The following is an 86,160-nucleotide window of genomic DNA, read 5'->3' as shown; positions in this document are numbered from 1 at the left end:
CACTCATCCAACGCCGCCCGAAACACCGGCTCCACCCCATACAACCCACGCCCCATACACACATACTGCGACCCCTGCCCCGTAAACATGAAGGCCGTGGGTAGGGCCTTGCCGCCCTTCCGGGGCAAGGAGCCACTGCTCGTCACCGCGTCCTTGAGCCCGGCGGCCAGTTCACGAGCATCGGCGCCCTGCACCGCGACGCCGTAACGGTGCCCGGCGCGACCGGTGTTGGCAGTGAACGTGAAGTCACCGAGCTCTTCGTCCGACGTGTCGATCAGAGCTTCGGAATACGCGTCGGCAAGGGCCCGCAACGCCGTCTCGTCCGCCGCGCTCACCCGTATGACGTGCGAGTCCTGGGCCGGCGTCTCTCGTTCGGGCAAGACGGGTGGTTCTTCGACGATGACGTGGGCGTTGACACCGCCCATCCCGAACGCACTCACCGCCGCACGACGAGGCTCCCCGTTCCTGGGCCACACCACCGCACGATCAGCCAGATAAAAGGGCGTCTCCTCGAAACGGATGTGATCATTCGGCCGCACCACATGCAACGACGGCGGAACAACACCCCGCTCCATCGCCAACAACACCTTCACCACACCAGCCAACCCCGCCGCCGGCTCCAGATGACCCACATTCCCCTTCAACGAACCAATCGCACAGAACTGCGACCTGTCCGTCACCCCACGCCACGCACGCGTCAGACCCTCCACCTCGATGGGGTCACCGAGACTCGTCCCCGTTCCGTGAGCCTCCACCAACCCGATCGACTCGACCGAGACTCCCGCGTCACGCAACGCCGCGGACACCACCTCCTGCTGCGCCGCACTGCTCGGCACCGTCAACCCACTCGTACGACCACCGTGATTGACCGCACTGCCCCGAATCACACCCCGCACCCGATCACCGTCACGCAACGCCGCACCCAACGGCTTCACCACCACCGTCACCACCCCCTCCCCCGGCACAAACCCATCCGCACCCGCATCGAACGGCCGCAGGGCGTTGGAGGGGGAGAACGACCGTAGTCGTGCGCCCAGTTGGAAGTACTGCGGTGACATCGCCAGGTGCACCCCGGCGACGATGGCCTGCTCGCACTCGCCGTCACGGATGCTCCGCACGGCCGTGTGCAGCGCGACCAACGACGACGAGCACAACGTGTCGATCGTCATGCTCGGCCCGTGAAGATCCAGGAAGTAACTCACCCGGTTGGCGAGGATCGCGTTGTGGTTGCCCAGGCCCGCCGCCGTCTGTACGACGTCCCCGACGACCATGTCGCGGTAGTGCTGGTAGCTGGCGCCCACGAACACGCCCGTGGACCTCTGGGTTCCGCCGGCCAGACCGGCGTCCTCCAAGGCCCGCCACGCGGACTGGACGAGATGGCGCTGCTGCGGGTCGATCCACTCCGCCTCGGCGGGTGACAGCCGGAAGAATCCGGCGTCGAAGTCGGTCAGCCCTTCGATGAAGCCGGCGCGTCTGAGGTAGACGGTGCCGGGCTTGCCCTCGGTGCCGTAGTACGAATCGATGTCCCAGCGCGACGCGGGCACCTCGCTCAGACAGTCGACGCCCTCCAGCAGCACCCGCCACAGTTCGTCGGTGTTCGCGGCGTTCGGAAAGACCCCGTCGAAGCCGATGATGGCGATGTCGTGCGGCTCCGCGTCCCCTCCGCCGGTGGCGTGAGGCGGCTCGACCGACCGCACCTGGGCCGGCACCCGGGTCTCGTCCAGCGCCCGTGCCGGATCCGGATCCGGCACGGGCTCGCGCTGCGGGGCCGGGGCCGAGGCCGGGGCGGGCTCAGGGTGCTCCTCCTGTACGACGGCGGGCGCCGCGGTCGCCCCGTACTCGTCCCTCAGCTCGGCGGCCAGGCGGTCGACCGTGCCGACCTCCAGGACCAGCGTCACGGGAATGTCCACGCCCAGCTTGGCGCGGATGTCCTGTGCCAGCGAGACCGCGAGCATCGAATCGAGCCCCTGCTCCTGCAACGGCCGGTCCGTCTCCAGTTCGTCGACGTCCAACTCCAGTGCGGCTGCGACCCATTGGGCCACGGCGGCGTCGAGACCGCCCGCCGCCGTGCGACCGGAGGCCGGCACGGAACGGTGCCCGTTGGACGCGGGTGCCGGAGCCCGCGCCGGCGTCGGCGCAGGTGCCGGTGTCGGCGACGAGGTCGGCTCGCCACGGTGCCCACTACGCGCGTCGCGTCCCGAGGGGTCCGACGACGGCGCCTGCGAGAGCCGCTTCCAGGTAACCCCGCGCGCTTCGAGTACAGGTTCGTCGCCGTCGAGCACCACCAGGCTCGCGGTCAGCAGACCGGAGTCCGGCCCGATGTCCCGGTCCCGCCGGGCGTAGACCCGGGCCGTGTCGGGAATCCGGCCGAGGACGGTCAACCGCTCGATGGTGAAGGGGACATACAGTCCCCGCGCACCGCACGCGGCGAGCGCGATCTGGAAGGCGCCGTCGAGGAGCCGGGCGTCCACAGCCCCGGCGCTACGCGCGTCACCACACAGCAGACCCCTGGCCTGGCCCGGCGCAACGGACAGTTCCGACACCGTCCGGAAGCCGGCGCCGTAGGTGAGTCCGGCGCGTTCGAACGCCTCGTACATCGCGTCCAGCGAGACGGCGGTGAGGCCGTCGGTCGTCGCCGGAGGGACCAGCGTCGTCTGCTCAGGACCGGTCACCTCGGCAGTGCAGACGAGGGCGCCGGAGCCGTCGCGGAAGGCGACCGTGGCGTTGTCGCGTTCGGCCGTGAGGGTGGTGGGGGCTTCGACGGCGGCCCGGAAGGTGAGGTCCCGCAGGCCGAACCGGTCCCGGCCGATGAGTTCGGCCACCTTGCCGGGGTAGCCGGCGCCGGGCAGTGTCGGCCTGCCGAGCACCAAGTGCTCGGCGGCTTCCGGGTGTTCGGTCCAGGTGTTCTTCGTACGGTGGGACGCGCCCTCGCGTACGGGGGTGTCCGTCTGCTCCGCGGGTTCCAGCCAGAGGTACTTCTCCGCGTGCGGCGCGGTCGGGAACCGTACGCCCGCGCGGCGCCTCCGCCCGGCGGGCAGGGCCGCCCCGGCGACGAACGCGCGCGCGGCCTCGGCGAGGGTCTCCCGGCTCGCCCCGGCGTCGACCGGGTCCGTGACCTCGGTCGCAGATGTCGCCTGCGGCTGGGCCACGCCCACATGGAGGGAGCGAATGTCGGCGACCCCGGCGAGGAACAGCCGCAGCTTGTCCTCCAGTTGCTCGACGCTGCCGGCCACGCAGGCGAGCCGGTGCGGGGCGGCGGGGCGCCGTCGGCTCGCCTCGCTCAGCTCGTCCAGGGACGGGCAGTAGGCGGAGCGCAGCATCAGTACGAGCCGGTGGGCCAGGGTCCGCAGTGCCTCGTCCGATCCGGCGGCGAGGGTCAGCAGCCGTGGGCCGGTCTCCGTACCGTCCGGTGCGGCGGCTGGTACCGCCTCGATCACCGCGTGGGCGTTCGCGCCACCGAAACCGAAGCTGCTGATTCCCGCGACGCGTGGGCCGCTGCCCCACGGAAGCAGCCGGTCGGCGACGAACAGGGGCGAGGCGTCGAAGTCGAAGGACTTGTTGGGGGTGCTGAAGTTCAACGACGGCGGGATGTGGCCCGCTTGGAGTGCCAGGATCGTCTTGATCAGCCCGGCGATGCCGGCGGCGGGCTCCAGATGACCGATGTTGGTCTTCACCGAGCCCACCGCGACGGGCCGCCGGCCGGCGGGTGCGCCCAGGACCGCGTGCAGGGCTTCGAGTTCGACGAGGTCGCCCAGTTGGGTGCCGGTGCCGTGCGCCTCGATGTAGCCGATGTCGGCCGCCGTACGTCCGGAGCCGGCCAGCGCCTTGCGCAGCACCGCTTCCTGGGCGGGCCTGCTGGGTGCCGTGAGGAAGCCGGCGCTGCCACCGGTGTGGTTGACGGCGGTGGATCGGATCACGGCGAGGACGGGGTCGCCGTCGCGTTCGGCGTCGGCGAGCCGCTTGAGGACGACGGCGCCGGTGCCCTCACCCCGTACGTAGCCGTCGGCGTTGTCGTCGAAGGTGCGGCACATGCCCTGCGGGGACAGCATCCCGTTGCGGGCGAAGGAGTGCGTCTTGGTCGGGGTGAGGACCAGGTTCGCGGCCCCGACCACGGCGGCGTCCACGTCGCCCGCCCGCAGATGCATGGCCGCCTGGTGCAGGGCGACGAGCGAGGACGAGCAGGCGGTGTCGACGGTGAGGCTCGGTCCCGACCAGTCGAAGACGTGCGACAGCCGGTTGGCCACCATGGAGGCGGCCGTGCCGGTGGCGACGTGCGGGTCGTGGTGGCCGACGCTCCGCGCCACGATCTCCGGGAAGTCGCTGGCGATGGCGCCGATGAAGACACCGGTTGCGGCGCCGAGGGAGGTGTGGTCGTGGCCGCAGCTCTCCAGTGCCTCGGCCGTCACGCTGAGCATGGTCCGCTGCAACGGGTCCATGCGGCGGGCCTCGCGGTCGGTCAGCCCGAAACGGCCGGCGTCGAAGTACTCGACACCGTCGACCCAGGCCATGGGCACCGAGTCGGCCGCGGCGTCGGACCACAGGTGGGCCCAGCCGCGTCTCCCGTCCGGGGCGGGGCCGACGCTGGACACCCCGCAGACGAGGTTCTGCCAGAACTCGTCGGGTGTCGCGGCCCCGGGGAACCGGCACGCCATGCCGATGACGGCCAGGGCGCCGTCGTCGGCGGGTCGGGCGGGCTCGGCGGCCACGGCCTCCCCGGGCAAGGGCTCCCCTGGCACGGGCTCCGCAACAGCGGTGGTGACGGGGGGCGTTGCCGCCGGGGTCGTTACGGCGGGGGCGATCGCCACGGGCTCGGGTTCGGCCGCCCGCTCGCGTACGGTGCCGGTGTCCTGCGGCTCCGGTTCGACCAGCCGCACCACGCCGTCCGCGCCCAGCAGCCGGGCGAGCTTCACCGGCGTACCGGAGGCGAAGATCGACGGCGGGGTGACCGTCACACCCAGCTCACGGCCGAGTTGTACGGCGGCGAAGGTGACGTTCGCCGAATCGCCGCCCAGGTCGAAGAAGTTGGCGTGCACGTCGAAGCCGGGGTGGTCCAGCGTGGCAGCGAACACCGCCGCGATCGACTCCGCCAGCGCCTCCACCGTGACAGCGGTCGCCGCCGACTCGGCGGACTCCGGGAGCTCGGCTGCCCGCGTCGCCGTCACCGCCACCGTCTCCGTCGACGTCGTCACGGGACCGGGGGCCGAGCGGAGGATGGTGTCCCGGGTCGGCACGGGCAGTTTGCCGCGCGCCACCTTGCCGTTGTCGGTCAGCGGCAGGGCGTCCACGGCGACGTAGGCGTCGGGCACCATGTACGCGGGCAGGGAGCCGCCGACGAAGGCGTCGAGCCCGGACTTCGTGGGTGTGCCGTCGCTCACCAGGTAGGCGGTCAGCCTCGGTTCGCCACGTCCCTCGAACCGCGCCGCGACGACCACGGCCGCGGTGATGCCGTCGAACCGCTCCAGCGCCCGCTCGATCTCCGCGGGCTCGATGCGGTTGCCGCGCACCTTCACCTGCGCGTCGCCGCGCCCGAGCCACTCGATCGCGCCGTCCGTGTGGAGGCGTACCTCGTCACCGGTCCGGTAGAGCCGTACACCGGTCACGGGGTGAACGACGAAGACGTCCTTCGTCAGATCGGGCCGGCCGGCGTAACCCCGGGCGAGTCCGGTGCCGGAGAGATACAGCTCGCCGGTCGTTCCTGCCGCACACCGCTCCAACTCCGCGTCCAGGACGTGGAGTTCCATGTTCGGCAGGGGTTCGCCCAGCGGCAGGAAGGTGCCCACCGTGGTGACCTCGTGGCACGACGCCCAGATCGTCGCCTCCGTGGGGCCGTACAGGTTCCACAGGGCGCGGGCGGTCCCGTGCAGACGCCCGGCGGTGGACGGCGGCAGCGCCTCGCCGCCGGAGAGGACGGTGAGTTCCGTGTGCGGAGTCCAGCCGGTGCCGAGCAGCAGGCGCCAGAGAGTCGGCGTTGCCTGAGCCACCGTCACATCGGCTGTGAGTTCGGCCAGTCGGGCCGGATCGCCCGCGGTCTCCCGGGAGCAGAGGACCACCGTCGCGCCGACCGTCAGCCCGAGGAACAGCTCCAGCAGGGAGATGTCGAAGGCCACGGTGGTGTGTGCGAGCAGGGTGTCGTCGGAGGAGACGCCGAGGCGGGCGCCGATCCCCGTGAGGAAGTTGGCGAGCGCGCCGTGCTCGACCTCCACGCCCTTCGGGTTGCCGGTGGATCCGCTGGTGAAGAGGAGGTAGGCCAGGTCGGAGGAGGTGACCCGGGGCGGGAGGGCCTGCGCCGCGCCGTTCGGTACGGGCACGCCCCACGCGTGTCCCAGCGATGCGCCGAGGGCATCGGTACGGGTGTCGGTGACGATCAGGTCGCAGGCGGAGACCTCCACGTACCGCTGGAGCCGCTCCACGGGATATCCCGGGTCCAGGGGCAGGAAGGCCGCCCCGGCGCGCAGGATTCCGAGCATGGCCGGGAGCAGCGGGAGGTCCCGCTCCATCAGTACGCCGACCACGGAACCGGACTCGATGCCCTGGTCGTGCAGGCCGGCGGCGATGGCGTCCGCCCAGGCGTCGAGGCCCGCGTAGTCCAGCGTGCGGGCGCCGCTGCGGACGGCGATGGCCGCGGGCCGCTCGGCCACCGTGGCGGCGAACAGGTCGAGTACCGTCCCGGCGGCCGACGCGGTGGCGGAGTCGTCCGTCCCCGGGGAGTCGTCCAACCCCTCGGCGTCGTCCAACTCCGCAGCCGTAGCCGCCGGTTGGGGCTCGGGCGGCGTCGCGGACCGGGGCTCCGGCCGCGGCTCGGGCTCCTCGCCGTGGAGCAGGGACGTCAGCACCAGGTCCTCGACCTGCTCGGTGAATGCCAGCGCCTCGTCCTCGCCCATCGCGGTCTCGCGTACGAAGACGGTGGGCGGGCCGTCCTGCAGGCACAGCAGCGCGATCTCGGTGTGCGGCTCGGCGGACGCCTCTTCGCCCGCGTCGCGGTCCAGCACCATGACGCGGGTGAAGCTCGGCTCGTCGGAGCCGAGCGGGCGGCCGGCCAGGCCGAGCCGGAGTTCGAGGTCGCCGGCGTAACCCCGGCGGGCGGTCGCCTCGTCCAGCTTGTGCCGGAGCGAGAGGGAGGTGTCGCCGTCGAACCGTACGGGGAATCGCGCGGCGGCGATGCCATGGGTCTGCTCCGCGAGGACCCGCGCTGCCTGGGGCGACCAGGCGAAGTCGAAGGTGCGCTCGCCGGTGCGCTCGGCCACGACGGTGAGGAACGCGCGGACGACCGCGACGGCCTCCTCCCGCGAGCCGGGGGTGAGGGCCAGTTCGTAGCGGCCGTAGTGGGCGCCGGCGGCGGAGAAGTCGTCGGCGGCCAGCGGGGCGGGGCGCAGCCTCTCCAACCGGGCGCGCCACCACGGTTCATGGACCCGTAGAGTCTTCTGGGCGGCGGCGATGTCCGCCAGGCGCTCCGCCGATACGGCGGGCAGGGGTGAGCCGGGGGTGATGCCGAGCCGCTGTGCGGCGGCCTGGCCGCTCAGGGCGCTCCCGTCGACGGCGGTGCAGTCGCTCAGTACGAGATCGGCGTCCGGGGCGGCCAGGGTGATGGCCGAGGTGGTCACCGACAGGACGGTGGTCTCGGTACGGGGGTCCTCGCGCGGGATCAGCCTGACCTGACGGGTGAAGACGGCGCCCTGCTCGGTGACGAGGGTCGGCACCCCGAGCGGGTTCGGGAAGGAGCCGTAGTCCAGGGCCTTGGAGAGCCGGACGGCCTCGACGGCCGACGTGCCGGCGTGGATGAGGCCGCCGGACGCCATCCGGGCGGACCGTCGGTAGAAGCGCCGCTCGCGGTCGCTCGTGTCGACGGGCTCCGGGAGGGTTCGCGCGACCACGTGCGGGATGAGCTCGGCGAAGAGCTCTATGCCGACCTCGGCCGTCTCGTACGTTAGCGAGAGGGCGGTGGAGTGGTCGCGTACCGGGAACCAGCGCTCCAGCAGCACTCCGCCGGCGTCCACGGTCTCCGTCATGCGGTGCCAGGTCGCCGCGTGCCGGGGCGCGCCCTCGTACAGTGCCCAGGCGGGTACGTGGCTGCCGGAGTAGCGGGGCAGCGGCCCGTCGTGGAAGTTGACGGCGGCCGTTGTCGGAAGGTCGAGGATCTCGGCGGGCAGGATCCTGAAGTTGACCATGCTGAACAGGTAGTCGAAGGGGCGCGCCGAGAGGGTCGCCGACAGGTCGCCATGCGGGTCGAGCAACGGGATCTCGTATCCGTCCGCCCAGGCGGCCACGGCGGGGTCGTCGCTGAAGACGCCTTCGATCCGCACGCCGGCGTCGAGGAGTCGCGCGGCGCACTGGGTGAGGACTCTGGTGCCGCCGATGATGAAGCAGTTGGTTGGCATGCTCACCTCGTGGCCTTCCCGGTCTCGGAGGTGTGAGCGCCGTTCGGTCCGCTCTCGAACTCCTCGGTGCCGTTCGCGGCGGGCCCCTGGCCCTCCGCCGTCTCGGCGGCGACCCAGGCGTCGATCTGGGAGACGACCTCCTCGTCGAGCGAGAGCTGCCCGGGCGTCCAGAGCGGGTTGGACAGACCGCGGTGCGTCCGCTCGCACATCTCCCAGTCCTCGTAGTTCGCCTTGTCCCACAGCGCGAACACGGCCTCGTGGGAGAAGTCGCTCTTCGCGGTCTCCGAGGGGTGGAAGAGCCAGAAGTGCCGGACGAAGCAGGTGCCGGGGCTCTCGGGCCAGACCCACTGCATCATCACGTAGTCGGCCGTGAAGCCGAAGAGGAGGTTGGGCAGGATCGTGATCCAGTTGATCTTCTGCCGGTCGGCCTCGGGGACCAGCTCCATCGGTGTCCGGCCGCTGCGTCCCGTCATGGAGACGGAGTTGTAGGCCTTGCGTATCCCCTGCCAGGCGCCGACGATGTCGCCCTTGAGGTCGTAGGTGCCCGCGTCGTCGAAGTCGGTGATGCGGTGCAGGTCCTTGTGGGCGGTGGGGAAGTGCAGGCTCTCGTTGACGTTGTGCGCGACGAGCTTCCAGTTCGAGGCGACGGGGTAGTCCTTCGCCTCCACGCACTCCAGGTCGGCGAGCTCGTAGACGCGGGCGAACTCGCCGAACTCTCCCAGTGAGGCGTCGAGATCAGGTGCGTCGTCGGACAGGGCGATGAAGACGACCCCGAAGCGGACCTCGGTCCTGACGGGCAGCAGACCGTTCTCCTTCTTCTCGAAGAAGTGGTCGAAGTAGGTGCCGTTGAGGCTCTTGAGCTTTCCGTTCCGGTCGTACACCCAGCAGTGGTAGAGGCAGACCAGGCTCTGCCGCTTGCCGACGGCCTCCTCCACGAGCTTGTAGCCGCGGTGCCGGCAGTAGTTGTGGTACGCCTGGATCCCGTCATCACCGTGGATGATCAGAACGGATCCGGTGCCGATGTTCAGGGTGGTGTAGGCGCCCTTGTCCTTCAGCCGGGACACATGGTCCACCGGGAGCCAGCGCCGCCCGTAGATCCGGGCCATCTCTCGGCGGTACTGCTCCTCGCCGGTGTAGAAGCCGTGCGACCTGCCGATGCCGCCCGTCTCGAAGTATGGCCTTTCCTCGCCCTGGTCACTGATGAGATCGAACATGCTGGACGCACGCGTCATCTGCTGGTCTCCCTCAGGGGGTCAAGCGCACGGAGTGCGGTGCGGGAATACCGGTGGGGCCGGGGCCCGCGGGAAGGCCGCACCGAACACCGGGGATGGTGGGGCCGCATGATGAGTGAGGGCGAGCCGATCGCCTTCGGGGGGAACGCGGAGAGGACTCACCGGAGCGCGTACGGGCTCCGCGAGGGGGACGGTGCTCGCGGCACCACATGAGGTGTTGGGGTGTGCGGCACCGGGTGAGGTGTTGGTCGCGCGGCACCGGTGAGGGTGCGGGCCGGGGACGGCACGCGCGACTCGGGGCGCCCGTTCCGGTGTGTGCGCCCGGCAGGGGCGGGTGCGTCGGACCGCCCGGCGTCATCCGGCCGGGTCGTAGATCCGCTTCTCCTCCGGCACGCCGGCGGAGTCGTAGAGGCGCTCAAGGGCGTCCGGCGCGTAGACCTCGTAGTCCGGTACGACTCCGCCGATCAGGCCGAGCATCCTGTCGGTCCACTCCTGGGTCGCGCTCATCGCGGACATCGTCGCCTCGAAGAACGGGGGGAGTTCGGTGAGTTCGCCGAGCGTCGTCGTGAAGTCGTAGACGCCCGCGCTCTCCTCGTCGCGCACCGTGTTGTACTCCGCCAGCGCCTCTTCCATCGGCCGCTCGCCGGACAAGCCCTGGTGGATCCGCTCGGCGAGGAGTTCACCGTGGGTGAAGGCGTCGGTGATGCCCCAGCCGGTGTAGGGGTCCTTGTGGTAGCCGGCGTCGCCGACCAGTGCCCAACCGGGGCCGTGGGCGCGGCGGTAGTAGTTGTCGGGGTAGCGCATGGGCTTGAACGCCTCTTCGCGCGTGCCCTGGTCGCGCAGCTGCTGCCCCATCTCCGGCGAGACGTCGTCGAACGCCGCCTGGAAGCCGGCCTCGACGTCCTGGCGGAACTCCTTGAGGTGGCGCCTGGTGCAGATGACGGCGAGCATGCTCACGTCGTCGTTCGTCGGCCAGGTGCCGAACCACTTCTCGTTGAAGCCGGTCTTGTGGTGCAGGCCCCAGTCGAGGCCGGAGTAGTACGAGTAGTAGATGAAGCCGGCGGCGGGGCGCACGTTGTACAGCTCCGCGCCGACCTTCTTGGCGACCGTGGAGTGGAAGCCGTCGGCGCCGATGACGACGGTGGCGCGGAACTCCCGCTCGGGGCCGTCCCCTTCGCGCCCCCGGATGCCCGTCACCCGGCCGTCGGTGAAGACCAGGTCGGAGACGGTGAACCCTTCGATCACCTCGGCGCCGGCGCGGCGGGAGGCGTTGACGAGGATCTCGTCCAGCACGGTGCGGCGCGGGCAGTAGACGGCGTCGACGCCGTCCACCGGGTCGGCGAATCCGTTGAGCTCGATGCCCCGGTAGGAGTAGTTCATCTTCCGCAGGGCCGGGGTCTTGGCGCCGATGATCTCGTCGAGCAGCCCCCAGGCCTGGAGCCTGAGCAGCCCCGCCTGATGGATGTAGTGGGTCGACACCGTGTCACTGGGGAACGAGGAGCGATCCACCACGAGGACACGGTGCCCCTGTCTCGCGAGCAGCATCGCAACCGGTGATCCGGCGCAGCGTCCACCCACAACGATGACGTCGTACATACGATCCCCCGCCAATTCGGATTGAGTTACCGACGCGCCGCTCTCAGCGGCAGGAGCACGATGCGGAGGCTATGAAAATGGACAGATGCAGGTCAAGCATCGGTAATAGCAGAGCAATGCACATGCGTCGGGATCTCGCCACTCGAATGATCCATTCCGCCATGGGAACGATTCATTTCTCGCAACTTCTTGGCAGAATGAACCGTTTTGCTCAGATTTCAGCAGGTCAATAGTGTGCCGTGCGTCACAGTTCAGTAGGGGTCTGGATCCAGCCAATCAGGGTGCGGGATTCAGCCCTTCCGGCAAAGCGAAGTAATTTCGTTCTGAACTAAATAGAAGCCGGCAACGTCTTGGACAATTCACCGTTCCGTACGTTTCATGAGCCTTCCCGCGCCAACGTCATTGCCACAGAAACCACTGACTTCACACCCGCCACACCACCCCCACGACAACGGGGCAGACGGGCCGTCAGAACACCGCCGCGCCGAGAGAGGCGAAAGGGACGATCCCGTCGCCGCGTGGCGGCTCGCCCGGTGGACCGAGCCCGCCAAGAACTGCCCGCAGGACTCCTCCGGTGCGACCGGCGACATCGCGGAGCCTTCTGGAAGGTTCGCGGCAGACCCCCGAGGCACACGCCGAGGGCGCTCCGCAAGAGCGCGCCTCCGGACGTATTCGAGGCTCAGTGCGACACACTCCGGGAGGCGGACTCAAAGATTCGGCCATCTCGAACGCTCGCGTAACTCATTCGAAAATCCCTCAAGTACCCCAGCCCCGACATCCGTCCCACCCGGCACACAAGCCCCACAGTGCTCAGTACTCAACTGCTTTACCGGGCCGGTGACCGCGCGACGAACCGCGTGTGTTCGCGAGGTGACCCGTCGCAACCGCATGCAAAGAGAATGCAAACAGGCTCGAACCCGCTGATCGCCACGGGAGTTCCCGTCCCGGATCGGACACGTCAGGGAGCGCGCACACGTTTTGCAGCAAAGCCGAAGCACCGGCGACGCGCGCCGATCCGGGGCCGCGAGCGGATCCGCCCGGGCCCGGAGTGATTCTCCCCGCGTGGACCGGAAGTCGACCTTGCATCCGGAGCCGTAGCCGTCAACGATTCGACCCGCGCAGCTTGACAGGTTCACGCCCGGCGATCACTGGTCGGGAACCTGGACACACGGACCGCCCGCCCACCCGGCGGGCCGTTCATCCCCCATACACCCGGAGGATCTCGTGATCTTCAAGCGCTTCTCGCCCCTCAACGGCACGTCGAGACGGGCACGGCTCCTCGCCGTGACGTCCGGTCTGGTGACCGCCGTCGCGCTCGCGGCCCCCTCGGCCGTCGCCGCTCCCTCCCCCGAGGTCAAGGCGACCGCCTCGCAGCTCGCCGCCGCCGACTCGGCCGTGCTCGAAGCGGACGTGGCCGGCACCGCCTGGTACACGGACGCGAGCACCGGCAAGATCGTCGTGACCATCGACAGCACCGTGTCGGAGGCCGAACTGGCCAAGGTCAAGGACGCGCTGTCGGGCTCCAAGGCCGACCTGACGGTCAAGCGCACCAACGGCACGTTCAGCCCGCTCATCGCCGGCGGCGAGGCCATCACCACCGGCGGCAGCCGCTGCTCCCTCGGCTTCAACGTGTCGGTCGGCGGCGTGGCCCACGCGCTGACCGCCGGTCACTGCACCAACATCAGCAGCAGCTGGTCCATCGGTACGCGCACCGGTACCAGCTTCCCGACCAACGACTACGGCATCATCCGCCACTCCAACTCGGGTGCGGCCGACGGTCGTGTCTACCTGTACAACGGCTCGTACCGGGACATCACGTCCGCGGGCAACGCGTTCGTCGGCCAGTCCGTGCAGCGCAGCGGCAGCACCACCGGTCTGCGCAGCGGCTCGGTCACCGGCCTCAACGCCACGGTCAACTACGGTTCCAGCGGCATCGTGTACGGCATGATCCAGACCAACGTCTGCGCCGAGCCGGGCGACAGCGGCGGCTCGCTCTTCTCGGGCAGCACCGCGCTGGGCCTGACCTCCGGCGGCAGCGGCAACTGCCGCACGGGTGGCACCACGTTCTACCAGCCCGTCACGGAGGCCCTGAGCGTCTACGGCGCCTCGATCCTCTAGCAGCAGCCTCGGCGGTGCTCCGGGGGTGACGGTCGGCCGAGCCCCCGGGGACCCGTGGAGTGACGAACCACCGGCGGGCCGCGCATCGCGCGCGGCCCGCCGCCCTCGTACTGATCGAGGTCCCCCGGTTCGGCGCCGCCGCGCGTCGGCCGTGGGGCTGGTCCCCATTTTCCTTCTCTCAGGCGTAGAACTCCTCCATGCGGGAGGCGACGCCGTTCTTCGCGCACTCGTCGAGGTAGGTCTCGCGGACCAGGGGGCTCTCGTCCCGGTAGTCGATCTGGTCGCCGCCCAGCCGGGTGCTGATCGAGGACATCGGCAGGCCGGTGGCCGGGTCCCTGCGTGCGTTGAGATGGCGCAGGGCGAGATAACGGGCGGGTGTGGCACCGGTGTTGAAGTGCTGATGGAATGTCTCGCCCGGCGGGATGATCAGGGAGCCCTCCGACCAGTCGAAGCGCTCGACGGGCTCACCCTCTCTCCACATCAGGCTGTATCCGGTCCCGCCGAGAATCACCACATGGGCACCGGGCGCGTGCCGGTGCGCCTTCTTGTAGGTGCCGACCGGGAACTGCGACACATGCGCCATCATCGTGTTGCGGGCCAGCTTGAACTGGACGTTCGTACCGCCCGCGCCGCGTTCCCGGTAGTCCACCAGCTCGAACTCGCGCACGTCCGGGACGAAGTTGGTCTCCCAGAGCCGGCCGGTCAGTCTTCCCTCACCACTGAAGTAGCCGGTGGCTCCGGAGAAGCGCGCGGAGAAGTCGTAGGGGCAGTCGAAGATGAACTCGTGCTCGTCGAACAGGTTGATCACCACGGGGGCGTTGGTGACCGCGAGCAGGGTCGCCGGCTCCTCACCACTGCCGTTGAAGTGCTGGTAACGGAGGTTCAGCGGGATCGCGAAGAGGGAGCCCCGCTGCCACTCGAAGCTCTGCGGCCGTGCGTCCGGCCCCCAGACGGTCGTACTCCCCCGGCCGGCGAGCACATAGATCATCACCTCGTGCAGATGCCGTACGGGACGCAGGCTCTCGCCCGCCGGAATCCGGCTCACGTAGCAGTCGTTGCTGCGGTCGCTGTCGTCGTGGTTGATGAAGCAGCCGTAACCGCCCACGCGCGCCCAGGGTTTGAGCGGAAGCCGGCGCAGGTCGGGGATGTGGAAGCCGGGGACGATGTCGATTCCCTGGCCCCGCGACCACCGGGCGTACGCGGTGGGTGGCCGCGGGGACCGTTGCGCTGTCATGAATACCTCCGGGAGGGGCCGGCTGGCGCCGTGTCGGACACGTGTGCCGCCACGGCGCGCCGCGTTCTGAGGGCTACTGCGGGCCGAGGAGGTCGAGGAGGATCGTCTGGAGACGCTTCACGTCCTTGGTCAGCACGTCCCAGCCGTAGCTGTCGTAGTACTCGCCGCCCTCCTCGGGCACGCTCGCGTCCAGATCGGCCGGCACGGGCACGTCGGCGCGGTTGCTGGGCACCTGGAGGGCCTTCGTCCACACGGCGTTGCCGTCCTTGCAGACCAGCCAGTTGACCAGCAGTTCGGCCGCCTTGGGATGGGGGGCCTTGTTGTCGATCGCCAGCAGGCTGGAGCCACCTGTCGACACGGGCGGGGCGCCGGTCAGCTTGATCTGCTTCAGCGGCAGCCCTTCCGCGAGGGCCGCGGCCGTCTCGGCGGTGTGGAGGGACAGGCCGAAGGCGTACTTGCCGCGGGCTATGTCGTCCAGTTCCTGCCGCTGGTCGGTCAGGAGGGACGGTTCCTGGTCCACGTAGAGGGACTTGATGAAGTCGTCGCCGTACGCCTGGGCGAAGGAGCCCACGTCGTAGATGGCTCCGCCGTTGGAGCGCGGGTCGTCGACGACGATCCTGCCCTTCCACTTGGGGTCGAGCATGTCCTCGAAGGAGGTGAGGTCGCCGTCCTTCACCAGGTCGGTGTTGATGACGACGCCGGAGTCGACGTAGGTGGACAGCTGGAGGATCTTCTCCTTCTCGGGGTCGACCCACTTGGGCGCCCCGTCGCGCCAGTTCTCACCGGTCAGCAGCGCCGGGTCGAGCGCGTCCTTGAGGGAACCGATCCATCCCTCGCCGTAGTAGGTGGCGGACATCGTGTTCCCGCCGCCGCCGAAGACGTCGTGGGTGTAGACGCCGGCCTTGCGCTCGGCCTGGAGCTTGGCCGCGAGGTCACTGTTGCGTCCGCCGACGTAGTTGACCTTGACGCCGTACGTCTTCTCGAACTCCCGGGGGACGTCGGTCCGTACGCTGCCGTCCGGCGTGCCGGTCATGACGACCTCCCCCTCCTTCGCGGCGCTTCGGGCGAGGGCGCCCTCGGGGTCGGGGCACCCCGCGGAGACCTTCCCGCCGTCGGGTCTCCGGTCGACGTCGTCGTCCGCGGAGTCGTCGGAGCCTCCGCCGCAGGCTCCGACGAGCAGTATCGCGACGGCGGGAAGAATGAGTCTGGCCTTTGTCGTCATCGGGGTCTCCCTTACCTGTTCTCGGTCGGCACGGGCGATCGGCCGGCGCCGTCGGTGCTTCCTCGCGGTGCCGCGGCGCTCTCCGCCCGGACCGGGATCGTCATGGCGCCGAGCCCGCTGATGGACGTGTGCAGCACGTCGCCCGGCTCGATGGGCCCGACACCGGGAGGTGCGCCCGTGAAGATCACGTCTCCGGGGTTCAGCGTCATCATGCGCGACGCGTAGGCGACGATCTCGGGCACCGGGGTGATGAGCGCGGAGGTGTTGACCGTCTGCCGCGGCTCACCGTTGCAGGTCAGCCGGATGTCGAAGTCGGCCGGGTCCCCGGCCTCGTCGGCGGTGGTGAGCCAGGGCCCCAGCGGGCTGAAGGTGTCGTAGCTCTTACGGCGCGAGCGGTCGGCCGCGCTGCGTACGGTGATGTCCAGACCGATCGTGTAGCCGAGCACATGGCTCAGCGCGTCCTCGGCCTCGATGTCCTTGCCGCCGGTGCCGATCACGACGACCAGCTCGGACTCGTGATGGATCTCGCTGCCCTCGGCGAGCACGTCGCGCGGCAGTACGATGCCGGCCCGGGGCCCGACGATCGAGGAGGGCGCCTTGAGGAAGACGTCGAAGTCCATCATCCACGACTCGACGTGGCCGAGGGTCCGCTCCTGGACGGTGTGCATCTCCTCGACGTGTTCCCGGTAGTTGGACGCGGCGGCGATGATCTTCGTCGGTCCCAGCACGGGCGCGGCCAGGCGCACCGAGTCCAGGGGCCGGGCGGGGCCGGCCTGGGCCGCCGCCCGCAGCGCGGGGGCGAGCCGTGCGAAGTCCCGGCACAGCGCGCGCCACCAGCCCGCGAGGAGCGGGTCGGGCTCGTGGGGCCAGGGCAGTGCGTCGGTGACGTCGACCACCCGGTCGTCGATGACGGCCCCGAGACGGTTGTCGTCGAAGATCGCGAGTCTCATGTGTTCACCGTGTCTCGGTTCGCTGGAGCTGGGCGGGGACGAAGACGCCGGTGACCTGCTGGGCGGTGTCCAGGGGCAGTTCGCGGTAGATCCCCAGCGCCCGCAGGACGGGGCTGTCCCCGATGCTGAACAGGTCGGCGCCCTCGCCGCTGGCGTGCTCGGCCGCGGCCCAGGACGGGACGACGAACATGTCACCGGCCGACCAGTCGAAGCGCCGGCCGTCGATGACCGAGGTGCCGGAGCCCTGGTAGACGACGAAGACGCTGTTGCCGGTGCGGCGTACGGGCAGGGTGCGCCCGCCTGGTGTCAGCCGGTGCATGCCGCAGCTCAGGGTCGGCAGCACACTGGCGCCCGTGTCGGGGTTGACGTACTCCAGGCTCACCATCGCCTCGCCGCTCTCGGCGGCCAGCCGGGAGAGTTCCTTGTCGGTGTCCGGCCACCGGTAGACCAGGAGGGGCGAGTGGGCGTCGGTCAGGACGTCGCGCACCGACCCGGGGACGTAGCGCGGCCCGGGGCCGGCCGTCGCCTCCGACCGGTTGTGCGGCTCCGTGTCCGGCTGCCGGAAGTCGGGGTAGGGCTCGAAGAACACCGCGTCCAGCGCCTCGATCATGGGCAGGTCCAGCCCGTCGAACCAGAGCATCGGGCCGTCGCTCGCGCTGCTGTGGTCGTGCCAGTTCCACGACGGGGTGAGGATCAGATCGCCGGGGTGCATGTCACACACATCGCCGTCGACCGTGGTGGCCACGCCGTCGCCGGACAGGATGAAGCGGATGGCGCCCGGACTGTGGCGGTGGGCCGGTGCCGTCTCGCCGGGGCCGAGGCACTGGATGGCACCCCACAGGGTCCCGGCCGCGTACGGCAGACCGCCCAGTCCGGGATTGCCGAGGCTGAGGACCCGTCTCTCGCCGCCACGCTCGACGGGGATCAACCGCAGTGCGCGCTCCGCCAGTTCGGCCAGGACCTGCGCGCTCCACAGCCAGGGGACCGAGCGGGGGCGGGGCGAGGGGGTGAGCAGATCACGGGTGATCGTCCACAGGGGGTAGAGATCGACGTCGAGCAGATCCTCGTACAGGGAGACCAGTTCCGGGTCTTCCCCGGTGGGCGCCGATGGGGTGTTGTCGAGTGTCATGGGTCCTCTTTCGCCTGCGCCGTACCCGGTCGGGCCGGCGGCAACGGTCTGCTCAGGTGGTGGACTTCGCCTCCGCCTCCCGTCGGTGGCGGATGTCCTGGGGTGGCAGGCCGATGCCGAAGCGGGCCACCGATTCGAGGAGCGAGGCGCGTCGGCACCAGGCCCGCGCGCGGTCGGGGTCGCCCGCGATGGCGCGCAGTTCGTCGTGGTTGGCCTGCCGTCTGGTCTCGTCGCGCTCACTGATCCGCTCGGTGTTGCGCTTGGTGTCGGCCTGTACGTACTCGACGGCCACCTGTCTGCGTATCTCGGCGAAGGCGGCCAGTTCGGGTCCCTCGTCGGCGCCGTCGAGCAGGACGCGGGCGAGGCGGCGGGAGAGGTCGACCGCGTCGTGGATACCGCTGTTGAGTCCCACCCCGCCCAGCGGGCTGTTGATGTGCGCGGCGTCCCCGACGAGTGCGCAGGGACCGGCGACGAAGGAGTCCGCGACGCGCTGGTGCACGTTGTAGATCTGGCGGTCGCCGATCTCGTAACCACCGGGCAGTGGCGCGATCCCCTGGAGCCGGGCCTGCATCTCCTCGGGGTCGGTGGCCTGCTCGTACGTCTGGTCCGTCGGTACGGGATACACCGCGCGCCAGGACTCCACCGTGCGCAGCAGGAAGAGCCATTCGTCCGGGTCCGCGACATAGTTGACGTCGGCTATGTCGGGGAGGAGTGCGCGGAAGTCGGCCGAGGTGCTGGCGATCAGGAACCGCTCGGGGTAGGTGAAGCCGGTGAAGGCGACGCCCAGCAGCCTCCGGGCGGTGCTGCTGGCGCCGTCGGCGGCGATCAGAAAACTGCCGCGCAGGCTCACGGGGCCGGAGGGTCCCCGGCCTTCGACGAGCACACCGTCGTCGCCCGTGCTGATGTCCGTGGCCTCGATCCCGTACCGCAGGGTGGCGTTCGGCTCGTCCGCAAGCCGCTCCACCAGCATCCGCACCAGATGCTGCTGGTTCAGCTGGAGCCGGTGCGGGTACTTCGTCTCCTCCTTGAGCACGGTGAAGTCGAACTCGGCGACCAGACCCGCGCGTCGGTCGCGGTACTGGTACCGCGGCACGGTCAGGCCCTCGGCGTGCATCTGCGCCGCCAGGCCGAGTTCGTCGAGGAGTTCGAGCGTCGGTGGGTGGAACGTCGACGCGCGCCAGTCGGTACGCGGCTCCGGTTCGCGCTCGATGAGTTGCACCCGTACTCCCGCCCGGGCGAGCGCCCAGGCCGCGGTGACGCCGACGGGGCCGCCGCCCAGGATGAGCACGGGCAGCTCACGATGATTCGACACGAATGTCATAGCCCAAACCTTAGTTATTATTCCGCGCCGCGAAAGACATGGCGCTACTATTCCGATATGACGAATCCAGTTCGCGATGAACCCCACCACCCCGTCCCGCACTCGGCGCAGACGGGGCTGTCATCGGTCGACAACGCCTTGCAGTTGCTGCGCCTGATAGGCGAGCGCCGCGCGCTGCGTGTCGCCGACGCCGCCGACGAGTTGGACGTCGCCCGGTCCACCGCGCACCGGCTGCTGACGACCCTGCGCCGTCATGGCTTCGTGACGCAGGACAAGCCGAACGGCGTCTACCGCCCCGGCCGCGCCCTGTTGGAGATCGGGCTCACGGCCATAGGCCGCGTCGACATCCGGCACGCCGCCAGGCCCGTACTCGAACAGCTCAGTGAGGACACTCAGGAGACGGCCAGTCTTCTTCTGCTGGAAGGGGACTGCGTCCGGTTCATCGACTGTGTCGAGGGCTCGCGTTCGGTGCGGGTCGCGACCCGTACCGGAATCGTTCTGCCCGCGCACTGCACGGCCGGTGGCAAGGCGATCCTGGCGGCACTGCCGGCCAGTGATCTGGGCCGGCGCTACCCCAACAGGCAGTTGGACACCCGTACACCGAACTCCATCGCCACCTGGGGTCAGTTGACGTCCGAACTGAACACGATCCGTGACAACGGCTTCGCGGTGAACTTCGGCGAGGGGGAGAGCAGCATCTGCGCCGTGGGGATGGCGATCTACGATCTGATCGGCTATCCGCTGGCGGCGATCGCCGTGGCCGTACCCAGCTCCCGTCTGGAGACGGTCGAGCAGGCGGAGGAGATCGCGCCCATGCTGATCAGGGCCCAGGCGTCGGTGCGCGACGCGCTCAACGAGGCGATCTGAGCGGGGCGTCCCCGGGGGCGGCGGGCGGGCCCGAGCCGCTGTGCCGGTCACAGCGAGAACACCATGGATTTGAGGGAGACCGGTACGGTCCCGGACTTGGGCAGCACCGCGCCGATGTCGACGTAGTCGAGTTCGGCGACGGTGATGCCGTCGACGGAGACCACCGGTGCCGTGACGCCCTGGTCGAGAAGGATGCCGCCGACGGACTTGGCGATGTCGCCCTCGAAGAGCAGACACAGGGGCAGACCGGCCGCGATCCGGTCGCCCAGACCGAGCCGTACACCCTCGACGAAGGCGTCCAGCCGGGGGAAGCTCGGCAGCCCGCCCCACCGGAATCCGAAGACCAGGGAGTCGGCGGGACGCACGTCGCCGCGCGCCAGTTGGGCGCCGATCGCCGCCGCGATCCGCTCGGGATCGATCCTCCCGGTCAGATCCACATCGGGGCGCACGACCCGCAGATTGTGCAGCGGAAGCAGACCGGGATCGCTGATGTGGATCGTGTTGCCGCTGACCTGCACGGTGTACTGGGACGCCCCCAGTACGGTCGCCCTGATGGCGCGGCCACCGTCCTCCAGCGGACCGGGCAGCCGGTCCGCGCGCTCGGCCAGCGCACGGCCGAAGAGCGCCCCCGCGTCGCCGAACTCCCGTGGCTCACGGCCGTACACGTACTCGGCGACTCCCCCGGAGAAGAGCACGGCGTCGTACGGCCCCCACTCGGTCAGGGGTTCGGTGAGCCGGAGCCAGTCGAGCTCCCCGAGTGCCACCGGACCGCTGCCGACCGCCGCGACCACCGTGTCGGCCATCAGCGCCGCCAGTCGGGCCAGTTCGGCCGGCCCGGCCCGGTCACCCAGCGACCAGTCGAGGCCGAGGGACGCCGCGAGGCGCCTGCCCGCGGGTTCCAGCCGGACGATCCGTCCGGACCCGTCCACCACGATCAGCCGTGCGCCCAGATGCAGCGCGGCGGTCGCCCGTACGGTCCCGGACTCGGCCACCGACAGTTTGGTGGTGCCGCCGCCGATGTCGATGTTGAGCACCCGGGCGTGGTCGCGCTCGCTCCTGGCCACCGCGCCCGATCCGTGCGCGGCGAGTGTCGCCTCCATTCCGTGTCCGGCCGTGGCGCAGATGAAGCGCCCTGTGCGGGAGGCGAACAGGTCGGCGATGGCGCGCGCGTTGCGGCGGCGGGTGGCCTCACCGGTGAGGATGACCGCGCCGGTGTCGACCTCGTCGGCCGAGATACCGGCTTCCCGGTACGCCCGGTCCACGATGTCCCGCAACCGCCCGTCGTCGATGCGCAGCCCCTGGGCGTACGGGGTGAGGGCGACGGCCGACTCATGGATGACCCGCTTGTCCACGACGGCGAAGGCGCTGGACAGTTCGCGTCCCTGCCGGCGCAGGGTCAGCCGGGAGAAGAGCAGTTGGGTGGTGGCCGAACCGATGTCGACGCCGACGCTGGTCAGGGTGATCTGATCACGTTCCCACAGGGGATGGTCCGGATCGTCGGGCCGGACACTCTCGCCGTGGTCATGGTCGTGGTCGTGGTCACCGCTGTCGCCGTGGTCGTGGTCGTGGGAGTGCTCATGGCGTCGTTCGTGCTGTCCCGTCAGGGCGCCGTCCGTCATACCCCCCTCACTCCCCGGCGTTCTCCGCCCTTCTCGACGGCCAGCCTGCGATAGAAGCGCCAAGTGGATTCGATGAGTTCCGGCCGGGTCCGGCCGGAGCCGACGATCGCCTCGTAGTCGGCCGTGTCGATCGGCCGGGGCTCCCCCAACTGCCGTGCCAGGAAGTTGACCTCGGCGAGCTCGGTGAGCTTGATGACGTTCAGCGCCGCCTCCTCGGGGCTCTCCCCCACGGCCGTGACACCGTGGCCGCGCATCAGACAGACGGCGCTCGACCCGAGGGCTGCGGCGAGTTCGTCGCCCAGTTCCGGGGTGTTCACGAGCACTCCACGCCCGTAGGCCGGGACGCCCCGGTGCAACAGCCGCAGGGCGTACGGGTCGTACGCGCCGATCACCGGCAGCAGCGGGGTGTCGCAGATCCCGAAGACCACCGGGAGCAGCGGGTGGACGTGTGCCACGCTGGTGACATCGGGGCGCGCCCGGTACACCGCGAGGTGGATGGCGACCTCCTGGGGCGCCGTCAGCCCCGGCCCGCCGGAGAGCGGTGTGCCCTCCCGGTCGACGACCACGATGTCGTCGGCGACGGCGAACCGCAGTCCCGACTCCGCGGGCCCCCGGGCCTTCACCGCGACCGTCCCGTCGTCGAGCAGCATGCTGATGTGTCCCGCCGGTTCACGGGTGAGTCCCAGCCGGCCGAGGACACGGCAGGCCGCCGCGATGCGCTCGGCCTCGGGCGTCATCCCGCCCGGCCTTCGGTCACGGCGACCCGCGCCTGTCCCTGCGAGACGTCGAAGACGACGACGGACTTCGCCGGGTCCCGGATGAGTGCCATCGGGTCCTCACCCGCCTGGACACGTTCGATCTGCTGTCGCAGGAGCCGCCGGTACATGGCGATGCCCTTGTCCTCCGCCCCGAGCGTCTCCTTGGTGCGGTCGTAGACCGCGCCCTGGGTCTCCCAGGCCATCCGGTCCTGGCTGGTGAAGGTGGTCATCGCGTGATCGCCGTCGGCGGTCATCTCCGGGGGGACCCGTACGACGCTGGGCTCCTCGTCGTGCACCCGCTCCTCGCCCGGCCTGTCCGGCAGCAGACCCGCCCGGATGAGCATGGTGTGCTCGTCGTCCACGGGCACCCGCCAGTGCATCGCCTGGAGCGGCCCCTCGGGCAGCCGGAGGATGTTGGGGAACACCAGCGGGTGCCCGGTCTCCTCTTCCAGCTCACCGGCCTTGTCGCGGTAGACGCGGCGTTTGATGATTCCCCACTCGAAGTGCTCGAAGGAGTACTTCTCGATGGGGCGGTAGTAGTAGCTGCCCCGGTCGATGCCCTTCAGATGCATCGTGTGGCCGTGCAGCCAGTAGGTGTGCACGGTGTCGACGGCGTTCTCCATCGGCTGGAGCCAGTTGCACCGGAGGTCCTCCTCGACGAACAGGGTGAGGTGTCCGTCGCGCCGGTCGAGCACGTCCCATCGGGGCAGGACGGGCGGCTCGCCGGGCCCCATGTAGGTGAAGAGGATGCCCCGGTAGGCCTGTACCGGATAGGCGGCGATCCGGGCGCGTTCGCGGGCCCGCCGGTTCTCCTGCTCGAAGGGCTGCTCAAGGCACTGGCCCGTGCTGTCGTACTTCCAGCCGTGGTAGGGACAGCGGATCTCGCAGCCCTCCACGAAGCCGTAGTACAGCGACACCCTGCGGTGCGCGCACGACTCCGCCACCAGGGCGTAGGTGTTGTCGTCGGTCAGATAGAGCACCAGATCCTCGCCCATGACCCGAACGCGCTTGGTGCGCTTGTCCGGTGAGAGATCGGCGGTGAGGGCGACGGGCTGCCAGTACCGGCGCAGCAGGTCGCCGGCCGGGGTGCCCGGGCCGACACGAGTGAGGAACTCGTTCTCGGCTTCACTGATCATGATCATGCTCCTCTTGATTCCGCAGGGCCTGCCGCAGCATCGCGGCGACGCGTTGCCTGAGGTCGTCGCGCTCGCCGGCGCCGCCCGCCGCCCAGGTGTCGATGAGCCGGCGGAGGTACGGCGCCGCGTCCGCGTCCGGGAGGGTCTCGATGAGCGGCTCGATGTCGCGTTCGAGTTCTTCCAGGTAGTCCCAGGTCCGGTCGTCGGCCGGGGTCCAGCCGAGCCGGGCCTGGAGGGCGTTCAGATAGCTCCAGAAGTCGATCGCCAGCGTCGGTCCGTCGGAGGCGACGCGGAAGTCCTCGTCGAAGCGGCGTTCCAGGGTGATCATGGTCAGCCGGTCCGCAGGCCGGCCCGGGCGTAGACCGGCTCCATCCGGCTCTCGGCCCCGTTCCTGGCCAGGTCGGCCTCGAACGTCTCGCGCACCGACGGGTCCTCGTCCTGGTACTCGATCTGGTCGCCACCCTCGGTGGTCGGGCGGTCGATGAGGAACTGCTTGAACAGCGGGTACTTCTTGCTGCCCCAGCGAAGCGCGAGATAACGGGCGGGCGTGGTGCCGGTGTTGAAGTGCTGGTGGAACCAGCGGTCCGGCGGCACCACGATCGAGCCCTGCCGCCAGTCGACCCGGCGGACCGGCTCGCCCTCACGCCAGAGCAGGGAGAAGCCGGTGCCGCCGAGGATGATCACATGGGCGCCGGCATTGTGCCGGTGCGCCTTCTTGTACGTGCCCACGGGGAACTCCGACACATGGCCGCAGAGGCTGTTGTCGGCGATCTCCAGCATGACGTTGCTGCCGCCCGCGCCCCGCGCGGCCCATGACTTCAGCTCGATGCCCGCCGCGTCGGGGATGAACCTGCTCTCCCAGACACGGGACTGATAGGCGGTCCCGGCGCCGCTGAAGTCGTCCTTCTCGGTGCCGAAGCGGTCGGTGAAGTCGAAATCGCAGTCGTAGACGAACGAGCGGTTGTGGAACATCCGCATCACCAGCGGGGCACTGGTGACGGTGTAGAACCGGGCCGGCTCCGACCCGCTGCCGTTGAAGTGCTGCGCGTGGGCGTTGAGGGGTACGGAGAACACGCTGCCCGCGTTCCACTCGAACGTCGCCTCCGCACCGGCGGAGTTCCACACCTTGGTCGAGCCACGTCCGGCGACCACGTAGGTGATCTCCTCGTAGAGATGGCGCTCGGGCGCCATCTGTCCGCCGGGGGCGATCTCGATGATGTGGGCGTCGTTGACGTCCTCGGTGCCCTCCAGCCTGGCGACCGCCGCCCGGCAGCCCCGGCGCGCCCAGTCGCCCAGCTCGACGGTGCGCAGGTCTTCGATGAACAGCCCTTCCACGACCCGCAGTCCCTCGTCCCTCAGCCACTGTTCATAGGCCGTCGGGCGCTGGATCGTGGGCAGATCGGCTTCGGCCGGCGTCATGCGCGTATCTCCCTGTGCACTAGTTGGTGCCGATGAGGCTGTTGATCAGATCCGTCGCGTCCTTGACGCCCTTGGTCAGGAACTCCCAGGAGTTGGCGTCGAAGTACTCCACGCCGTCCTTGGGGACCTGCCACTCGGGGAGGTTCTCCGGCGGCTCGACATCGGTGCGCGTGCTGATGCTCCCGTAGGCGTCGTTCCACGCCTTGTTGCCGTCGGGGCAGGCCAGCCACTGGGCGAGGACCTTGGACGCCTCGGGGTGCGGAGGCTTGTCGGAGACGGCGAGGAAGCCGAAACCGCTGGTGGTCTGGAGCAGATCGGGCATGACCACCTCGACGGGCAGCCCGTCGTCGGCCGCCGTGTCGACGTCCAGCTGGCCCAGGCCCAGGGCGATCGGGTACTTGCCCCTGGCCAGGTCGTCGGTGCCCTGGCGGGAGTCGGTGATCAGGATCGGCTTCTGGTCCTTGTAGAGCTGCTTGACGAAGGCGTCGCCGTACTCCGGACTGGCCTGGAACATACCGACGTTGTAGATGGCGCCGCCCGGACTCCGCGGATCGATCGTGGCGATCTTGCCCTTCCACTTCGGGTCGAGCAGGTCCTTCCACGTGGTGATCTCGTCCGGGTCGACCTTGTCGGTGTTGATGACGATCGGCACGCTGATGTAGCGGCTGATGCTGAGGATCTTCTTGTCCTGGTCCACGAAGGGCACGGTTCCACCGCGCCAGGGCTCCGTGGCCAGCTCCTCGGGGGTGAGCACACCGGTGAGCGGGGCGATCCAGTTCTGCGCGTGGTAGGTGTTCGCCATCGTGTCGGCGCCGCCCACGAACACGTCCTGCGAGTAGAGCCCGGCCTTGCGTTCGGCGTCGAGCCGGGCCGCGTTGTCCTTCCCGCTGGTGCCGATGTAGTCGAGGCTGATCCCGTACGCCTTCTGGAAGGCCTCGGGGAGCTGCCGGCGTACGGTGTCGGTGGGCGGGCCCGACATGACGACCTTGCCCTCCTTCTTCGCCTGGGCGACCAACTCCCCCGAGGGGTCGGGGCATTGGCTGCTGGCTTCGGCGGGGGCCTTCGCGGCATCGGTGGCGACCGAACCGTCGCCGCCGCACGCTGTCGCGGAGAGCGCCACTGCGGCGCCCGCGGCGATCAGCTTCCAGTTGTGGTGAGCGATGAATCTTTTGATGACGCACCTGCTTTCACTACGGAGGGAGATGGCTGCTCGGCATCGCCGGTCGGGCGGCGGCGGCGCGGTCGCAGACGCGAGCGCGATCCGCGCAGCCGGCCTCGGCTGAGCGCCCTGGACAGCAGCGCCACCCCGACGGTGAGCATGCTGATGATGACGCCCAGCACGGATGCTTGTTCGAGCACGCCACTGGTGCTGTATTCGAGGAGCAGGATCGACAGCGGCCGGGAGTCGTTGCTGCTGAGCAGGACGACCGTGCTGACGTCACTGACGGCGGAGTGGAAGGTGAGGACGCCCGCCGCGGCCACGGAAGGGCCGAGGAGCGGGAAGAGGATGTGCGCGTAGGAGCGCACGGGACTGGCCCCGCAGATCCGTGCCGCCCGGTCCAGGTCAGGACTCACCTGGAGGATGGCGGCCTTCAACTGCTGGGTGCCGGTGGCCATATGACTGATGACCAGGGCGATGATCAGGCCGAAGAGATTGCCGTAGAGCACCGTGCGCAGCGGGGTGCCGAGATAGACCCACAGCAGCCCGAGGCCCAGCAGCATGCCCGGTACGGCGGCCGGCAGCCAGGCCATCACATCGACGCCGCCGCGCGTCGGCAGCTCGCTGCGGACGACGACGAAGGCGATGCAGAAGTAGACGAGGACGCCGACCACGGTGGCGATGAGGCCGATGATCAGGGTGTTGCTCACGGACGAGGCGAAGAGGTTGTCCTCGAACAGTGCCGACCAGTGCGCGGTGGTGAAGGGGTTGGTGAGCTGGAAGAAGCCGAACCGTCGCATGAAGGAGCCGAGGACGATCGCGCCCATGGGCAGGACGACGGTGACGACCGCGTAGAGCGAGAGCACTCCGGCGACGACCCAGCGGCGCACCGGACCGAGCCTGATGGGTTCGTCGTTGTACGTGTGCGCGCCGACGGTGACGTAGCTGCGGCTGCGGACGGCGAACCGCTGCACGATCGCGAGCATGACCAGGATCGGGATGAACACCGAGCCGAGCGCGGTCGCGGTGCCGAACTGCGGCGGGGACGACTGGAGCCAGTTGTAGATCTGGGTGGAGTAGACGTTCAGACCGATCGGTGTGCCCAGGAGCAGTTCGATCTCGAAGGTCTTCAGTGAGTAGACGAAGCTGAGCAGGGTGGCGGCGACGATGGCCGGGCGCATCATCGGCACGGTGATCCGTACGAGGGTCTGGATGCGGCTCGCGCCGCAGATCTGCGCCGCCTCCTCCATGGACCGGCTCATCCTGCGGAAGGCCGGCACCAGCAGGATCACCATGATCGGGACCGTGGTGGCGGTCAGATGGGTCCAGATGATGCCCCAGTAGCTGTAGATGTCCAGCGGACCGTCGCTGATGTCGCCGAATCCCGGCAGCCATCGGATCGCCTGGTTGAGCACACCGTTGGCCGGGTCGAGCAGCAGGATCCAGCCGAGGGTGATCGACAGCGAGGGGATGAAGAAGGAGAACCAGAGGAAGACCTCGATGATCTTCCCGCCCGGCATGTCGGTACGTGCGATCAGCCAGGAGATGACCGTGGCGATCACCATGCCGATCAGTACCCTCGGCACCCCCAGGCGCAGGGTGTTCCAGGCCGATTCCCACATGGCGCCGTTGGCGAAGGCGTGCCGCCAGTTGTCGAGTCCGTAGCTCGCCGGGTCGCCGGGCGCACCGACATTGAGGCTGTTCAGCAGGAGCAGCGTGACGGGGACGACGGTGACGGCGCCCACCAGCAGCAGAACCACTGTCCCGGTCAGCCGGGAGCCGCTGGAGCGGCGTGCGCCGACGAGTCTCTTCACCGGTCCCGGCAGCGGCTCGACGTCGTCCGGGCCGACCGGTGGCAGAACGGCGGTCACAGCGGCCACACCATGGCGCGCCGGGGGTCGACCTGGACGTAGACCGTGTCACCGGGCTGGTGGACCACCCGGCGCGGGGCGCTGAGAAGGACGTTGGACCCGGCGATGTCGAGCACGTACTCGAAACTGTCGCCGAGGTAGGCCGAGGACAGCACCTGCGCGGCCACCTGGTTCGGGGCCGGACCGTCGGTGGAGCCCGCCTTGAGGTCGACGTCCTCGGGGCGCAGATACACGCCCACCCGGTCGCCTTCGCTCAGATCGGCCGGTATGTCGGTGCCGACGATCTCACCGACCCGCCGGGTGGCGGTGTCGAGTTGGACCCGGCGCCGCTCGCCGTCCCCGGTGAGCACGCCCTCGACCACGATGAGTCGGCCGAGGAAGTCGCGTACGAACGGGGTCCTGGGGTTCTCGTACAGCTCCATCGGCCGGCCCACCTGCTCGACCTTGCCGTTGTTCATCACCGCGAGACGGTCGGCCAGGGACAGCGCCTCGTCCTGGTCGTGGGTGACGAAGAGCATGGTGATGCCCAGTTCCTGGTTCAGCCTGCGTATCTCACGGCGCATCTGGATACGGAGCTTGGCGTCCAGGTTGGACAACGGCTCGTCCAGCAGCAGCAGATCGGGCGTGTAGACGAGTGCCCTCGCGAGGGCGACCCGCTGTTGCTGGCCTCCCGAGAGCAGTGTGGCGGGCCGGTCGGCCACGGCCTCAAGACCGGTGACGGCGAGAATCTCCTCGACCCTTCGACGCCTCTCCGCACGCTTCACCCGGCGCATGCGCAGCGGGAATCCGACGTTCTGGGCGACAGTCATATGGGGCCAGACCGCATAGGACTGAAAGACCATCGCGATATTGCGCTTCTCCGAGGGCAGGAACGTGCCCCGCTCCGCGTCGGCGAGCGCCCTGCCGCGCATCGAGATCGAACCCTGGTCGATCTTCTCCAGGCCGGCGATCATGCGCAGTGAGGTGCTCTTTCCGCAGCCACTGGGGCCGAGGAGGGCGAATATCTCGCCCGCCCGTACGTCGAGGTCGATCCCGTCGACGGCGACGACCTCGTTGAACTTCCTTGTCACGCCGGACAGCTGGAGCTGAACGGCGGGCTCACCGGAAACCTCGTCCACGGAACCCGGGATGCGTCCCCTGAGGCGGTCTGTCGTGCTCGCCCTCATAGACATCTGTACTCCTCGGAACTGTCCTGGTTCACACGACCTTAACCAGGAATACCTTATAGAGAAATAGTCGTTCTCTAAGTTCTTTGATATGGAATTCGAAGCTCAGAGGTCCAGGGTGAGCAGTTCCGAGGCCGACCGCCCGACGCAGATCATCATCGTGTCGCCGCGCTCCCGCTCCTCGTCCGAGAGAACGGTGTCGTGATGCTCCGGCTCACCGGCGAGGACCCTGGTCTCGCACGAACCGCAGTAGCCCTCCTCGCAGGAGAACCCCACTTCCGGAACGGCCTCGCGGACCACATCGAGCAGCGTCCGGTCCGGCGGGACCTCCACGGTCACTCCGGAGCGCCGCAGTTCCACCGTGAAGCGCGCGGCGCCGGGCGGAGCGGCCCGCTCCTCGGCCGGCCGGCCGGCCGCCGGCGCGCCGAAGCGTTCGATGTGCAGGGCGTCGTCCCGCATGGTCGCCGCGCAAACCTCGGTGACGGCCCGGACCATGCCTTCCGGGCCGCAGCAGTACACCGCGGCGCCCGGGGGCGCGGCGCCGACGAGGCCCGCGACGGGCAGCAGCCCCGACTCGTCCTGCGGTACGACGTGGACGCGTCCGGCACCGATGGCCGACAGCACGTCGGTGAACGCCATGGTGTCGCGCGTACGTCCGCCGTAGTACAGCTCCCAGGAGGCGCCGACCGCCGCCGCCCGCCGGACCATCGCCAGGATCGGGGTGACGCCGATACCGCCGGCGAGGAAGAGATAGTGCTCCGCCTCGACCAGCGCGAAGTGGTTGCGGGGTCCCCGGGCTCGTAGCGTCCGGCCGACCAGCGCGGTGTCGTGCACCTCCACCGAGCCGCCCCGGCCGTGTTCCTCACGCAGCACCGCGACGGTGTAGGAGCGGGGATCGCCCGGCGGACCGCAGAGCGAGTACTGGCGGACGGCGCCGCTGGGCAGCCGCAGATCGATGTGCGCGCCCGGTTCCCACGGCGGCAGTTCACCGCCGCCGGGATCGACCAGGGTCAGCGAGACCACACCGGTGGCCTCCAGGCGGACCTGTTCGACCAGCAACGGCCGGTCGGCGAGGGGGTCGAGAGAGACGGGATCGGTCATGGCGGCTCAGTCCGTGCCGGCCGGTCTGAAACCGTAGATGTCGAGGGTGAGTTCGCCCTTGTCGATCCGGCTCAGATAGCCCGTCTCCGCGGCCTCGCGCGCCAGCCCGCCCGCCCGTACGGTCTCGACCGCCGCACTCGGAATCACCACGACACCGTCGCTGTCGGCCACGACGAGGTCGCCGCGGCCGACGGTGACGCCGCCCAGGACGATGGGGGTACCGACGGTGCCCACGTCGTCCTTCACGGTGGTGCGCACCGCGATCGCGGAGCTGAAGACGGGAAAGCCACGCGCGCGCAGTTGGTCGACATCGCGTACACCGCCGTCGATAACCAGTCCCAGCACCCCCCGGGCCCGTGCGGCGGCCGTCAGCACCTCGCCCCAGTAGCCGCAGCTCTCCCGGCGGCCGTCGACCACCAACACGTCGCCCGGTTCGGCCTGTTCGAGTGCGAGGTGCAGCGGCAGGTTGTCGGCCGGCGCGGTGGACACGGGCAGGGCCCGGCCGACGACGGCGGCGCCCGGCCAGACCGGGCGGATCCGGGGCGGCAGGAAACAGTCCAGCTTCGACGCCTCGTAGAGGGTCGCGGTCCCGAGCCGCAGGAACACGGCGTCGTCGGTGTTGTGGGTGCTGTGAGCGCTGTGGGTGCTGTGGGTGTCGTGGGCGTTCCGGGAGTTCCCGGCGCTCGGTGTGGTCCCGTGGGCGGCCGTCGTCATGCCTGGTTCCTTTGCAGGAGGTGGTAGCCGTGGGCGGCCCGGGACTCGGCCAGGGAGCGGCCGGCGAGTACGTCCTCGACGATGCGTGACTCTCGTTCATGGATGGAGTGGCAGATCTCGGCAAGGTCCTCCTCGACGTCGGGCGGTACGGTGACCGCGCCGTCCCCGTCGGCGATGATCAACTGGCCGGGCCGTACCTGGACACCGGCGACGCCCACCGGGCACTGGACGTCGCGGACCTCGACCCGGTCCTTGCCGGTGCGCATGTAACGGCCGCGTGTGAACAGCGGATAGCCCACGTCGAGCGCGCGCCGCACATCACGGCAGACGCCGTCGATCACCGTGCCCGCGATACCGCGGTCGTCCGCCATCGCGGTGAGGATGTCGCCCCACACCGTGCAGTCGGTACGGCCGCCGTTGTCGAGCACCGCGACATCGCCGGGCTCCATCTCGTCCAGGTAGTCGCCGACCGTGCCGGCGGGGCGTCCGGCCGCGACGTAACTGACGGTGTACGCGCGGCCGAAGATCTTCGCGCCGTCGAAAAGCGGGGCGATACCGGGCAGACACCCGTCCCTGCCGAGCCGGTCGAGCGCGTCGGAGACGGTGGCGGTCGAGTAGCCCCGCAGCGGATGGGGCCGGACGCCGGCCGGGGCCGGGTCGCCGGAGACGTCCGGAGGGGCGAGTTCGTCGGTCACGGGGTGGACTCCTCGACGGCGGGGAACTGGTTGTCGTGCATGACGTCGGAGACCGGCCGTCCCTGGGCGACGGCGTCGGCCATGGCCCTCTCGCGAGCGACGATCCGCTCGGCGAAGGCGATGACCCGCTCGGCGTCGGCGCCGGGCACGAACGCGACACCGTTGCCGTCGGCGACGACGTAGTCGCCGGGCCGCACGGTGATCTCACCGAAGCGGATCGGCTCGTCCATGGCGTGCTGGACGATCCGCCCCCGCGCGCTGACGGGTACCACCGCCCGGGCGAAGACGGGCAGGCCGAGCTCCTCGCTCTCGCTCGCGTCCCGGCAGGCGCCGTCCACCACGACACCGGCGATACCGCGCGCCGTCGCGGCGCGGCTGAGTATCCCGCCCCAACAGGACACGTCCAGACGCCCTTCGTTGGCGATGACCAGTACGTCCCGCGGCCCGGAGACGTCCACGGCCTCGGCCGCGACATGGCCCGCCGGCCGGTCGGAGTCGCGTGGTCCCACCGTGACGGTGCGGACGCGACCGGCGACGACGTGCCGTACCGGCCAGACCGGTGAGGGGCCGAGCGCCACCCCGGAGATCAGGTGGGCGTCCAGGGCGTCCGAGACGGCGCACGAGTCCAGGGCGCGCAGGCGGTCGACGAGCGTGGCGGTCGTCGCGGCGACGGGTTTCCGCTCCGTCCGCGTCATGACGCGTCCCGCGAACGGCCGAGTTGCCAGGTCATGAAGGCCATGGCGCAGCCGGTGCCCGCCTCCGAGCGGTAGCACGGCTCGTAGCCGACGAGTTCGGCCCTGAGCGGGGAGGAGTGGAGCGCGCCCGCCACGACGATCCAGTTGCGCATCTCCGACGTCCCCGACCGCAGTACCGCGTCGGGCAGGGAGCGCAGGTGGTCGGTGTCGCGGCTGATCAGCGCCTCGATGAAGGCACGGTCGAGTTCCTCGTCGATGACGAAGTGGCTCAGCCCTCCGGAGGCGACGATCCCCACGCGCAGGGAGCCGGGGTAGCTGCCGATCGCCTCGCCGAGCGCGACACCGAAGTCGTAACAGCGGCGGGCCGAGGGCGGGTTGGGCTCCCAGAAGGTGTTCACGAACACCGGGACCGTCGGGGGCGCCTCGCCGCCGCCGAGCACCTGCTCGAAGACGAAGCCCCAGCCGTGCGGGATGCCTGAGTTGCCCCACTCCCCCGGCGGCAGTTCCTTGGACGCGGCCGGGTCGAACCCGGCGTCCGAGGTCCGCTCGATCAGATGCCGGGCGAGCGAGGAGTCGCCCGCCCTGACGGTGCTGCTGACGGGCACATTGGCGACCTCGGCCACCGCCAGGCCCGGCTTCATACGGTCGAGCTGCTCCTGGGTGAAGGGCTCGTGGCGCATGGTGTCGCCCCAGTAGAAGGCGAACTGCGGCAGCAGTTCGTCGCCGAACACCTCCTTGTGGTCACTGCTCACGACCACCAGGACATCCAGCTCGGCGGCCTTGATCCGCCGGCCCAGCTCCTCGATGTCTGCGCGGCAGGCCGCGTACCGGCGACGGCGCGTGTCCAGGTCGCATTCGGCGGCGAAGCCCGGTGCGCGCAGGGCGAGCAATTCGTCGTACGGATAGTCCCGACCCCGGTAGACGAGGGCCTTGTTGGCGCGGTCGGCGGCGGCCCGCTGTCCCCAGTCCTCCGGCGGTGTGTTCAGCAGGGGGCCGTGGGACGTACCCACTCCCAGGACGAGTTCGGCCATGCCGCCTCACACCTCCAGGCGGAACAGGTCGACGGCGTTCGTCTCGAACAGCGCCTTCCTGTCGTCGTCGGTCAGCCAGTCGATGTCCTCGATGAGCAGATGGATGTCGTCTATCCAGCGGCCCGTCCCGGGGTCACGGACCGAGCCGGTGCCCGGCTTCTCCGTACCGAACAGACAGCGGTCCACGCCGACGGTGCGCAGCAGGAACTCGATGGAGTCGCGCGTGTAGAGACAGGTGTCGTAGTGGAGGCGGCGCAGCCGCTCCTCGAAGGTCGTGCCCGCCCGCAGGGCCGCGGGATAGAAGCGGCCCTTCTGGTACGGAACGGCCCCGCCACCGTGCGACACGACGATCTTCAGCTCGGGGAAGTCGTCCAGGACGGTCGACTGGAGCAGCCCGGCCACGGCCAGGGTCTCCTCCTGGACGAAGTGCAGCGAGTAGCTCTCCCGGGCCGGGGGCCGGCAGGCCGCGGAGTGGATGATCGCCGGTACGTCCAGTTCGCACAGCGCCTCCCACACCGGGTACCAGAAGCGGTCGCCGATGGCCGGGGGCTGGCGCAGTCCCTCGTACGGGTCGGTGTTCAGGGTCGCGCCGACGAAGCCGAGTTCCTCGACACAGCGGCGCAGCTCCCGGGTCCACGCGGACGGTTCGAGTTCCATCGACTGCGGCATGCCGGCGACACCACGGAAACGGCTGTCGACCTCGCACGCCATGGCGATGACGTCGTTGGTCTCCTCGGTGAACCACTCGACCAGCTTGGGCGGGCTCTCGCTGTGCATCATCTGGAACGGTCTCGGCGAGATGAACTGGATGTCGACCCCGGCCTCGTCGAGATGCCGAAGATGCGAGATGTTGCCGAAGCTCGGATGGGGGGCGTTGAGCGCCTCGGTGACGTGTTCCTTGGTCACCCCCGTACGGCCGCGCCCGTGGGCGCCGCGATGGGACAACAGCCCGGCCTTGTACGCGTAGAGCTTGTCGGGAGCTGTGACATGTCCGTGGACGTCGATATAGATGGCGCTGCCCTCCTCGTGACCGGAACGGGCTGTGCCCGCCGTGGCCGGGAGATCCGTCTGGGGCTCGTTCCCGGGTGTCCAGAACCATAGGGTCGGTGCGCTCTATACGGAATAGATAGGTCAGAGATTCCTCATAGAGGTATGCGCGCCTCTTGGGGGCGGCCCCGACACGCGGTCAGGGCGCGCGGGATGGGCTCATCACCGCGGAGGGAGACGCTCCGGCGTGCGGCCATCGTCCGACAGAGCGCCACAATAAGTGAAATATCTGCCGCCGAACCCGTCGCGGAGGTATTTCGCCACCACACCGATACCTGGACGTCGGGCCGGTCCGTTCACGGTCCGGGACCTACCGGGCGGTGGAGCGACGGCCCACCGAGCCGCCGCCCTTCGGTCCGTTCGCTCGGGCGGTCCCGAGTCGCGCCGCCGCGTCGTTCAGCAGGGTGTCCAGGACGACCGGGTAGACGCTGTGTGTCATACAGCCGGCCAGCAGTCGTGCGGTGGCGGCGATGTGGGGGTGGGTCGCGGCGGGAAGCCGGGCGTACGTGGAGTTCCACATCTCCTCGTCCGTCTCACGGGCCGCGTCGGTGAGGGCCAGCGATCCCGCGTCCAGGGCGGCGAAGGCCAGACTTGTGTCGATGAAGGCGTGGTAGAGGCGGACCGCCGTCGCGTCGGGGAAGCCCGCGCCGCGCAGGACACCGAGAATCGCCTCGTCCACCGCGATCTCCCGGGGCCGGCCGGTGACCCGGCTGGCGGTCAGTACGGCGGCCTGCGGATGCGCGAGGTACGAGGAGTGGATGGCGAGCCCGAGGGCGCGCAGGTCGGCCTGCCAGCGCCCCGTGGCCGTCCAGTTGTCCAGCGCCCGTCCCATGAGTTCCTCGCCGATGGCCCGGGTGAGATCGTCCATCCCGGCGAAGTACCGGTAGAGGGTGCTCGGGTCGGCGCCGAGGGCGGCGCCCAGCCGGCGGGCGGTCAGCCCGGTGCTGCCGTGCTCTGCCAGCACGCGCAGCGCGGTGTGCACGATCAGCGTCTCGGACAGGACGGAGCCCTGCCGTGTCGGGCGGCGTCTGCGTCGCGCCTGCTCCGGCACCACCTGTTTCGGCATCGGCTTCCTCCTCCGTTCCTGGCGGGCCACCCCACCGGACGGTCTTATGCCAACACAGTTGACCCTAACCGCCGCCATCCCGTTGCATCGGGGCACCCGGCAGGCGCCCGTCTGCGGGGACGAAAGGTGTGCGACATGCGTGTACTGCTCGTGGGCGCGGGCGGCGTCGGAACCGCCGTCACCCGGATCGCGGCCCGCCGCGACTTCCTGACCCACATGACCGTGGCCGACTACGACCTCTCCCGGGCCGAGTCGGCCGTCGCCGCGCTGGGCGACCAAGGGGACCGCTTCAGCGCGCGGCGACTGGACGCCTCCGACGAGGAGGCGGTGCGCCGGGTGCTCACCGAGGAGAGGTGCGATGTGCTGCTCAACGCCACCGATCCGCGATTCGTCATGCCGCTCTTCCGGGCCGCTCTCGCGGCGGACACGCACTATCTGGACATGGCGATGTCCCTGTCCTCGCCGCACACCACCCACCCGTACGAGCACTGCGGTGTGAAGCTCGGCGACGAGCAGTTCGAGCTGGCCGGCCGGTGGGAAGGGTCGGGCCGCCTGGCTCTGGTCGGCATGGGTGTGGAGCCGGGGCTGTCCGATGTCTTCGCACGGTACGCGGCCGACGAACTCTTCGACGAGATCGAGGAGATCGGCGTCCGGGACGGCGCCAATCTGACCGTGGAGGGCTACGACTTCGCCCCCTCCTTCAGCATCTGGACCACCATCGAGGAATGCCTCAACCCGCCGGTGGTCTACGAGAAGGACTGCGGCTGGTTCACCACCGCGCCGTTCAGCGAGCCGGAGGTCTTCGACTTTCCCGAGGGGATCGGCCCGGTGGAGTGCGTCAACGTGGAGCACGAGGAGGTGCTGCTCATCCCCCGCTGGGTCGACGCACGGCGGGTGACGTTCAAGTACGGCCTCGGCGACGACTTCATCGCCAAGCTCAAGGTCCTCCACGAGCTGGGGCTGGACTCCACCACCGAGGTCACGGTCCCCGGGCAGAGCGGGCCGGTCCAGGTCTCGCCCCGTGATGTGGTCGCCGCCTGTCTCCCCGACCCGGCCGCGCTCGGCGACCGCATGTCCGGCAAGACCTGCGCGGGCACCTGGGTCAGGGGCGTCAAGGACGGAGCCCCGCGTGAGGTGTACCTCTACCACGTGGTCGACAACGAGTGGTCGATGAGCGAGTACGGCTCCCAGGCCGTGGTCTGGCAGACCGCCATCAATCCGGTCGTCGCACTCGAACTGATCGCCGGCGGCGAGTGGAACGGCAGTGGGGTCCTCGGCCCCGAGGCCCTGCCGCCCCGCCCGTTCCTCGACCTCCTCACCGCGTACGGCGCCCCCTGGGGTCTGCGCGAGGAGAACTGACGGCGCTCCCGCACCGACGCGTCGTTCAGGGGGACGCCGGCACCTTCAGGATGTGCTGTCCGCCGGCGAGGTGGGCGATGCCCGTACCACCGAGGCGGCGGCCGGACGATCGTTGCCGCGTACTACGTCGAGGTACTCCGCCACGGCGTCCCTGTTGCGGGTCAGGCATCGGATGCGTTCGGTCATGCGGTCACGTTCGAGTTCGAGCGTGGCGAGCATCTCCGGGGTCGCGTCGGGGAAGTGGATGGTCCGGGGTTTGTCGAGGCACGGGAGGATCTGCTTGATGATCCGGGTCGGCAGTCCCGCGTCGAGCAGTCCTCTGATCTGCAGGACGCGGTCCACGTTGTACTCGTCGTACTCGCGGTAGCCGTTCGGGAGACGACCGGCGACGATCAGTCCCTGCTCCTCGTAGTAGCGCAGCAGCCGACGGGGCGTGGCTGTGCGCTCCGACAGCTCTCCGATGCGCATGTGCTCCACCTCACTCCTGGTCGCGTTGACCCTCACACCAATGTGATGGTCTGAACATATGCGCCATGAGAAACCGCGCGACACAACTGGCCGATTCCCAGGCCGGAACCGGAGATCAGAAGCTCCCGCTGCCCGCGCTGCTGGCGCTGGCCACGGCCGTCTTCATCACGAGCCTGACCGAGACGCTGCCCGCGGGCCTGCTGCCCGCGATGAGCGCAGACCTCAAGGTCTCCGAGTCCGCCACGGGGCAGACGGTGACGGTCTACGCGATCGGAACCGCGCTCACCGCCATCCCGCTGGTCGCGGCCACCGCGGGGTGGCGGCGCAAGCGGCTGTTGCTGACGGCGATGGCGGGGTTCGCCGTCGCCAACACGGTGACCGCTGTCTCGGCGAACTTTCCTCTGACCATGGCGGCCCGGTTCACCGCCGGGGTGGCCGCCGGCCTGGCCTGGGCGCTGCTGGCGGGATACGCCCGCCGGATGGCACCGGTCCATCTGCGGGGCAGAGCGATCGCCATCGCGATGGCCGGCATTCCGGTCGCTCTCTCACTGGGAGTGCCGGCGGGGACGTTCCTCGGCCAGGCCCTGGACTGGCGGGTGGCGTTCCTGATCATGACCGGGCTCACCATCGTCCTGCTCGGCTGGATCACCGCGACGGTCCCGGACCACCCCGGGCAGCGGACGGACGGCCGGACACCGGTGCTGCTTACCCTCACCGTTCCCGGCGTGGCACCGGTCCTGTTCGTCACCCTGGTCTTCGTGCTGGCCCACACCATCCTCTACACCTACATCGCCACGTTCCTCGCCCGGCTCGGCATGGGCGGCTCCACCGACCTCGTGCTGCTGCTCTTCGGCGGGGCCTCGCTGGTGAGCATCTGGATCGTCGGCGCGCACATCAACCGCCGGCTGCGAGCCCTCACCATCGCCGGCACTCTTCTGGTCGCCGTGGGAGCCGCCGTCCTGGCGGCGCTCGCCGACAGCCACGCTCTGGTCTATCCCGCGGTGATGTTGTGGGGACTCGGGTGGGGAGGTGTCCCCACCCTCCTCCAGACCGCCGTGGGCGACGCGGGGGGCGAGTCGGCGGACGCCGCGCAAGCCATGCTCGTCACCTTGTGGAACGTGGCCATGGCCGGGGGCGGAGTCGCCGGCGGCATCCTTCTCGACAGGTTCGGCTCCCCCTCTCTTCCCTGGAGCGTCCTCGCCCTCCTGGTGCCGGTGCTGGTCGTCGCGGTCGCCGCCCGCGCGCACGGCTTCCCCGCCAGGCGCGCTAACGCGCTCCGATGACCGCCTGTCATAAGTCGGCGTCCGACTTGCCGGAAGCGGCAGCGGACTCAGGGGGAGACCATGACGACATATTCGGTATCGGTCAGACTGCGGCGTACCACTGTCGAGGAGCGGTACGTCTCCGTCCCGATCAGCGAATCGGTGATGCGCACGGAACGGGACGAGGACGGTGCCCGGGGTCTTGACGCGGAGAAGATCTTCGCTGCCGCGATCGAGCTCGGCCGGGACGACGACGGCTGGGCGGCGGAGGAGCGAGAGGTGACGGTCCATCCGATCCAGAAGGCCCCCGACGAGGTGCGACCCCCGCTCGACGGGGCGTCGGATACGCCGTAGCTCCTGACGGAGAAGCCCGCTCCCGGCTGGTTCACGGTCCTGCCCGGCGAGGGACCTGGACCGCGGCCGAAGGCGGCCGTTGGCAGGGCCGGCGCAAGAGACAGCACGCGGTGGCGTGGTCGCGGCCGGTCGTCTCCGCCGCGGTGGTCATGGGCAGGCCGGCCCGTTGGTGGAGAACGGTGAGCTGGTAGTGAAGGGGGGATACGGCGCTCAGGGGCAGCGGCGCTGTGCGGCGGGCGATGTGGGCGGCGACGCGGTCCCAGGCCGCGGCGGTGGGGTTGGGACTGGACAGGAGCGTGGCCCAGTTGACGGCGAGCGTCCCGAACGCGCCCCGGACGAGGTCGCTGGCGCCGGCGGGGGTGTGCGCCGTCGCGTAGGCGAGGTACGCGCGGTGGTGCAGGGCGTGGAAGGCGCGGAACTCCAGGGGGAGCGCGATGTCCATGCCCTGAACGGGGGCAGCGGCCGGTGCGGGGAAGCGGGCCCCCGGTCGAGTGATGGTGGTCATCCGAACGCTCCGGTGTGGATGGTGCGGGTCGTCGGTGGAGCCGGGCCGGATCACCGGCGGAAGGACCGCGCCCCCATGCTTGCGGGGTACGGCCGCACATGGCGGCCGTACCCCGCGGTACTACGTGCCGGCCCTCACCGGGTCAGCAGTCGAGGTAGGCGTCGTGGATCCAGACGCCGGTGCGCCCGCCCACGATGTCGCCCATGATCCAACGTCCGTCGTAGTTGCGGGCCGCGAACTGCTGCCCCCTGTTCACCTGGCCGAGGACCGGGTGGTGCGTGCCCGGGCCACCGCGGAAGTTGACCCCGTTGTCGTTGACCGTGCAGACGAGGGCCTGGGCCTCGGCGGCGGCGGACGGAGCGAGCTGCGGTGCGGCCTGCGCGACGGGTCCGGCTGTCAGCGTGAGTCCCCCGACCAGCAGGGCCGCGGCCAGAATTCGCTTCTTCATGGGATGCCTCTTTCCACTCGTTCTCGGCTCCCGGTGCGGGACCCGACGCACCTTTTCTAGCCGCTAATCTGTTGTTCAAGGCCGGTCGGCCGATGCCGAACAAACGGATACCGAACAATCCGTGTGGCGGAAGGAAGCGCGTACACGTGCCACGGGGAGAACGCCCACTGGACCCACAGGGCGGTCCGCTGTCGGAATTCGCCGCTCGATTGAGGAAACTGCGGGAGCAGGCGGGGCGACCCACCTACCGCGACCTCGCCCGGGACGCGCACTACTCGATCGCGACGCTGTCGTCGGCCGCGGCGGGACGTCAGCTTCCCAGCCTGGCCGTCACCCTCGCGTATGTCCGTGCCTGCGGCGGTGACGAGCGGGAATGGGCGGTCGTCTGGCGCCGGACGGCCGACGCGTGCGTCTCCCTCGGCGCCCCGGTGGCGGCGGAGGGGGAGAAGGGGCGCGGGACCGGAGCCCGTCCGCCCTACGCCGGCCTGGCGGCATTCGGGGAATGCGACGCGGGGGTTTTCTTCGGGCGCGAGAGACTCACCGGCGCGCTTGTCGAACACCTGAAGGAGAAAAGGCTCCTTGTGTTATTCGGGGCGTCCGGTTCCGGCAAATCGTCGGTGCTGCGCGCGGGCGTGCTTCCCGCCTTTTCCGGTGTTCCCTCGATCGTCTTCACACCCGGTCCGCACCCGCTGGAGGAATGCGCCGTCCGCCTCGCGGCCCGCGCGGACGTTCCCTCGGGTCCGGTACTCACCGGACTCGCGGCGGAGCCGGGCACCCTCCACCGGACGGTGCGGCAGATTCTCGCCGGGCGGCAGGAGACAGCCCCCTCGTCGGATGAGCTTCTCCTCGTCGTGGACCAGTTCGAGGAGGTGTTCACCCTCTGCCGTGACGCGGAGGAGCGGGAGCGCTTCGTCGCCTCGCTCGTGCACGCGGCCCAGACCCCCGACAGCCGCACACGGGTCGCCCTCGCCGTACGGTCCGACTTCTACACGCACTGCACCCGGCTGCCCGCCCTCGTCGACGCCCTGTCCCACGCCCACCATCCCGTCGGCCCGATGACCGCCGAGGAGTTGAGGGCGGCGATCGTCCGGCCCGCCGCCCGCGACCGGCTGACCGTCGAGACCGCGCTGCTGACGGCCCTCACGGCCGACGCCCACGGCCGGCCCGGCGCCCTGCCCCTGCTGTCGCACGCCCTGCTGGAAACCTGGACCCGGCGGCGCGGCAACGCCCTCACACTGGCCGGATACCGGGCGGCCGGCGGCTTCGAGGGAGCGCTCACCCAGACCGCCGAAGCCTTCTACCGTGCCCTCAGCGAGGGCCAGCAGCGCGCCGCGCGACGGCTGTTCCTGCGTCTTGTCGCCCTGGGCGAGGGCACCGAGGACACCAAGCGCCGAGTGCCGCGCCGCGAACTCGACGGGGTCCCCGACACCGCGCCCGTCCTCGAACAGGCCACCCGGGCACGGCTGCTGACCGCGGACGGCGACCATGTGGAGATCGCCCACGAGGCGCTGATCCGCTGCTGGACCCGGCTCGGCGGCTGGCTGGACGAGGACCGGAACCAGGAACGCCTGCAACGGGCGCTCACCGAGGCCACCACCCTCTGGGAGTCCCTCGGCCACGATCCCGACATCCTGTACCGCGGGGTGCGCCTCGCCGCCGTGAAGGACCTCCCGGAGCACGCGCTGACCTCCCGCGAACGCGCCTTCCTCCAGGCCAGCGAGTCGGCGGCGGAGGAGGCACAACGGCGCGACCGCCACCGCCTGCGCCGCCTGCGCAGACTCGTCGGAGCCCTGGTGGTCCTCCTGGTGTGCGCCGTCGGCGCCGCCGGGTTCGCCGTATGGGCGCAGAGCACGGTCACCCGGCAGCGCAACGAGGCCGTGGTCCTCCGGGCCGCCGACGAGTCCGTGCGGCTCAGCCCGCACGATCCGTCCCTGGCCGCCCAGATCGCGCTGGCCGCCTACTTCCAGGCTCCGCAGGAACGGACCCGGGACGCCCTGCTCAGCACCCTGTCCGTCGCGTCCGCCGGTCCCAAGCCGACCGGCCACACACCCGCCGTGACCGCCGACGGCCGCACCCTTGCCATGGCCGACGGCTCCCGGATCGACCTCTGGGACATGACGGATCCACGCCGACTCCGCCGGCTCGGCACCATCGAGGGCGACGGAGTCGCCCTGAACGGCGTCGAGTTCACCCCACGGGGCAACACACTCGTCGGAGCGGGCAACGACCGTACGCTCCGGCTCTGGGACGTGACCGACCCCCGGCGCCCTGTCCTGGTCTCGCAACGGCCCACCGGCCACTCCGACTCCGTCTACTCGCTCGCCGTGCACCCGGACGGCCGTACCGCCGCCACCAGCGGCTACGACGACACCATCCGCCTCTGGGACATCACCGACCCCCGGCGCCCCCGCCCGCTCGCCAAGCTGACCGGGCACACCGCCAACGTCAAACCCGTGGCATTCAGCCCCGACGGAACAACCCTCGCCTCGGGCTCCGACGACCACACCGTCCGCATCTGGGACGTGACCGACCCGCGCCGTGCCGCCACCATCGCCGTCCTCAAGGGCCACCGGCACTTCGTCGACGCCCTCGCGTACGCGCCGGACGGCCGCACCCTGCTGAGCGGGAGCGACGACCGCACGGCGCAGTTGTGGGACATCAGCGCCCTGCCGCACCACCGCCACCTCGGCCAACTCGCGAGGCACGCCGATGTCGTCGCCGGCGTGGCGTTCTCCCCCCACGGCCGTACGGCGGTGACCGTCGGCGTGGACGGCGGGGTCAACGCCTGGGACGTGACCAACCGCGAACGGCCCGCCCCGCTGGCCTTTCTCACCAACCCCGGCGGGTCGGTCAAGGAGGTGCGCCACCTCGTCGCGGACGGCGCGATCCTCACCGTCACCGCCCACCGCAGCGTCCAGATCTGGCACACCGACCTCGACCGGGTGCTCGCCGAGGCCTGCGACCGCTTCCGCCACACCATCAGCCCCGCCCAGTGGGCCCGCCACTTCCCCCGCCTCGACTACGCCCCGCCCTGCCCGCCCGACGCCGCCGCCGGCCCGGCCTGACACCCGTTCCGGCGCGGCACCGGACGGACGGGGGTGAACCTCACGTACGCGCCAGCAGAAGGGCGATGTCGTCGTCCAGCAACTGTGGCATCGCCGCCTCGGGAAGCCCCGTACGACGGGGTGTGACGGACATCGACCGGATCACCTCTGTACAGAGGGCGTCCAGTGGCATGCCCGGATGCGCGAGGGCCGTACCGAGTCGGCGCAGGCCGTCGTCGAGATCGGCCTCGCGCGATTCGATGAGTCCGTCGGTGTAGAGGGCGATCACGCTTCCCGGGGGGACCTCGACCGACAGGGATTCGTACGAGCCGAGGCCGGTACCGATCGGTGCCCCGGCGGGCAGCTCGGGGAAGGTGACCTCGCCGTCCGGGTGGAGGATCGCCGGGGGCGGATGACCGGCCCGTGCCATGGTGCACGTGCGGGTCGCGGGGTCGTGGACGGCGTAGACACAGGTGCCGCCCATGGTCTGTGACCAGAGGCCCGGCGCACCCGCGCCCTCGCTGTCCTGCTCGGTCAGACGGACGACGAGGTTGTCGAGTTTGGTGAGCAGTTCGTGGGGCGGAAGGTCCAGCTCCGCGAGGGTACGGACCACCGTACGGAACTGGCCCATCCGCGCGGCGGCGTTGATGCCGTGGCCGACCACGTCGCCGACCACCAGAGCGGTCCGGCCGCGGGGAAGGCTGATCACGTCGAACCAGTCGCCTCCGACACCCTCGTGGGTGTCGGCCGGCAGATAGCGCAGCGCCACTTCGATCGCCGCGCCGCTCTCGGGGTGGTGGGGAAGCAGGTTCCGCTGGAGCGCCAGCGAGGCGGTCCGCTCGCGGGCGAACCTGCGGGCGTTGTCCAGGCTGAGCGCGGCCCGCCCGGCGATCTCCTCGCACAGGAACAGCTCTTCCCGGGAGAAGGACAGGGGGTTGTCCGTACGGACGAACACGACTTCGCCGAGCAGCGTGCCGCGGGCCTGGAGCGGGACGATGATCAGGGAGTGCATACCGGTCGCGCGGATGTTCCGCAGCCTGTCCGGGTCCCGGTCGAGCCAGGTGCCGGGCGATATGTCCAGGACCGGCTCGTAGTGGGCCTCACGGGAGTACAGGGAACGGGTGAACGGGGACGACGGGGGGACGTAGACCACGTCTCCCACGGCCCACAGGGATTCCGGCATCGACGGGTGGATCGAGGCCGCTCCCGCACGGCGGAACGCGGGTACCCGCTGGTCCGGGGAGGTGAGCCGCTGGATGGGTTCGCCGCCGAGCGGAACGGATTCGGCGAGGTCGACCGTGATGTAGTCGGCCAGCCCGGGCACCGCGAAATCGGCGAGCTCCTGGGCCGTCTTCATCACATCGAGGGTGGTGCCGATGGTCTTGCTGGCCTCGCTGAGCATCAGAAGGTGCTTGTGGCTGTCGGACCCGCTGATGTCGGTGGCCATACGGCACACACTCAGCGGTCGGCCCTCGGCGCCGTCGAGGCGGAAGTACGTGGAGGAGAAGACGGACTCGCTCTCCCCGTTCGGGGTGGTCCACCCTTGCTCGCGCTCGGTCTCCGGCATTCCCGTTTCGAAGACCCGCCTGATCAGCGCCAGGGCGGTCCGGCTCTCCCTGCCCGGCCGGGGGGCCGTGGGCGTGCGTGCCACCCTCCGCTCGTCCGTGAACCGGTCCCAGCGCCCGGCTTCCTCGTTCACCCAGAGGTGTCCGCCGTCACCGTCGAAGATCGACACGGCGATCGGTGAACGGGTCAGCAGGGCGGCTCCGAGGAGCGTCTGCGGCGGCGCGGAGGAAGAGGCTTCCGCGTCGGTGGTCGCTCTGGTCGTGGCCGTGGTGGCCGTGGGTGTCGTTGCCGTCGCCGTCTCCGTCGCCGTCACGAACCAGTCGGTTCCCTCGTCGTCGGCCAGAGGGACCGCGTCCACGGACGCCCGGACGTCCGTTCCGTCCCTCCTCCGCAGGTCCGTCGTCCATGACCACGGCTCCCGGAGCGGCGCCCGCCCGGCCCATTCGGCCAGACATCGAGCGGCCGTGCGGGGCTTCAGCAGGTGCGCGACGGAACGGCCGACCATCTGTCCGGCGCTGTGGCCCAGCAGCTCTCTGGCCCCTTCCGACCACGCCGTGACCGTCCCCCGGGAGTCGATCATCACCACGGCCGTTCCCATCCGAGCGGGATCCATGGTCGCGGCTTCCAGCTCTTCGGCTGTCCGCCTGATCATCACCTTGCTCCCCTCATCGAATGGCGTCGTCGGCGAACCTGCCCCTCGGGATCCGAATCTCGGGGCCGGGGACGGGCCCGTAATGGTCGTTGGCGTTGTCGATCACTTTCGAGCGGCCCCTCGGGAGGAGCCTCTCGGCCGCCCGGGCATGCTGAAGAGCTCGAAAAACTCCCGCGCGGACGCGATTTCTCCCTCCACGACGAGTTCTCCCGCTTCGATGGCGCTGTCCACGGTCACCTCGCCTCCGGCGAGGGAACCGAACGTCCGCGTGCCGCACCTCAACCGTAGATCCGGTCGCGTCGGCGCGACCCCGACCTGCGCCTGGACCCGGTCCCCGTCGCCCCGCAGCCAGAACCTCTCCTCGCCCACCTCCAACTGCGTGAGCGCGTCGAAGCTCACCGCCTCGTCGGGGGCCGTCAAGCGCATCGCCACCAGCCGCCACGCGGTGCGCCGGGTGTAGTCGGGGGGAGGATCCTCAAGACCGGCCCCCCACTCGGCGAGCGACTTCAGGACCGGTATCACGGCCTCCCCCCGGTCGCCCAGCTCATAGGCTCCGGCATTCCCCACGCCGTGGAGCGTCGTCCGACGCACGGCGTCGTATCTCTCCAGATGCCTGAGGCGTGCTGCCAAGAGGCTGGTTCCGATCCCGGGGAGCGCGTTGAGCAGGTCGCCGTACCGGCGGGGCCCCAAGGTGAGTTCCCGCAAGATCAGCAAGGTCCACCGTTCGCCCAGCACATCGAGCGCACGGGCGATGAAACAAGCCTGTTCGTAGGAGCGCGTCATCTTCTCGGGTCTCCTCGCCGGGTGATCAGCGGCGGTTCAACCCACCACCCGGTCCTCGGCGGACTGATGGAACTGCCCTCCGGGAAGGTCGCTAACCGAGGCTACTCCTTTTTGAAGTACGACGTCGTGCGCCGAGTGAGCTTTCCGGAGGGGAGGCTCGTCCCTGCCGGAAGCCGCTCCTCGCTTCTGGGTCCGACGGGTTGGGGCTGACCGTCATGGCTGGTGGAGGGTTCGTGGGGAACACCGGGGGCACCATGCCGTCCCCCGTGCCGGCCCCGGGGGCGGCGGACCGGTTCCCGGGCACGTACGGCGTGCCCCAGGGGTAGCGGAATGGTTCGCTCCGTACGCTGCGCGGCATGGCTGAACAAATGAGTGGCGACGCGTCGGGCTCTCCGGGGAGCCCGACCGGCCGCCCCGCGGTTCCCGACCTGTTCGAGGCCGTCACGAGACTGGTGGTGAACGGGCGTCCCACCGTGCTGAGCGTCGACACACGCGTCACGCTCCTGGACGCACTGCGCGACCACCTGGGTCTGGTGGGGACGAAGAAGGGATGCGACCAGGGAGCCTGCGGCGCCTGCACCGTGCATATGAACGGGAAGCGGGTGCTCTCGTGTCTCACCCTCGCGGCGCAGTGCGAGGGCCACGTGGTCACGACGATCGAGGGAATCGCGCCCCCGGGTGCCATGCATCCCGTACAGGAGGCGTTCGTCGAACGGGACGGATTCCAGTGCGGATTCTGCACGCCGGGACAGGTCATGTCGGCACTGGCCCTGATCGACGAGGGACGCGCCGGATCGGACGACGACATCCGTGAATTCATGAGCGGCAACCTCTGCCGGTGCGGTGCCTATCCGAACATGGTGGCCGCGATCCGCGAGGTGGCTTCCGAAAGGATGGGCGATGCGGTCCTTTGAATACGTGCGGGCGACGGAGGTCCCCGACGCGGTACGGCTGGTCTCGGACCATCCCGGCGCCGCCTATCTGGCCGGGGGGACGACGCAGCTCGATCTGATGAAGGACGGGGTGCTCGGCCCCGGCGTGCTGGTCGACATCACGCGTCTCCCCCTCGCCGGTGCCGAGCGGCGGAGCGAGACGCTCCATGTCGGTGCCCTGACGACGATGGAGGAGCTGGCGGCCGACCCGACAGTCGCCGAGCGCCTGCCCCTGGTCCGGGAGGCCCTGCTGAAGGGCGCGTCGACCCAGCTGCGGAACATGGCGACGATCGGCGGCAATCTGCTCCAGCGCACGCGCTGCCGGTACTTCCGCGACCCCGACGTCCCCAAGTGCAACAAGCGCCTTCCGGGCTCCGGTTGCGCGGCCGTCGAGGGCGTGCCCCGTATGCACGCCATCCTCGGCGCGAGCGAGCGGTGCATCGCGCTGCACGCCTCGGACCTCGCCGTCCCGTTGGTGGCCCTGGACGCCGAGGTGCATGTCCAGGGCCCCACGGGCGAACGGCGGATCCCGCTGACCGACTTCTACGTCCCGGCATCGGAGAGTCCCGAGGTCGAGAACCGCCTCGCACACGGGGAGCTGATCACCGCGGTCGAGATCCCGCTGCTTCCCGCCGACGCCGTCTCGGGTTATCTGAAGGTACGCGACCGGATGTCCTACGAGTTCGCCCTCGTCTCGGCAGCCGTGGCCCTCGTGGTCTCCGACGGGATCATCCGCGAGGCGCGGATCGGGCTCGGCGGCGTGGGCACCAGGCCCTGGCGGGCGTGGGAGGCGGAGCGGGAGCTCGTCGGCTCGCCCGCCGGCACGGAGGCCTTCCGACGGGCGGCGGGGGTGGCCGTCGAGGACGCCTGGACCGTGCCCGGCACGGCCTTCAAGGTGGAACTCGCGCAGCGCTGCCTGGTCCGCGAACTACGCACCGTGTCAGGGGTGATGGCATGAACGAGGCAGTCGTCGGGGCCGGGATCAACCGTGTGGACGGTCCCCGCAAGGTGGCGGGCGCGGCGCCCTATCCGTCGGATTTCAACGCCCCTCATCAGGCACACGCGGCGCTCGTCGGGAGCACGGTGGCGGCGGGCCGTGTCGTCCGGGTCGACACCACCGCCGCCGAGGCCGCGCCCGGCGTGATCACCGTGCTCACGCACCTCACCATGCCGCGGCTGGACCGCGGGCCCATGACGGCGCTCGGCGTCTCACCCCCGCCGCCGATGCAGGACAGCCGTATCCGGCACTACGGGCAGCACGTCGCCCTCGTCGTGGCCGAGAGTCCCGAGCAGGCGACGGCGGCGGCCCGGCTGGTGTCCGTCGAGTACGAGCGCGCGGAGCCGCTGCTCGACGTGCTGGACCCCGAGGCACCCCGGCTGCTCGACCCGTGGGGCGCGGACAGCGATCGCGGGGACACCGGCGCGGCCCTCGCGTCGGCCGAGGTGCGAATCGCGCAGACCTACACCACCCCGGACAACACCAACAGCCCGCTCGGCCTCTTCGCCACCCTCGCGATCTGGGACGGGGACCGGCTCACCGTCCACGACACCACCCAGTGGCCCCGCATGGTCAAGGAGACACTGGCCGCCGTCTTCAAGATCCCGGAGAGCTCGGTCCGCGTCCTCGTGCCGTACGTGGGCGGTGCCTTCGGCGCCGGCCTGCGGACCTGGCAGCACGTGATCCTCACCGTCGCCGCGGCCCGGCGGACCGGCCGCCCGGTCAAACTCGTGCTCACCCGGCCCCAGATGTTCAGCAGCGTGGGCCATCGGCCGGACACCGTGCAGCAGGTGGTGCTCGCGGCGGACCGGAGCGGCGAGCTGACCGCGATCGACCACCGCACCATCTCCTCGCTGGCCATGGAGGACGACGACTACGAGGCGGTGTCCGCGGGCTCGGCGTTCGCCTACCGCTGCCCGAACGTGGTCACCCGCGACGTACAGGCACGGCTGAACCGTCCGGCCCCCTGCTCGATGCGCGCTCCGGCGGAGGGCCAGGGGAACTTCGCCCTGGAGTCGGCGATGGACGAGCTGGCCCACGAACTGGGGATGGACCCGCTGGAACTGCGTCTGCGCAACCACGCCGACGTCGACCCCCGGTCGGGCCTGCCATGGTCCGGCAAGGCGTTGCGGGAGTGCTATCGGGCGGGGGCGGAGCGCTTCGGCTGGTCGTCCCGTAACCCCGAGCCCGGCTCGACGCGGGACGGCGACTGGCTCATCGGGTACGGGATGGCGGGGTGCAGCTACCCCTGGTACGCGGTGCCCTGCTCCGCGCGGGCCACCGTCAGCCGGGACGGGAGCGCGCTGGTGCTCAGCGCCGTCACCGACATCGGGACCGGCACCTACACGGTCATGACCCAGGTCGCGGCGGAGTACCTCGGGCTCCCCCTCGACCTGGTCCGCTTCGACCTCGGTGACTCCGACATGCCGGCGGCTCCGCAGGCGGGCGGCTCCGGGCTGACTGGGGCCCTGGGGGGCGCCGTCCGTGATGCCTGCGGTCAGCTCGTCCGCCGATTCGTCGCACTCGCGACGAAGGACGCCGAGTCGCCGCTGCGCGGCGTGTCGCCGGCCGCGGTGACCACCGGCGGCGGACGTCTGTTCGTGAAGAGCGACCGGTCCCGGGGCGAGTCCTACTCCGACATTCTCGGCCGGCACGAACTCGCGGAGCTGTCGGCCGACGGTTCCAGCGTCCCCGCGGATCCGGAGGATCTCTGCATGGCCCCCTCCGGCGCCTTCGGAGCGAAGTTCGTGGAGGTGCGCGTCGACCGCGACCTGGGTCTGGTGCGCGTCGCACGCGTGGTGTCCGCCATCGACGGGGGCCGCATCCTCAACGAGAAGACCGGCCGGAGCCAGATCATCGGTGCGACGATCGGGGGTATCGGACAGGCACTGTTAGAGGACACCGCGACCGACCCGCGTACCGGAAGGATCGCCAATGGCACCTTCGGGGACTACCTCATCCCCGTCAACGCCGACATCCCCGACCTGGACGTCGTCTTCGTGGGAGAGCCGGACCGCTTCTCACCGATCGGCACCAAGGGCATCGGGGAGATCGGCCTGGTGGGCATCGCCGCCGCCGTGGCCAACGCCGTCCACCACGCCACCGGCAAACGTGTCCGTTCGCTGCCCATCACCCTCGACGACCTGCTCTAGCGGCGGGGCCGGTGTCGCGCCGTGACCACAGGACGCGGCTCCGTGCTGATCGACATACGGAAGTACGACGGGGGCCTGAGCGCGCTGTGGACCGCGACCCGGCTCGGTGAGGACGTGCACGGCATATGGCTGGGCACGGCGCGGGGCGTTCACGTCGGCTCGGCCACGGGAGGCTGGACGACCCGGTTCCCGTACGTGATGGTGGTCCCGCGCGACGCGTGGTGGACGGCCACCTTCTGTGCGGCTCCGGGCCCCGAGATGTACTGCGACGTGTGCACGGTGCCCGAGTGGAACGCGGACGGGACCGTCCTGACCATGGTGGATCTCGATCTCGATGTCGTACGGCCTCAGGGCGGCGACGCCTGCCTCCAGGACGAGGACGAGTTCGACCAGCACCGCGTGCTGTACGGCTACTCCGACGACACCGTCGACGAGGCCCGGCGGACCTGCGCGTGGTTGATGGAGGCGGGCCGTCGCGGCGGTGAGGGGGCCGAACCCTTCGCCTCGGCGTACCGCCACTGGCTCGGCCTCATGAGGGAGTGACCGGACCGGGACGCGCCCGGTCCTACTGGGCGACGGGTCCCGGTCCTACAGGGCGAGCAGGAGGAGGTTCTTCCGCAGGGCGCGATCCAGCGATCCGTCGGCCTTCATCCGGCCCAGTGCCTTGGTGACTTCGGCGGTGAGCGGGCTGCCCTTGGGCAGGCCGATGGCGTAGGGCTCCTCGCCGAGTGCCAGGCCGGCCAGCTTGAAGGTGTGGGTCTCGCGGGAGGCGGCGTGCGCGGCGAGGGTGGTGTCGTCGGCGGTGACCGCGTCCACCTCGCCCTTGGCGAGGGCGTCGACGCATTGGGCGACACTCGTCCGCGCCACCGGCACGGCCCCCGGGCCGACGCTCGCCGTCAGGGTGTCGAAGGCCGTGGATCCCTCCAGTGCGCAGACCCTCGATCCCCGCAGGTCCGACGGCTCGCGGATGTCGGGGGCGTCCCCGGGCAGGAGTACGTCCTGGTGGGCGGTGAGGTAGGGGGCGCTGAAGTCGACCTCCCGCGAGCGGCTGGGGGTCACCGCGAACGACGCGGCGAGGAAATCCGCCCGGTCCTGTGCCAGCAAAGCGAGACGCGCGGCGGAGGGGGCCTCCTGCCAGACGATGTCAGCGGGGGCGTAGCCGAGTTCACCGGCGACATAGGTCGCCACGTCCACCTCGAATCCGGCGAATCCGCCGTTGGGCAGCTTCTGGCCCAGGCCGGGTCTGTCACCGCTCACGGCGATGGTGATCCTGTCGGTGCCCTTCGCGTCGGGAGGGGTGCTGCCTCTCCCGGGAGAGCTGGTGGACGCACCGGGTGTCGGGTCGTTGGTGCCGGAAGCGCCGTCGGGGAACAGGTTCCACGCCAGGACACCGGTCAGGGCCACCGCCACGACGGCCGCGGAGGCGTACATCCTCGTGCTCCGGCGGCCCGGCCTGCCCGGGGTCGGCCCGATCGGTGCGGGCAGTTGTGCTGGGCTCTCCGGGCCTGCCGCCCCTTCGGGCGTCGCTTCCTCCTGCCGGAGAAGCAGGAGCAGTTCGGCCGGTAAGGGCCGGTCGGCGGCGTCCTTGGACAGGCAGCGTTCGACGACGGAGCGCAGGGCAGGGGGAACATCCCTGAGATCGGGGTCCTCGTGCACGATCTTCATGGCGACCCCGATGGGCGGGGTGCCGGTATGCCCGTCGAACGGACCCCGGCCGGTCGCGGCGTACACGAGTACCGCGCCCAGCGCGAACACATCGGCCGCCGGGCCCACTTGGCGCGGATCGCTCAGCTGCTCGGGCGACATGAAGGACACCGTGCCGAGGATCTTGCTGGTCCGGGTGATCGGTTCGGCGTTCAGGACACGGGCGATACCGAAGTCGATGACGCGGGGGCCGTCCTCGGTCAGCAGCACGTTCCCCGGCTTCAGGTCTCGGTGGACGAGACCGGCCCGATGGATGTCACGCAGTGCCTCGGCGAGCCCCCGGCCCAGTCGCCGTACGGCGTTCTCGTCCAGTGAGCCGGTCTCCTCCAGGCGACGGGCGAGCGTGGGGGCGTCGAAGTACTGGGTCGCCATCCAGGGAGGGTCCCCGTCGGGATCGGCGCTCAGGACGGGTGCGGTGAACGCGCCGCTGACCTGGCGCGCCGCGTCGATCTCCTGCCGGAAGCGGGTGCGGTAGTCGGGGTCGTCCACGAAGTCCCCGCGGATGATCTTCAGGGCTACCCGTCGTCCCGACGGCGACACCGCGAGATGGACAACTCCCATACCGCCCGCACCGATCCGGCCTTCGACGCGGTACTCCCCGATCAGCGAAGGGGGCGTCTCGTGCTCCCGGCTCAACCGTCCCCCTTCGCGGCACTGTGACCGCGGCTCCGCGGCTTGTGGCTCCGCGACCCTGTGTCTCTGCGACCGTATGGCTCTGCGGTCCTGTGGCTCTGTGGCCTTGTGGCTTTGTGGCTTTGTGGCCTTGCGGCCTTCTGGCTCCGCGACGTGCGCGACTTCGCGGCGGTCCCGCGGCGGGGTGCTCCTGCCTGACAAGAACGCGAGGCGGAAGGGCCTGGTTCCGCCTCGTACGGATCAGATGAACCGCACAGATGTGCGAGGGGCGCACGCAGTTCAAGGACGGGGCGGGCGATCGCCGGCTCAACGATCGTCGAGCAGCCCGGCGTCGTGGGCGAGGACGGCGGCCTGTACCCGGTTGGCGCAGCCGGTGCGCGTGAGGATGCGGCTGATGTGCGCCTTGACCGTGCCCGCGCTCAGATACAGCTGACCGGCGATCTCGGCGTTCGACATGCCCGTACCCAGCAGCCTCAGCACGTCCCGTTCGGCGGGCGTCAGCTCGGCGGTCCGTTCGAGCGCCGCCTCGGTGTGCTGGCCGGACTTCACATGCCGGTCCAGGAGTTGGCGGGTGACCCGGGGCGCCAGTACCGGTTCGCCGCCGGCCGCGAGTCGCACGGCGCGGATCAGTTCGTTGGGACCGGTGTCCTTCAGGAGGAACCCACTCGCACCGGCCCGCAGGGCGCGGGTCACGCTCGCCTCCTCACCGAACGCCGTCAGCATCACGACACAGGTGCGGGGCGAGAGGCGGGCGATGTCCTCGGCGGCGCCGATGCCGTCCCTGTTCGGCATCTGGATGTCCAGCAGGGCCACATCGATGGACCGGACCCGGCACGCCTCGGCGGCCTCGTGCCCGTCGCCCGCCTCGGCGACAACCTCGATGTCGTCCGCGTTCTCCAGGATCAGCCGGATTCCCACACGCATCAGCGGCTCGTCGTCGGCCACCAGGACTCGGATCATCAGCTCATCTTAGGGCCGCGTGGGCCAGCAGCACGACGAGGAAGAGGACCGTGGGCAGGGTGACGAGCACCGCCACACAACCCGATCCCAGCACACGGGGCCAGGTCAGGATCTCGTCCGGCAGCGGGGCTCGCGCCCCTCTCGACTCGCCTCCATCGGACGGCGGGCGGGCCGGTGCCGGAGCGGGCCCGGCGGAGGAGTCCTCGGGTACGGCGGACGGGGCGGGCTCGTTCCCGTGGGCGGGCAGCCAGGCCACCAGGCGGAATCCACCGTCGGGCAAGGTCCCTGCCCGGAACGTGCCCCCGAGCAACGAGACCCGCTCCTGGCAACCCGCCAGCCCGCTGTGGCTTCCTCCCTGGGAACGGCGGGAGGTACGGGGCGCCTCGTTGGTGACGGACACCTCGACACCTCTGTCCACACCTCTCACGACCACTCTGGTGGGCGCGCCCGACGCGTGTTTCAGCACATTCGTCAGTCCTTCGCGGACCACCCGGTGGATCGCCTGACGCGTACGCGGATCCCACTCGGCCGTATCGGGAAGAGACCAGTCCAGCTCGACCTCGCTGCCCGTCCGCCGGGACTCCTCCGCAAGAGCGGCGATGTCCTCACGCGTTCCCCTCCTCTCCCCGGCCCCGTCCGTCCGGGCGCTCAAGTCCTCGTGCCGCAGGACACCGAGGATCTCGCGCAGCTCCTCCATGGCCGTACCGGCTGTCGTACGGAGGAGTTCCGCCTGTTCCGCGAGGGCGGGCGCCTGGCGCGCGGCGCCGAGTTCGAGCGCACCGGCGTACACCGAGATCAGGCTCAGCCGGTGGCCCAGAAGATCGTGCATCTCCCCCGCGATCCGGGTCCGTTCCTCCAGCCGGGCCGTCGCGGCGGTCAGCGAACGGGCCTGCTCCAGATAGGCGTTGCGTTCGCGGAGCAGTCTGTTCAGTGGCCGCCGTCGGCCCAGCAGGGTGCCGGCGAGAGCCGGGAGCAGAAGCAGCAGGAGAGCGGAGGCCGCGTTCTCCGCCAGCCCCGACAGCAGGGACTGGGGGCGGAACGGGGCATGGACAAGGGTGAGGACACCGACAGCGGCGCAGGCCGCCCCGGCGACCTGCCACACACGTCGCGCCGGTGCGATACGGCGCGTGGCGGAGAGCACGAGCAGCGGCGCCACCGCCAGGGTCCACACGTTCTCACCCACGACGAGCAGGGAACAGCCCAGGACCGCGGCGACCGGCCGGCCTCGCCGGGCGGGGACGAGCACCACCGCCAGCAGTGCCTCCAGAACGGCCGACACGAGCCGGTGCGGGGGCGCCAGCAGCAGGGGCAGCAGACCGACGGCCGCCACCAGGAGACAGAGGAGTGCCTCGGCCACCACCGTACGGCGGTCGGCGGCGCGCACCGCGGACCAGCACTCCAGCGCCTCCCGGCGCAGCCGGTTCCGGGCACCGGCCGGCGTGTGACCCGGCCGCCGGCGCGGGCGCGAGAGCCGCGTGTACTCGGGCGCCTTACTCATGATCTCCCCTGCCCCGCCGTCCGGTCTTCCGGCCGGAACGGTAGCCGCGTGGGTCGGCGCGCGGAGCCCCGGGGGTCATCCGCCCAGCCGGAGACTCAGCTCTGCCCGCAGCGTGTCCACGTCCACGCCGTCGGCGGCCAGCAGACCGGCCACCCCGCCGTCCGCCCCCGGGTCCGCTTCGGTGTCCTGCCCCGTCGACGAGTTGTCGAGCAGCGCGGACAGCAGGTGGACCGTACCGACCGTGGGCGATCCGTGCTCGGCGGCGGACAGGCGCGCCATCGCCGCGACCCGCTCGGCGGCAGCGGACTGTCCCATCGTGTCGCCCGGGGGGAGGACGGCGGAGGAGACCGCAAAAGCCGCCGGGACCAGGGAGACCTGCCTCGCGCCGTGACAAAGAAGCAGATCCCCTGCGGAGTTGGCGACCTCCAGAGCGGTGGGAAGCGAGCGCCCGGCGACGTACAGCGCCCGGTCCAGCGCGAGCACACCCAGCAGAAGGTCCACCGGCTCCACCTCGGCGCGCCCGCACCGTACCGCCTGCCGCTGGGCCTCGACCGACACAGCGAACAGCAGCGGCGAGCCGTTCAGGGAACTGCCGGAGGTCCATGAAGTCACCGCGCGGCTCAGGCGGTTGCCGCTCCTGCCCGCCACTCCGGCCCGCCGGAGAAGGGTGACGCCGCGGGACTCGGGCCGTTCCGTCCCGCCCGGGGCCTCTGCCTTCAGCCGGTCGAGCGCGGCCGACGCGGCGGCCACGTCCAGCCGCTCCAGCAACAGGGCTTCCCGCGCCCTGGTGTTGGGCAGGTCCAGCAGGGCACGCGCCACATGTGTGCAGCGTACGGAGACCGTCCCCTCGGCGCGGGCCGAGCCGAGCGCGAGGAGCAGACACGCGCGCATCGCCCCGCTCATCCCGGGCAGCACCCCGCCGCTCTCCGAAGCCGGTCGGCGCGAGCCGAGTCCGTGGCGCCACTGTGCCTCACGCCAGACGGCGTCCACCTCTTCCCCGTCGGCATCCTCACCGGCGCCGGCGGTCCCGCCCGCTCCACCGGGCGCCTCGTCGTCACTCACCCAGCCGCGGCCCGCCATGCCGTTGATCAGGCCGGTGAGCGACCCGGACTTGCGCATGCCGGGGGCTGTCGCCGCACCGGCGTCGCTGTCACCCATCACCAGCTCGGCAAGCAGGGTGTCCGTTCCCACGTACGGCAGCTCGCGCTTCACCGCGTGCCGCAGCGTCGCCACGAACAGCTCCACGACGTCCGGTTCGAACTCCGTGGCCATCCCGCCCACAGCTGCGCCGCCGACCGCGTCGCAGGTCTCCCGCTGTCCCATCCGCGCTCCCCTCAAAGACTGTTGGCCCTGTCCGAGAAACGCTAGAGCCGCCCTCCCCACCAGCGCGTCGCCCGATCGGCCATACTCCTGGGCCGATCGGCACGCCCGGCCGCGGGCGGCGACTCCTACGACAGGTGTGCGTGCCGGTCAGGGAGCGGGGACGGGGCCTCCGGGCCGGAACCGCTCCACCCCGACGATGTGCCGCACCTTGACCGGACGCACGATCATCGCGACCCGCTGTTCTCCCGGCATGATCCACTCGAAGTCGCTTCCGAGGTACTTGCGGGCCAGCCGGTCCATCCGGTCGTGTGCCTCCTCGCCCTCGATGAAGCGGGCCACCACGCCACTGATCTGCACCCGGTCGAAGGGGTCGGTGGCGTCCGCGTGCGAGAGATAGACACGGGGGTCGCGGCGCAGGTTCTCCTCCTTCACCCGACCCACCGAGGTGTTGAACGTCAGCTCCCCCTCCCCCTCCAGATCCACCCACATCGGGCTGACCTGAGGTGCTCCATCGGCGAACACGGTGCCGACGTACCAGATGTTGGGGGCCCGTAGCCGGGCGCGGACAGCTTCGTCGAATGTCGCGGTCATCCAGGGAGGGTACTCACCGTGATCGGGAGGCAGTGGTCGGGCACCGCCTCGCCCGGTTACGTCCGCAGGCACTCGCAGGCATCCGCTCGGGGTTTCCGGAGGTTCCATGACCGGATGGCGAGGGGGACGGCCAGAGCGACGAACACGACCGCCACGAGGACCGGTCCGGGACCGAAGCGACCTGTGATGAAAGCAGTCACCAGCTCCGGAGCGGCGGATGTGCAGGTGTGTCCCGGCTGCGAGCAAAGAAGCGTCGCGCTGCGCAGAAGAACCGCCCAGGTCCACAGAACGACGAACAGCCACCCACCCAGAAGGCAGGCTGACGGCACGGCCACCCTCAGGAATCGCGGTATCCGCTCCGCGTGGGGATCGACGCGGAACCACTGGGCGCCGAGCAGGGTGAGCCAGCCGCACAGCAGCAGCATGCCGACGACCAGCGCGGTGAGCACGGACGGTGCCAGGGGGAAGCCGAAGATCCCGAAGCTGGAGCCTCTGGTGTAGAGGGCGGTCCAGGTGCCGGCGAGCAGCCCTGCCGCCGCGAGCACCGCGGTGGACACGGTCCGCATGACGCTGGTGGTGCCGGCGTACCAGTGATGACGCCACAGCGTGAAGGCCAGAAACATCGTCAGGCCGAGCCCGACGAGGAGTCCGCACAGGAACGGGCTGAAGAACTTGTCGCGCGGACCGTAGAACCTCAGCAGCATGTCCTGGAGGGTCGCCAGCAGCACTCCGGCCGTGGTCCCGCCGAGAAAGACGATGCCGCGGGAGGAGGCGAGGATCCGTTCCGGCACCTCGAGCGCACCCCGCCGCTCTCCGCCCATGGGGTGGTGACGCAGCCAGCTTCGGAGCTTTGCCTCTGTTCCCTCGCCCTGAGCGTCGAGTGCGGCCATGAGCGCGTCGCGGTCCGCCAGCCCGGCGTGAAGGTCCGCGTGATATTCACGAAAGCGCAGATACGCTCGCGCGATCAGCTCGCCGAGCGTGATCAGGAGGACGATCCGCACCAGGGTGGGGAATCCGCCCAGTTCCCCGGGGGAGAGCGCCAGTACGTACGCGGTGAAGGCCCCCGCCAGGAGATTCGACCAACGCAGGGCTGTCATCACGGCGTACGACCGCAGATCTCCGCTCCGCAGATGTGCGATCTCGTGGCGTACGACGGCTTCGAAGATCCGGTGGGAGTGTTCGTCCTTCTCCCGCATGGCCAGCAGCTCCGGCCCCAGCATCAGGAGCGGTGGCCAGAGGAAGCCGCCGGTGACATACGCACCGGCTCGCGCGTTCGGGTCCACCATCACGGTCGGCTCGCGCTGGAGTCCCGCTTCCCGAACGAGATTCCGGACCGCCGGGGTCGCCCCTGTGAATGGGGCGTCGGCCAAGGGCATGGAGCGCTGGACGCTCCGCAGGGTCGCCACGTAGTAGATCAGCGGGCCCGGTCCAAGGAGCAGCGCGAGGTACTTCAGCGTGCCGCTGAACATCGCCCCGGCTTCTTTGGGGCAGTTCATGAATTGCCCGAAGGCACAGTCCATGGGCGCCTCCCGGTCGGCCAGCCACAGGGAGAAGAACAGGTCTCCGGTCAGCACGGTGGCCGCGAGCAGCCCCAGCATCAGCGCGAGATCGGAGGGGAACGCCCGAATGGTGAGGACAGGAGGGCGACAGGCGGTCACGTCTGCGACTCCTGGACACCTTCCGGCCTCAGCAGCACGAGTTCGCCGACCACGGCATCCGAGAGGACGACCGCCGCCGCCGAGTCCATACCGAGGTGCTCCGCCTTGGCACATACCGACGTGCGTACGGCGCGCAGCTGGCTGTCGCTGAGCGCCGCGACCGGCACCTCGACACTGTCGCTGTCACGGGGCTTGCGCGACAGCAGGTCCAGTAACGCCGCTGTCCAGCGCGTACCCCGGTTCTTCACCTCCTCCGCGGCGCCCGAGACCAGCGCCGCGACCGCCCAGCCGGTGACCACGACGACCACCGGTGTCACCGCCCCGGAGACATCGCCTAGCCCGCTGCCCAGCGGTCTGTCTCTCTCGGCCCGCGGACGCGACCTCGGTTCGCCGCGATAGGGGACCGCGAGCAGGGAGAATGCCGCCAACTCGTCGGGCGCCACCCGCGCCACGACACGACGCGCAAGCTTGTCGCGCGAAACGCGAACGGTCGCGCTCGCTCTGTTCTCGGACGTCACGGTGCCTTCCGCTTTCCTCTGCCGACGGACGACACCGATGCTGCCACCCAGGAGCGCTCGTGAGGTCACCTTTCGTGATACTCGCGTGACGAAGAGCTACCGCGCCCGGGCCCGAGGCGGGAGATGCGAGTGGTCGGCCGTGGAGGGAACGCCGGGCGGATGCCGGTAGTCAGGGGAACGGAAGGTCTGACGGGCCGGTAGATTCATGAGACCCGCGGCGCTGGGCCCTGGGCGTTGTCGTTTCGTGCTGGCCTCGGACCGAACGGCTCGACCGAGCGCGAACGGCACCGGACTGCGGCAGCAGGGGGATGGGCATGGGGAACGGCGGGGAAGCGGAAGTGCGCCGGGAGCGCACGCGTGCCAAGCGGGTGACGGAAGGACTGACCGTCGCCGTGGCGTCGGTCCTCTCATTCTGTCTGCTGGTCGGTCCGGCGGTGGTCTTCGGTGCGACCGCCTGGCAACTGGTCACCGACGACACCGCCACCGCGTTCAGCCGGTTCCTGGCGCCGGTGATCTTCCTCGCCCTTGCCGCGCTGCCGCTCATCTTGGCCCGCGTCGTGTTCCGCTCGGGCCGGCGCAAGGGGAGGGAGCGACTGACGGCGGCGGTCCCGGCGGTCCTGACGCTGCTCGGCGGGTCCGTCGTGCCCTTCGCGGCACTGTCTCTCATCTTCGTGTACGCGGACTGACCACCGGGCTGCGACGGTCGGTCCGACTCCCGCAGACGGGCTCTTCCCCCAGGGACCGAACTGGCGGTCTGCGTACGGCGTGTGCTCGCCCTGGCGGTCGGATCGGCTCAGGAGGTGGTGGGCTTGCCCTGTGCGAGGCGGGAGATGTGGTCCCACTGCTCCAGCCCGGCGAGTCGGGCGGCGTACTCGGTACGCAGGGGCTCCAGGCCGCCGGTTCCGAACAGGACCCGCATGGGCGGCTCGGGCGTGTCCACGAGTGCGAGGAGGGCGTCGGAGGTCGCCGCGGTGTCGCCCGGCGTGAATCCGGCGGCTTCGGCCCCCGCGTACAGGGCCCCCCGGGCGTGGTCGTAGGCCGGGTCCTGCTTGACCTGCGGGGACTCGGTGGCCAGACCGGTGGAGAACATGAGCGGCTCGATCAGGGTGACGTGGATGCCGTACGCCGCGACCTCGGCGGCGAGTGATTCGCTCATCGCCTCAAGGGCCCATTTCGAGGCCTGGTAGATGCCGAGTGCCGGCATGGCGACGAGGCCTCCGTAGGAGGACACCTGAAGGATCCGGCCCGCACGGCGCTCGCGCATTCCGGGGAGTACGGCCCGGGTGGCCCACAGCGCGCCGAAGTAGTTGACGTCCATCTGGGCTCGGGCCTGCTCTTCGTCGGCCTCTTCGACGGCGCCGACGAGCATGTGACCCGCGTTGTTGACCAGCACGTCGATTCCGCCGAGCGTCGCCTCGGCGTTCCGTACGGCCTCGCGGACACCCGTGGCGTCGCGGACGTCGAGCCGCAGCGGCAGGAAGCGGTCCCCGTAGCGCTCGGACAGCGGCGCCAGCGCCGTCGTGTCACGGGCAGCCGCCGCGAGCCGGTCGCCGCAGGCGAGGATCGCCTCGGCCCAGTGCGCGCCCAGCCCGCGGGACGCTCCGGTCAGGAACCAGGTCCGGGAGGTTCTTGCTTCGGTCATCAGGATCTTCTCCAGCATCCGATCGGGCGGGTCCCGGTCTGATGGCCAGTCTTTCGCCGATCACGGCGGTCAGGCAGAGTCGCCCTACCCGGGGATCGGCGGTCTCTGGCTGCCGATCCGACCGGGGCGCAGACTGGATCTGTGGATCCCAAGCAACTGGCGGACTTCCTGCGGGTGCGCAGGGAGGCGCTCGACCCCGGGGACGTCGGCCTCCCGGGCACACGGCGGCGGCGCACTCCCGGACTGCGCCGTGAGGAGGTCGCGCACCTGGCCGACATGTCGACGGACTACTACACCCGGCTGGAGCAGGACCGCGCGCCGCAGCCGTCGCCGGACATGCTGCGGGCGATCACCAGGGCACTGCGCCTGACCCTGGACGAGCGCGACCATCTCTTCCGGCTGGCGGGGCATCCGCCGCCGGACCGCAGCTCCTCCGACGACCATGTCTCGCCGAGCCTGCTGGCCGCCCTGGACCGCCTGTCCGACGTCCCGGCGCAGGTGATGACCGACCTCGGTGCCACCCTGGTACAGAACGGCCTGGCCCGGTCCGTCTTCGGTGACCTCACCGCGCTGCGCGGCCCGACGGGCACCGTGGTGTACCGGTGGTTCACCGATCCCGGCGCCCGCGCCGGGTATCCGGTCCAGGACCACGCGACAGAGTCCCGGGCACTCGTCGCCGACCTGCGTGCCGCGGTCGTTCGCCGTGACGACGCGCAGGCGAAGGACCTGGTCAAACGGCTGCTACGGGCAAGTCCCGAGTTCGAGGCCCTCTGGCGTCTGCACGCGGTGGGAGTCATGCGCGGCAGACGCAAGCGGATCCAGCACCCCGAGGTCGGCCTGCTGCAATTCGACTGCCAGATGCTCCTCGACGAGGAGCGCACACAGATCCTCGCCCTGTTCTCCCCCGCGCCTGGCACACCGACAGCGGAACGCCTCTCCCTCCTCGGTTCCCTGGGGCTGCCGGCCGCCCAGCGACCTACCCGGTGACGCGGGCACCGGCCACACCGCCCAGGACACGATGGCCCGAATGGGGCCCCATACGCTTCCTGCCACCGGATTTGCCGCGCTGCTCGCCATCAGCGCCCGGCCCGACGGGACACCGGCGACGAGTGCGACGTGAGGCTGACACGCTTCGCCGACGTCGGCGTCGATGACCCGGCTTTCGCCGACCATCTGCCAGAGTGACGCCGAAGGAGCCCTTCGGCACCTCATGGAACGACATTCCGGACCGCATTTCCCAGCAACGGGCGACTCTTTCGTGACCGGGCGCTCCCCCGGCCCGAGAACAAAGATCTCCCCATTGCCGGGACCCCGGTCGGTCGGCGCCCTTCCCCTGGAGGAGAACAGCCATGACGACAGACACCCCCATGCAATTGGGCATGATCGGGCTCGGCCGGATGGGCGCGAACCTCGTACGCAGGCTCATGCGGGACGGACACCGCTGTGTCGTCTTCGACCTCGACAGGAGCGCGGTCGCAGATCTGGAGAGTGAGGGGGCGGTCGGTGCCTCCTCGATCGCCGATTTCGCGGCGAAGCTGGAGCAGCCCCGTAACGCCTGGCTCATGCTGCCTGCCGGCGTGGTCCAGCCGGCGCTCGACGAACTGGTCGCACTGCTCGATCCCGACGACGCGGTCATCGACGGCGGCAACTCCTACTACCGGGACGACATCGTCCGCGCCCAACAGCTCGCCCCCCGTGGGATCCACTACCTGGACTGCGGAACCTCCGGCGGCATCTGGGGCCTCGACCGCGGCTACTGCCTCATGATCGGCGGAGAGAAGGAGCCGGTCGCCCGGCTCGACCCGGTCTTCAGGAGCATCGCCCCCGGTGAGGGCGCGGCCGAGCCCACACCAGGCAGGACCCGCACGGACGGCACCGCTCCCCACGGCTATCTGCACTGCGGGCCGAGCGGCGCCGGGCACTTCGTGAAGATGGTCCACAACGGGATCGAGTACGGGATGATGGCCTCGATCGCCGAGGGTCTCAGCATCATCGAACACGCGGACGTCGGCCTCAGGAAGCGGACGGCGGACGCCGAGACCACTCCCCTTCGCGAACCCGAGGCGTACCGGTACGACATTGACGTCGCCGAGGTCGCCGAGGTCTGGCGCCGCGGTTCGGTGGTCGGGTCCTGGCTGGTCGACCTGATCGCCGACGCCCTCGCGCGGTCCCCGGGTCTCGATGAATTCACCGGCCGCGTCTCCGATTCCGGCGAAGGCCGGTGGACCGTCCTCGCGGCGGTCGACGAGGGCGTACCCGCCGGTGTCATCTCGACGGCGCTCACCGAGCGATTCCAGTCCCGGGGACTCGGCGAGTTCACCGACAAGGTCCTGTCGGCAATGCGCGGTGAGTTCGGCGGCCACGTGGAGAAGGGGAGTGGATCATGACGCGCCCGGATCCTCATGTCGTCGTGATCTTCGGAGCCACCGGCGATCTCGCGACGCGCAAGCTGATCCCCGGTCTCTTCCATCTCGCGGCGGCGGGCCTGCTGCCCGAGAACTACCGCGTCGTGGGCTCGGCCCCCGCCTCGGCCGCCATGAGCGACGCGGACTTCCGGGACCACGCCCACGAGGCGGTCGCCACCTACGGCCTCACCCAACCTGCCGGAAAGGCGTGGAAGTCGTTCGAGGCCGCGCTCTCCTTCGGCGCGGCCGACCCTGACAACCCCGAACCACTGCTCACGAAGGTGAAGGCGGCCGAGGACGCCCTGGGGGGCCGTCCGCGCCGCCTGTTCCATCTCGCGGTTCCTCCCGCCGCCTCCCGCTCGGTCATCGGGATGCTGGGTGCCACGGGACTCGCGAAGAACGGGCGGGTGATCGTCGAGAAGCCCTTCGGAACCGACCTGGCCTCCGCGCGCGAGCTCAACAGAATCATCCACTCCGTCTTCGACGAGTCGCGGGTGTTCCGCATCGACCATTTCCTCGGCAAGGAGTCGGTGGAGAACATCCTCGCCCTGCGCTTCGCCAACGGCCTGTTCGAACCCATCTGGAACCGTGACCACATCAGCGCCGTGCAGATCGATGTGCCCGAGACGATCGGGATCGAAGGGCGCGCCCAGTTCTTCGAAGAGACCGGCACGTTCCGGGACATGCTTGTCACACATCTCATCCAGGTGCTGAGCCTCGTGGCCATGGAGCCTCCGGCGTCCCTCGAAGCGGGACCGCTTCGGGACGAGAAGGTCAAGGTCTTCAGGGCGATGCGGCCCATCGATCCCGCGCATGTCGTGCGCGGCCAGTACGAGGGCTACCGAGAAGAGCCGGGCGTCGCACCGGACTCGGCGACCGAGACCTTCGTCGCGATGCGCGTGGAGGTCGACAACCGGCGCTGGGCGGGGGTGCCCTTCTACCTGCGCTCCGGCAAGTCCCTCGCGCAGCGCCGGCAGGTGATCAGTCTGAGCCTGCGCGAACCACCGCTGCGGATGTTCCCCGGGGACGAGACCGCCGGCGACGACTCGATCGTGATCGACTTCGGCGATCCCGGCTGGATCGCCGCCCGGTTCCTGGCCAAGAAGCCAGGACCGGCCATGCACCTGAGCCCCGCACGGATGACCTTCCGCTACGGGGACACGTTCCGGGAGAAGAACGCGCTCGAGGGCTACGAACGGCTGATCCTCGACGCGATGCTGGGCGACCAGGCGCTGTTCACGAGGTCGGACGGCATCGAACGGATCTGGGAGACCGCCTCCGACCTGCTGACGAACCCTCCGCCGCTCCAGCCTTACGCGGTCGGCTCGTGGGGGCCCGAACCTGCCGCCACGGACCTGATCGCGCCGTACCGCTGGTATCTGCCGGAGGGCGAGGAAAAGCCCGACAGTTGACAGTCCCCGGCAGTGCCCGCTCTTGGGCAGCGGTCGCCACGGACCCTCTCAGGAACGGCATTCGTCCCCGGCGGCAGGCGACGGCGCACTGACGTTGTGGGACGGGTCGGGGCAGCCCGGGCCCGTCCCCGCAGAACGCCGGGCTACCCCGCAGAGACCGCAGGCCCGGTGGACCGTCCGTCCGCGTGGCGCCGGGGACAGTGCCACGGCGCCACGCTCGCTCTCACACCTGCCGGGACGGGTTCACGCCGGGTTGACGTGGTACGTCTGCCCTGCCGTCGTCTGGACCGTGATCACACCCCCCGGGGTGGTGTACGGCACGGTGTTCCCGTTCGCGTCCGTCACCCGGAACGCCCCGCCGCCCCACGGGTTCCTCAGCCGCAGCGTGCCGCCCGCCTCGCTCCGGACGTCGGCGTACTCCACCCGGCCCGCCTTCTTCGAGCTGGACACCACGAACGCGCCCTTCTGCCGGAGCTGGTAGAAGCTCGCGTCCTTCGTCGTGGGCCAGGTCGGGAAGAGGGCGACGATGCCCTTGTCGCTCTGGACCAGCATGCTGTTGATCGCCTCGGTGGTGCCGGACTTCTCGATCCCGTGGTTCGGGTCGGTGATCCGCAGATTGGCCGCCGTGCGCGCGGAGAGGACCGACTTGAGGCGGTCGATCAGCGCCTGCGCCGGATAGCCGGCCCTGGCCGCCTGGGTGAAGATCTTCGGGAAGCTGTTGTGCTGGTCCCAGCTGTTCATCGCGTCGACCGTGTCACGCGCGACCTGGAGTTGCCCGGCGTCGGAGTTGACGCCCAACTGGTCGGCGGGCTGGACGAATTCGAGGTTGATGGTGTTGTCACCGGGGCGGATGACCCGGGTGTCCGAGCCCTCCATGGTCTCCGCGAGGGAGTAGACCGTCCTGCCGCCCAGGACAGTGGTCGGCTGGGCGGGCAGGTTGTTGAGGATGTTCTGCCAGACGGGCCGTTTGGCCGCGTCCACCCCGAGCCTCTCGCTGCCGGCGATGGCCGCTGTCAGCACCTGCTTGAGCATGCCGATGTCGGGTGAGGAGTTCCTGCCCCAGGTGCCTTCGTGCGGCCCGCCCCAGAGCGTGTACGTGCCGTTCGCGTTCCGCTCCAGCCAGTGCTCGAAGAACTGCGCCACCTGTGTCAGGAACGGATAGCCCTTGGTCCGCAGGAACTCCACGTCCTGCGTGTACTCGTAGTAGGAGATGAACTGGGTCGCGGAGAAGAGGGAGTTGGAGACCTGCTGGTGGTACTGGTCGTCCGTGGTCGAGCCGCTCGTCGAACCGAACGGCCCGATGCCCACTGGGTACAGCACCCCCGACGGCACCCCGCCGCTCGGGAAGCGCCGGTCGACGTAGTCCGGCTTCACCCGCCGCAGGTCCTGCTTGGCCCGGCGCTGCGCCTCGGGCACGTAGCCGAGGATCAACTCATGGAACGGCAGGGCGAGTTCGGGGCGATTGCTGGAGTAGACACCGTAGAACGGCGCCTGCGCGTTGTAGTTCAAGTGGTAGTCACCGTTGAACTGCGGTGAGTCCGTGGTCGTCCAGATACCGAAGAGACCGGGCGCGATTCTGCCCTGCCGGCTCGACGCGCCGATGAAGTACTGCGCGGGGTAGTAGAACCGCTCCAGCGCCGCGTCGTTCAGATTCACGCCCGAGCGCATCCAGTAGTTCTTCCACCAGGCGACCCGCTGGGTGTCGAGCGTCCCGATCGAGCCGGTGTTCTCCGCCCGTACCAGCGACACCGCGCTGTCGCGCGGCGCCACCGGGTTCCGGCCGCCGCCCGCGATCGACGTCACGAGGTGCGCCGTCTGGCCGGCCGGGAGGGTGAAGACCGTCCTCGCCGTCGGGCCGGAGACGGTGGGAGGCTGAACCGCCGTACCACCGAGGACCGTTGACGCCAGCGCCCCACGCGACACCCAGTTGGCCCCGGGGGCCGTGGCACGCTCCGCCCACATCACCTGGCCGTTGACGCCGGCCGAGTTGGCGTACGACGCGTTGCCGCCGCCCACCGCGCCGGCGAACGTCGACGCCTGGAGCTGCACGGGCTGGGTGCCGGTCGAGGTGACGGAGGTGACCAGGACGTTCTTCTCGGCCGCCAGCCAGGTCCTCATCGACAGCGGGGTGCCACCCATCGACACGGACGTGGTGATCGACCCGTCCACGATGTGCTGCTCCTCGCGGAACGGCTCGGCGGGCGGGGTCGTACCGCCGCCGCTCGCGTACAGCTCGATCTGGCCGATGCGCGCCCGTGGGTTGTCGGTCGAGTCGGGGGTGGTGCTCTGCGTCGGCTCGGTGATGTTGAGCCGGATGTACCGCGTCTGTACGGCGGTGATGGTCCGGTCGATGACATCGGCCGTGTTGTCGGTGACCGTGTTGACGGTGTTCCAGGAGGAGCCGTTGGTACTGGTCTGGAACGTCATGTTCTTGGTGTTGAAGGAGGCGTTGCCGGGGCGTGCCGCGTTGTCGTTGCGGACCACATAACGGGCGACGGACTTCACCGAGCCGAGGTCGAGGGTGATCCACTGCGGTTTGCCGATCGCCGAGACCCAGCCCTCGTACCCGCTGCCCCACTGCCCGTTGACCGCCCGCGAGGGGGCGAAGGGGTCCGTGGTGCTGCTGGCGGTGGCCGTGGCGCCGAGCGCGAGGTTGGCGTTGTTCTGCGGGGTGGTGCCCTGGATGGTCACACCGCCGATGGGCGCGGGGCGCGCGGGATTGCCGCTCCAGAAGTCGCCCTTGGAGACGTAGAACGACTTCACGCCGGTGCTGCCGCCGGAGGTCACACCCACGTCGCCGTTCCCGAGGAGGGCGGTGTCCGGCATCGTGTTCTGCACGGAGCCGGGGTAACTCTGGTTGGTCCAGACGCCTTTGATACCGGCCAGCTTGGGCCGCAGAGCGTCCCACTGCGCGGTCGGCGACGGTGCGTCCGCCACGGCGGCGGTTCCACCGACCCCGGTGGGCGCGGCGAGCGCGCCCCCGGGGACGGCCAGCGGAATCGCCACGGTGAACGCCAGAATCGCCGCGTACCGCGAGGACCGTGAGGGGTGTGAGGACCGTGAGGGGTGTCGCCGGGTCGTACGGCTCCGCCAGGGGATGGCGGACCACGTCGTTCTCTCCTGCCCCATGTGTCTCTCCTTCGAGGGGGTGAGCGGGGATGGTGCGAGAGGTGGCGCGTGTACGGGTGGTGCGTGTGCGCTGTGGTGCGGTCAGAGTGAGGGCGAAGCGCTTCCCGGCTTCTGGCGTCCCGACCGCGGCGAACCGGCAGTTGGCCGACGCGGCGACGGTACGCTCCTGCTCGCGCCCTGACCATGTGGCCCGCAGTGCGCGCGGCGCCGGCGGGTGACGGGGAAGGCGCAGAGGAAGGAGAGCCGGGGCACGACGCCCTCGCGGCCCGGCACGGACTGGTGGCACCCGAGTCCGGGCTCACCCTGAGGGTGCACATGACGGCCCCGGCCGCCGGCGCGGCGGCTCTGACGACGCACTTTCCGGACACAATGCTGTGGACGCCAACGAGCCAGGCTTCCATCATCTCGGCGCGTTCGCGGGAGTACGGCGCGGAGAGCGCGGCCAAGTGGTCAACCGGGGCGGGGGCCTCGTGGGTCCGGTCATACGGATGACCGTAGCGGCCCGGCGGCCATAGAAGCCCGGGATGACAGCGGCGAGATGAACGAGTTCGTCGGCGGCACCACTCCGTGACGCTGGATCAGACGTTCCCGGTGGGACGCGCGAGAACGACGGCCGACTGTCGGTGCCGTTCCCCGCGGACAACGGGGTGTCGTCGCTGCTCATCCCGACCTGCCCGAGATGGACCGCCGGGCGGCCCCGTACTGGCACCTGCCCGTGGGACCCTGCCGATGCAGACCCGGCCGCTCAGCGGCCGCTCGGGTATCCGCCAGTCCCTTCGAGCAACCACCCTCGGAGAGAGCCGAACTGGCTACATCGGCCCGTCGTTCTGCTGACGGGCCATCAGCGGCTGACTCAGGGCCTTGCTCAGTGCCCGGTTGATCCGTGGGTCTCGGCCGGGTACGTAGGGCTCGACCAGGGTGTATCCGCAGTGGGTGTACAGGGCGAGCGCGGCGTGGTTACTGACGCCGGTCTCCAGAATGACCTGGGTCATGTCGTGCCGCCAAGCGTCTTGTTCCAGGGCTTCCAAGAGCCGCCGACCATGACCTTGTCCGCGGGCGGTCGGGGCTACGTACATGCGCTTGACCTCGGCGGTGGCGGGCCCGGCGGTGCGCCATCCACCGCAGGCAAGAGCGGTCTCATCCGCGCGGGCAGCAACAAGGAAAACGCCGTGGGGCGACTCGAACTCCGCGGCGGCGGTGGCCTCGGGCGCGTCGGCCCGCCCGTAGGTCGCGAACTGTTCACGCTGAAGGGCCTGGGTGAGTCCGCGAGCGGCCGCACTGTCGTAGGAGACGGCGGCGATCGTCCACCCTCCTGCCGCAGCCGGGAGCAGCTGAGTCATGCCCTCGATAGTGCCTTGCTGCTGGTGTCGCATGCATCAGCGCGGGCGACGACCCGGAGTTGTTCTCCCGCTCGGTGTCTCGGACTCGATGCCGTTGGCACCCGCGACAACATCTCCACACAGCGGCGATCGCCACCCCTGCCGCCGGTCCGAGTGTCGTGAAAAACGGCGGACTGCTCGGTCTCTTCCAAAGGCAGATCCGCCGACACCCTGGAAACTCTCGGCATCCCGCAGTACCTGAGTCCCGCACATGCCGCCCGATGCGTCGCCGACCCGGGCATCGGCTTCGCCCATCACCGCCGCCTGCAACGCGACAGCCGTGCACACCATGCTCAGTGCCGCGTGCGGCGCAGCGGACGCGGCAGGCGACGCGGTCCTCGCGAACGCCTCCGTCGCTGGGCCAAGCTCGCCGCCGCGCTGGCCGAACCTCGCTGACGACCGCCTCACCGAAGTCCTCCGTCATTGATGCGTCCAGTCCCGCACCGCCCCCACCGCAGCCCCCTCCGGAACGGCGATGCGCACAGGCCAGGGCCGCGAACGCCTCACTCCGCTCCGCCGGAACACGTTCCACTCCGGAACGGAGGCCGCACACCCGGGATTGGCCGAAGACATCGCCGTGGGCGGGGCCTCAACCACCGACGAGCCGCTGGTTGGCTTGGCTCACCTTCAGCGACAGTGTTTGTCGGCGCAGCAGGTGGACCGAGTGGTTGTGTTCGACGCTTGCCGCGGTCGGTCTCGCCCTCGCCGGCCGGGCCGGCGCCCGGATGGCACGGGTCTTCGGGGTGTCCGTCAGCCGCAGCGCGGTGTTGCGGTTGCTCGACGCGTTGCCTGACCCGGAGACGCCGACCCCGCAGGTGGTCGGCGTCGATGAGTACGCCATGCGCAAGGGCCCCGTCTACGGAACGGTTCGGGTCGATGTTGAGACCCGACGGCCGGTTGATCTGCTGCCTGACCGGGAGGCCGCCGGCCAAAGCTGCCGCGCGATCCAACGCCAACCCGGAATGACGTACCGCACCGTCAAATTCCTCGCCGACGCCACCGCGCCCGAGGATCTCTTCCGCGGCCAATGGCAGGGGCGCCCTTCCGTACTCGATGAGTACAAGCCGTACCTGGACGATCGTTGGAACCAAGGCTGCACCAACGCGTGGAAGGCATGGGAGGAGATCGTGCCGCTCGGCTACAAGGGCAGTTACCAGCGAGTTCGCGCCTACTTCCGCGCCAAGCGTCTCTCGACAGATCCGGTCACTGCACCGCCGCCTTCACCTCGCACGGTCGCCGGCTGGATCCTCCGCCGCCCCGACACCCTCACCGGGGCGGAACAGCTCCGCCTCAAGACCGTTCTGGTCCACTGCTCCGAACTGGATGCACTCACCGGGCTAGTTCGGTCCTTCGCCGAGATCCTCACCGAGCGACAAGGCCGGCGGCTGCCCGAGTGGCTCGACGCCGTCCGCAACGACAACCTGCCCGGCCTCCATACCCTCGCCGCCGGTATCGACCGCGACTGTCGGCGTACACATGAACGTCCCCACCCGCGTACGGATGCAAAGGGACAGTTGTTGATGCGTTGAGACCTCCTGCTCGGCACTCTGCTGCTTGGTCGGTGAGAGGCGGCGGAAGGCGGTCGACGATGGTCCTGGATCCGCATCGATGGTTGGAATTGCGACGCTTCCGGAGTCTGCTGTAGTCCGGGGCGATCAGCCTGTCGGAGGTGGCCCGGGAGACCGGGCTGGACCGGAAGACGGTCCGCAAGTATCTGTCGGCACCGGATCCGGCGACCCCGCCGCGTCGGTCGCCGAACGGGCGGTCGAAGGCGAGGGTGATCGACGAGTTCGCGCCGCTGGTCGACTCGATGCTCCGGGCGGAGATCCTGATGAAGGCCGCGGTGATCCACGGGCGGCTGACCGCGGAGTACGGGTTCACCGGCAACTACCAGAGGGTCAAGCTCTACGTTCAGGAAGCCCGGCCTCGGATCCCCGAGGACCTGGGCATCACGCCGAAGGAACTCGCCGGCATGCACCGCCGCTTCGAGGTCATCCCCGGCGCCCGGGCCCAGGTCGACTGGGGCGACGAGGGAAAGATCCTCGCCCACATGGGCATCGGGAAGGTCTACTCCTTCCACATGACGCTGTCGTACTCGCGCGACCCGTTCTGCTTCTTCACCACCAGCCAGGCCCTCCAGACGTTCTTCGACTGCCACCGCCGGGCCTTCGCCCACTTCGGTGGCGTCCCGATGACGATCGTCTACGACCGCACGAAGACCGTCGTCCGCCGCCACGTCGCTCCGGGCGAGGCCGTCCCGCTGCACCCGGAAGCGGTCGGGTTCGCCGGCCACTACGACTTCGACATCGACGTCCTCGCCGCCTACCGGCCCACCGGCAAGGGCCGCGTCGAACGGCAGGTCCTCATCGTCCGTGACCACGTCCTGTCCGGCCGGTCCTTCTCCTCCGTCGAGGAGATGGACGCCGCCTTCGCCGCATGGGTGCCGCAACGACGGGCTCAGGCCCACAGGACTCACCAGCAGATCATCGGAGAGCGGGCGGCCCGCGACCACATGGCCCTCAAACCTCTGCCGGAGACTCCGTATCTGGTGGCCGAGCGGCAGCTGCGGCCGGTCGGCAAGGACTGCCTGGTCGCCTTCGGCGGCAACCTCTACTCGGTGCCCGCCCGCAGGGTCCGACCGCGTCAGCTGGTGGAGATCAGGGCCACGAAGTCCCAGGTCATGCTGCACTCCACCATTGCGAACGCCGACGGCGAGACGCTGCTGGCCACCCATCCGCGGGCGATCGGCCGCGGGGTCCGCGTCATCGAAGAGGCCCACTGGGACGGTCTGCCCACCGGCAAGGGACGCCGCACCACCACCGGCGAGGTCCTGCCACGACCTCGCCATGAACGTCCACTGGGCGAGGAGGCCGGACCTCTGCAGGCACTGCTGAACCGGGCCGCGGCCACCCGCGTCGAGGTCGGCCGCCGTCCGCTGTCGGTCTATGACGAGCTGACCGGCACCCGTCCCTTCACCATCCGTCCGAGCACGAGGGAAACGTCTTGAGCGAGCGGGTCTCCACCCGCATCCGCAACACGGCCGGCAAGCTCGGCCTGCCCCACCTGGCCGAAACGATCAACGAGTACACCCGGCGGGCCGACGATGGAAGGATGGGTTAACTCGACTTCCTCGACTTGGTCCTCTCCGAGGAACTCGCCGTCCGTGACGACCGCCGCTTCCGCCAGGGCCTGCGGCTCTCCCGGCTGCCGCACCACAAGACACTCGACGAGTACGACTTCTCCTTCCAGCCCGACCTCGACCCGCGCAAGGTCAAGGACCTCGCCACCCTCTCGTTCGTCGACGGCAAGGCGAACGCCGCCCTGCTCGGGCCGCCCGGGGTCGGCAAGACGCACATCACCGTCGCTCTCGCGGTCGCGGCCTGCCGGGCGGGCTACTCGATCTACTTCACCAGCCTCGACGACATGGTCCGCAACCTCAAGGCCGCCGAAGCCGCCGGGCGGCTGACGAACAAGCTCGGCACCTACCTGCGGCCCAGCGTCCTCGTCGTCGACGAGGTCGGCTACCAGCCCTCGAACGAGCCGAGGCGAACCTGGTCTTCCAGGTCATCTCCAAGCGCTACGAGAGGGGCTCGATCATCCTGACCTCGAACAAGACCTTCAGCGAATGGGGCCAGGTCTTCGGCGACGAGGTCCTCGCCACCGCCATCCTCGACCGGCTCCTCCACCACTGCGAAGTGATCTCCATCAATGGCCCCAGCTACCGGCTCAAGAACCGCCTAAAGGCGATCGAGCGAGAGAACGACGTGGCCTGACAACCCACGTCACTTCCGGCGGTCGAACACTTGATCAGTTGTTGATCACCGGCTGGAAGATCTTGGAGAACTCGCCGTTCTCGATCAGTCCGGCAATCACGTCGGTCATGTTGTCGATGCCGGGATCCCTGACGATCAGGCCGTCCGAGACCCAGAAGTACCGGCCCCCGAGGGCCTCGTGGGTCCCTGCCCAGAGTTTCATCAGGCGGTCGACTTCCGCGACGGTGAACACGGTCGCGGTCCAACGAGATCCATCGTTCAGAGTCACGAAGACATCGACGTTGCAGACCTCGTCCAAGTCCTCGCCGTCGCTGGGCAGGAACGACGCTTCGAAACCCTCCACACGGACCCGATACCAGGGCTCATCCCACCCTCGCTGGATCGGTTCAGACGATGTGCTGCGGCTCATCGCGCGAGTGTCCCTGGTCCGGACATCGATCTCAACCGAGATCCCTGCCGCACTGCCGCAACCTGCGACCAGAGCTGGGGACGTTCGTCCGTACGCAACTGGGGGAGAAAAGTCCGTACGCTGACAGCGACCGTGACGCTGTCATCGCCGGTCTCACCCTGCCCTGGAACTCGGGCGTCGTAGAGGGGCACGTCAACCGGATCAAGATGCTCAAACGGCAGATGTTCGGCCGAGCCGGATTCCTGCTCCTGCGAAAGCGAGTGCTGCTCTACACGTGACCGACGCGTCAGGACGGCTGTCCCGCTGGCTCGTACCTCTCATCGATTCGGCGGGGAGCCACGCCGAGAACCAAGTTCTCCATGGCGTGAGGCATCGGTCCGAAGCTGGCAACCCAGGTCTCGACGAGATAGATCACGCCCGCTTCATCGATGCCCAGGAAGAACCGGCCGTGGTCCAGCTCGCCGAGCGGGTAGAGATAGCGCCCGATCGCTTCGCCCCACTCCGTGAATCGGTCATCCTCGCCCCATGCCAGCTCGGGGTCCAGCTCGAACGGCGTGCGTGCACAGCTGATCCCTGGTCCGCTGACGTTCACAGTCAAACCGCCGAACTCTTGCAGGAAGGCTTCCGCAGCGTCGTGCATGGCGAGGCCGACTGCTTCGAACATGGATCGCCACCAGGCCGTGTCTACCTTCCGTCCAGGCGTCCATCCCGACGCCTCCAACACCTCATCTACCTTTGGCGACCAGCTACTCATCTGGGGCCCCGACTCCTCAGCTATGGGTGAGCGGTGATCATCTCAGCGGCCGACGTCACTGAACAGTGTGTGACCGCTTCACGGAAAACGAGCCAGAACCCGAGTTTCGGGCAGCGGTCAGCGATCGCTGGATCAATGAGTCTTCAATAGCTCTGACGGCGCTTCACGTTGCAGTCGTGTCCGTCGCCAGGCAGGCCCATGACGTTCAACACGGGCTCCCCGCCCCCGGGGATCTCGAAGGTGAAGTTCGCTCCTGTCTGGACCGTCACGAGCGAGCGCTGGTCGCCGAAGGTCAGCGACGGACAGGGTTCCCAGGAACAGTCGGCCCTGTCCAGGGCGGACAGGACATCCGCGTGCCTGAGCCCTGCCGGGAAGATGCCCGTCCCCCCGACAACCGACGAGGGGAGCTCGACGACGTCGCGCCAGGTCTGGACGCAGATGAGGGACACCTTGCGGCAGCGGCAGACACTCAGCTCAAGGTCTCCGTAGGCGAAGAGCCTCGGCCACTCTCTGCTAAGGCTCATCGTCCCGATGTCCCACGCCTCGCCGAGAGCTGCGGTCACATCGCTCCACTCGGCTACGCTGAACACCGGGCCCAGCCGCCCCGTCTTCGCCATGCTGGTCAGGACATCGAGGATCCCCACGAGACGGAGCCTGACAGGTCTCCCGACAGCGGTCCAGGAGTTTCAGGGTCAGCCCGCTGTGGACTCTTCGGCTCTCGCCCGGGTGCTGTCAGAACAACGTCTGATCGCCGTTCTCTTGGTGGCGTCGCGACGGCAGACTACGAAGGTGGACCCTGACCTTTACCCTGATCTGGCTGCTGCGGGCAGCCTGGCCGCAGCGCTGGAACAGGTGGCGGCCGAACTCGGTGCCGATCTCACAGTGGTACCCGGCGATTGGGGCCCACTCGTTTCGGCGGGCATCGCCTCTTCGGTGCCCGAGCGCAAGCCGCTGTCCGTTCACATCGGGGCGAAGAGCCGCTGGTTCGGTGTCTCCGGCTGGAGTCTCGGCATCGAACTCATCACCGGAGCCACGACCGACCTGGCGGATGTCGTCAGGGCCGGAGCGGCATGGGGGCAGGGCAGGAGCCTGCGGGAGCTGCGGGCGGAGCTGTCGTTTCTGCGCTCCAGCAAGCGCGCCGAAGCTCACGAACGCGGGCCGGCTGCGGTGGTGGAGCTGCAGTGGCACACAATGCGGGAGCAGGCGGCCGAGGAACCGGATTTCACAGGGTTTGGCGAACTCGTGGAAGCGGCTCACGCAGAACCACGGCTGCGACGGCTCTATGTATTCTCCAGCCACTGGACGCTCGGCTTCAGCTTCTGCGCTGGATACCCGTTCCTCGATGAGGTGGCCATCGTCCCGTCACACGGTGGCAGCCCCTTCCGCGTGAAGAGGCATCCGCTCTCCGATGACGTTCTCGGCGAGGCCGCCACAGCCGAGGAGGCCGTCGCCCTGGCGGTGCGCCACCTCCCCACCGATCTCGGTCCGGCCGTCGCGGGAACCGCCAGACAAATGGATGACGAGCGCGAACCAAGTCACTGACCGTCAGCGGCCCCGTGGCCAGTTGGTTCCCCATCAGACGGCTGCGGACGGAGAAATCCAACTGGCCGCCCACAACGGTCCGACCTGCGGTTCACGAGTAGAGCAGGACGCGCTTGCGGACCCCGCAGCAGGCACCCGCTGGCCGGGCGAGGGCGTCACCCGCTCTGGCCCTTCGCCGGCAACACAGTCCGCCAGCTCACCGGCCAGGACCTGGCGGACAAGGAACCTTGGCGCTCCCGAGGACAGGAGGACACGCTCAAGGGGCGCGCCCGGCGTGCGTTCCAGGTGTTCACTGCGGACCGGCTCCACAGCACCTCGCCGATCTCCTCGTCGGTGACCGACGCGAGGGGCCGGGCACCGCCGATCCGCTCGGCTGGCTGTGTCATTTCGTTGGGGAGTCATTTGGAGGTGCTTCCAGGAGTCGCCTCGCGCGGCTCAGCAAGATCAATGCCAGCGAGCTGTGATGTCACTGGCCCGCCCTGGGACGGGAAGGGATGATAGGCGTGTTCGTCGGTAGCGAAGGTGGTCGTGAGCCGGGGCTGTTGCTGCCACGGTGTGCCGATGAATACGACACCGGATGGACGCCTTATCCCACCCGCGCATGCTGACGAGCGAGCCATGTTGGAGGCATGGCTGGACTTTCACCGTGCAACTCTTGCCTTGAAGTGTTCGGGCCTCAAGGATGATCAATTACGGCTTGCCGCAGTGTCACCCTCGTCGATGACGCTACTCGGTCTGGTTCAGCACGTGGCCGAGGTGGAGCGCAACTGGTTCCAGCGTGTATTCGCAGGTCAGGATGTGCCGCCGGTCTTCGGGGAAAACAACGTCGACGGCTACGCGCTCCGGCCGGACCGAGGGCTCGACGAGGCGACGGCTGCCTGGCAATCCGAGGTCGCCCGGGGCCGTGAGGTGATTGCCGACGCGTCGCTGGACGATTTCGGTCACCTGTCCGAACACGACGCGGGTTTTGTCGGTGATCCGGGGGTCTCCCTGCGCTGGATCATGGTGCACATGATCGAGGAGTACGCGCGTCACAACGGTCACGCTGATCTCATTCGCGAGCGGATCGACGGAGTAACCGGCGCATGAGATGTTCCTGCGCGGTCCACAAGTACCGCGCAGGAACCCGGCTCCGGCCTCAGCCGGCGGCGGTTTGCTCGGTGCGGGCGAGGCGGTAGGACTCGGTGCCGATCTGGACGATCGCTCCGTTGAAGGTGAGCCGGTCGACGGTCACCGCGCAGAGCCGCAGGGCGGTGAACGTCTTCGTCCACCCGGAAGACGATTCGTTCGAGGCGATGCCGACGCTGTTCTCCTCCTCACGTTCAGGCAGCACCTGGAACAGCAACTCGGCACCCCGCCAGTCGAGTTCCAGTTATCCGCCTTCATCGACGCATAAAAGATCGACACGGCCGCAGCGGGCGATCGTCTCCGACAGCTGCTTCTCGTCAGCGGCCTCGACCAGCTCGTTGACGAGCTTGGTCGCCGGCGCAGAGCGAGCCCCGCGCCACGTGGCGCAGTACCCGGCTGGGCAGTTGGAGATCGGACGTCCCGTGTCTGAGGGTGTGCGGGAAGCGGGAGGACGGTGTCGACCTGCTTGAACGTGATGGGTGGGTTCGTACCTCCCCGCCCGGTGTGACGGGCCATCTCGAACAACCACTGGAACAACAGCACCCGAAGCGTCGACAACGGCACCGGCGACAACGCGGCGAGTTGCGTGCTCCTGGTGAAGTAGCAGCCGATACTCGGCTGAGCTGTCCTCGCGGCCACGTCGCACCGAGTGTTGCCACCCGCCTCGTGGCCGTGAGGGCGGCTCCTGCGTGGGTCTACGAGATCACACGTACCAAGGGCGGGGAGGCGGACCTGGCCGTAGAGGAAGGAGCGGAGACAGGTCACCGAGTACATCCTCTGTGAGGCTGTTCCGCTTTGACGGATACCGTCGGTGTAGTGGTCAGGCAGGGGATGGGAAGCCACCAGTACGCCTGGGGGCGCGCAGAGTCTGGTGGCGGTAGTCCCGCGGTGGCAGCCCGTACGCTTTACGGAACGCGCGGCTGAAGACGGCGGCATCCAAGAAGCCCCAGCGGGCACCGATCTGGTGCACCGGTACGTGCCGCAGCAGCGGGTCCCCCAGGTCGCGCCGGGCCCGGGCGAGGCGCTCCTGCCGGATCCACGCTGCGACTGTCACGCCTTCCGCCTGGAAGAGGCGGTGGAGATAGCTCACCGAGATGTGGTGCGCGGCCGCTATGGACGCCGGCGAGAGCTCCTGCTCGTGCAGGTGCTGCTGAACGAACGCCCGCACCCGCAGCACGAGAGTGCGTCCCCGCGTCTCAGGCGATAATCGGTTCTCCTCCTCCAGGTGGTGGGCGAGCACCGCCGACAGAAGGTCGACGAGGACCGTCTCCAGGCGAGGGCCGTCCGACGGCCCGTACGAAGCGCTGTCCCGGGACACCGTGGTGAGGAAAGCAGCGAGCAACGCGCCGAAACCGTCCCGCGCCGGCAGTCGCCGTGACAGCAGTCCCTCCACCCTCGCCTCGGGCAGTGGCAGGAGTCTCCGGGGTATCTCAAGGCCGACAACCGTGACCGGTTCCGGATAGCGGAGGTCGAAGGGGCGCCAGGTATTGGTGACCGTCATGTCCGGGGAGCCGTGTGCGCTCTGCCTGCCGGCCTGGGACACCTCCAGAGTGCCGTGCCGTGGGAGCAACAGGCGGTAGAGCTCCGGATCGTACTGCCGGATGAGCCGGGGTGTCCGCCTGAGGCGGACCGGCTGCGTCGTGACCGGCCACACCGAGGCCGCACCGACCCCGAGGACCCGCATCTCCCCGCGATAGTCGGCCGCGTGGTCGCTGTCCATGTCGACGGGCACCATGGTCTTCCCCACCAGCTGGCACCAGTAGTCGAACCGGTCCTCCACCGGCACGTCCACCGTCCGAAACTCCGTCACGATCATCCGCCCGCCCCTTCGGCCGCTCAACTCCCCGGCTGCCGCAGTTTCCCACCGCGCCCGGCCCCGGAACAGCGGACGTCACCGCTGCGGCGGGTGGGGCACAACGTCACGAAAACCGGCGCTACGGGACGCACACCCCCGAGATCCCCGGCCATGGGATGTCCGCAGCCCGAAGATGCGGCGTGGCTGAGCTCATGATGCGGCGGCGGCACGGTACAGCGTGAACCAGAATGTCGGGACCGGGTTCGTGCCGGGCGTCACGTCGGCCAGCTGCCACCCGGCGAACCTGGCGCGGAGTTCGTCCGCCGTGACACCGGACCACGAGTCGTCGAAAGCCCCGGGCCCGTACCCGAACATCAGCAGTCGCGCACCGGGAGCGGCACGCCTGGTGAGGCCGGCGGCGTAGGCGTCGCGGCGGTGCGGTGGAATCCCGCAGTAGCAGCTCAGGTCGAAGAACAGGTCGTACGGGCCGGGCACACCCAGCTCGTCGAGTCGCGTGGCGTCCCCGCACAGCACCGTAACGTCCGCTCCGGCAGCGGCGGCCTTCTCCCTCGCCTGCCGGACCGCGCGGTCGACCAGGTCGACGGCCGCCACCTGCCAGCCGTGCCGGGCCAGGTACACCGCGTTGGTCCCGGTGCCGCAGCCGAGTTCGAGGACCTGGCCCGGCACCAGCGCTCCCGGCCCCTCTATCAGGGCCATCAGCTCGGGCGGCGTGATGCCGCTGTCCCACGGCGGCCTGCCGTCCCGGTAGAAGTCCTCCAACACGCGGCGCACAGCCGCCTCTTGGTCGAGTTCCTCAGCCGTCCGAGTCTCACTCATCGCTACCCCTCCAAGAAGTTAGAATTCATCTCTAGTGACTGACTCTAGAGATAGACTCCCGGCATGGATGCGGTCAAGGGATCCGACGGACAGAACGTCAAGCGCCCCGACAAGAGGGCCGAGCGCTCGCGGCGTACCCGCGAGAAAATCGTCGCGGCGGCGCGGGAGCTGTTCGTCGCACAGGGGTACGGTGCGACAAGCCTTCAGGAGGTCGCGGATCGCGCGGGTGTGGCCGTCCAGACCGTGTACTTCGTGTTCCGGAACAAGCGCGCGCTGTTCAAGGACGTCGTCGACACGTCCATCGCGGGCGACGTCGAACCGGTCGCCACGATGGACCGCGACTGGTTCCGCGCCGCGTGCGCCGAGCCGACCGCGGCTGGGCAACTGCGCGCTCACGTACGGGGTGTACGCGACGTCCTCGGCCGTGTCGCCCCGATCATGCCGTTGATCGCGGCCGCGGCGGCCACGGACCCGGAGATCGCCGCGCAGTGGCCCGCCGGCCCCGACCCGCGCTACACCGTCCAGCACGCCGCAGCGGAGGCACTGACCTCCAAGCCCGACGCCCGCCCCGACGTCGATACCGCCCGCGCAGCCGACCTGCTGTACGGGCTGCTCAGCCCGGAGCTGTACCTGATCTTCGTCCGCGACCGGGGCTGGACGCCCGAAGCCTGGGAGGAGTGGGCATGGGTGGCCCTGACTACCCAGCTCTGCGCTGACCACGAGTAGGCCACCGATCCTTCGCCGACAGCGGCGACCGTGTCGACGTCGTCACCGGCACCAGCCCGCTGACCGACCCCGGCACCCCGGACAGCGCGCAGACGCCGAACGCCGCACACCGGGCTTGCCGGTCCGCTGCGCGGGGCATGGGCGGCAGGCATCACACCGAGGTTGGATCAGCGTGCGGAGCTCGTCCATCACGGCAACGTAGTCACGAGCCTGGTGGACCTGGATCTGCACACCTACGAGGTAGCCGACGGTGCCGCCGACGCACGCGGGTGTGACTGAGCGCTTCAGTTGGCGAGTGAGTGCTTGAGTTGGCACCTTGAGCGTCACGCCTGGGCGTGTATGCCGCCGCCGCCCACGGCTGGGCTTAAGGGCTGAGGTCGGTGGCGGCTCGTAGGCCAGGATTTCATTTTCGTCCTTCACAAGGTGTTGCGAAGATCGTTCCCATGACCTACTCGTTCTCCGTCGACCGGATTCTCGGCGACCGCTCCTTCGCCGAGATCGGCTACCCCACCCTTGCCGTGGCTGACGGACGGCGGAGGCTGCTCGCTGTGGCGGGTACGCACGGCTTCTCCGATCACCCGGCGGTCGGCGTCTACGACACCGCCACCCTGTCCTGCCGCGCACTGATCCGCTCTCGCGACGTGGTCCAGGCGATGGCGTTCCACCCCACGCTGCCGCTGCTCGCCGTCGGAACCGGTTCCTACGACGGCGGGTACTTCTTCTCCGGTGACCTGCTCCTCCTCCACCTGGAGACAGGAGCATCCATCTCAGCCTTCGAGCATCAGGACGGGCGCCAGGTCGTGGAGCTGGAGTGGCTCGACGAGCAGCGACTTCGCGTGCTTATGGCCCCGCCTGATGACTGGCAGGACAAGGAAGCGCACACGCACAGTCACACCGCCGTGGTACGCCGGTCCGACTGGAGCTTGGTGCCGCCCAGGTCCATCACGCCCATCGAGCTGGCCGGCCCCCGGGTGCCGGCGCCCCGTCCCGATGGCAGGGCGGCCGCGTATCGGCTGGTGACCGAGCTCGGGCCGGACTGGGAGCCCCGTATCGCTGTTCAGGCAGTGGAGGAACTCTCGGACGGCCGGATCCTCGCCACGCTCGGCGGAGTGCAGTTGGAGTGCTGGCTTCCGTCGGGGGAACGGGCATGGGCCGTCCCGGACGAAGAAGGGGGCCGCGAGATTGCCGTGGCCCGGGACGAGAGCTCAGCCTGGGTCTCCCTTGTACGCCCCGAAAGACACGACCGGCGCCCGCAGTCTGTGGTCCGGCTGTCTCTGGCGGACGGTGCGCAAGTGGACCAGATCGCACCGTCCGGCTACGTATCGCTGTCGAGTGCGGCGGACGGTGAACCGGCCCTCGCCCCCGCCGGGTACTGGGTCCAGGGTGTACCCGTCAACGGCAGGGCTCCCCTGCGCGTCCGGAACGCCAGCCGCACCTGGTTCCTGTCCTACGTGAAGCAGGGGGGCACTCGGCGTTCGCACCCCGGAGTCCCCTGGGTAGCCACGGCCGAGCTGAAAGCCGGACGCGGGTCTGGCCGACCGGTCGAGCCGGCGCAGAAGGACGTACGACGGCTGTTCCCCTATTCCTGGGTTCCCGAGGAAGAACACCTCGGTGGGCCCGGTGTGGAGGCCGCCGACGGGAGCCTGGTCCACGCGGGCAGGGTCTTCCGGCAGCGGCGCCAGCCCAGTGACTCGTTCGTCGTCCGACGCGAAGCCTCGGACGGGTCACCTCGATGGGTATTCCGCACCGACCGCTCCGCAACCGCGCTGACCGCCGACGCAAGCACGGTCTTCACCGCCTACGACGGCGGCGAGATCGTCGCTCTCAGCCTCGACGACGGCACCGTGCTCTGGCGATACCACCTCACCCTCGGAGACGTGTCCGTCATCCCCACGGCGCTCACCGTCACCCCATCGGGCCGGCTCCTCATCGGGACCCGCGACGGCCGAGTCCTCGTCTGCTCCGCCGCCACGTGACGGCCTCTGAGCGCTTCAGTTGGCGAGTGAGTGTGTGAGTTGGCGAGTGGAGCGTGCTGTATCGACGGTTCGGGCGAGCTGGGTGGCGTAGGCGTCGAGCAGCGGCTTCATCTGCCGGTAGAAGGGCACCTTGTTCTGCCGGAGCCAGTGTCCGATGGTGAACCGGTCCAGTCTCCATGGCGCGTCGAGCTCGGGGTCGTTTCGGGCTTCTGTCGGCTTCGGTGCGAACTGGGTCTCGCCTTGGGTGACTTGCGTCCAGAGGTAGGCGGTGACGGCGAGGCGTGCTCGGTCGTCGGAGATGTAGCGGGGGCTGGGTCGGCGTTCCAGCTGGTCGGCGATCTGGCGCCATGCCTGTGGTGGCAGTGCCCAGTCGGCGAGGAGGGTGCGGCGGTGCTGGTAGTCGATCAGCGGTGAGGAGGCGAGTTCTGCGACGATCGCGTCCAGGGCTCGTTCGTATGCTTCCGGGGTGCCCTGGCGGCGGGCCCATCTGGTGATGGGCCCGCCCAGGCCGTGTCCGGCGAGTCGGATTCCGAGGAACTCGGCGGCCTCGGGGATGGTCCTTCCGAGGGCTCGCCGGGCGAGGAAGGTGGAGGTGGTGCGCCGTAGGACGGACATGCTGCAGGCCTCGGTGAAGGCGCCGAGGTGGGTCTCGTGCCATTCCAGGGGGAGGAATGCCGGAACGTGCTGGGGTCCGTAGTCGAGGCCGCGATGGGGCAGTCGGCTTCCGCCCCTGCCGTGTCTGCGGTGGGTGGAGACCAGGTATTCCGCGGCGTTCCGGAACCTCCAGTGGCAGAGCACATCCGCCGGTGACTGGGCCGCCGACGTCAGCCGACGGGCCAGCAGCACGGATCGCGAAGTGCAGCTCTGACACCATGCTCGACCTGCGCAAGGGTGGCCGCGCGACCGTCCGCCCCATGGTCGTGCATCCGGTCCAACGTGGTGCGGCACTGGGCCGGGGAGCTTTCGTCACCGCGGCGGTGCTCAGGTTGTCAGGCGGGGCAGGATCGCAGGATGGTCTGCCCGGGCAACTTCCACCATGGCCCAGACGGGGGACTTGAAGAAGTCGCTGCCGCCGGACCGCCAGTCGATGCCGCCCAGGGGTGGCTGCGGGTCGTACTCGACGAAGAGCTGCACAGTGCGGACGGTCTGCTCGGCGACGGCGGGGGGAAACCGCGGGCTCGTCTTGGTGCCGCCAGTGGCGATGAAACCACCCTGTTGCGGCGCCAGTTGACGACGGCCGCGCGGCCGACTCCGGCCATGCGAGCGATCAGGGCGATCAGGGCGATCAGGGCGAGGTTCACCTCGTCGTCGAGATGTTGATGGGTCATGGGATGAGGCTTTTCTGACTGCCCGTCAGAAGCCGTGCCAGGGCGGGTCGTCGCTTTCAAAGAGCGCCATAAGGACCTTCGCCATCCCGCCAATCAGGCTCTCGCAACGGACTTCGACGGCCGCTGCGAATCCCGCGCGCGGCGGCCCCGCCGCGCGAGAGGATCAGAGCCATGACCAAAAGACTCGAACACAAGGCGAAAGCAAAGCAGATGACCCTTGACGAGATCGCCGCGTTCATCGCTGGGGCGCGCGCCGCCGGTGCGAAGGGAACCGAATTCCCAGGCGCCCGGGTTACATGGGGCGGAAAGCTGATGAGCCTGGACGTTGTTGTTGACGACGTCGAGGGCACGCTCGACCCGTCGAGCGACATCACGGACAGCATCCCCGGCACTTCATCGAGCGAGTGACCGCGCGCTCAGGGCCCTGGCGTTGTCGGACCCCGAGCAGTACGCGCCGGGCCCGTTCCGCGAGATCATGGCCACATGACCGCACGACTCACCACTGAGCCGGCCGCGCTCAACTGCGGCGTCCAGCCCGCCATTCGCGAGTTGCGCCAGCGAGGGCGGCTAGCGTCGGCGGGCGTACGCGACCGTCTTCTCGGCAAGGGACTTCCGGCACAGCACGCACTCGGTGCGGCACGCGGCCATGAGCCGTGCGGCAAGATCGAGGTCCAGCAGCCGCGAGCTCCCGTGCGACACCAGCGGCAGCGCGGTCATGTCCGGTACCGGCTCGTGCCTGTGCGCGGTCTTCGTGACGGCCGTGCACGATTCCGACCGCCACTGACAGTGGTCCCGGAGACGCACAAGTAACCAGCCAGGAATGAACTGGGAGGCCGTCTCCGTCCGGCCGTAGAAGTGGCAGGACAGGCGCTCCGCCGAGCACGGCGCGTCCGACCGCAGCCAGGGCGACACGTCGACCGCCAAGACCAGGCGCCCGCCATCGAAACACGGCAGCGGCAAGCCAGCCGGCACCGACCGCAGCCGGTCGATGTCGACGGCCGTGGTTCAGGCCGCCGTATATCGCTCCGTGCCCGCGACGGTGCTCAGGCGGCAGCATCAAGTCCACCGGGGACTCCCAGATGGTCGGGCGAGGCTGTCCGACCGCTCTCGCGGCAAGGTCTGACCGTTCCCGGGCCCGCAGCGGGGCCGAAGCAGTTGAAGCCCATCGATCTGGCTAGTCTGCGGTCATGATGGAGAACCGCGGGTTCGGCGCGGTGTTGGAGCGGTTGCTGGACCACAGAATGCTCAGCGCGCAGGCATTGGCCGACCGAGCTGGGTCGACCGGAGACGAGGTCCGAGCGGTACTCGCGGGGAAGAGCCCAAGCGAGGTCATGCTCCGACTGCTTGCTCCTGCGCTGGACTTTCATGCTGTCGATCTGTTCATTCTCGCGGGGTGGGCGGTCCCGGACGACCTGGCGCCCTTGGATGCCACTGCCGCGAAGTGGTCGACGCGCATAGTGACGGACGCGGCGCGCCTCCCCGAAACGGGACGCCGTGAACTTCTACAGCTGATCCGCTCACTGCCGCAGGAAGAACGACGTGCCGGCTTCGTCCTCAAGCCGCCCATGTCCCTCACAGGCGGCCCGGGCGCTTGGGTCGTCCGCATGCTCCAGTACCGAAACCTGAACTGGATGGGCATAGCGAAAACACTTGCGTCCGCGACGCCCACGTACCTTTCGGCGGCCACCTACGGCGTGATCGGCTCCGGTCGCCAGGAGCTGACCCCGCGCTTGGTGACGGACTTCGCGGCCTTGCTGGGGATCGACGCCTGTGAGCTGGCTGTGGTCACTGGCGTTCCCCTGCGTCAGGTGCCACCCCCTCCGTCTGCGGAGGCAGCGGACGTCGCAGAGCTGCTGTGGGAGGCTCGACGGCTGTCTGCTGTCCAGGCGCGACACGTCTCCGAGCTGGCACGCGCGTTGCGCGGGGACCCTACGACGGGTGGCTCGTCAGCCTCCCTGGGCCCCTGATACCTGCCGACGCCCTCCCGACTGGGTCCAAGCTGCAAGCCAGAGCTTGGCCGGTGGCTGCTGGTTGCCAAGCGCGAAATTCACGCGCGCCGCGACGCGCTGCCCGCGTACGGTCTGGCGATGAACGATCAGGACGGTTACTTCGGAGAGCGTGTCGCTGCGGCCTACGACGAGTCGTCAGGAGACATGTTCAAGCCGGGGGTCATCGACGAGACGGTCGGATTTCTGGCGGACCTGGCCGATGGCGGCCGGGCCCTCGAACTGGGCATCGGGACAGGACGCATCGCGTTGCCGCTGGCACAACGCGGAGTCCGGGTCCACGGCATAGACCTGTCCCGAGCGATGGTTGCCCGGATGCGGGCCAAGTCAGGCGGTGACACCGTCAGCGTCACGATCGGCGACTTCGCAACGACGAGAGTGGACGGAACGTTCTCCGTCGCATACCTGGTCTTCAACACGATCATGAATCTGACGACGCAGGCGGAGCAGGTCGCCTGTTTCCGCAACGCCGCCGCCCACCTGGAACCCGGAGGCTGTTTCGTCATCGAGGTCCTGATCCCCGAGCTGCGACGGCTTCCGGCCGGGCAGAACGTCGTGCCGTACCACGTGAGCCCAACGCGGTGGGCCTTCGACATCTACGACGTCGCCACCCAGTCGACGAGTTCGAACTACATCGAAGTCGTCAACGGCCGCGGTGAATACAGATCCATCCCCTTCCGGTATGTGTGGCCGTCGGAACTCGATCTGATGGCCCAGCTCGCAGGACTGCGGCTGCGCGAGCGGTGGGACGGATGGACACGGGAAGCCTTCACAAGCGAGAGCCGTCAACACGTCTCGGTCTGGGAGAAACCCGTCGGCTGACCACGAATCAGACGTCCTCCCGCACCCAAGGGCTGAGAACAACGAGGGAAGCCGTCGGCGCTGGAGACAACGCCTCAGCTTGTTCTTTATGGTCTGCCCTCGAACGATGCCCCGAACGAGATCGCTCGTACGGGGATTCCGGGGACGTGAACACGGCCTCCGTCTGAT

General features: G+C 69.6%; 67 protein-coding genes and 4 pseudogenes. 24 read left to right on the top strand and 47 right to left on the bottom strand.

From position 1 onward, the window contains the following. The 3 genes from ACFWU9_RS27910 to ACFWU9_RS27900 all read right to left on the bottom strand — a co-directional run. Positions 1 to 8,375: amino acid adenylation domain-containing protein (locus ACFWU9_RS27910; RefSeq protein ID WP_384323162.1), on the bottom strand; the 8,375-nt coding region annotated here is incomplete at its 3' end. 2 nt (positions 8,376 to 8,377) lie between these two features. After that, positions 8,378 to 9,607: an SRPBCC family protein gene (locus ACFWU9_RS27905; protein WP_384323160.1), complete on the bottom strand. Its 1,230-nt coding sequence runs from the start codon at positions 9,605 to 9,607 to the stop codon at positions 8,378 to 8,380. Positions 9,608 to 9,961: 354 nt separating this feature from the next. After that, a complete protein-coding gene (locus ACFWU9_RS27900) occupies positions 9,962 to 11,203 on the bottom strand; it encodes an NAD(P)/FAD-dependent oxidoreductase (protein ID WP_384323158.1) in 1,242 nt (413 codons plus the stop codon). Between the two features lie 1,224 nt (positions 11,204 to 12,427). On the opposite strand from ACFWU9_RS27900, the gene ACFWU9_RS27895 reads away from it, so the two are divergent. Beyond that, a complete protein-coding gene (locus ACFWU9_RS27895) occupies positions 12,428 to 13,321 on the top strand; it encodes a S1 family peptidase (RefSeq protein WP_384323156.1) in 894 nt (297 codons plus the stop codon). Positions 13,322 to 13,499: 178 nt separating this feature from the next. On the opposite strand, the gene ACFWU9_RS27890 is transcribed toward ACFWU9_RS27895, so the two are convergent. The 5 genes from ACFWU9_RS27890 to ACFWU9_RS27870 all read right to left on the bottom strand — a co-directional run bounded on the left by ACFWU9_RS27890 (position 13,500) and on the right by ACFWU9_RS27870 (position 19,168). Then, a complete protein-coding gene (locus ACFWU9_RS27890; RefSeq protein WP_384323154.1) occupies positions 13,500 to 14,555 on the bottom strand; it encodes an ethanolamine ammonia lyase-activating protein in 1,056 nt (351 codons plus the stop codon). Positions 14,556 to 14,628: 73 nt separating this feature from the next. Further along, positions 14,629 to 15,777 carry an ABC transporter substrate-binding protein gene (locus ACFWU9_RS27885; protein ID WP_384323152.1) on the bottom strand — a complete coding sequence of 383 codons (1,149 nt, stop codon included), beginning with the start codon at positions 15,775 to 15,777 and terminating at the stop codon, positions 14,629 to 14,631. Positions 15,778 to 15,788: 11 nt separating this feature from the next. Beyond that, a complete protein-coding gene (locus ACFWU9_RS27880) occupies positions 15,789 to 16,727 on the bottom strand; it encodes a fumarylacetoacetate hydrolase family protein (protein WP_384323150.1) in 939 nt (312 codons plus the stop codon). Positions 16,728 to 16,731: 4 nt separating this feature from the next. Beyond that, a complete protein-coding gene (locus tag ACFWU9_RS27875; RefSeq protein WP_384323148.1) occupies positions 16,732 to 17,856 on the bottom strand; it encodes a cupin domain-containing protein in 1,125 nt (374 codons plus the stop codon). 52 nt (positions 17,857 to 17,908) lie between these two features. Next, positions 17,909 to 19,168, bottom strand: coding sequence for an FAD-dependent oxidoreductase (locus ACFWU9_RS27870; protein ID WP_384323146.1), 1,260 nt, complete (start codon positions 19,166 to 19,168; stop codon positions 17,909 to 17,911). Positions 19,169 to 19,234: 66 nt separating this feature from the next. Between ACFWU9_RS27870 and ACFWU9_RS27865 the strand changes: the two genes are divergently transcribed. Next, the gene (locus ACFWU9_RS27865) at positions 19,235 to 20,044 is read left to right on the top strand and encodes an IclR family transcriptional regulator (RefSeq protein ID WP_384323144.1); all 810 of its coding nucleotides are present in this window, start codon (positions 19,235 to 19,237) and stop codon (positions 20,042 to 20,044) included. 47 nt (positions 20,045 to 20,091) lie between these two features. Here ACFWU9_RS27865 and ACFWU9_RS27860 read toward each other — a convergent pair whose 3' ends face one another. The 15 genes from ACFWU9_RS27860 to ACFWU9_RS27790 form a co-directional block, all read right to left on the bottom strand. Next, positions 20,092 to 21,663 carry an ethanolamine ammonia-lyase reactivating factor EutA gene (locus ACFWU9_RS27860; protein ID WP_384323142.1) on the bottom strand — a complete coding sequence of 524 codons (1,572 nt, stop codon included), beginning with the start codon at positions 21,661 to 21,663 and terminating at the stop codon, positions 20,092 to 20,094. Next, a complete protein-coding gene (locus tag ACFWU9_RS27855) occupies positions 21,660 to 22,400 on the bottom strand; it encodes a class II aldolase/adducin family protein (RefSeq protein ID WP_384323140.1) in 741 nt (246 codons plus the stop codon). The genes ACFWU9_RS27860 and ACFWU9_RS27855 overlap by 4 nt, the downstream gene beginning before the upstream one ends. Continuing rightward, positions 22,397 to 23,557, bottom strand: a complete 1,161-nt coding sequence (locus tag ACFWU9_RS27850; RefSeq protein ID WP_384323138.1) for a Rieske 2Fe-2S domain-containing protein — start codon at positions 23,555 to 23,557, stop codon at positions 22,397 to 22,399. The genes ACFWU9_RS27855 and ACFWU9_RS27850 overlap by 4 nt, the downstream gene beginning before the upstream one ends. Beyond that, a complete protein-coding gene (locus ACFWU9_RS27845) occupies positions 23,547 to 23,885 on the bottom strand; it encodes a hypothetical protein (protein WP_384323136.1) in 339 nt (112 codons plus the stop codon). The genes ACFWU9_RS27850 and ACFWU9_RS27845 overlap by 11 nt, the downstream gene beginning before the upstream one ends. 2 nt (positions 23,886 to 23,887) lie before the next feature. Beyond that, the gene (locus ACFWU9_RS27840; RefSeq protein ID WP_384323134.1) at positions 23,888 to 24,976 is read right to left on the bottom strand and encodes an ethanolamine ammonia lyase-activating protein; all 1,089 of its coding nucleotides are present in this window, start codon (positions 24,974 to 24,976) and stop codon (positions 23,888 to 23,890) included. A gap of 19 nt (positions 24,977 to 24,995) precedes the next feature. Further along, entirely contained in the window at positions 24,996 to 26,096 is a 1,101-nt protein-coding gene (locus tag ACFWU9_RS27835) for an ABC transporter substrate-binding protein (protein ID WP_384323132.1), read from the bottom strand. 17 nt (positions 26,097 to 26,113) lie between these two features. After that, the gene (locus tag ACFWU9_RS27830; RefSeq protein WP_384323130.1) at positions 26,114 to 28,006 is read right to left on the bottom strand and encodes an ABC transporter permease; all 1,893 of its coding nucleotides are present in this window, start codon (positions 28,004 to 28,006) and stop codon (positions 26,114 to 26,116) included. Then, the gene (locus ACFWU9_RS27825) at positions 28,003 to 29,124 is read right to left on the bottom strand and encodes an ABC transporter ATP-binding protein (protein WP_384323128.1); all 1,122 of its coding nucleotides are present in this window, start codon (positions 29,122 to 29,124) and stop codon (positions 28,003 to 28,005) included. The genes ACFWU9_RS27830 and ACFWU9_RS27825 overlap by 4 nt, the downstream gene beginning before the upstream one ends. A gap of 153 nt (positions 29,125 to 29,277) precedes the next feature. Beyond that, entirely contained in the window at positions 29,278 to 30,273 is a 996-nt protein-coding gene (locus ACFWU9_RS27820) for a PDR/VanB family oxidoreductase (protein WP_384323125.1), read from the bottom strand. Positions 30,274 to 30,279: 6 nt separating this feature from the next. Further along, positions 30,280 to 30,987: a 4-carboxy-4-hydroxy-2-oxoadipate aldolase/oxaloacetate decarboxylase gene (locus tag ACFWU9_RS27815; RefSeq protein ID WP_384323123.1), complete on the bottom strand. Its 708-nt coding sequence runs from the start codon at positions 30,985 to 30,987 to the stop codon at positions 30,280 to 30,282. After that, a complete protein-coding gene (locus tag ACFWU9_RS27810) occupies positions 30,984 to 31,682 on the bottom strand; it encodes an RraA family protein (RefSeq protein ID WP_384323121.1) in 699 nt (232 codons plus the stop codon). Before ACFWU9_RS27810 ends, ACFWU9_RS27815 begins: the two co-directional genes overlap by 4 nt. Further along, positions 31,679 to 32,377, bottom strand: a complete 699-nt coding sequence (locus ACFWU9_RS27805) for an RraA family protein (protein ID WP_384323119.1) — start codon at positions 32,375 to 32,377, stop codon at positions 31,679 to 31,681. The genes ACFWU9_RS27810 and ACFWU9_RS27805 overlap by 4 nt, the downstream gene beginning before the upstream one ends. Further along, entirely contained in the window at positions 32,374 to 33,408 is a 1,035-nt protein-coding gene (locus ACFWU9_RS27800; protein WP_384323117.1) for a hypothetical protein, read from the bottom strand. Before ACFWU9_RS27800 ends, ACFWU9_RS27805 begins: the two co-directional genes overlap by 4 nt. A gap of 6 nt (positions 33,409 to 33,414) precedes the next feature. After that, positions 33,415 to 34,413, bottom strand: coding sequence for an amidohydrolase family protein (locus ACFWU9_RS27795; RefSeq protein ID WP_384323164.1), 999 nt, complete (start codon positions 34,411 to 34,413; stop codon positions 33,415 to 33,417). 352 nt (positions 34,414 to 34,765) lie between these two features. Continuing rightward, positions 34,766 to 35,521 (bottom strand): TetR/AcrR family transcriptional regulator, encoded by a 756-nt coding sequence (locus ACFWU9_RS27790; RefSeq protein WP_384323115.1) that lies wholly within the window; start codon positions 35,519 to 35,521, stop codon positions 34,766 to 34,768. Positions 35,522 to 35,656: 135 nt separating this feature from the next. On the opposite strand from ACFWU9_RS27790, the gene ACFWU9_RS27785 reads away from it, so the two are divergent. Further along, a complete protein-coding gene (locus ACFWU9_RS27785; RefSeq protein ID WP_384323113.1) occupies positions 35,657 to 36,880 on the top strand; it encodes a saccharopine dehydrogenase family protein in 1,224 nt (407 codons plus the stop codon). A gap of 45 nt (positions 36,881 to 36,925) precedes the next feature. Here ACFWU9_RS27785 and ACFWU9_RS27780 read toward each other — a convergent pair whose 3' ends face one another. Next, positions 36,926 to 37,348, bottom strand: coding sequence for a MerR family transcriptional regulator (locus ACFWU9_RS27780; protein WP_384323111.1), 423 nt, complete (start codon positions 37,346 to 37,348; stop codon positions 36,926 to 36,928). Positions 37,349 to 37,413: 65 nt separating this feature from the next. Here ACFWU9_RS27780 and ACFWU9_RS27775 point away from each other — a divergent pair, with 65 nt between their 5' ends. Next, positions 37,414 to 38,631 (top strand): MFS transporter, encoded by a 1,218-nt coding sequence (locus ACFWU9_RS27775; protein WP_384323109.1) that lies wholly within the window; start codon positions 37,414 to 37,416, stop codon positions 38,629 to 38,631. Positions 38,632 to 38,691: 60 nt separating this feature from the next. Next, positions 38,692 to 38,964 (top strand): hypothetical protein, encoded by a 273-nt coding sequence (locus tag ACFWU9_RS27770; RefSeq protein WP_384323107.1) that lies wholly within the window; start codon positions 38,692 to 38,694, stop codon positions 38,962 to 38,964. 31 nt (positions 38,965 to 38,995) lie between these two features. On the opposite strand, the gene ACFWU9_RS27765 is transcribed toward ACFWU9_RS27770, so the two are convergent. Both ACFWU9_RS27765 and ACFWU9_RS27760 read right to left on the bottom strand, forming a co-directional pair. Continuing rightward, positions 38,996 to 39,469: a hypothetical protein gene (locus ACFWU9_RS27765; RefSeq protein WP_384323105.1), complete on the bottom strand. Its 474-nt coding sequence runs from the start codon at positions 39,467 to 39,469 to the stop codon at positions 38,996 to 38,998. Positions 39,470 to 39,611: 142 nt separating this feature from the next. Next, positions 39,612 to 39,917, bottom strand: a complete 306-nt coding sequence (locus ACFWU9_RS27760; RefSeq protein ID WP_384323103.1) for an SH3 domain-containing protein — start codon at positions 39,915 to 39,917, stop codon at positions 39,612 to 39,614. 146 nt (positions 39,918 to 40,063) lie between these two features. On the opposite strand from ACFWU9_RS27760, the gene ACFWU9_RS27755 reads away from it, so the two are divergent. Further along, positions 40,064 to 42,982 (top strand): helix-turn-helix domain-containing protein, encoded by a 2,919-nt coding sequence (locus tag ACFWU9_RS27755; RefSeq protein WP_384323101.1) that lies wholly within the window; start codon positions 40,064 to 40,066, stop codon positions 42,980 to 42,982. 40 nt (positions 42,983 to 43,022) lie between these two features. Here the strand turns inward: ACFWU9_RS27755 and ACFWU9_RS27750 are convergent, their stop codons facing one another. Together ACFWU9_RS27750 and ACFWU9_RS27745 are read right to left on the bottom strand one after the other, a co-directional pair. Continuing rightward, the gene (locus tag ACFWU9_RS27750) at positions 43,023 to 45,179 is read right to left on the bottom strand and encodes a SpoIIE family protein phosphatase (RefSeq protein ID WP_384323099.1); all 2,157 of its coding nucleotides are present in this window, start codon (positions 45,177 to 45,179) and stop codon (positions 43,023 to 43,025) included. Positions 45,180 to 45,281: 102 nt separating this feature from the next. Then, positions 45,282 to 45,962: a winged helix-turn-helix transcriptional regulator gene (locus tag ACFWU9_RS27745; protein ID WP_384323097.1), complete on the bottom strand. Its 681-nt coding sequence runs from the start codon at positions 45,960 to 45,962 to the stop codon at positions 45,282 to 45,284. 356 nt (positions 45,963 to 46,318) lie between these two features. On the opposite strand from ACFWU9_RS27745, the gene ACFWU9_RS27740 reads away from it, so the two are divergent. The 4 genes from ACFWU9_RS27740 to ACFWU9_RS27725 are packed head-to-tail and all read left to right on the top strand — an operon-like array spanning position 46,319 to position 50,587. Beyond that, positions 46,319 to 46,876: a (2Fe-2S)-binding protein gene (locus tag ACFWU9_RS27740; protein ID WP_384323095.1), complete on the top strand. Its 558-nt coding sequence runs from the start codon at positions 46,319 to 46,321 to the stop codon at positions 46,874 to 46,876. Next, a complete protein-coding gene (locus tag ACFWU9_RS27735) occupies positions 46,863 to 47,852 on the top strand; it encodes an FAD binding domain-containing protein (RefSeq protein WP_384323093.1) in 990 nt (329 codons plus the stop codon). The genes ACFWU9_RS27740 and ACFWU9_RS27735 overlap by 14 nt, the downstream gene beginning before the upstream one ends. Beyond that, positions 47,849 to 50,044, top strand: coding sequence for a xanthine dehydrogenase family protein molybdopterin-binding subunit (locus ACFWU9_RS27730; protein ID WP_384323091.1), 2,196 nt, complete (start codon positions 47,849 to 47,851; stop codon positions 50,042 to 50,044). Before ACFWU9_RS27735 ends, ACFWU9_RS27730 begins: the two co-directional genes overlap by 4 nt. A gap of 21 nt (positions 50,045 to 50,065) precedes the next feature. Continuing rightward, on the top strand, positions 50,066 to 50,587 hold the full coding sequence (locus ACFWU9_RS27725) for a DUF402 domain-containing protein (RefSeq protein WP_384323089.1): 522 nt from the start codon (positions 50,066 to 50,068) through the stop codon (positions 50,585 to 50,587). A 45-nt stretch (positions 50,588 to 50,632) separates the two neighbouring features. Here ACFWU9_RS27725 and ACFWU9_RS27720 read toward each other — a convergent pair whose 3' ends face one another. The 7 genes from ACFWU9_RS27720 to ACFWU9_RS27690 all read right to left on the bottom strand — a co-directional run bounded on the left by ACFWU9_RS27720 (position 50,633) and on the right by ACFWU9_RS27690 (position 58,929). Next, positions 50,633 to 52,384, bottom strand: coding sequence for a serine/threonine-protein kinase (locus ACFWU9_RS27720; RefSeq protein WP_384323087.1), 1,752 nt, complete (start codon positions 52,382 to 52,384; stop codon positions 50,633 to 50,635). Between the two features lie 303 nt (positions 52,385 to 52,687). Further along, complete coding sequence (locus ACFWU9_RS27715; protein ID WP_384323085.1) at positions 52,688 to 53,341, bottom strand: response regulator; 654 nt, start codon at positions 53,339 to 53,341, stop codon at positions 52,688 to 52,690. A gap of 4 nt (positions 53,342 to 53,345) precedes the next feature. Continuing rightward, positions 53,346 to 54,839 (bottom strand): sensor histidine kinase, encoded by a 1,494-nt coding sequence (locus tag ACFWU9_RS27710; RefSeq protein ID WP_384323082.1) that lies wholly within the window; start codon positions 54,837 to 54,839, stop codon positions 53,346 to 53,348. Positions 54,840 to 54,914: 75 nt separating this feature from the next. After that, positions 54,915 to 56,162, bottom strand: coding sequence for a Clp protease N-terminal domain-containing protein (locus ACFWU9_RS27705; RefSeq protein WP_384323080.1), 1,248 nt, complete (start codon positions 56,160 to 56,162; stop codon positions 54,915 to 54,917). 147 nt (positions 56,163 to 56,309) lie between these two features. Then, a complete protein-coding gene (locus tag ACFWU9_RS27700; protein WP_384323078.1) occupies positions 56,310 to 56,753 on the bottom strand; it encodes a TIGR03618 family F420-dependent PPOX class oxidoreductase in 444 nt (147 codons plus the stop codon). A 56-nt stretch (positions 56,754 to 56,809) separates the two neighbouring features. Continuing rightward, positions 56,810 to 58,411, bottom strand: a complete 1,602-nt coding sequence (locus ACFWU9_RS27695) for a M48 family metallopeptidase (protein ID WP_384323076.1) — start codon at positions 58,409 to 58,411, stop codon at positions 56,810 to 56,812. Then, positions 58,408 to 58,929, bottom strand: a complete 522-nt coding sequence (locus ACFWU9_RS27690; RefSeq protein WP_384323075.1) for a hypothetical protein — start codon at positions 58,927 to 58,929, stop codon at positions 58,408 to 58,410. Before ACFWU9_RS27690 ends, ACFWU9_RS27695 begins: the two co-directional genes overlap by 4 nt. A gap of 314 nt (positions 58,930 to 59,243) precedes the next feature. On the opposite strand from ACFWU9_RS27690, the gene ACFWU9_RS27685 reads away from it, so the two are divergent. Then, positions 59,244 to 59,615 (top strand): hypothetical protein, encoded by a 372-nt coding sequence (locus ACFWU9_RS27685; protein WP_384323073.1) that lies wholly within the window; start codon positions 59,244 to 59,246, stop codon positions 59,613 to 59,615. Between the two features lie 107 nt (positions 59,616 to 59,722). Here ACFWU9_RS27685 and ACFWU9_RS27680 read toward each other — a convergent pair whose 3' ends face one another. Next, positions 59,723 to 60,571 carry an SDR family NAD(P)-dependent oxidoreductase gene (locus tag ACFWU9_RS27680; protein ID WP_384323071.1) on the bottom strand — a complete coding sequence of 283 codons (849 nt, stop codon included), beginning with the start codon at positions 60,569 to 60,571 and terminating at the stop codon, positions 59,723 to 59,725. A 141-nt stretch (positions 60,572 to 60,712) separates the two neighbouring features. Here ACFWU9_RS27680 and ACFWU9_RS27675 point away from each other — a divergent pair, with 141 nt between their 5' ends. From ACFWU9_RS27675 to zwf, 3 genes are all read left to right on the top strand, one after another. Beyond that, on the top strand, positions 60,713 to 61,558 hold the full coding sequence (locus ACFWU9_RS27675) for a helix-turn-helix transcriptional regulator (protein WP_384323069.1): 846 nt from the start codon (positions 60,713 to 60,715) through the stop codon (positions 61,556 to 61,558). A gap of 362 nt (positions 61,559 to 61,920) precedes the next feature. After that, positions 61,921 to 62,958 (top strand): phosphogluconate dehydrogenase (NAD(+)-dependent, decarboxylating), encoded by a 1,038-nt coding sequence (gene gnd, locus ACFWU9_RS27670; RefSeq protein WP_384323067.1) that lies wholly within the window; start codon positions 61,921 to 61,923, stop codon positions 62,956 to 62,958. Next, positions 62,955 to 64,388 carry a glucose-6-phosphate dehydrogenase gene (gene zwf, locus ACFWU9_RS27665; protein ID WP_384323065.1) on the top strand — a complete coding sequence of 478 codons (1,434 nt, stop codon included), beginning with the start codon at positions 62,955 to 62,957 and terminating at the stop codon, positions 64,386 to 64,388. The genes gnd and zwf overlap by 4 nt, the downstream gene beginning before the upstream one ends. A gap of 243 nt (positions 64,389 to 64,631) precedes the next feature. On the opposite strand, the gene ACFWU9_RS27660 is transcribed toward zwf, so the two are convergent. Both ACFWU9_RS27660 and ACFWU9_RS27655 read right to left on the bottom strand, forming a co-directional pair. Beyond that, positions 64,632 to 67,517 carry a discoidin domain-containing protein gene (locus tag ACFWU9_RS27660; RefSeq protein ID WP_384323063.1) on the bottom strand — a complete coding sequence of 962 codons (2,886 nt, stop codon included), beginning with the start codon at positions 67,515 to 67,517 and terminating at the stop codon, positions 64,632 to 64,634. 809 nt (positions 67,518 to 68,326) lie between these two features. Further along, positions 68,327 to 68,857: a GNAT family N-acetyltransferase gene (locus ACFWU9_RS27655; RefSeq protein WP_384323061.1), complete on the bottom strand. Its 531-nt coding sequence runs from the start codon at positions 68,855 to 68,857 to the stop codon at positions 68,327 to 68,329. A 650-nt stretch (positions 68,858 to 69,507) separates the two neighbouring features. Here ACFWU9_RS27655 and ACFWU9_RS27650 point away from each other — a divergent pair. The 3 genes and pseudogenes from ACFWU9_RS27650 (at position 69,508) to istB (ending at position 72,669) form a co-directional block, all read left to right on the top strand. After that, positions 69,508 to 70,425: a hypothetical protein gene (locus tag ACFWU9_RS27650; RefSeq protein ID WP_384323058.1), complete on the top strand. Its 918-nt coding sequence runs from the start codon at positions 69,508 to 69,510 to the stop codon at positions 70,423 to 70,425. A gap of 59 nt (positions 70,426 to 70,484) precedes the next feature. Beyond that, positions 70,485 to 71,903 (top strand): annotated as a pseudogene (gene istA / locus ACFWU9_RS27645) (IS21 family transposase). Further along, a pseudogene (gene istB, locus ACFWU9_RS27640) lies at positions 71,900 to 72,669 on the top strand (IS21-like element helper ATPase IstB). The pseudogenes istA and istB overlap by 4 nt, the downstream one beginning before the upstream one ends. 34 nt (positions 72,670 to 72,703) lie before the next feature. On the opposite strand, the gene ACFWU9_RS27635 reads toward istB, so the two are convergent. The 3 genes from ACFWU9_RS27635 to ACFWU9_RS27625 form a co-directional block, all read right to left on the bottom strand. Continuing rightward, entirely contained in the window at positions 72,704 to 73,078 is a 375-nt protein-coding gene (locus ACFWU9_RS27635) for a hypothetical protein (protein WP_384323056.1), read from the bottom strand. Positions 73,079 to 73,364: 286 nt separating this feature from the next. Next, a complete protein-coding gene (locus ACFWU9_RS27630; protein ID WP_384323054.1) occupies positions 73,365 to 73,832 on the bottom strand; it encodes an SUKH-3 domain-containing protein in 468 nt (155 codons plus the stop codon). Positions 73,833 to 73,975: 143 nt separating this feature from the next. Then, positions 73,976 to 74,476 carry a hypothetical protein gene (locus ACFWU9_RS27625; protein ID WP_384323052.1) on the bottom strand — a complete coding sequence of 167 codons (501 nt, stop codon included), beginning with the start codon at positions 74,474 to 74,476 and terminating at the stop codon, positions 73,976 to 73,978. A gap of 145 nt (positions 74,477 to 74,621) precedes the next feature. Between ACFWU9_RS27625 and ACFWU9_RS27620 the strand changes: the two genes are divergently transcribed. Next, entirely contained in the window at positions 74,622 to 75,374 is a 753-nt protein-coding gene (locus ACFWU9_RS27620) for a DUF6193 family natural product biosynthesis protein (RefSeq protein WP_384323050.1), read from the top strand. A gap of 561 nt (positions 75,375 to 75,935) precedes the next feature. Then, positions 75,936 to 76,463, top strand: coding sequence for a DinB family protein (locus ACFWU9_RS27615; protein WP_384323048.1), 528 nt, complete (start codon positions 75,936 to 75,938; stop codon positions 76,461 to 76,463). 49 nt (positions 76,464 to 76,512) lie between these two features. On the opposite strand, the pseudogene ACFWU9_RS27610 reads toward ACFWU9_RS27615, so the two are convergent. The 3 genes and pseudogenes from ACFWU9_RS27610 to ACFWU9_RS27600 form a co-directional block, all read right to left on the bottom strand. Next, positions 76,513 to 76,857, bottom strand: a pseudogene (locus ACFWU9_RS27610) (ATP-binding protein); the annotation flags it as partial. A gap of 465 nt (positions 76,858 to 77,322) precedes the next feature. Next, the gene (locus tag ACFWU9_RS27605; protein WP_384323046.1) at positions 77,323 to 78,318 is read right to left on the bottom strand and encodes a helix-turn-helix domain-containing protein; all 996 of its coding nucleotides are present in this window, start codon (positions 78,316 to 78,318) and stop codon (positions 77,323 to 77,325) included. Between the two features lie 189 nt (positions 78,319 to 78,507). Beyond that, positions 78,508 to 79,134, bottom strand: a complete 627-nt coding sequence (locus ACFWU9_RS27600; RefSeq protein ID WP_384323044.1) for a class I SAM-dependent methyltransferase — start codon at positions 79,132 to 79,134, stop codon at positions 78,508 to 78,510. Between the two features lie 63 nt (positions 79,135 to 79,197). Here ACFWU9_RS27600 and ACFWU9_RS27595 point away from each other — a divergent pair, with 63 nt between their 5' ends. After that, positions 79,198 to 79,860, top strand: a complete 663-nt coding sequence (locus ACFWU9_RS27595) for a TetR/AcrR family transcriptional regulator (protein WP_384323042.1) — start codon at positions 79,198 to 79,200, stop codon at positions 79,858 to 79,860. Between the two features lie 443 nt (positions 79,861 to 80,303). After that, positions 80,304 to 81,836: a PQQ-binding-like beta-propeller repeat protein gene (locus ACFWU9_RS27590; protein ID WP_384323040.1), complete on the top strand. Its 1,533-nt coding sequence runs from the start codon at positions 80,304 to 80,306 to the stop codon at positions 81,834 to 81,836. Between the two features lie 15 nt (positions 81,837 to 81,851). On the opposite strand, the gene ACFWU9_RS27585 is transcribed toward ACFWU9_RS27590, so the two are convergent. Next, entirely contained in the window at positions 81,852 to 82,682 is an 831-nt protein-coding gene (locus ACFWU9_RS27585) for a hypothetical protein (protein WP_384323038.1), read from the bottom strand. A gap of 135 nt (positions 82,683 to 82,817) precedes the next feature. Beyond that, complete coding sequence (locus tag ACFWU9_RS27580; RefSeq protein ID WP_384323036.1) at positions 82,818 to 82,970, bottom strand: hypothetical protein; 153 nt, start codon at positions 82,968 to 82,970, stop codon at positions 82,818 to 82,820. Between the two features lie 365 nt (positions 82,971 to 83,335). Between ACFWU9_RS27580 and ACFWU9_RS27575 the strand changes: the two genes are divergently transcribed. Continuing rightward, positions 83,336 to 83,572: a hypothetical protein gene (locus ACFWU9_RS27575; protein ID WP_384323034.1), complete on the top strand. Its 237-nt coding sequence runs from the start codon at positions 83,336 to 83,338 to the stop codon at positions 83,570 to 83,572. A 402-nt stretch (positions 83,573 to 83,974) separates the two neighbouring features. On the opposite strand, the pseudogene ACFWU9_RS27570 reads toward ACFWU9_RS27575, so the two are convergent. Next, positions 83,975 to 84,236: pseudogene (locus ACFWU9_RS27570) on the bottom strand (transposase); the annotation flags it as partial. Between the two features lie 115 nt (positions 84,237 to 84,351). Between ACFWU9_RS27570 and ACFWU9_RS27565 the strand changes: the two are divergent. Both ACFWU9_RS27565 and ACFWU9_RS27560 read left to right on the top strand, forming a co-directional pair. Then, positions 84,352 to 85,131 (top strand): hypothetical protein, encoded by a 780-nt coding sequence (locus ACFWU9_RS27565; protein WP_384323032.1) that lies wholly within the window; start codon positions 84,352 to 84,354, stop codon positions 85,129 to 85,131. Between the two features lie 120 nt (positions 85,132 to 85,251). Then, entirely contained in the window at positions 85,252 to 85,992 is a 741-nt protein-coding gene (locus ACFWU9_RS27560; RefSeq protein ID WP_384323030.1) for a class I SAM-dependent DNA methyltransferase, read from the top strand. Positions 85,993 to 86,160: the final 168 nt, after the last annotated feature.

Origin of the sequence: Streptomyces sp. NPDC058653, from assembly GCF_042716895.1 — a bacterium.
Taxonomy (GTDB): domain Bacteria; phylum Actinomycetota; class Actinomycetes; order Streptomycetales; family Streptomycetaceae; genus Streptomyces.
This window is presented reverse-complemented; position numbering and strand designations above follow the sequence as displayed.

Excerpts from the sequence above, each read along its gene's own strand:
- gnd (WP_384323067.1), top strand. The coding sequence starts at position 61,921 with ATGACGACAGACACCCCCATGCAATTGGGCATGATCGGGCTCGGCCGG.
- ACFWU9_RS27745 (WP_384323097.1), bottom strand. The coding sequence starts at position 45,962 with ATGACGCGCTCCTACGAACAGGCTTGTTTCATCGCCCGTGCGCTCGAT.
- ACFWU9_RS27840 (WP_384323134.1), bottom strand. The coding sequence starts at position 24,976 with ATGACGCCGGCCGAAGCCGATCTGCCCACGATCCAGCGCCCGACGGCC.
- ACFWU9_RS27590 (WP_384323040.1), top strand. The coding sequence starts at position 80,304 with ATGACCTACTCGTTCTCCGTCGACCGGATTCTCGGCGACCGCTCCTTC.
- ACFWU9_RS27900 (WP_384323158.1), bottom strand. The coding sequence starts at position 11,203 with ATGTACGACGTCATCGTTGTGGGTGGACGCTGCGCCGGATCACCGGTT.
- ACFWU9_RS27905 (WP_384323160.1), bottom strand. The coding sequence starts at position 9,607 with ATGACGCGTGCGTCCAGCATGTTCGATCTCATCAGTGACCAGGGCGAG.
- ACFWU9_RS27775 (WP_384323109.1), top strand. The coding sequence starts at position 37,414 with ATGAGAAACCGCGCGACACAACTGGCCGATTCCCAGGCCGGAACCGGA.
- ACFWU9_RS27815 (WP_384323123.1), bottom strand. The coding sequence starts at position 30,987 with ATGACGACGGCCGCCCACGGGACCACACCGAGCGCCGGGAACTCCCGG.
- ACFWU9_RS27750 (WP_384323099.1), bottom strand. The coding sequence starts at position 45,179 with ATGATCAGGCGGACAGCCGAAGAGCTGGAAGCCGCGACCATGGATCCC.
- ACFWU9_RS27850 (WP_384323138.1), bottom strand. The coding sequence starts at position 23,557 with ATGATCAGTGAAGCCGAGAACGAGTTCCTCACTCGTGTCGGCCCGGGC.
- ACFWU9_RS27790 (WP_384323115.1), bottom strand. The coding sequence starts at position 35,521 with ATGCCGAAACAGGTGGTGCCGGAGCAGGCGCGACGCAGACGCCGCCCG.
- ACFWU9_RS27615 (WP_384323048.1), top strand. The coding sequence starts at position 75,936 with ATGAATACGACACCGGATGGACGCCTTATCCCACCCGCGCATGCTGAC.
- ACFWU9_RS27875 (WP_384323148.1), bottom strand. The coding sequence starts at position 17,856 with ATGACACTCGACAACACCCCATCGGCGCCCACCGGGGAAGACCCGGAA.
- ACFWU9_RS27800 (WP_384323117.1), bottom strand. The coding sequence starts at position 33,408 with ATGGCCGAACTCGTCCTGGGAGTGGGTACGTCCCACGGCCCCCTGCTG.
- ACFWU9_RS27845 (WP_384323136.1), bottom strand. The coding sequence starts at position 23,885 with ATGATCACCCTGGAACGCCGCTTCGACGAGGACTTCCGCGTCGCCTCC.
- ACFWU9_RS27655 (WP_384323061.1), bottom strand. The coding sequence starts at position 68,857 with ATGACTCAGCTGCTCCCGGCTGCGGCAGGAGGGTGGACGATCGCCGCC.
- ACFWU9_RS27715 (WP_384323085.1), bottom strand. The coding sequence starts at position 53,341 with ATGATCCGAGTCCTGGTGGCCGACGACGAGCCGCTGATGCGTGTGGGA.
- ACFWU9_RS27705 (WP_384323080.1), bottom strand. The coding sequence starts at position 56,162 with ATGGGACAGCGGGAGACCTGCGACGCGGTCGGCGGCGCAGCTGTGGGC.
- ACFWU9_RS27760 (WP_384323103.1), bottom strand. The coding sequence starts at position 39,917 with ATGAAGAAGCGAATTCTGGCCGCGGCCCTGCTGGTCGGGGGACTCACG.
- ACFWU9_RS27880 (WP_384323150.1), bottom strand. The coding sequence starts at position 16,727 with ATGAGACTCGCGATCTTCGACGACAACCGTCTCGGGGCCGTCATCGAC.
- ACFWU9_RS27685 (WP_384323073.1), top strand. The coding sequence starts at position 59,244 with ATGGGGAACGGCGGGGAAGCGGAAGTGCGCCGGGAGCGCACGCGTGCC.
- ACFWU9_RS27820 (WP_384323125.1), bottom strand. The coding sequence starts at position 30,273 with ATGACCGATCCCGTCTCTCTCGACCCCCTCGCCGACCGGCCGTTGCTG.
- ACFWU9_RS27865 (WP_384323144.1), top strand. The coding sequence starts at position 19,235 with ATGACGAATCCAGTTCGCGATGAACCCCACCACCCCGTCCCGCACTCG.
- ACFWU9_RS27680 (WP_384323071.1), bottom strand. The coding sequence starts at position 60,571 with ATGACCGAAGCAAGAACCTCCCGGACCTGGTTCCTGACCGGAGCGTCC.
- ACFWU9_RS27575 (WP_384323034.1), top strand. The coding sequence starts at position 83,336 with ATGACCAAAAGACTCGAACACAAGGCGAAAGCAAAGCAGATGACCCTT.
- ACFWU9_RS27785 (WP_384323113.1), top strand. The coding sequence starts at position 35,657 with ATGCGTGTACTGCTCGTGGGCGCGGGCGGCGTCGGAACCGCCGTCACC.
- ACFWU9_RS27595 (WP_384323042.1), top strand. The coding sequence starts at position 79,198 with ATGGATGCGGTCAAGGGATCCGACGGACAGAACGTCAAGCGCCCCGAC.
- ACFWU9_RS27660 (WP_384323063.1), bottom strand. The coding sequence starts at position 67,517 with ATGGGGCAGGAGAGAACGACGTGGTCCGCCATCCCCTGGCGGAGCCGT.
- ACFWU9_RS27805 (WP_384323119.1), bottom strand. The coding sequence starts at position 32,377 with ATGACGCGGACGGAGCGGAAACCCGTCGCCGCGACGACCGCCACGCTC.
- ACFWU9_RS27630 (WP_384323054.1), bottom strand. The coding sequence starts at position 73,832 with ATGAGTAGCTGGTCGCCAAAGGTAGATGAGGTGTTGGAGGCGTCGGGA.
- ACFWU9_RS27600 (WP_384323044.1), bottom strand. The coding sequence starts at position 79,134 with ATGAGTGAGACTCGGACGGCTGAGGAACTCGACCAAGAGGCGGCTGTG.
- ACFWU9_RS27735 (WP_384323093.1), top strand. The coding sequence starts at position 46,863 with ATGCGGTCCTTTGAATACGTGCGGGCGACGGAGGTCCCCGACGCGGTA.
- ACFWU9_RS27605 (WP_384323046.1), bottom strand. The coding sequence starts at position 78,318 with ATGATCGTGACGGAGTTTCGGACGGTGGACGTGCCGGTGGAGGACCGG.
- ACFWU9_RS27765 (WP_384323105.1), bottom strand. The coding sequence starts at position 39,469 with ATGACCACCATCACTCGACCGGGGGCCCGCTTCCCCGCACCGGCCGCT.
- zwf (WP_384323065.1), top strand. The coding sequence starts at position 62,955 with ATGACGCGCCCGGATCCTCATGTCGTCGTGATCTTCGGAGCCACCGGC.
- ACFWU9_RS27885 (WP_384323152.1), bottom strand. The coding sequence starts at position 15,777 with ATGACGACAAAGGCCAGACTCATTCTTCCCGCCGTCGCGATACTGCTC.
- ACFWU9_RS27770 (WP_384323107.1), top strand. The coding sequence starts at position 38,692 with ATGACGACATATTCGGTATCGGTCAGACTGCGGCGTACCACTGTCGAG.
- ACFWU9_RS27730 (WP_384323091.1), top strand. The coding sequence starts at position 47,849 with ATGAACGAGGCAGTCGTCGGGGCCGGGATCAACCGTGTGGACGGTCCC.
- ACFWU9_RS27710 (WP_384323082.1), bottom strand. The coding sequence starts at position 54,839 with ATGAGTAAGGCGCCCGAGTACACGCGGCTCTCGCGCCCGCGCCGGCGG.
- ACFWU9_RS27560 (WP_384323030.1), top strand. The coding sequence starts at position 85,252 with ATGAACGATCAGGACGGTTACTTCGGAGAGCGTGTCGCTGCGGCCTAC.
- ACFWU9_RS27635 (WP_384323056.1), bottom strand. The coding sequence starts at position 73,078 with ATGAGCCGCAGCACATCGTCTGAACCGATCCAGCGAGGGTGGGATGAG.
- ACFWU9_RS27890 (WP_384323154.1), bottom strand. The coding sequence starts at position 14,555 with ATGACAGCGCAACGGTCCCCGCGGCCACCCACCGCGTACGCCCGGTGG.
- ACFWU9_RS27565 (WP_384323032.1), top strand. The coding sequence starts at position 84,352 with ATGATGGAGAACCGCGGGTTCGGCGCGGTGTTGGAGCGGTTGCTGGAC.
- ACFWU9_RS27780 (WP_384323111.1), bottom strand. The coding sequence starts at position 37,348 with ATGCGCATCGGAGAGCTGTCGGAGCGCACAGCCACGCCCCGTCGGCTG.
- ACFWU9_RS27700 (WP_384323078.1), bottom strand. The coding sequence starts at position 56,753 with ATGACCGCGACATTCGACGAAGCTGTCCGCGCCCGGCTACGGGCCCCC.
- ACFWU9_RS27740 (WP_384323095.1), top strand. The coding sequence starts at position 46,319 with ATGGCTGAACAAATGAGTGGCGACGCGTCGGGCTCTCCGGGGAGCCCG.
- ACFWU9_RS27855 (WP_384323140.1), bottom strand. The coding sequence starts at position 22,400 with ATGACGCCCGAGGCCGAGCGCATCGCGGCGGCCTGCCGTGTCCTCGGC.
- ACFWU9_RS27860 (WP_384323142.1), bottom strand. The coding sequence starts at position 21,663 with ATGACGGACGGCGCCCTGACGGGACAGCACGAACGACGCCATGAGCAC.